Below are 104,728 nucleotides of genomic sequence, written 5' to 3'. Positions count from 1 at the left end.
GGGTAGTGTATCTTTCGCGGTTGAAATTCAGATGCCGGTTGAAGGTTGCCCATCTACGCACCAAATCGCATGTGTATTTTCTCTCAAAATGACACGCGACTTCATTCTGTTGCAGGAACATGAAAACCATTCCACGAATTTCAACCGAAAAGGATACAGTACCAAAAAGTGCAGTTGCGCTCTCCCCGGCGGGCGGTAAAATCGCACCGCAACAGACTGTTGCGGTAGAGGATTTCCTGCCGTCCTTGCATCGCATCGCGCCAGCATCGCAAAAAGGAGAGGGGTTGATGATCCGGTCCCCTGAAGAACTGAAGCCCGTCCTGGAGGCCCTGCGCGCCGATTTGCTGGAGAACGTGGAGAGCCTGAAGGATACCCTGGCTCTGGATGGCACCGGATATACCAACCACCAGGCCGACGACGCCACCCAGGCCTTTGACCAGGCCAAGGACCTGGCCATACGCACCAGCAGCGAGAAGCGCCTGCAACTGGTAGAGGACGCCCTGGCCAAGTTCGAGGCTGGCACCTACGGCCACTGTGACAACTGCGGTCAGGAGATCGACCTGGCTCGTCTGGAAGCGATCCCGTATACACCGCTGTGTATGGCCTGTGCTGAAGCCCGCGACTACCTCCGGCGCTAGCCGCCGTCACGACCAAAGGATGCCGTTATGCGCTGGACCAGATGGCTGTTTCTGATCGGGGTTGCCCTTGCTGTGATCGCCCTTGATCAGATCAGCAAAGCGCTTGTCGCCGCTAACCTCGGCCTGTATGAGCAGTGGGCGCCGGTGGAGGCACTGCGTCCCTATTTTACCTTTACGTATGTGCAGAACACGGGGGCGGCCTTCGGTATCCTGCCTGATGGCGGGCTGTTTTTTGCCCTGGTGGCCTTTGTCGTCGTGGGCATGATTCTGTACTTTTACCGCCAGATGCCCGACCAGGGCTGGCCGATCCGCCTGGCGCTGGGCCTCCAGCTTGGTGGGGCCACTGGCAACCTGATCGACCGTATCCGCCTGGGGTATGTAGTCGATTTCTTTGACTTCAAATTCTGGCCGGTCTTTAACGTGGCGGACGCTTCCATTGTCGTCGGCGTAGGCCTGCTGCTGGGCGTGCTGTGGTGGGTGGAGCGCCGCGCCAACGATCCGCAACCGCCGGTGCCCCCGGTCGAAGACGAACCCTCCCAGATCGCGCCGCACTGACGGCTGCTAACAGCTCCTCCGACCAATCTTCTGTGGACAGGAAAAATCGCCCCAGCGCCTGCAAATCCTGTTGACGAACGCATGTTCTAATGTTATCATGAATCAGAACATGTGTTCAAAAGGAGGACAGGGCTGTGGCGACAACGACCTTCGAACTCAACTTGGCGCTGGTGGAGCGTTTCCGTCACTGGCGGCGGCAGGTCACCGCGCGTGGCCTGTGGCTGGGGTTGATCCTGCTGGCCGCACTGATCGCCTTTGAGGTATTCAACTTTGCCACGACCGAATACGCCCTGGCGTCCCTGCTCGGCGAGCGCGACGCCCTGGGGATCGCCACCTGGGCGCGCATCCTGGCCGTGGCCTTCTGCGCCATCGATTTTGCCGGATTGGCGCGCCTGTTCACGCCGGAGACCGGGCGTAAGGAGCCAAAGGAAGTCTGGCTGTTGACCGGAGCCTGGTTGCTGGGCGCCGGGATGAACGCTGTGATGACCTGGTGGGCGGTCGTCACGGCTTTCTCCGCCAACCCGCGCCTGGGCAATGAGCTGTTCAGCCGCGCCGATATGCTGGTCTATGGCCCGCCGTTCATCGCTGGCCTGACCTGGCTGACCCGTGTTCTGATCATCGGCACCTTTGCCTTTGCCGGGGATCACCTGTTCAGCACGTCTCATCAGGCCGGGCGGCTGGTGGAAAGCGCGGCGCGGCCACTTGGCGGCGGGGGCCGGACGAGCTTCAGCCCGGCGGAACCGCGCGCGGTGCCCGGCGGGACGGCCCGCAGCCTGCCGGAACGGAGCACGGCCCTGGGCGCCTCCGCCTACACCGACTCCGGTTCGCGCCGCCACTATGAGGCCCAGCGTAGCTTCTTTGGCAGCGGTGTGGGGGGTGGCGCATATGGCGGCAACCATGCCACCGCCAGTGCTGGCGGCACGGTCGACCGGCCTGTTGCCAGTGGCTCTCCGGTCGACCGTCCCGCCGGGCCAGTAGCCCGGAACAGCGAACCGCCTTCCATGCCGTCCGTCAGCCCGGCTACGCCGCGCGTGGAAGCCGCCCGACCTGTTCCCACCGAACCGACTTCCAGCAGCGGGCCGCTGGCAGGCAGCGGGTCGCTGGCAGGCAGCGGGTCGCTGGCAAGCAGCGGGCCGCGCTGGACAACCAGCCGATCGGAGAGCGCCGCTTCGCCACGCACCGCCCGCCCGGACGCCTTCAACGGCCCCTCGAGCCGGGCCAGCACGACGCGCACGATTGGCCCGGCCTCAAGCGCGCCCGCCCGGCCCATCGAAAATCGTCCGGAGCCAGCATCAGCGGAGCCGGTCTCGATGGAACTGGAGTATGTCGACCTGGATTGACTGCCTGCCACAGCCTGTCTGTTGCACCTGCGCCGGGTCTCCCCCCCGGCGCATTTGTTTTGTGTGGAAGCAGGAGGTGGGGAATGGGGAGCAGGCAGTGCGTGGAAGGTCTCCTGGCCTCCTGCCTCTTCTTTCCCGGCCTCGTTTCTGGCTACGCCCGTCCGGACGGGCTACAATACGCCTCCGGGTGACCCGCCAGCCTGCGCCCCCGGAGCGCGCTATGACCGACGAATTCGCTACCGTTTTTGACTGGAATGACCCGGCTCTGATGACCGTCTTCGATGAAGCGCCGTTGTGGTCGGCCATCTTTGGGCAGGTGCTGCTGGAGCGCGTCCCGCTGGCCCCTGGCCTGACCGTTCTCGATCTGGCCTGCGGCGCGGGCTTCCCGCTGCTGGACCTGGCCCAGCGCCTGGGGCAGGCTTGCCACGCCTACGGGCTGGACAGCTGGCTGAACGGCCTGCGGCGCTCCCGCTTCAAGCAGGTCGCCCTGGGCCTCAAGCATGTGGCGCTGATCGGCGGAGATGGCGCAGCCATGCCTTTCGCCCCCGCCACATTCGACCTGATCGTTTCCAACTTGGGGATCAATAACTTTGCTGACGTGCGCGGCGTGTTGCGAGAATGCACCCGTGTCCTGCGACCGGGCGGGCGGCTGGCCCTGACCACCAATCTGCGCGGGCACATGAGCGAGTTCTACACGGTGTATGCGGACGTGTTACAGGAAGCCGGACGCGCTGATCTGCTGCCCGCCCTGGAGGCGCACACCGCGGGCCGGACGACGGTCGCTGCTGCCTGCGCCCTGCTGGAAGAAGCGGGACTGGGCGTGACCGATATTTACGAGCAGACGTTCAGCCTGCGTTATGTCAATGGCAGCGCCCTGCTGCGCCACAGTTTCATCCGCATGGCCTTTCTGGAGGGCTGGCGAGAGTTTTTGCCGCCGGAGGAAGCCGTGGCGATCCTGCGGCGGCTGGAAGCGGCGCTCAACCGCCTGGCCGCCCGCGAGGGTGAGTTGCGGCTGACCATCCCGCTGGCCTATCTGGAGAGTGTCAAAAGGTAAATGGGGAGCCGGTTGAGGGGCGCGGAACCACCTGCCTCGATCCGCCAGACCCGTGAAGCTGCAAGGGAGCGTGTATGACGCTAAACGACTTCATCGAAGCCGAAGAGCCGGATTACGAATTCGTGGCGGAAGCCATCGGCGAGCGGCTCGACCGCCTGATCGCCGAGCAAGTGCCCGATCTTTCCCGCACGCGCATCCAGACCCTGATCAAAGAGGGCCGGGTGACGGTCAACAGCGGGCCGAGCAAGCCTGCTTACCGCATCGAGGGTGGCGAGCGAATCGCCATCTTTTTGCCCCCGGCGGTGACCAGCGCTGTGCTGCCGGAGCCGATCCCGCTTGACGTACTCTACGAAGACGCTGACCTGATCGCGATCAACAAGCCAGCCGGTATGGTCGTTCACCCTGCCTACGGCCACGACTCCGGCACGCTGGTCAACGCCGTGCTGTACCGCTGGCCGGAACTGCGCGAGGTCGGCGATGAGTACCGCGCCGGGATTGTCCACCGCCTGGACAAAGACACTTCCGGCGTGATTGTGATCGCCCGCACGCCCCGCGCCCACCGCGCCCTGGCCGAGCAGTTCGCAGCGCGCTCCATCGAGAAGAAATACCTGGCCCTGGTCGAAGGGTTGCCGGATAGCGCCAGCGGGCGGATCGAAGCACCCATCGGACGTGACCCGCAGCAGCGCAAACGGATGGCCGCCGTCCGTGGTGGTCGCGAGGCTGTGACCGAGTTCCGGGTACTGGAATATTACGCTGAGCACGCCTTACTGGAAGTACACATCCACACCGGGCGGACGCACCAGATTCGCGTTCACCTGGCTTTTATTGGCCATCCGGTGGTCGGTGATACCGTCTATGGTTACCGCAAGCAACGGATCAAGCTCCAGCGGCACTTCCTGCACGCGGCGGAGATGACCGTCCGCTCGCCCTCTACCGGCCAGCCGCTAACCTTCCGCGCGCCGCTGCCTGCTGACCTGCAAGACATCCTGGACAACCTTCCACGCTAGGAAACAGCAAAAACAGCGCCCCGCTCAAGATGTTCACCCCTTAGCCAGCGCCGCCCGGCAAAAGGCCGCCGCCTGAGCCAGTACAGCCTCGACGCGGCTCGGATCATCGGCTTCTAGCGTCTTCGGGTTCAGTTCCAGCACGATCTGGCCGTCAAAGCCTGTCTTGGCCAGGTGAGCCAGAAATCCGCCCAGGTCCAGCTCACCCGCCTGCGGCGGCAGGTGCTGCGCGCCAGCACGGTAGTTGCTCAGATGGATGTGGCGGACGCGCCCGTCGGCGGCGCGGTACGCTTCCAGCGGAGCCACACCATGTGTGGCCCAGTGCGTGGTATCCAGCGTCAGGTAGGGATGCACACGCGGCCAGTCTTCCAGCGTGTTCCACCACGTCAGGCGGCGCTGATCAAAGCCGGGCAGCAGGCGCTGCAGGGTGGGGCTTTTGGCTGGCAGATTTTCCACGCAAATGCGGACATCCGTTTCCGCCTGAAAGCAGGCCAGGCCGCCGCTGGCTATCCAGTCCCGGAGCGGTCGGCTGGCCGGGAGCCAGGGCAGCAATGTCCGCCGCCCGCCGCCGATCACCATGATGTAACCCACGCGATCAGGCAGATGGATCACGACATGCGCCGCGCCGATCACCTCCGCCAGGCGCACCGTCTGCCGGATAGACTCAACCGGGTCAGCCGGCCAGCCGGGGAGGACGTGCCCGATGAATGGCGCATGCAGGCTGCGGATAGGCAGACCGTAGGCATCAATCAGCCGCTGCAGATTTTCTGGCTGGCGTGTGTCGTAGCGCTCGTCGATCAGCACTTCAACGCCGTCAAAGCCGTGCACTGCCGCCAGCGCAAAGCAGCGATCCAGGCTGTAGAGATACAGCGAGCCGCTGGAAAAGGTCAGCGCGGGCATGCTCATCGCCAGTGTCCCTAGCTACCAGCGTGGAAGAAGTCCACCGTGCGGGCCAGACCGTCCTGGAAGGACACCTGTGGCGTATAGCCCAGGAGCTGGCGGGCGCGGGAGATATCCGCCCGCGAATGCTTGATGTCGCCGGGGCGCGGGGCAGCGTGGAGCGGGCGGATGTTCGTCCCCAGGATTGCATTGATCGCCTCGACCAGTTCCAGCAGGGAGATGCTTTCCCCGCAGGCCAGGTTGATCACCTGCCCGGCGGCGTCCGGGGCAGTGCAGGCCAGCAGGTTGCCATGCACCACATTGGCCACAAAGGTGAAGTCGCGGCTCTGCAGGCCATCGCCAAAGATCGTCGGCTGGCGGCCCTGCAGCATAGCCGTGATAAACAGCGGGATGACCGCTGCGTACTGGCTGGTGGGGTCCTGGCGCGGGCCAAACACATTGAAGTAGCGCAGGGCAACCGTCTCCAGCCCGTACACGTGGTAGAAGGCCTGGCAGTAGTATTCCCCGGCCAGCTTGGCGGCGGCGTACGGGGAAAGCGGTTGCGGCAGCATATCTTCCCGCTTGTACTCGCCCGCGATCTCGCCGTAGGCGGAAGAAGACGCAGCGTATACCACGCGGCGGACCCCCGCCCGCCGCGCTGCGTCCAGCACGTTGATCGTGCCGGTGACATTGGCGTTGTGGGTGCCCAGCGGGTCGTCGACGCTGCGCGGTACGGACGGGATCGCCGCCTGATGCAGGACATAATCAACCCCGCGAAACGGCTCGTCCAGCGCCGGGCGATCGGTGATGTCGACCTCGTAGAAGGTGATATGCTCCCGGAAGGGGGCCAGATTCTCCGGGCGTCCGGTGGCGAAGTTATCGATCACCCGCACGGTTTGACCGGCGGCAACCAGCGCCTCGACGAGATGCGATCCAATAAACCCTGCCCCGCCTGTCACCAGGTACGTCGCGCTCATAGCTTGCCCGCCCTCCGCTGTCGAATCCGGAACGTTTCCAGCCCGATAAATGCCGCCAACGCCACAACCAGCGTCACGCCAACCAGGATCAGCGCCATCTCTGGCGTCGAACGACTGACGAGGATGGCGTCGATCCCCAGGATCAAACAGACGCCGTACAGGATCAGCACGGCGCGGCGGGTGGTCAGACCCATCTGCACCAGCCGGTGCGAGGTATGATCTTTGCCTGCCTGGGCCGGGGAACGCCCCTCCCGTAGACGGGTGAAGACTACCAGCGTGATATCGAAGATCGGTAGTCCCAGCACCAGCACCGGCACTGACCAGGTGGCGATACTGGGCGGGGTGTTAAAGCGCAGCTTGATCGCCAGGATGGCCAGCACGAATCCCAGCACCTGGCTGCCCATGTCGCCCATGAAGATACTGGCCGGGTTGAAGTTGAAGATCAGGAAACCCAGCGCCGCCCCCGTGATCGCCGCCGCCAGGCTGGAAACCAGTCCCTGCCCTTCGCCTGCCGACAGGATGAAGAAAAAGGCCGCCGCGATGCCGGTCAGGCCGGCGGCCAGGCCATCCATGTTGTCCAGGAAGTTCAGGGCGTTGGTCAGGGCCACAATCCAGATCAGCGTCAGGGCGGAGTCGACGACGGGGATGCGGAACAGAGTGATGCGAATCCCGGCCAGGATCACGACCAGCGCGGCCACCACCTGCGCCAGCAATTTGGCGCGAAAACCCATGCCCTGCCGGTCATCGATCAGACCGATCAGAGCCATCCAGGACGCGCCTGCGCCGATGGCCAGCGTTTCCACCAGGTAGGCGCGTGGACTGAAGAACAACAGCGCCAGGACCATCCCGGCGTAGATCGCCAGCCCGCCCAGCAGCGGCGTGGCGGTAGTATGCACCTTGCGCCCGCTGGGCTGATCAATCACGTTAAAGCGCCAGGCAAGCCGCCGCGCCAGCGGCGTCAGCAGCAGCGCCCCTACAAAACCAGCCACCATAATCGGGACGAATTGCATAAGCTTCGCACCCTTCTCATGCCTGATAGGAAGTTTGCGCCCCGTCCTGCCCCGCGGCGGCCAGTATACCCCGCCGATCAAGAGCGCTTCAACGGCGACGCTACAGTGCTTCCCTGACGACCGCCTGACGGGACTGACGCGGATCCGGCAGGCGCAGGATCAACACGACTGCCAGCACGCCCAGCCCTCCCGCCGTCGCAAAAAGCGCTTCGTATGAAAGTGTCTGGATGATCACACCGCCGATCAGCGGCGCCACCAGGGCTACCATCCCCAGCGTGTTGGCCAGACCGCTGTAGATCGGTCGGTAGCCTTCCGGCGCATACTCCACCACCCAGTTGAGGAAACCCGGCACGAAGGCTGTGTTGATCACCGCAACGGTGATCCAGGCCAGGTGAAGGCCGGTTGGCCCCAGGAACCGGGCGCTGAGCACCAGCAACGGCCCGCTCATGGCGGCGAACCCGGCCAGGATCATCACCCGGCGCGGGCCATAGCGGAAGTTGATCCGGCCCAGCAGAAACGCCGCGGCAATGCTGGTCGTTGTCGTCAGCAGAATCTGATCGCTCAGGGCGATGGCGCTGGCCTGCCCCAGCACCTCAGTAGCGAAGACGATATAGAACGGCAGACCGGCGTTGCCCAGATCGAAGACGAATCGCGTCAGCAGGTAGCGCCGGAAGCCATGATCCTGCTGCAGGCTGCGCCACACAAAAGCGCGATATTGCCGCAGCGACGGCGAATCCGCCGGGGGCGGGGAGTGGCCCTCCCGCACCAGCACATAAGCAGAGATACCCAGCACCAGCAGCACCGACGAGATCGCCAGTAACAGGGCGTAGTTGGCAGGGAAGAGCGGCCCCGCTGGCCCCAGTACATGGCGCACCAGCGGCGTTACCAGCACCGCGACCAGAACGCCACCCAGCGCCTGCGACAGGCTGATCATCCAGCTCCGCTGGGAGACACTCAGGCTGCTGCCGAGCACATCCATCCAGGCTACCGCCGACATGCCATCGCAAAAGCCGAGCATAGCCAGGCCGCTCAGCAGCAACAGAATCAGCACATCAGGATGATCTGGCCCGACGGCCACCATCAACCCGGCGGCTACCAGCAGGTACGTGCGGCCCGGAATGGCTGGCAGGACGATGTAACGCTTCTTGTGCGGGACACGGTTGATCCACGCGGCGAAGAACATCTGCGGTACCAGCCAGAAGGCGCGGAAGATCAGACCGGCTAACCCGGCCAGCACCGGACCGCCGCCAAGCTGGGTGACAAAGTCAGGGGGCAATACGCCGGGGTTGAGAATCGCCAGCGCCATGGCAAACAGCACATAGTCGGCGATGAAGCCGACCATGCTGCGACGCTGCACCGCCAGCGGCAACTCCTCAACCGCTGCCGGCGCCGCCAGAACCTCTGCCTGTGTTCCCACATTTCCCCCCTTGCGCCGCCTCAGCCCGCCCCGCGCCTAGAACAGCCGGAGTTGCACGGGCGGCTGGTCGTTCTCCTCGTTGTCATCGGCGGCTCCGGCGGTATTCATCAGAGCGATCACCCGCTTGATATCCGCTTCCATCTCTGGCTGCATGGCCGGGTTGCGCAGGGCAGCGGCGGGATGGTACATGGGGAAGTACAGGCGGCCATCCTTACGGCGGCCCTGGCCGTGAATCTGGGTGATGCGTGCGCCGGGGAAGTAGCGGGCCATGCTGAAGCGTCCCAGCGTGATGATCACCTCCGGATTGATCACCGCGATCTGGCGGTCCAGATAATCCTGGCAGGCGGCCAGTTCTTCCGGCAGGGGATCGCGGTTTTCTGGTGGGCGGCACTTGACCACATTGGCGATGAAGACGTCTTCGCGGCGCAGCCCGACCGTCGCCAGCAGCTGGTTGAGGTATTGCCCGCTGCGCCCGACAAAGGGCAGACCCTGCTGATCTTCATGGAAGCCCGGTGCTTCCCCGATGAACATGATCTTTGCGTCGGCTGGCCCGGCGCCAGGGACCGTCCGGCTGCGGCTGTGACACAGTGCGCACTTCCGGCACGCCGCGATCTCTCTGGCAATGGCGGCCAGTTGTGCCTGTTTTTCCTGTTTGCTCTGAGCGTCCATATGCACCCCTCAGGAAATCTCCCGGCCTGCCGTCTGAAGGCCTTGGCTGGCATCGATTATGCGCGATTCCGCCTGCTCAGGCGACTGTCCGGCGGCCCGATCTTGCCCGTTGCCCGGTCGCTGGTGAAGGCATCCAGAAAGGCCAGCCGGGCCGCCAGAGCCTCCCAGCGCTCCGCCAGGAAGACCCGGTAGCGGTGATCGATCGGGTCGACCCGCATGTCCAGCGCATCCTCCATGTTGTCGCGGTAGTAGTGTGGCTTGACGCCTACCTGTACGAAGCCGTACTTGCGGTACAGGCTGATGGCTGCCGTGTTGCTAACGCGCACTTCCAGCGAAATCTGCCCTGCATCCAGATTCAGGCTGCGCCGGATCATCCCGGCCAACAGCAATTCGCCCAGCCCCTGGCGGCGGTAGGCGGGATGAGAGGCAATCGTGCTGATGTGCGCTTCCCCCTGATTGAGCCAGAAGCCACCGTAACCCAGCACAATACGGTGAGGGGACTCATGGTCGCGGCCCATCAGCCGGTCCAGCAGGCGGGTCAGGCCGGTCGGCTCGTGGTCGGCCAGCGATGGCTCATAGCGGCAAACCACCACCATCGTGCTGTAGCTATTCTGCCCGATTTCATAGCGGTACACACTGGCCGACCAGGGCATAGGGAAGGATTGGCGGTCAATGACCACCACCTGCGGGATGTCCTCATAGCGCATCTTACGCAGGACATAGCGGGGCGCGTGATTCACGGGTGGGGCACTCCAGGCTGGTGCAGATAGATCGGCACGAGTGTATCGGGGTTGTCGATCTCGTTGCGCCACAGCCGTTGCCAGGCCCGATCGGCCAGGTACGCGGCTCGCCGCAGACGCGCCGCCGCCGGGGCCAGCGTCAGCGCCTGCCCGCCAGCCGCTGCCGCGACGACTTTCTGGACAGCAGCGGCGTTAATCTCGCCACTGAGGAGCGCTGGCGTCTGGCCTAGCTGACCGAGCAGCGCCTCCCAGTCCATAATGGCTGGCTCCTCCAGCGGCTCCCAGGCATTCACTGCCCAGCTAAAGCGTTGCACACAGATGCGCCCCCGCCCGACTTCCAGGACTGCAACCAATTCACCATCAAAGCGGGGCTGGGCGGCGGCCAGAATCTCCAGCGTAGGGACGCCGATCAGCGGGATCTGGCAGGCCGTGGCCAGCCCCTTGGCCAGTCCCAGCCCGATCCGCAGGCCGGTGAACGAGCCGGGGCCGAGCGCCACCGCGACCGCCTTGAGCCGGGCAGGAGTCAGCCCGGCGCGGCCCAGCATCCCCTGCACAGCCGGAGCCAGCTCCACGGTGTGATGGTTGGCGGTCTCCCAGGACGCTTCGGCCAGTACACGGTCGCCGTCATGCAACGCCAGGCTGATCACACGGGTGGCGGTATCAATTGCCAGTAACATCGTACACTATCTCGATTCTCACATACCCCTTACGCGCCAAAGGTGCGACGGCGGAAGATTTCCAGGAGTTCTTCGTAGGACTTGCCCAGCGCCTCAAAAAAGATCTGGCGGCGCTCGGAATCTAGGAAATTGAAGGTGATGTTAAGCCGCTCCGCTGGCAGCAGGTCCGCCACGCGCTCCGGCCATTCGATCAGCACTGGGTGGCGGTCGGCCAGTAGCTCGTCCAGGCCGAACGTCAACGCATCCTCCGGCCCGGCCAGGCGGTAGGCGTCCACATGGATCAGGCGCAGATCGTCGGCCTGGCGGGTATGCTCGTGTACCAGGACAAAGGTTGGGCTGGTCACGCCGGGAATCGCGCCCCAGCCGCGCCCCACCCCGCGGGCGAAGGCGGTCTTGCCTGCACCCAGCGTCCCGTACAGGCAGAGGATATCCCCCGATCGGAGCATTTCCCCCAAGCGCTGGCCCAGACGGATGGTTTGTTCGGCATTATGGCTGATGAATTCGAGCGTTCCAGGCTTCAGAATTGGCACGACAGTGTCGTCCTGCATCAAATCGGAATCAGTCGGCAGCCGGCATCAGGGCAACATTATACCGATTCCTACCCTGCCGGATAGGGTAATTCTCGCCGGGCACTGCCTGCAGCTTCCGCAAAAGCATTTACCCCCGTGGAGAGCATACGGCACTCCTGCGGCATGGTGGCCGGAGCTGCCAACTACAATTACAATGACATTGCTACAAAGAGGGCGCTCGATCTGGCAAAGAGCAGGTGAATTCGCCATCTTGCCGCAAAATGGGGAAAGTTGTCACAGTTCTGAGGCTTTGCCACAGGGCATGTCGTCGTTTACCTTAAGTGAGCGTGTGCCAGCAAAAGGTCAGTCACCATGAAGAGACTAGTCAAGACTTTGATCCCCAGACCTGTACGGCACATGGTGCGCCGTGCAGAGCGGGCCATGCGACATCAATTTTACCGCACAGCATTCCGGGCACTCCGCTTTGCGCCGGGCGGCCACAGCGATGTGATTACCACTTTGCTGGAAGTCCAGCCGCTGACACCGGAACTGGTAATTCAAGGCTATGCCTTAGGATGTTTCCCTTCACCTCTGCATACCGGCCCGATGCGCTGGCACGACCCGGACCCACGAGCTATCCTACCGCTGGAAGCTGTTCATATTCCCAAACGGATGCGCTCCTACCTGAACAACAACCAGTTCAGTATTCGCTTCGATACCGACTTCGATGGCGTTCAGGAAGGCTGTGCAACGCCGGGGCCAGAGCGAGAGACAACGTTCATCACCCCGGAATTGAAGCGCGTTTTTGCCGAGCTGCACCGGCTCGGATTCGCACACAGCGTCGAGGCTTACGAGAATGACCAGCTGGTTGGTGGGCTGTTCGGGGTCTCCCTGGGCGGCTATTTCTCCGTCAGTAGCATGTTTCACACCAGCGACAACGCCAGCAAGATCGCTCTGCTCACCCTGGTCGAAACCCTCCGCCGCGAGAAATTCGAGTTACTGGATGTCTGGTGGATGCAACCCCACTTTGAGCAGTTAGGAGCGAAAGAAATCCCGCGTGACGAGTTCAAATGCCGCCTGGCGCGCGCCCTGATTGCACCAACATACTTCCGGCTTCCGGAGGAGCCAATCAGGGTGGACTACCGCCAGTATCAGTGAACCCTTTGCAACGACTCCAGAAGGATCATGAAAAACTTGGTGGCCCATCCAGAGGGGCGAAGGTTGCTGACGTAACCAGTGCCCTGGCCTGGAGGCGTTTGAATTCGTCGCGGGGAATGTACGCGCCGCCGAACTGCTCAAGATGCCTGGAACCCCACCAAGCATCATGCAGCACAAAGCCGCCCTGCTCAAGGATCATCAGCAAATAGACAAAGGCCACTTTACCTGCGTTGCGCACAACATGAAACTGGCTTTCTCCAGCAAAATAACCGCCCAGAGCCACCCCATAGACGCCGCCGACCAGCTCACCATTCTGATAGGCTTCCACACTGTGGGCGATTCCCATCTCCTGAAGTTGAGCATAGACCTCAATACGTTCTGGGACAATCCAGGAGTCTTCACGGCCCGGCGCCGGGGTGGCGCAACCCATCATCACACCCGGCAGATCGTGATCAACTCTGATCTCAAATCGATTCTGGCGGATGATACGTTGTAGTTCTTTTTCAACATGATAGCCGTGAATGGGCAGGACGCCGCGTGGGTCAGGATCATGCCAGCGTGTCACACCAGAGGTATGGATAGCCGAGGGAAACATACCCTGCATATATCCCCTAATCACCTTGATTGCTAGTTAGCGTTGGTCAAGGCCAAGGCGATGAGCGAGGCCAAGACCTTCAGGGCAACACCAGCATTGGTACGAGCATGAAGGCGTTGCAGACCCATCTTCTCCAACTGGCTATTGACCGTCTCGATCATCGAGCGGTGTTGACGGATCAGGCGGGCATCTTCCTGGCTGTTGCCGCGCATGTTGCGGCGATAGGTGGGGATCAGACGCACACCACCATAGCAGTAGGCGATCAGTTCGTCTTTCTGGCTGACATAGCCTTTGTCGGCGACCACTTGGCTGCCCTCCGGCAAGGCCGCCAACAACTCCTGAATCGGGACCAACTCATCACACGCCGCTGGCAACAGCTCAAAAACGACGGGTACACCCGCAGCATCGCAGACCAAGTGCAATTGCCAACCGAAATAGTGCTCCTGTTTAGCCGCACAGTACCCGGCATACGCCGCCCCCTGCACCTTGCGGCAGCGTTTGGCTCGCACGCGTTTGCAGATGGGGATGGGCAGCGTATCCACGATGAAGACCTTGCCCTTGGCCAACACTTCACCCATGATCCCGGCGACGTGCCACAGCCACTCCCTCAACGCGTGCAGCCGCCGGTTGAAGCGCGACACACTGAACGCACGCAGGTAGCCCAATTGGACCAGCAGATACAACGCACGTTCGTGATGATTTTGAAAGTACTTGGCCGCTACCACTGCCACTGTCAGGATTTCCGCTGCGCTCAGTTCCGCGCGCCCGTCGTCGCTATACCGCAGAGCGCACAACAGATCATCCAGCACGACATATACCGTTACAATGTAGGTGTCGTTCATGCTGCCTCCTCGTCCAGTGGTCGTTTCGCAACTACCATTCTAACGAGTGCAGCATGAACGTCTTCAACTAGCAATCAAGGTATCCCCTAATCACCAATTCTGGCGTGAAAGGCAGAGAATCATAGAGCACACATAGTGTCTCAGCCGGGCCATTGGCCCGCACTATCACCCCGATCAACATCCGGGCCAGCAGCTCTGTCGAGCGATTTTTGCTCCGCCGTAACATTTTCCACAGGCGGCGCGGGATATAACGCTTGATTCTGTCTTTAGCACCGGGGCGCTCCAGCGGAAGATATTCGGTTGTCATCAACCTGACCTCCGCAATCGAGACTCAGATGGCTATGGATACAGCATAGTCCAATCGCCTACCTGGCGAAAGTTCTGTCTGCAGTAAAATCAGAGCGAATAAATCTGATTTGTGGAAAACAGACGTACTGATCAGTAGCCGCGTAGCGTAGCGGTTTCACCGGCGCAACTACTGGAACAGACTTTTGTTTGAAAGGAAGCTCAGAATGTCAAAGCGTATGCGTGTTTTCGTGATGGGCCTGGCTATTGTGGCCCTGATCGCCGCTGTAGGCATAGCGGTTGCGGAAGGCCCGCGCAACTACCGCGCCCATCTCTCCGGCCCGGAGGGGATCGCTACCCTCGGCCAGGGCGAGGCGATCTTCCAGTTCAGCGCAGATGGGCAAACCCTCAGCTATCGCCTGATTGTCGCCAACATCGAAGATGTCACCATGGCCCATATCCATGTGGCGGCGGCGCCCGGTCAGGCTGGCCCGCCTGCTGTCTGGCTGTACCCGCCTCAGCCGCCGGCCCAGCTTATCCCTGGGCGTAGTCAGGGACCGCTGGGGGTGGGCACAGCAACCGCCGCCAACCTGGTCGGCCCGATTATGAGCGGTAAGACGCTGGCCGACCTGCGCCAGGCGATCGAGGAAGGCCGGGCCTACGTCAACGTGCATACCCTGGCTTATCCCGCTGGTGAGATTAACGGCGTCATCCGTTAACCGCCGTTATCCCTCCCCCTCCAACCAGCGAGCCACCCTTCCCCCTGGGTGGCTCGCTCGCACGATCGGGTCAGTGATCAGCAGTTACCCTTCGGGCGTGATCACCTCCTGCCCGCCCAGGTATGGCCGCAGCACTTCTGGAATGACCACCGAGCCGTCGGCCTGTTGGTTGTTCTCCAACAGGGCGATCACGATACGCGGCAGGGCCAGCCCAGAACCGTTGAGGGTGTGCACGAACTGCGGCCTACCGCCACTCGCCGGGCGATACTTGATGTTGGCCCGACGGGCCTGGAACGCCTCCGTGTTGGAGCAACTGGAGACTTCCAGCCATTCCTGGCTGCCCACCGCCCAGACCTCCACATCGTACTTTTTGCTGGCGCTGAAGCCCAGGTCACCGGTGCAAATTTCCAGGCGGCGGTAGGGCAGCCCCAGCAGACCACATAGCTCCTCCGCCGCTCCAACGATTCGCTCCAGTTCAGCGTAGCTCTCTTCCGGCGTGGTGAAGCTGTACTGCTCCACCTTCTCGAACTGGTGGACGCGCTTGATGCCGCGCACGTCGCGCCCGGCGCTCATCTTCTCCTTGCGAAAGCATGGTGTATGGGCGATGAAGCGCAGCGGCAGGGCGGTTTCCTCCAGGATTTCGTCGCGGTACATGTTGGTCACGCTGACTTCGGCAGTGGGCAGCATGTACAGATCGGCCTCTGGATCGTAGTAGACGACATCCCGGAACTTGGGGAATTGCCCCGCCCCGACCATGCATTCTTCTTTGACCATGAAGGGCGTATACAACTCCGTCCGCCCATGGGCGTGGTGATAGTCCAGCATCCAGTTGATCAGGGCGCGGTGGAACCGGGCGCCCATGCCAGCCAGGATGTAGAAGCGCGTCCCGGCCAGCTTCACACCACGCTCAAAGTCGATGATTCTCAGCGCCGGGCCGAGGTCCCAGTGGGCTTTTGGCTCAAAGTCGAACTCCGGGATCGCCCCGTGCAGCGGGTGCGGGACGTTGTCTGCATCGCTCAGGCCGACCGGCACGGACTCATGGGGCAGGTTAGGCAGCCACAGCATCAGGTCATCCAGCTCGGTTTCCACGGCGCGCACCTGTTCATCCAGTTCGGCGGCGCGGTTGCCCAGGCTGCCCAGCGCTTCCTGCAGTTGAGCGAAGGCGCTGTTCAGGTCAGCCGGCACAGGCAGAGCGGTGCTGCTCACCGGAGAGGCGAACAACGCCAGGGCACGGGCCGTATCGCCGCTGGCCAGCGCCGCCGCAATCTCCGCTGCTGTCGTGATCTTGGTCGCCTCATCGATCTGCCTGCTCCCCCGAAAAGGGCCGTAGGCTTTGTTGAGCCGGTTGCGATCGGCCTTGAGCGCCTCCACCTGTCCCAGCAGGGTACGGCGTTGCTGATCAAGACTCAGGACGCGGTCCACGCGGGCCAGGGCTTCGGGGTCGTTGAGCTTTTCGATCTGGGCCTTGACCCACTCCGGACGTTCGCGAATGAGGGTGATGTCTAGCATAGGCAAGCTCTCCAATCAGGATCGGTGTTGATGAAGGAACACAGTTGCCGGGTGTTCTGGCCCCCGACCCCGTTGAAACCGGGCCAGTATACCGTGATCAGGCATTCCAAGTTCATCAGGTCATCCGCTGCGGGTTCCGCTCGCGGGCATCAGTGACGCGGCACAGGCGCGGGGCGGTAGGGTGCCGTTCGGTTTTGACGTCCCCGGCCATACCACCCCATTGCCGTCTTTGCCGCTGACCGTGCTTCCAGCTTATCGCAGGAGTGTGTATTCAACAATGTTGACCGGATGTCAGCAAGACAGAGAGCGGGAAGCCGGGCAGGGATGCAGCATGCTGCGCCCGACCAGAAGGCCGGCTCATTGCCCGCTGCCTGTTCCCTGCTCACCTTTCTCTTTCAGCGGAACGCACCGCACCGCCCTGTGCTAACCCTGGCGGCGGTCCGCGGGTGGTATAATCAGGGCCGGGCGGGTCATCGGTCCCGTACCTGTTACCGGTTCTCCGCGGCGGCGCGATTACAGACGCCGGGCGCAAGGGAATGTTATGGCCACCGAATCTCTTGAGGCACGGCGCGACTCCGTTCGCCGCGCTTATGCCACCGACGAAAAGCTGGAAGTGCGTCGCCGCACGCATGATCAGTATACCGTGCCCCGGATTGACTTCGCGCAGTGGGTGCTGGATTGCACCGCCTGGCGCGGCGACGAGCGCGTGCTCGACCTGGGGGCGGGGACGGGCGGCTATTTCGCCCCTGTTCAGGCACGCATCCCGGCGGGACAGCTGGTCGCAGGGGATCTGTCGCCGGGCATGATCCGCCGCCAGCAGGCCGAAATCGCTTCTCGCGGGGTGCTGCTGGTCAACCTGGATGCGCAGGCGTTGCCTTTTCCAGCGGCGAGCTTTGACGTGGTGCTGGCCAACCACGTGCTCTACCACGTGGCCGACCCCGACGCTGCTTTAAGGGAGATCCGGCGCGTGCTGAAGCCGGAAGGGCAGCTCCTGGCTGCGACCAATAGCACGCACAATATGCCGGAGCTTGACACGCTCTGCCGCCGCGCCCTGCTGCTCCTGACGGACTTCACCAGCGATGCAGGCGTGCTGGCAGGCGCTCCGGACAACTTCTCGCTGGAAAGCGGCCAGCGACTTCTGAGCCGCTATTTCTATGCCGTGGCCCGCTATGACCTGCCTTCGATGCTGGTGTTCCCGGAGCCAGAGCCGGTGCTGGCGTACCTGGAGAGCATGCGCGACCTGCAGGAGCCGTTGTTGCCGGAGGGCATTGCCTGGGACGATTTCATGGGCGTGATGCGCGAGCAGGTTACCCGCCTGATCGCCCATACGGGCAAGATGACTGTTCACAAGCTATCCGGCGCGCTGGTGGCAACGCAGGAAGGCGGCTTCATCAGCGAATATATGCATTTGCTGCGGGCGAGGAATCCGGCATAAGAGGCGGATCTGCCGGGGAACCGCGGACGATCAGGCGATACAGGGAGCGACCATGCGAATAGTGTGGCTGTTGATCAGCGCGGCGCTGGGCTGGTGGGCACTGCGGCCTGCCGCACGCCAGCCCGTCGTGACGTTGCGGGGCCGCACTGTGATCATCAGCGGCGAGGATTCCGCCATCCGGCGGGCCATTGCCGCTGCTTTCGCTGCCAGGGGGGCGCGGGTATTTGTCGCCGAACCGGATGCGCCGCCGGAGCAGGTGGTGCGGGATGCGCTGGCGCGCTTCCGACGGCTGGATGCGCTGGTCAACATCGCCGGGCGCGGCCCCGGCGGGCTGGCGGTTGACGTGGATGCAGCGGCGCTGCGGGCGGCGGCGGAGGTCGGTCTTTTCCGTGCTGCCCGGCTGACGCAGGAAAGCCTGCCCGTTCTGCTCCGCCAGGGGCGCGGGCACATCGTCAACGTGGGCAGCGTGGCAGGCAACTTCCCCACGCCAGCGCTGGCCGTCGCCAGCGGGCTGGGCGCGGGGATGGCCGCTTTTACCGATGCCCTGCGCCGCGAGGTGGATGATCGCGGCGTGCGCGTCTCGCTGGTGCTGGCCGGGGAGGGTGGCGCGCCCGGCGCTCTGGCTGACCCCGCGCCGGAGGCAGCGGCCAGAGCTGCCGTTGACGCGGTGCGCTATGGGCGGCGGACGGTTGTCGCTGGCGGCGGAGCGATGGGGGCACGGGCGGCGGCGGCGCAGTGGCTGGAGCGGCTGGCCCCTGGGCTGGCTGACCTGTACTGGCGCTGGATGCTCACGCCGGAGGTCATCGCCCGGCTGGATGACCGTCTAACCGGCTGATCGGGTGGGCGGCGGTGGTTCGCCCACGATGACGATCCTGAAGCCGCGTGCGGGATTCCACGCATTAGGCGTGTGCCGGGCACGGTAGGTGGCCCGCAGACGATCGGCCGCTTCTCCCCAGGCCCCGCCGCGCAGGACGCGAAGCTGGCCTTCCCCCGGCCCTTTCGGATCAATTTCGCCATCGTCATAGTCCACATAGGATCGGGCGCCAAACCAGTCGCTTGTCCATTCCCAGACATTGCCCCCCATATCCAGCGCGCCAACCCACGAAGCCCCCTCCGGGCGCTGATCGGGACCGACGGCCAAGGTCTGCCCGGCGCAATCGGCGTAATTGACCCGCCTGCAGTCTGGCTCAGCGAAGCCCCAGGGGTAGGGGTAGCCCTGCGGTCCGCGGGCGGCATATTCCCACTGGGCTTCGGTCGGCAGCGTACCGCCGCGCCAGGCCGCGTACGCCGCCGCCTGCTCCCAGGTCACGTTGACTACGGGATGATCGGCCAGGGCGGGATTATCAAACAGGGCCGGGTCGGCGGGCAGGGTGCAGGCTTCAGCCTCCACACAGGCCGCATACTGGGCGTTGGTGACTTCGGTCTGGCCGATCCAGAAGGTGGTCAGGCATACCCGCCGCGCCGGGGATTCTTCAGTGGGGCCGTCATTGCGGCCCATGATAAAACACCCCGCTGGCACCCGGACCATCGGCAGGCCAGCGAAATCGGCATATTGGGGCGTCCAGTCGGCGTTGCGTGTGTCGGCGGCAATGAACGCCGGCGCCTGCTGGCAACCCGCCAGCATGATCAGCAGAAGCAGCCCGGCCCCGCCCAGCACGCCGAGCCGGAGTCTTTGTTCAGCCTGCATCGCGCCTCCCCTCCTGCACATGGTCGACACCCATCCTTTAGCGGGCATTGTAGTGGCGAAACGCTTCCAGCAACAAGTCGCGGCGCGGCGATACAAAGGTTTGCCGCTGGTATCGGAGTCGCGCCGAAACTATCCGGCGGTACAATACGGAGCAAATCATCGGTCCGGCTGATCATCGAGGGAGGACGGGTCATGCTGCAGGTGGCAGGCTACGCCGCGATCATCGTTGTTGTCATCGTTGTCGCCCTGGTTGCGCTGTGGCTGTTCGGGGAGCGTGGCCGCCTGTTGCGCCCCTCTACACGGGCCTACCTGCAGGCCCTCGGCGGCTGGCGGCAGATCTTCAGCAAGCGGTTCTGGGAAGGCTACGCCTATATGCGCTGGTCGGAGCAGTACATCAACTGGTCGCGGCGCTGGCTTTTCCCCCGCGTACGGGATGGTGGGCCGGAAAACCCACTGTGGGCGACAGTCTATCACGGCAAGATCATGCCGGTTGAGGCCGCCAAGGCGTTGATCAGCATCGAGCAACCTGTCCCGTTGCAGCCGCTGGAGCAGATCATCCCCTATACCACGGCACGGGATATCGTCCTCAGCGGCCCGCCGGAGGTTGCCGTCTACGAGTGCCCGTGCCGGGCCGGGGTGGAGAATCCCTGCCAGCCGACGCAGGTGTGTATGGTAGTCGGCCAGCCGTTTGTCGACTTCATCCTAGAGCACAACCCGGCCAGTAGCCGCCGGATCACGACCGCCGAGGCGCTGGCTCTGCTGGATGCCGAGCATGCTCGCGGTCACATCCATGCCGCTTACTTTAAAGATGTCATGCTGGAACGCTTCTATGCCATTTGCAACTGCTGCTCATGCTGCTGTGGCGGCATCCAGGCCATGCGCGAGCGCGGCGTGCCGATGGTCATCCCCTCCGGTTATGTCGCCCGCGTCAACGCTGAAGCCTGCCTGGGCTGCGGCACCTGTGAGGCCAGTTGCCCCTTCAACGCCATCACCGTCAGCGCCCATGCCGAGGTCAACTGGTCAGCGTGCATGGGCTGCGGCGTGTGTGAAGGGCAATGCCCGGAAGGCGCGATCGCGCTTGTCCTGGACGCGGGCAAAGGCCAGCCGCTGGACGTTCACCGCCTGCGCCGGGAGGCCGGGCAGCCCGTCTGAGGCCAGACATCTGTCATCGTCGCTAGCAAAGGAGTAACCACTATGGCCGGCTATGTCTGTATCGGGGTACCGCATTTTATCGGCAGGCTGGTGGCGGGTCGTACGGAAGTCAACCAGATCAAAGCCAGCGGGTTCGCGGCGGAAATCGGCGCGCCCTGGGTGGATGTGACTCCGGACTTTAGCTCCGGCATCGATCCGGTCGCCGCTGTCAACATCGCGCTGGCGGAAGCGGTCAGCGCCCACGCCGGGGACATCCCGCTGATCTTCGCCGCCGATTGCGTCAGCTGCCTGGGGGCGATGAAGGGCCTGGAGCGTCATGCACCGGCGATTGTCTGGTTTGATGCGCACGGTGACTTCAACACGCCGCAGACCACGCCGAGCGGCTTCCTGGGCGGGATGCCGCTGGCGATGCTGGTAGGGCGCGGTGACCTGCGACTGCTGCGGGCGCTCGATTTGCAGCCTGTCGCCGAGCAGGACGTCATCCTGACCGACGCGCGCGATCTCGACCCGCTGGAAAGTATCGCCCTGCGCGGCAGCCAGGTCAGGCATCTGCTGAAGGTCCGGGAACTGCTGACAGCTCCCCTGCCGGATAGACCGTTGTATGTGCATCTGGATACCGATGTGATCGATCCGGCGGAGATGCCCGGCCTGGGTTATCCGGCTCCGGCTGGCCCGTCGGTGGAGATGGTGGAGGCGGCGTTGCGCCGGGTGGTCCGCGAAGGCCAGCCGATCGGTATTCTGTTCAGCCTGTGGAACGCGACACTGACCGACGATCCGCGCGCGCTGGCGACGACCCTGCGCCTGGCGCGGGCCTTTGTGAACGAGGTTAATCACCGGGCGGGGTAGCCGGGGCGTGAGACCCGCTTGGGACACTGCAGGGGGGGGGGGATTGTGTAGGGACGCAATATGGCTGCGCCCCTACGGTCATCTCAGACGGCTGCTAACTGCCCAGCGCGGCGCTGATCTGGGCGCTGAGATCAGCCACCGGTACGTACATCAGGCCGCCGTTTTCTGCTGCACCATAGTCGCGGATCCAGGCGATCTTGCCCGCCGCGTCCACGAGGATGAAGGTATGGCCCGGTTCACCGGTGCGGACGGCCCACTGCAACACATTATAAGCCTCCGACACGCGATGATCGGCGTCTACCAGCAGCGGCACGTCGGTGATGCCCAGTTCCGCTGCGCCGGCGGCCTGCTCTTCCGCGCTGTCAAAGGCGATGCTCAGGACGGCGACCCCCAGCGACTGAAACGCTGCATCGTTTTGCAGGTCCACGACCTGCTGCATGCAGGGCGGTCAGCCGATGGCCATGTGAAAGAACAACAGGACAGGCTGGCCCCGGTAGTCGGCCAGCGCGATCTGTCGCCCATCGGCGGCGGGCAGGGTGAAATCGGGCGCTGCCGCGCCGACAGCGATTCCCTCAGGCGTTGAAGCGCAACCCGCCAGGAGGATGCCCATCAGGATGCTGAGCGCGGCGACCAGCCGCGCCCGGAGAGGGATGCTCAAGGTCGTCTCCTCCACTGCAGAACCGGATAGATAAGGGCGTTTATACCGCAATATCAGCCGCCGACAAAATCAGGGCAAGATCAGCCCGGGTCGGAATAGGCAGTTAGGGAGACGGTCTCCTAGTTTCCCGGCCTTCGGGCTTCTGCCCTGGCCTGTCGCCGGGGAGCGCAGGTTGCGTTTGCCCGTCCCCGATTCTATAATCCGCAGCATACAGGTATCGCCATCCAACAGAAATACCCCCTCGTGTGGAGATGCCGGCGATCCGCAAGAATGCCCAAGATCACCGGCCGGTGGGGTAGAGTCCCGGGCTAAGAGGGTTGAACTATGGTTGAAGTTGTCATTGATAGCATCCGTGTCAGTTTGATGTCCCAGCACCGGGTTGTGGTTCTGAAGGACACCACCGGCGAACGTTACCTGACCATCTTCATCGGCCCGTGCGAGGCAGACGCTATCACCATCCATCTGCAGTCGTTGCAGGGCGGCAGCCGTATCGCCCGCCCGATGACCCATGACCTGCTCAAAACGGTTATGGAAACGCTGGGCGGCCAGCTCAAGCACATCGTCATCAACGACCTGCGTGAAGAGGTGTACTACGCCGAGTTGCACGTGGAGGTCGACGGCACCGAGTTGCGCATTGACAGCCGCCCCAGCGACGCGATCGCCCTGGCCGTCCGGGCGGAGGTGCCGATCTATGTCTCGGAGAGCGTGATGGAGCGCGCCGCCAGCACCCCTGACGAGGAGATTCCGGAAGCGGAAGAAAAGGTTGAACCGCCTCCTCAGGAGGAGCGCGGCGATGATGACCTGGATATCTTCGCCGACTTTGTGGACACGCTCGACCTCGACGATCTGGATGAGGATTGATCTGGCGCCCGGGTGGGCGGCGGCGCGGATGGCCGCGATTTGCCGCCACCGGCCCCGGACCTCGCATTAGCATCTGCACGGGGCATTCGCCGCAGCACCTGCTACAGCATCTGCTACAGGGAGAAGGCCCCGTTTTTGCCCGCTTGCTGGGACCACAGGATTATTTATGACTGACCGGGATGCTGCTTACCCACCTGCTGCAGCCGATTCTTCCGCCGACTCTGCGGCGCTGCGGGCCTTTCGCGACGCCGATACGCTTGACCTGGCCCCTCACAGCGTTGAGGCGGAGGAGGCCGTCCTCGGCTCAATCCTGATGAATCCGGAAGCCCTGCACGAGGTCCGAACCTTCCTCACACCGGAGGATTTTTTCATCCTCCGCCATGGCTGGATCTACGAGGCGATGCTGCGTCTGAGCGACCGCGATGACGCCATCGATGTGCGCACCCTGGCCGAAGAACTGCGCGCCCAGGGCCGTCTGGAAGATATCGGCGGGGAGGCTTACCTGAACTACCTGCCGACGACCATGCCAACCGCCCTGCACGCCGAGGTCTACGGCCACATCGTCGAGCGCGCCGCGATCCGTCGCCGCCTGCTGGGCGCCGCTGGAGAGATCGCTAATCTGGCTCAGGATACTGAGCGCGACATCAACGAGGTCATCGACCAGTCGGAATCGGCGCTCTTCACCGTTACCGAGCGGCGGCTGCACCAGGAACTGGTGCCCATGCAGGTGGCGATCAGCCAGTACTTCGACCGTATCGAGCACCTGCGCGGAAGCGAAACCGAGTCCCTGGGGGTCCCCACCGGTTTCTATGACCTGGATAAGCTGCTGGGTGGGCTGCAGAAAAGCGACCTGATCATTGTGGCGGGGCGGCCCGGCATGGGCAAGACGTCCTTCCTGCTAACACTGGCCCTCAACGCTGCCCGGCAGGGTTCGGCCCGGGTGGCCATCTTCAGCATGGAGATGAGCAACGAGCAGCTCGTCCAGCGCATGATTGCCACGGAAACAGGCATCAGTTCTCAGGACCTGCGCCTGGGCAAGATCGGCGATGCGGAGTGGGCACGTTTCGTGGAAGCGACAGGCAACATGAGCGCCCTGCGCATCTACCTGGACGATTCGCCCGCCCTCAGCGCCATGCAACTGCGCACCAAGTGCCGCCGTCTCTACCGCGAACACGGCCTCGACCTGATCATCGTCGATTACCTGCAACTGATGAACGCCGGGCGCTCCCTGGGCCGCGACACCAACCGCGTGCAGGAGATCACCTACATCAGCCGCGCCCTTAAGGAACTGGCCCGCGAGTTGAACGTCCCGCTGCTGTCAGCGGCGCAGCTCAGTCGCGCTGTGGAACAGCGTCAGGACAAGCGTCCTCAGCTCTCCGACCTGCGTGAATCGGGTTGTTTGAGCGGGGAGACACCCGTGATCCTGGCTGCCAGCGGGGAGACCGTCCCGATCGCGGCGCTGGCGGGGCGCGCCGGGTTTGCCGTGCTGGCCCTCAACGAGGCGACGATGGCCCTGGAGCCGGCGATCGTCAGCCGGGCCTTTTGCACCGGCGTCAAGCCGGTCTACCGGCTGATCACCGGACAGGGGCGTGCCATCCGGGCAACGGCCAACCATCGCTTCCGTACGCCGGGTGGCTGGCAGCGGCTGGACGCGCTGCGCGTGGGGGAACGGCTGGCCGTGCCGGTGATGGAGGCCGTACCTGCGCTGGCAGGCGCGGCGCCGGTCTGTGCTGATGTGGCCTGGGACACGATCAGCGCCATTGAGCCGGATGGCCAGGCCGAGGTCTTTGACCTGACTGTGCCCGGTCACCACAGCTTTGTCGCCGGGGACTTCGTCGTCCACAACTCGATTGAGCAGGACGCCGATATCGTCATGTTCATCTACCGCGATGAGGTTTACCATGAAGATACCGAGCATCCCGGCGAAGCGGATGTGATCGTCGCCAAGCATCGCAACGGCCCAACCGGGACGATCACCCTGTTGTTCCGTAAGGAGCTGACCAAGTTCGTGAATATCCGCAAGCAGAACGTCAACCTGAAGGATATCTGACCCTGGACGGCCCCGAAGACGCCATGACTACCGAGAAGTTCGCCGGCTTCCCACCCGGCAAAACCCGCCTGATCCGGCTCCCGGCGGCTTTCTTCACCGACCTGCTTCCTAAGATCGACACCGCCGCCGAACTGAAGCTGATCCTGTTCTGCTTCTGGGCGCTGGAGCAGCGCGAGGGGCGTTACCGCTATCTGCGCCGCGCCGATTTCGAAGTCCCGGAGGTCCCGGCCCCGCTGGACGACCCGGAGATACTGGCCCTGGCCCTGGCCCGCGCCATCAAGCGCGAGGTGCTGCTGACGGCCATCGTCGAAGGCGCCAGCGGTCCGGAGACGATCTACTTCCTGAATACGGCCAACGGGCGGGCAGCTATGAAGCTGATCGCCGCCGGTCACTGGCGCCCCGGCGACGCCGATCGCCCGGTTGAATTATTGCCGGAGCCGCCCAGCATCTACGCACTGTACGAAGCCAACATCGGTCTGCTGACCCCGCTGATCGCCGATGAACTGCGCGACGCCGAACAGACCTTCCCCGCCGAATGGATCGCCGAGGCGATGCGTATTGCCGTCGCCCGCAACGCCCGCAACTGGCGCTATATCCGCGCGATCCTGGAACGGTGGGAGAAAGAGGGCAAAGATGACGGATCAGGAACGGGGGCCGCGGCCCCTCGCGGAGATTCTGAAGCAAGCCGTAAGCGGTTTGTCTCAGGCAAATACGCCGACATCATCGAAAGCTGACGCCGGCGACCAGCTCCCGCTGGCGCTGGACATCGACGATCCGGCGGCCTGCCCGCTATGCGGCGGCTTTGGCGTGATCAGCTACGATGTCCCGGTGGGCGATCCCCGCTTCGGCAAAGCCTACCCCTGCCCGCGCTGCGGGGAACAGACCCGTCTGGAGCAGCGGCGACATCACCTGCGTCGCCTGAGCAATCTGGACGCTTATACCGACAAGACCTTTGCCAACTTCCAGATCGAGTTACCTAACCTGACACCCGAACAGATGGGCAGCCTGCGCAGCGCCTGGGATCGCTGCCAGCGTTTCGCCGACGATCCACAGGGCTGGCTCCTGTTGCAGGGCGGCTATGGCTGCGGCAAGACCCATCTGGCCGCCGCCGTTGCCAACCACTGCGTCGATGCGGGTGTCGCTACCCTGTTCATGACCACGCCCGACCTGCTCGATCACCTGCGCAGCACCTTCGGGCCATCCAGCGAAATCGAATATGACGAGCTGTTCGCGCGGGTCTGCAACATCCCGCTGCTCGTCCTGGATGACCTGGGCAGCGAAAGCCCCACCCCCTGGGCGCTGGAGAAGCTCTACCAGATCATCAACCATCGCTATAGCTACCGGCTGCCGACCGTCATCACCACCAACATCGACCTGGAACAGATCGAGCCGCGCATCCGCAGCCGCCTGGTAGACCAGGAACTGACCCGCAGCATCAAGATTCAGGCGCCCGATTACCGCCGGGCCGATAAAGCCGAAGCGGAAAGCAGCCTGAGTAACCTGCTGCTGTACAGCGACATGCGCTTTGATACCTGGGACCCACGCCCCGAATTGCCCAAGAAGGATCATGAGAATCTGCGTCGGGCCTTTGAGTGGGCACGCCGCTATGCCGAAAACCCGCAGGGCTGGCTGGTCCTGACCGGCACGTATGGCTGTGGCAAGACGCACCTGGCTGCAGCTATCGCCAACCACCGCCAGTCGAATGGCGAGAGCGTGGTTTTCGTCACCGTGCCGGATCTGCTCGATCATCTGCGGGCGACCTTCAGCCCCAGCAGTACGGTCAGCTATGACCGGCTGTTCCAGGACGTGCGCAATGCTGGCCTGCTTGTCCTGGACGATCTGGGGGTGGAGAACGCCTCCCCCTGGGCGCGGGAGAAGCTCTTCCAGATCATCGATTACCGTTACCGGGCGCGGCTGGCAACCGTGATCACCATGTCCCGCCCGCTGGACGAGATCGACGAACGCCTGGCCAGCCGCATCGGCGATCCCTCGCGTGGGGTAGTCTTCGCCATCACCGCCACCAGCTACCGGGGCCGCAAGCCGTCGAGCAGCGGTCGCAGCGGGCGGGGGCGCGCCAGCGCCGGCTGAGGTGACCATGCTGCTCCTGCGCCGTCACTGGCCGGTTGTGGTGCTGCTGCTGGCCCTGTGGGGGACGCGGATCGCCGCTTTAGATGCGCTGCCCCTGCATAACGACGAGGGCCTGCACCTGACACGGGCCGTCGCCGTGTGGGACGGCCACCCCTTCTGGGATATCTCCGATGGCAAGATCATCAACCACTGGCTGATCGCCCTGTTCTACCCGCAGTATGCGCCGGTTTTTGCTGCGCGGATCGCCACCGTCCTGGTGGCCCTGCCGGGGCTGGCCGCCGCATATGCGCTGGCCTGCCGCCTGACGGGTCGCAGCGGCGGTCTCCTGGCGGGGATCCTGTGGCTGTTGACGCCGTACCTGTTCTTTTACGAAAGGCTGGCGCAGAGTGATGTACAGGCCGGGGCGCTGGCGCTGGTCGCGCTGTGGGGCGCGTACCAGCTGAGCGTGACCGGGCGCCTCCGCGATGCCATCCTGACCGGGCTGGTGCTGGCCGCCGCCGGGCTGTTCAAGATCAGCGCCGCGCCGTTTGCCCTTTCTGTCGCGATCGTCATTCTGCTGGGGGAGCGCCTGCCCCTGCGCCAGCGAATCAGCAGCCTGCTGATCATCGCTGCCATCGGGGCGGCCTGCCTGGCCGTCCCACTGCTGTATCTGGTTTTGCGGCGCGGCGCGGTATTCGGTGTCGCACTGGGCTGGGTAGGCGGGTCCGGCGCGTTTTTCAGCGGCGCAGGCGCGAACCTGGCCGCGCTGACCGCGCTAACCGCCGGGGAGACGGCCGTGATCGCCGGGCCTGTTGTGGCCATTGGCCTGGCTGGATTGCTGACCATCCGGGCGGGGATGCGCCGCCGCGCTGCGTTGTTGCTGGCGGCGGGTCTGTTGCCGCTGGCGGCCATCCTGCTGCTGGCCCGGACGGTAGAAGCGCGTCACTTCGGCGTGGCTGTCCCGGCGGCGCTGGCGCTGGCCGGGGCGGGCTGGGGGGCGCTACTGGGTCGCCTGCCAGCGCGAGTTGCAGCCCTGCGCTGGATGGCAGGCCTGCTGCTGATCGGTCTGCTCGCTGCCGGTTTTGTCCCGTTTGCAGCGATCGCTTACCGCGATCCGGGGAGTCTGCCGCTGCCGTCAGCGGTGGCCCGCCAGTACCTGACCGATCACAGTGCTGGCTTTGGCTTGCGAGAGGCGGTGCAGGCCCTGCCGCAGACAGTCGGCGTGCCAGATGCGCCGATCATCGCCGCCATGTTCGGCGATAGCTGCCGCCGGGCCAACTTCTATGCCGCGTCGGGCTATGCCCTGCAATGCCCGGATTACCCCGGCACAGCGGCGGTACAGGCGGCGCTGGCGGCAGGTGGGCCGGTCTACGTGCTGGAAGATACCCTCCTGCCGGGCTTTAACCCGCTGGAGCTGGGCGGCGGACTGGCGGTCATAGCCCGCTACGCCCGCCCCGGCGAGCCAGCAGATGGCGGCTCGGTTGTGTTGTGGCGGCTGGACAACGAAGTGATTCCCTCACCGGTGTGCCTCCCCTGCGAGATGCCCCGCTGATAGCAGGCCGCTACACGCCCTTGGCCGCCTCAACCAGCGCGACCAGAAGCGCCTCTGCTTCTTCTGCGCTGAGCGATGGCCGCCCCAGCGCCTGATCAAGCGCCGGAATAATCAGGAGCTGGATCAGGGCATCCTCCGTCAGTACCAGGTACTGGGTAGTCATGGTGACCTCGCCGGTAGGTGTGGAGACCTCACCGGCGGCAGGCGTGACGCTCAGGTCGATGACCGGCTCAGCAATAGTAGCGCGGATGGCGCGCCGACCGATCTGCAGTGGCTCGATCGTCACCGTTGCCCGTTCGGAGATATCCCCCTGGCGCAGGTAGGCTTCCTCGGCGATGCACTCGCTGTAATAGTCCAGCAGGTCGCCAACCATGGCCGTGACCAGGATCAACGCCTCAGCATCCCCGCGCTGGTAACGCAGGCTGCCCAGCGGCAAAGCGTCAGCGGAGAATGTCCCAGCCAGCGGGTCAGTCTCATCGACCAGCCTCCAGCCACCGACCTCCCGCGCTGCCGTCCGCAGGCGGGCCAGGTAGACCTCGTGTTCCGCGCTGAGCGCGACCCTGTCCAGCGCGTTCAACCGGGCCTCCAGCGCCGCCGCACTGCAGGGGGCGGGCGTTGCCTTGCCCGCGCTGTCGGCGGGGAGTATATCCGGCGTCGGTGTAGGGGGCAGTGACTCGTCAGACTCTCCGGTTTCCTCAGCCGGGGTCGGGGTGAAGAACTGCTCTGTAATCCGGGCAGCGGGCAACGGTGAGGCGGTTGGCGGCGCTGGCGTCGCCGGGTCCACCGGGAGCGGGGTCACGGTCGGCAGTCGGGCCACCGTTGGGATGACTGGCGGCTGCTGGCCGGCGCATCCGGTCAGCAGCAAACCGCTGATGAGCAGGAGGCGGATCACGCGCCTCATAGAGATTCCCCCCTGGTAAAAGCCGTGCGGCGGGCGTCACCAGCCACGACGGACGGAAAACACCTTCATCGTACCCGCCCTGCCGCACCGCGCAACTTTCCCCGCTGTGCAGCGTAAAACATTCCAGACAGCTGGATACATCCTGACAAGAAAGCAGGTAGCAGAGATATGGAAAACAGGCGACTCACTAAAGAACGCGCCGACCAGATCGCTGGCGGCGTCTTCCTGATCGGCCTCGCCATCCTGTTCACCACCTCCATTGGCTTCTGGCCGGGCATCCTGTTTGTGATCGGGGCCAGCAGCCTGGCGCGGGGGATGGCTGAGGGCCGCGAGTGGTACAGCGTGCAGGGCGCGCTGTGGATGATCGGCCTGGGTCTGTTCTTTGCGGTGGGGTTCAGCCTGCCGTTGCTGTTGATCGTGATCGGCCTGAGTATGTTGTTTGGCTGGCGCTTCCGCCCGCCGTTCATCGAAGGGCATGATGAGGATGAAGCAGCAGCTGATCTGGGGCTAAGCGAGGAAAAGCCCAAGCGCAAGCTCAAGCGCGCCGAGGGGCTGGCTTACTACGAGGAAGGACTGCCTTCCAGCGACGCCGCTGATGAGCGCGAGGAGACGCGCTGAAGCGCCGGTCATCCTTCTGTGGTCTCCTCCAAAGGAACTGTGACCGGGCGCAGGGCTGTTTGCCTCCGCAGGCGGGATGGCGCTGTTGTTGACACGGCCCGCCAAAATGGGTATGCTGCCCGGCGATAAGGTATGTTGGCAGGAGAAGAAGCCATGTCGTTTTTTGGTGGACGCAGGCAACAGGAAGACAGCGAAAGCAAATCCGCGACGCCCAGCAAACCCGCCGCCCCGCCGCCCCGCCAGCCGATCGGCTTCGAAACCGTCCTGGGATCGGGTACCCGGATCAGCGGCGACTTTACCGGCTCTGGCAATGCCCGCTTTGACGGCGTCCTGGAAGGCTCGCTGGAGATCGATGGCAACATCCTGATCGGCGAGACAGCCAAGATCACCGCCGACATTCACGCCCGCAACATCTCTATCGCCGGGGCGGTACGCGGCAACGTGCACGGTAACAAGGTGCAGATTCTGCGTACTGGCCGGGTCTGGGGCGATATCCATGCTACCGCCATCACGACGGAAGAAGGCGCTTTCATCGATGGCAAGATCAGCATGGTCGGCCACGAAGCCACTGTGGAACGCCTGGAAGTATCGGTGACCCCACCCCTGCCGGAGCCAGCCATTACACTGGAGGAGCCGGACTTCATGGCGGCGGTCGACGCTGAGCGCGAACGTGAGGCCGCTGCTACTGGCGCGGCTGAAGAAGAGGAAACGCCCACCCTGATCCTGGGCGAGGCGGAAGCTGAAGCAGTAGAAGAACCGGCTGAAGAGCAAGAAGACCGCCGGGAAGACCTGCCCGTTGACGATGAGGGGGCCGTCGGCTGAGTCTGCTGCCTGTCCCGCGTTATCCCGGCCTCCAGCCGGGGCGGCTGGAGGCTTTTGATTCGCGCCAGGCCGTCGCCAGCCGGGTCAGGGCGTAGCCGCTGAACAGGAAGACTGCCGGGTCCGCGGGCATCCGGTAGCGGGTGGAGGGGTGGAAAATCAGGTAGGCGAGGGTGATCGCCAGCAGCACGGCAACCAGCGGCCCGATCGCTTCTCGTCCCCGCGCCGCCAGCCCCAGTCCGGCGATTCCTAGCAGGAGCAGGGGGGTGTAATAGATGGTATGCACCGTTCGCGCCAGCTGGAAGGCTGGTGTCTCGTACAGGTACACAGCCTCGTCCACAAAGGCGGCCTCGCTGGTGGCCTCCAGCGGCGGGACGCTATACGGCGTGATCTGGGGGTTCCACAATGTCAGCAGCTTCTGGCCGAAGTGTCGCGGCCAGACCGCTGGATTCTCCCGCAACCAGCGCAGGGCCTGGTCGCGGTGCCAGGCCGCCTGTTCCAGTTCATTCAGCCCTTCCGGCATCCCTTCCAGGCCCAACCACTGCACATCCCAGCCCCGGGCCAGATAGTCGGCGGCCAGCGGATTGTTGCCCTGGTGCAGGTTGCTGCCGTCGTTGGTGCTGATCAGCACCAGTTGCCCGTGCAGGCGGGTGTTGCGGATAACCCAGGGCGCGACCACGGCGGCCAGCGTCAGCGCGGCAATGCTGCCGATCAGCAGCGCCCGCCGCAACCCAACCCGCCGCCACCACCATACCCCCAGCAGCGGCAGCATCAGCACAACCAGCGTCTTGGTCAGCGCGGCCAGTCCGTAGGCGATGCCGATCCACAGCGGCCAGCGCAGCTGCGCCCATACTCCCACCGCTGCGGAGTCCTCCGCCGCCCGGTAAGCGCCGTAGACACCCGCCAGCAGTAAGAGGGTGAACAGGGCCGTGTCGTTGGTGCTCAGGTCCTGAAAGAGCATGTACGGGTAGAAGGCGGTGCAGGCCGCCCCCAGCAGCGCAGGGAACACCCCCCGCCGGGGGAAGGCCCGCCGTCCGATGGCGTAAACCAGCGCGATCGTCGCCAGATCGAGCGGAATCTGGGCCAGCGCCACGGCGACCGCGCTGCGGCCCAGCGTGCTGTAGATGGCCACCAGCGTGAACACGTACAGCGGCGGCAGATCGGAATCCGCCGGACGGTCGTCGAAGCGGGTATAGCCGTGCCCGCTGAGGACATTGACGGCGTAGGTATCGTAGCCGCTGGCCTGCAGGGATAACGTATGGCCGAAAAAGGCCACAAAGGCCAGCCGGGCCAGCAGCGCGCCGGCCAGAATGATCACCAGCCAGTGCCGGGCGGACCAACCGCCAGCGCGATCGCGCAACCAGCGGAGGGGGCCAGGGCGGTTCATCGGTCCTGCCTGTCCCCCGGCGGCGGCCCGGTCAGGGCGAAGAGCACCACCCCCAGCGAGGCGATCAGAAAGCCCCCGATCAGGCCCAGCGCCTGCCAGTAGCCCAGGAACGGGCCGTCGGTGATCTGCGGGGGATGCGACCCGAAGCCGAGCAGGTCGCCCAGCGCGGCAATGGCGGAGAACAACAGGCCGGTGGCGCTCAGACGCACCGCGATCTTCTGGGCCAGGTTATGCTTGACGCCGGGGTAAAACGCGCCCTGGACGTACAGCAGTGCGCCGACGATCAGCAGGACAAAGCCGGTCAGGATCGCCACGATCTGCAGCACGCCAATACCGGGTGTGGCGTCCAGCCCGCTCACGCCGGGGAACATGCCCATCAGCGCCAGCACCGCCCCCAGTGTGCTGATTGCGATCCCTACCTGTGCCATGCGCGCTCAGCCTTCAGCGATTCCCGCGCCCCGCGGCTTCCCCCAGCCCTGCTGCATGCTCAGGCGGGTAGCGCCCGCCGCAGCACGCGCAGGAAGTTGCCGCCCATAATCGCTTCCACGTCGGAGGGGTTGAAGCCCCGTGCTTGTAGCGCCTCGCCGATCTGCAGCAGGTCGGTGACAGTGTCGATGCCGTCAGGCATCTCGTCAGCGCCAAAGCCGCCGTCGACGTCCGTGCCGATGCCCACATGCGCTGCGCTGCCGGTCAACTGGCAGACGTAATCGATCACTTCCACCACGCGCTGGAGGGGCGTTGCGGACTTGGGGGCGCCAGGATACCAGGCCGGATTCATAAAGCGGTTGTAGAGCACCACGCCCATCACACCGTCGCGTTCGGCCAGGCGCAGGATGTGATGGTCGGCCAGGTTGCGGTGGTTATCCCAGAAGGTGGCCGGGTTGCTGTGGCTGGCGATGATCGGCCCCGGATAGCGATCGAGCGCCTCCAGCAGGCCTTCTTCGGTCATGTGGCTGATGTCCAGGATCAGGTTGAAGCCGGCCATCGTGTCCAGCAATTCGCGGCCCAGGGGCGTCAACGGGCCGGGGCGACCGGTGCCGCCCGCGTAGCGCGTCTCTGACCAGGCTGGGCCGATGATGCGCACGCCGCGCTCCACCCATTCCTCAACCTGGCGCGGCTCCAGGATCGGGTCGGCTCCTTCCATGAGCAGGGCCAGCCCTACCCTGTGATCGGCCAGCGTTGTCCCCGGCGCCCAGCTTGCCAGCACGGCGTCCAGATCGCCCTGTGTACGGATCAGGGCGATTTGCGGGTGTTCGTCAGCCAGCCGCTGATAGTAGTCCCACTGGCGCAGGGCCTGGCGGTAAGCCTGTTCCGGCGTGCTGTAGCCGAGCTTTTTGTCCGCCGTAAAGGGCGCCCAGTCTGGCTCTGCGAAGAGGGTGGCAAAAATGACTGCCAGACGCCCCAGCAGGGCATCCGGCAGCCCATTGGCCGCCAGGCCGCCGGACAAACGACCGGCGGCGGCTTCCTGTTGACGGGTCGCCCAGGCGCTGCGGGTGTAGTCCCGTCCGTATTGCAGCGCGTTATAGGCGATGTCCTGGTGCGCATCGACGACGATCATGCTGGTTCGTCCCCGGTGGGCCGTTAACCGGCAGCTTCGGCGATCTTCTGACGGATGAAGTCCATGGGCGGCGCGCCCGAACCCCACTCCGGCGGGACGCCGTTGAAGGTCAGGGTTGGCGTGCCGGTCACCTCGGGATACTCCTGGGCCAGCTGGCGGAGCAGGTCGGTGGAAGCCGACATCCAGTTTGACGCTTCGGACGACTCAAGGCAGGTGTCAAAGGCTGCCTGATCCAGGCCCAGGGCGTTAGCCGCAGCATCAAAGCGGCCCCGGGTGTAGCCGTTGATGCTGAACTCGGCGAAGTAGCCGAAGAGGATGTCGTGCATCTCCCAGAACCTGTCCTGCTGGCCCGCGCAGTAGGCGGCTACAGTAGCAGCAGCGGCGTACTGGTCAAAGGCGACCGGGACGTACACGAAGTAGACCGAACCATCTCGAATGTATTCCAGCAGTTGTGGAAACTGGTTGTCATGGAAGCCCAGGCAGTGGCCGCAACTGAACGATGAGTATTCGGCAATGGTAAGCGGGGCATCAGGATTGCCCAGCGCAAACTTGTCATCCTCGGTCACCGAACGCTCGATTCCGGCGTAGGTCTCGCTCTCCGCGATCTGGGCGGCCTGCTGCGCGCTCTGGGTGAGTTGCTGCGTTGTCAGGACGATTACTCCCAGCGCCACAACCGCCACTGCGACGATCGCAATCAGCAGGTAAAGCTGCTGCTTCCGCCGACGTTCCAGGTCGCGGGCTGCTTTGCGCTGCCGTGTCTCAGCCGTCATAATGCTCTCCTCAACAAGCCAACGTGCGACGTAATAGGCGATTCCAGGCGCGCCAGGGGGCGCGTTGCCCCATAATGCTACCCGCTGCTGGCCAAAAGGCAAGCATCCGCGGCCAGAACAGAGGCCGGGAGATCAGGAGGCAGGGCAGAGGCGAGCAAGGAGGCCAGGAGGCCTCCTGCCCACTTCTTACTGCCTGTATTCCCAATCCCCTCCGTTGCGCTCAGGAAATCTGTTCATCATCGTCGCCCGGCGCGGGCAGGCGGGGATCATGGCGCACCAGCGCCAGCTTACTCCCGGCGGAAGCTTCTGCGCTGGCCATAGCGTGCAGGATTTCGTCATGCTCGGCGGTGGAGGAGAGATCGCGGGCGCGGGCCGCCCGGCGGATCTCCTGCTGGATTTCCTCTTCGGTATACTGGCGCAGCAGTTCATTCAGGCTGGCCTGCAGGTGGGCATAATACTGCATATCGCCCAGTGCCTCCCACCACTGGGCGCTGCGTGCGGCAGGTGTCCCGTTCTGGCGGGCGCGGATCCGGTCGTGAGCGCGCATGGCGGCTCCGTAGCGCACCCGCAGGGTCAGTTGCAGGGCAGTCAGGTCGCTCGCCTCTTCGGCCAGGTCCAGCAGCAACTGGCGGCAGCGGTAGGCTGCCTGCAGCATTTGCTGTTGCCCTTCGATCTGGCTGTTCAGTTCTGGCAATTCGCCGTTGACTCCCCGCGATAGCGCCTCGATATTGCGATGCAGGCGGGTGATTTCCCGCATAAAGAACACTTTAATGATGCTCATTGTTCACGCTCCCCGGACACAGTACGAGGCCGGACGGGACAAAGTTGCCACCGACCGGCCCCCCTGGATTCCCGCGGGTCTGTGCCCAGGTTCAAGCGGGAGTCCCCTGCCGGGGACGACCTTGATGATTATGCACCTGTTGTGTGGGATGATCAGTGCCCTCTGTCACTGGGCGGATGGGGATTTTTGTCCTATCTGCGGCGCCGGTGTGGTCAGGGCAGTAAATAGAGGATCTCGTCTTCTGGCGGGATGGGGGTGAGCAGGTAGACATCGACCCAGCTATACCACAGTTCCAGGTCGTTATCACTGTATCCCAGGTCGATACGCCGCCCGTTGACCGCGCCGCCGCTATCCGCTGCCAGCCCGATGCCATAGCCGGGGACGTAGACGCGGGTGAAATAGGGGATAACGGCCGGGTCGACGGCCACGATGCCTTTCTGCACCGGGAGGCCGGTCCCGGCCAGGCCGTAACTGGGTGCATCAGGCGGCTTGCTGGAAGTCGATGGGGCGTAACTGGTAGCCAGCATCCGGATCACCCGCCAGTAGGCCAGGGGACCATCCGGCGTGTCCAGCGTGCGGACGACGATCCGCGTGCCGTAGGCGATGATCGCGTCGGTCGGCGGCAGGACCACGCGCGACGGCTCCGTGATCCGGCTGACTTCCACCCCGTCTTCGTAACGGATGCGTGTGCGGCGTTCAGCGATGCCGGGCACGCCTGCCCGGATCGGGCGGCGGGTGTCCAGTTCCAGGTTGGGATCAGGCTGGTAGATCGTCCGGTAAGGGATGGCTGTGCGCTCCGTGAGGATGTCTTCGCTGACGCGCACGAGGCGGATGTGACCATCAGGGGGCAGCGGCGCTTCCGCTGACGGGATGCTGTAATCCTCACCGATCAGGGCGAAGCCGGCTTCTACCAGCGCCCCGGCAACCGTAGTCGCCCTGGTGCGGGCGGCTACGGTCACTCCATCGACAGTGATGGTCACCGGCGTGGCGCGTTCCACGGTGATGTGCATCCCCTCGGCAGGCGGCTGGTCAATGGCCGGCGTGACAGTATCGGCTGCATACAGGCTGATGCCCATCTCGTGCAATGTCTGGCCGATGGTCGGGGCGGTGGTATAGACGCTATAGGTCTGGCCATCGGCGCTGACTGTCAGCGCAACAGCCCTGACGACCTCCACCATCGCCGGCGGGGCGGGCAGGCTGGCCGCCGGGTCAACAGGCTCGCCGTTGATCAGGATGCGATCATAGCGTCCCAGCGCCACCCCGGCCTCGGCCAGGATGTCCAGCGGTGTGCGGCTGGCGGTCAGAATTTCGATCTCCTGTCCATCAGCCAGGATCAGGGCGGGTCGGGCGCGCCGCACCCGGATAACCGAACCATCCTGCAGAGTCGCGGCAGAGGGAGGGCTGAGACCATCCTGGGCGGTCAGGGACAGCCGCAACTCCTGAAGCAGTTCGCCAACCGTCCGGCGGTGGGTATAGATGACGACCTGGCTGCCGTCGATCTCCAGTGTGACCGTCTTTTGCGTCAGCAGGAAGACACTGAGGGCGATCAGCAACATGCCCAGTACCGCCGCCAGGAGCGCAAGGCCTGCCAATGTCGGGGATACTGCACGTCTGGAAAAAGGATGATCAGAGTGCTTGGGAGGTGACTCCGATGCCACAAAGCTGCCTTTCGCGCCTGCCCTGTTACTGGCGGGCGTCCGGTCGCCGCGGTCGTTCGGATGGAGGTGTTGTGTGCAATAGGCTCAGGCCAGGCAACCCTGCGGCACCCAGGAGGGACTCCTTAGTGCTGCTACCTTCCGGTCCTGACACGGTTCGGAGGTCCTGCCGCGCAGGACCCAGCCCGAGCCTGTTGCACACAACCAGTGGCGCGGGTGTGGCAAGGCAAGAGTTTACCCGCCGCCGGTGCGATTGTCAATCGCCCTGCAATGGGCGCGCCACTGCGGTCTTATGCCGGGTCTACTGGCGCAGCTGGCAGGGTGAAGCTGAAGCGTGCCCCACCGCCCGGCGCTGGTTCCACGCCGACATCCCCGCCCAGACGGGTTACGATCCGCCGCACGATGGACAGCCCCAATCCGTAGCCCTGCGCCCGCACGCCCTGTACCCGCGTAAACGGCTTGAATAGCGCCTCCGCCTGTTCTGCGGGGATGCCCTTGCCGTTGTCTTCCACCCAGAAGCGGATATAACCATCGTGTGGCTCATCGCCGCCAAGCGTCACCACCGGCGGCTCCCCACCATACTTGATGGCATTCGTGATGTAGTTGGCCCATACCTCCTCCACCCAGGGCGCATACCCCAGCGCGACGGGCCAGCTTTCCGGCACAATCAGCCTGGCATCGGTATCGCCGATCAGGTACTGCAACCGATCCTGCACTTCGGCAATAATAGCTGCCATTTGCAGCGGCAGGATGGGCACCTGTTGATCCTGGCGTACCCCGGCCAGCAACAGCAATTCGTCGATGATATTCAGGGCCTTGTGCGTGCTGCGGATGGCTACGCTGGTGATCTGGGTGACCGTGCCGCGTGGGTAACGTAACAGATCGCCCTGCAACATCGACATCGAGTGCAGAATGTTGTTGAGGGGGTTCTGCAGGTCATGGGCGACCGTGTGGGCGAAGTCATCCAGTTCAGCGGTCAGTTGCTCATAGGACTGCAGCGCCTCAATATGGTCGCTGAAATCGCGCAGGATGAGCACCGTCTGACCGTCCAGCGGCGCGCCGAGCGGCGCGCAGGTGATCTCGACCGGGCGGGGATCGCCCGCCGCAGGATTGAGCAGAGCCTGCCAGCGGGTTACGCCGGGCGAGAGAGTCACGCCCAGCCCCGCCAGCGGCAGCCCCGCCAGCACCTCAGGCACATAGCCGCTCAGGGTAGCGGCAGGAGCATTGGCCAGCAGAATGTGCCCTTCGGAATCTACGACCAGGATGGCGTCGGCGGCCCGCTCGAAGATGGCCCGGTACAGATCGGCATTGGCGGCGGGAGGAGGCGATTCGGGCGAGGGGACCGCGCCAGGTTGGGGTTCTTCGGCGCGTTGGGTGGACATCATAGCATCCCGCTCATCAGTCCGGCTTTGGTTAACGTTGCGTATGACTATAGTTGACATCGGGCGATCCAGCAAGTGATCCGCTCAGAAGGTCTGCGAACAAGTTGTCAGTGAGTTTTGGGAGCCGGCAAAAGTGAGTCTCGTTGACTGTCCGGCAGGATAGTAATGACACCAGCATGCCGCAGCCGAATCAACTGAGCGCTGCGCTGGAGCGGTTGACCGGGATGGTGACGGATACGCCGACTGTGTTGCGTCCGTCCCCGAAGACGCCTATAACGGGCGTATGATCGACGCCCTGCCCGCTTCCCTTATCGCTGCCCGGCATCCCCCTGAATATCGCCTGCACAAGTACTGGGCACGCAAGCCGCACAACGTCGCCGCTGCCTTTTTGCGTGCGCTGGTGCCCCCTGGCGGCAGCGTGCTCGATCCGTTTTGCGGCAGCGGGGTGATCCTGGCGGAGGCGCGGGCGCTGGGCCTAGAGGCCACCGGGATTGACCTTAATCCTGTTGCCGCGCTAATCGCTGATGTTACCGCCAATCCGCCTGATCCAACCGCGTTCGGGGTGGCTCTGGAAGCCTTTATGGCCGGGGCGCGGGCGGCGCTGGCCCCGCTGTATCGCCTGCCGGATGGCGCGGAAGTTCGCTACACCGTGCACAGCAGCGTCACGATCTGCCCCGGCTGCGCGGCGTACGTCCGCGCCGGGGAAGCGCAGCGGGCCGGTCGGGGACGGCGCTGCCCGGCCTGTGGTGCGCGGCTGCGTTTTAACCTACATACGCTAAGCGGGACAAAGATCGTGGCTGTCACGCTGATGGATGGCACGCGGCGCTCCGACCCGGCGATCCTGGCCCACCAGCAGGCCGCCGCCGATCGCGAAGGTACGCTGCACTTGACGGGCGGCTTCCCGGCCAACCCGCGCATCCTGGCCTGGGAGAGCATGTCCACCGCCGATCTATTCACGCCGCGCAATGCCGGAGCTGTCGCCGCGCTGCGCGCGTTGATCGCGGCCTGCGCCGCGCCAGGTTCGCCGGAGGGGCGGGCGCTGCTGGCCCTGTTGACAGCGGCGCTGGCCGGGTGTAGCCGCCTGATCGCCTGGCGGGATGGCTTGCGCGGCGGCGGCCCGGCCTGGAGCGTACCCGGCTTCTGGGTGGCGCCGCTGCACGTGGAGCATAATCCGCTGCCACTGCTGGAATCGTGGGTGTGGCGTTACCGGCGCGGCATCGCCCGGCTATGGGAACGCACCCGCGCCGGCCCGCCCGCCGTCGTGTTGCGCGGCGCGGCACAGGATTTGCTGCCTGCGCTGGCTGCACGGGATCGCTGCTTTGACCTGATCTTCTTTGATCCGCCTTACGGCGACTCTGTGCCGTACCTGGAATTCTCCGCGTTATGGAACGCTTTCCTGGGGGAAGCGGTGGACTACGACCGCGAGATCGCCGTCTCCAACCGGGCGACGCCGCCAGCTGGCTGGGACGCCTACGCTGCCGGGCTGCGCGAAGTGGCGGCCCGGAGCGTTGACCTGCTACAGCCGGATGGCGCGATTCTGGTCACGTTCAACAATCTGGATGGGCGGGCCTGGGCGGCGTTGCTGGCGGCGCTGCATGGGGCCGGGCTGCGCTGTGAAGCAGCTCATTACGTCGCTCCGGCGGTGATCAGCGCCAAAGCGCAATTTGCCCCGGATGGCAGTTACCACGGCGACTTCTGGTGTATCTTCCGGCGCGGGCCGCTGCCGGTCGTGCCCGCTGCCCGCTGGCCAAGCCTGATTGCGGCAGCCATCCCGGCGGAGGTTGGCGATCCGCTGCGGCGGCGACGGCTGGCCCTGCGCGCCATCCTGGTGCACAATCTGCCTGCGGAAGCGGTACTGGTCCTGGGACAGGAAATATGAAGATGGGGCGTATGGAAGTGGTCGTCTATCCTGACGCAGAGTCATTCCTGGCGGTGGCCCAGGACTGGCTGGAAGCACACGAGGTCGAACACTGTCTGTTGCTGGGGGTCGCCCGGCGGATGCGCGGTGCGCCGCCGGAGAGCGATCTCCTCTTCGCCACGGTAACGGATGCCGGGCGGCTGGCTGTCGCTGCGGTGATGACGCCACCATACCCGCTACTGCTGGTGGCCACTGATCACGCTGCGCTGCCGCCCCTGGTGGATGGCTTACTGGCCGCCGGCTGGTCCATACCGGGTGTGACCGGGCCGGAAGCGGCCGCCGAAGCGTTCGGTGCTGCCTGGGCGAAGGCCACCGGCCAGACCGCCCGGCTGGTCAGAGATATGCGGCTGTACTGCCTGGAGGACGTGATCCCGCCGCCAGCGCCGCCCGGACGCTTCCGCCAGGCGGTGGAGGCGGATGCGCCGCTGCTGGCCGATTGGATGGCGGCCTTCGAGGCGGAAGCCACCCCTGATAACCCGCCATCAGACACAGCCACACGCATCCGGGTGCGGATTGCCGCCGGCGAATTGTTTGTGTGGGAAGATGGCGGGCAACCGGTGACGTTCGCCGGGACCACCCGCCCACTCCGGACGTGCATCAGCATCGGACCGGTATACACGCCACCGGAGCAGCGGCGCCGGGGTTACGCCACAGCCTGCGTGGCAACGCTCAGCCAGTGGCTGCTGGACCAGGGCTGGCAGCATTGCGCGCTGTTCACCGACCTGGCCAATCCCACCTCTAACAGTATCTACCAGAAGATCGGCTATCACCCGGTCTGTGACTACCGTACCTATCGCTTCAGCTGAGCGGCTAGCCCGCGTAGTTGTCCACGAAGCTGGCTACCGTCTCGAAGACCGTCTCCATCTCTTCGTCCAGGGTGAGCAGGTGATCGCTACGGGTCAGGCGCAGGCGGTGCAGGTGGGTAGGGGGTGTCCCGGCCCGCAGGGCGACCATCTCCAGGTTGCGGATCGGGACGGTGCGGTCTGCCTCTGAGTAGATCAACAGTAGCGGCGCGGTCAGGCGCGGCAGTCGCTCCAGTGTCACCTGGCCCAGGTCATATAGCTCGGCCAGGCTGGCCACCGGAAAATGGCCATAGGCTGCCCGGCCAATGACCGGCTCATCCTGGCGGGCCTGGATCTCCCGCATTCGCTGGTCGATGCGCCGGTGGTTGTCGTCCAGATTGCGACGGGTATAACGCCAAGCGATTTTGAGGTAGCGGGCGTAAGGCAGTAGTGGATTATCCAGCACCAGCGGCCCGGCCAGGTCGACCACGCCATCCGGCGTTTCCCGCGTGCCCAGGTGCAGGCTCAACACACCGCCCAGACTGAGGCCGATCACGAAGACCCGGTCGCACTGCTGGCGCAGCAGATGGTAGCCATCCAGCACGACCCCGTACCAGTCGTGCCAGGTGGTGTGGCGCATGTCCTGGATGGTCGTGCCATGCCCGGTCAGGCGTGGGCCGTAGACGGTGTAGCCTCTGGCCGCCAGAGACTTGCCCAGCCACAACATCTCCTGTGGCGTGGCGTTGAGGCCATGCACGCACAGACAGCCAACCCGGCCGCCCCGGAAGAAGAATGGCTCGCCGCCAGGCATATAGTAGGCTCCGTCACGGTTGCCGAACGCCATGATCTCGCCTTCCTGCGTGTTTGGATGATCTTACAGCCAGGCTCGCCGTTCAACAGCCCGATATCACTGGCTATTGGGCTGCCTGTCATAGTACTACAAGGATGCTGGCACGGAAAATAAAATCATGCTATTCTGCTAGTATCCGCTTTTATCAGCAGGAGAACTTGTCCTATGTCCAGATGGCTACACAATCTTCTCACCAGATTTCGGGAGGAGGGCCAGGGTCTTGTTGAGTACGCGCTGATTCTGGTCCTGGTCGCTATTGTTGTCATCGTCATTCTGGCCCTGCTTGGGCCGGCGATTGGCAACATCTTCAGCAACATCATCGCTGGTATGGGCTATGTCCCACAAACGGGCGGTGCAGGCGGTGGTCTGATTTTGCTCTTCTAGTTGTACGCTGTTTTCCATCCCACTGGCCCTGTTTCCCCTTGGAGCAGGGCCTTTATTTTTTGCCCGCCAGGGAGGGGAATGGGCGTGAATGAATTGGCGACATCTGTTCAGGCAGCGGGCTGAATCTGCGCTATACTGAAGCAAACCGGAATCCTGTCACAGGGCTAAAGAGAGTAGAGTTGTGATGCTGCGTCACGTGAACCGGGGGATTGTGCTGCTGGTAGGGGCGCTGCTGGCGCTCATGCCGGTCCAGCTGGTGGCTGCTCAGGGACCATCCCTGGGCGCCGATCTGTTTGTTCTGCTTGAGGGCGGGCAGGTGATGCGGCTGGAAGCTGGCGCTCGCTTTGCCACTGCCGTCACCTCGCCCGACCAGAAGGTGATCGATTTTGGCGTTGCGCCGGATGGGGCGTGGGTGGCTTACCGCACTGCTGCGCCGGACACGGGGGGGACAGGCCCCTTCCTGGCTATCACCTCTATTGATGGTCTGAGCGGGCAGGTGCTGGAATTTGAGGAGGCCGGACAGCCGCCAATTGTTGGGCGCGGCCAGACCTTGGCCTGGTCGCCTGATGGCACGGCTATCGCCTACACCACCGCCGCCGGATTGCGCGTCTATCTGGCCGGGCTGGGGGAAAACGGCGGGCCGGCCTTTGTCGATCTTTCCGGTGGCCCCTTCTTGAACCTGATCTGGTCGCCGGGCGGCGGTTACCTGGCGGCGGAAGCTGAGGCCGATTCCTGGTGGGTATACCGACGTCAGGTAGATGGCATGGCCTACATCGGGCAAATCCCGGCCTCAGCCGGGCTGGCCTGGGTACGTGAGGGCGTGCTGGCCCTGGCCCCGCCCACCGGTGGCCTGATCACCCTGGACGTGACCAGTGGAGCACAGACCACGCTGGTCGGAGCAGAGACCATTGTCAGTCGTCCGATGGTGGTCGAGGGGGCGCGGCTGGTCTTTCTGGTGCATGAAGCCAGCGGCCAGCGTTTTGCTGCCCGGCGCTTTGGGACGGTCAGCCTGACAGGCGGTGATTTTACGCCGGTGGAAAGCAGCCGCGAACTGACGGCGGCCATGCGCTGGCTGCCCGATGGCACTGCCCTGATCGAGACGGTCGACGGCGCGTTGACGATTGTGGAGCCGCGCACCAACACTCGCCAGCCGATCATGGAGGGCGTCAAAGCCTATGCCTGGGGGCCGCCCGCTCCGGCAGAGGTCGCCGGCCTGACCCTGCCCGCTGACCTCTACTTCCTCAGCCGGGATGAGGCCGGGGTGGCCCAGGTGTGGCGACTGCCGGCGGATGGCAGCCCGGCGATGGCGATCACCGGCGAGCCGCGCAGCGTGATTGACTTCGCCGTCGCGCCAGACGGCAGCCAGATCGCCTACTCCTCTGGCGGACGCCTGCTGGCCGCTGCCGTTGACGGTTCTGCATCCCGCGAACTTTCCCCGATCGGCGAGCGGGTAGGGGCAGGGGGCCAGCCAGCCTGGAGTCCGGATGGCCGCTTGATCGCTTTTGTGCGGGATGGCATCTGGCTGATCCCAGCGACGGGCGGCGCGCGCACCGAACTGATCACCGATGTCTTCTCTGAAGATACACCGCCTCCTGATATTCGTGTCTATATGAACCCGCGCTGGAGTCCAGACGGCACGATGCTGCTGATCGATGTCGGGTACTACGAAGGGCGCAGCCTGGCCCTGCTGCCGATCACCGGCGGCGAGGCGCGCCCGCTGCCGACGGCTGCCGGGCGTGGGGCCTGGTTGCCGGACGGGCGTGTGCTGGCCTGGGACTACGGATACGCCTATACGGAGCCGGGCCTGTATGTGGTCAACCCGGCAGATCTGAGCGCCTATACCACCATTCTAGACAACAGCTGGCACATCTTTGATGCCCGTCCGCTGGCCAGCGCGGCAGCCGTAATCCTGCGTGCTCCCGGCGGGGATATCATGGGGCCGGGCGTGGCCCAACCATTCCTGGTGCCGATTCTGCCTGACGCGCTGCCTATCCCCCAGGGCCAGGGTGGCCTGATCGAAGCACCCCTCCTGGCGCCGGGAGGCAGCTTTGCCGCTGGCCTGCGTAACGCCAGCTACGATGAATTCGGGCTGTCCGGGCGGCTGGTGATCCTCAACCTGGAAACGGGTGAACGAGTCGCCATCAGCACGCCGGGCAACATCTGGAACCTGCAGTGGGGAGGAGTCCGCTAAATGGCCGGAGAACGTATCCTGATTGTGGAAGACGACGAGCAGATCGTTCAGACGGTGCGGCGCGGCCTGATCTACGAGGGCTATACCGTTGACGTGGCGATGGATGGTCCCGGTGGGCTGCAGAAAGCCCGTGATGTCGCGCCGGATCTGGTTATCCTCGACCTGATGCTGCCCGGTCTGGACGGCATCGAGGTTTGCCGTCGCCTGCGCGCCGCCAGCGATGTGCCCGTCCTGATGCTCACCGCCCGCGACGGCGTCTCCGACCGCGTAGCGGGGCTGGACGCCGGGGCGGATGATTACCTGGTCAAACCATTTGCCTTCGACGAGCTACTGGCCCGCATCCGGGCGCTCTTCCGCCGTTCACAGCCCAGCTCAACGCCGGAAGTGTTACGCTTCGCCGATCTGACACTGGATACTGGCACGCGGCGGGCGCAGCGTGGCGAGCGCGTGATCGACCTGACAGCCAAGGAATACGAGTTGCTGGAACTGTTCATGCGTCACCCGCGTCAGGTGCTGACCCGTGATCTGATCTTCGACCGGGTCTGGCGCTACGACTTCGGCGGGGAGAGCAATATCATCGAGGTGTACGTGCGCTATCTGCGGCAGAAGACCGAAGGTCCCGGTGAGCCACGTCTGATTCACACCGTGCGCGGGGTCGGCTACGTACTCCGGGAAGAATAGCCATAATCAGGCAATGGCCGCGACTCGTCTCCGGCCAGAAAGAGGGGGACCATGTCTGATTCGACCGCGCTGGGCGGAGCAGGGACATCCTCGACCGAATACGTCAAGGGCTACGAGACTGCCCTGGCCTATGCCTGGCACCGCTTCAACAGCTACGACCGGCAATCCAGCATGCTCAAGATGCGCTACCAGCGCATCCGCTTCTACATCATTGTCGCCTCTTTGCTGACCACCATTCTGTCGGTGATGAGCGTGGTGGAAGACAGTTCGCGCTACTGGCGGCTGCTCTTTCTGGTGGCCGGTCTGGCACTGTTCATCGTTGGCCTGCGCCTGATCCTGGGGGCGCGCAACATCGAGCCGGTAGCCGATGGAACCCGTCGCCGTTTGGACGATATGATGCGCCTGCTGACCGGCCGCCAGCAGGCAGCATCGCTGGCGCGGAGCCAGACGCCTCCTGGCCAGCGCGCCCGGCGGATCAGGAGCGTCATCGCGGTGATCTTCGGGCTGATACTGTTTGCGGCGGGCGGGTTCTTCTGGATTGTCAGCAATGGATCGGCGGAGATCGCCGCTGTGGTGGGCGGCTGGACAATCCTGCCCTGGATGCGCACGTTGCTGATCATGGTGCTGATCGCCCTGCCGCTGGTCAGCGCCGGCCTGCTGGATTTCGCCTCGCGCTTTGAATCGCGGCGCAACTGGATCGGCTTCCGCCTGGCGGCGGAGCAAATCCGCCGTGCGATCTACACCCTGCGTGTGCGCAACTACTACGAAGACCTGACGACCGCCGACCTGGAAGGGCTTAACGCGGTGGTCAAAAAGGCCCGCGAGACGCTCTCCGAGGTGGGGGTCACCGCCCCGATGCTCAGTGAGGACTTCAACCCGGAGAGCGGGCCGGTCAAGCCTAACCACGTGTACCTGCCCGACCAGGACGATGGTTACGCCCCCCTGGATGTGGAGCAGTACTTCCGTCTGCGGCTGATCCCCCAACTTAACTGGTACCGCGACCGTATCAAGCGCGACTACGGACGTTCGCGTTACTATCGCATATGGATCCTGCTGTTTGGCGGATTGGGCGCGCTGCTAACTGCCTTTAACCTGAGCGAGTTTGCGGCGGTCACTGCCGCCCTGGTGACGGCCATCGTCACCTGGCTGGCCTTGATGGCCCACGAGCAGAACTTCCGGGTTTATGCCGCCACCCTGGCCAAGATCGAGGAACTGGCCGCCGACTACCGGATCAAAGAGAACACCGCTATGCCCGCTGACATCGAGAAGTTTGTGGACGATGTGGAGCAGGTTCTGGCTGACGAGCGCGACAACTGGAGCCAGGGCGTGCTGCAGGCCCAGGATGTGATCGAGGACAACCTGAGCCGGATGGCTCGCGGCGAGACATGGGAAGATCTCTTCAAGCCGGAGACGGCCACGGCCGCCGGCGCGAGGGAAGGCGTGGAGGAAAAGCCGCCCGCGCCGGTCACTACCCGCCGCAGCAGGCAACGCTAAGCCTGGAAACGATCCTCGCCGGGCGTGGGGGAGTTCCCTCGCGCCCGGCGGTCCTTTGTTATCAGGAAGAAGATGAGCAAAGCCACTGCATCCGGCTTGAGCGCCCGTGCCAGCTCCCTGAAATAGCAGGCCGAATCGGGCTGGTTGAGGTGGGTGAAGAGCGAGAAGACCAGCGCCAGATCGATAGACGCGTTTTCCAGTGACAGCTGGTATTCCTGCATCGGGATACCCCAGGGGTGATAGTGCTGGTTGTAGATGTCAGCGTGGATGAACGTGCAGCGGTCGGGGGGATACCGCGGCGGTCAAAGGCGATATCCTGCTCGCGAATACAGAAAGCGAAGCAGTCGCTTGAAGAGGAATTGCATGGGAGTGCCCCTTTAAGATATGCTTTTGAGCGGCGAAGAGCAGCGTATATACCAATGCGTCTCAAACAGGCAACGGCAGGGTCTTCTCCGATGAAATACACCGCGAACTGGAATAAGGCAGATCCCCTGACGTATTTCCAGCGCATCACGCACAGCCGCACTTTGGCCCCAGGAATACTGATCGCATTATCTGTCTATCAGGCGATCATGTACAGCTTTATCCTGCGCATGAAGATGCACATGTCCGTTGTCGCGCTCCCCTGGGTGATGAACCATCCCGCCTACCGGCTATATGACAATATCCGCATCGGGTATACCCCGGGGCACCTCTGGCTTGGAGCATGGCTTACCACTCTGATTCCTGATCCGATCCTGCGCCTGCGATTGAGCATGGCGGTTGTAGTTACGCTCACCCTGCTGGCGCTGGCCTGGCTGGCACGCAAATGGTGGTCTCCGGGCATCGCTGTGGTCACGGCGGCAGCCTATGTGGCCTGGGGCCCCGTTCTGATGGATCACGCACTGTACTTCGAAGTCATGATGGGGTTCTACACGTTGTTGGCGCTGATGTGCTGGCATGAGGTTGAGACGCATAGATGGCGCATCTTCCTGGCTGGCCTGTTGATCGGGCTGGTCCTCATCACCAAGAATCAGGGCGTGCTGGTGCCAGGAGCGTTTATCCTCTGGCGCGTTGCCGCCGCGCCTGCCCGCAACTGGCGTGCGACCGGGCGTGATCTCCTGCTGTTCAGCCTGGGGGTAACCATCCTCCCGGCCACGGCGGCAACAATACTCCTGGCACAGGGGCTTCTGGAGCGCGCCCTGGTGCAATTTGGCGCGACGCTGGATACCTACATCGGGCAATACAGCCGCTGGCCTTCTCTATCGGACGGGCTGCTCCTGGCAGTATGGCTGGCCCTTGTCCCGGTCTACCTGATCGATGCGCTACGCCGCCGAGCCTTCTGGGGGCAACGCGCCATGCTGCTGGCGCTCCTCCTGCTTGTTATGCTGACTCCGGTCTACCCACGTTATGGGCGCTTCCACCTTTCAGGAGCGGTACCATTTGTCGCGCTCATGACTGCGGGCGGGCTTGACACGCTCTGGCAGGGCCGACAGCGGTTTGCGCGTGGCGCCGCTGTTGTTCTGTTGCTGCTGGTGTTCCTGCCAGGTTTCGTTCTGCCCGTGTATTACCGGATCAAGCTAGGGCCGTTGAATGCCGAGCTGGACACACATTACCCGCTTGCCGCCTGGGTCAGGCAGGAAACCGGCGCCCCGCCCGGCACACAGGTCTGGATCCTGCCGGACATCGATCCTACTGACAACTTCTATCCGGTCAGCGGTTATCTTCCCCCCCGTTTCTGGATGCAGGCTTACTTTTTTGAAAGCACTCCCGGCGTCGCAGACGCGCTCCGGGCAGCGCTAGAAGCCGATCCACCGCCCTATGTGCTGGTCATTGAGCGCTGGCGGAATCAGATTCCGGGTATGCAACTCGCCTATCTCAACGAACGATATGTGGTGCTGGACACAGCAGAAATGCCGAACGATCTGGAGTCCGTCACCCTCTATCGCCGCCGCTCCTGAGGCCGATCTACGAGTGCGCCCAGCTCTGGCAACAGCGATCGGACGATACTCGCCGGAGTGAAGGCATCCCCGATGGCCGTTGCGGCCCCCGCGCCCAGCCGCGCGCGCTCGTCCGGTGCTTCTACCAAGGCGCGGATCGCTGCCGCCAGCGCCCTGGCGTCCCCCGGCGGCACCGTCAGCAGGTGCTCGCCCGGCGTGAAGAATTCCCGGACCGCCGCCGACTCCGCCGTGATGACTGGTTTGCCCAGCGCCAGGCACTGGAAAAGCTTGTTGGGCACCACGTAATCAGTTTTGGCGCGCGCGCCGAACACCCCCAGGCAGATATCTGCTGCCGCGACACGGGCCGGCAACTCCGGCGGTGGCACCGGATCGACGAAGGTCACGTTGGCCACCCCCAGCGCTTCCGCCCGGCGGCGCATAGCTGCATAGGTTTGCCCACGTCCAATCAATTCAAAGCGCAGGCGGGGATCATGGCGCAGCAAATGCGCTGCCTCCAGGATTACCTCCACCCCGTGGAAGGGGATATACGTACCGAAGAACTGGATCAGCAGGTCGCGGCGAGCTGGATCAGTATCGGGGACTAGACCGGGATGCCACCATTCGGGATAGACGCCAACCGGGACTACGCCCAGCCGATCGGCTGCCGCCCCGACGATCGTCCTGAATGCCGTTCGGTGAGCGGCTGTGTCTGTGAAGATCAGCGGAGCCAGGGCGCAATTGATGCGATCCACCGTGCGCCAGATCGCTGCCTTGAGCGAGCGCGGGGAGAGGGTTTCGCGATCCTGCACAGCGCTGTCGTACAGGCCGACCAGGTAATCGACCGCCACCGGTCGCCCTAACCAGCGCCCGAACAACAGGGCAAACGGGGCAATAAGCTGGTTAAACGCCGCCAACAGGAACACGTCCGTCGTGGGCGCTTCCTGGTGCATCGTCCGCCATAACAACCCCAGGCGACCAAAGGTGCGCCGATCGCTGGGAATCGGCGCAGCCCGTACCTCCCAGCCACAGGCTTCCAGCCCGGCACGGAGGATCTGGTTGCGCGGGTAATGCGCCTTAAAGGCGCCGATCACACTGATGGTTGGCATCCCAGCTCCCGGCATCCTTCCGCTGCCTACTTCTGCTCCGCCAGCGCCCAGCCCTGCCAGCCACGTGCCTGCCAGGCAGCGTATAACGCGATCGATCCCGCCGTCGCCACGTTCAGGCTTTCCACATGGCCGCGCATGGGCAGCGTGACCAGCAGATCGCAGGTGTCGCGCACAAGCCGGCGCATGCCGTCGCCTTCCCCGCCCAGCACGAAGCACAGGTTGATGTTCAGGTCAACCCGATCCAGGGGCTGGATATTCGGCCCGATATCCAGGCCGACAATCCATACATCATTATCTTTGAGTTCCTTGAGGGCAGAAACCAGATTGCCCACCTGGGCGACCAGCAGATGCTCCACCGCGCCGGAAGAAGCCGAGACCACCGCCTCGGTGACACCGACGCCGCGCCGTTCCTGCAGGATGACGCCGTGCAAACCGACCGCGTCAGCGATACGCAGCAGACTGCCCACATTCTGCGGGTCCTGTAGCAGGTCCAGCGCCAGGAAAAAGTTGCGCTCGTGGCGCAGCACCGAGGTATCCAGCAGGTCGCGCAGCGTGGCATAGGGATACGGGCCGCAGCGCAGCACCACACCCTGATGGTTGGCCCCTTTGGCCAGGTCGTCAATGACACGGCGCGGCACACGGCGGATGCCTACCCCACGCGCCTCCGCCGTGCTGATGATCTCCAGGATCGGCCCCTTTTCCTCCACTGTCTCCAGCAGCAGGAGCTGCTCAAAGTGGCGGCGGTTGGCCCGCAACGATTCCAGCACCGGCCAGCGACCGTACAGAAATTCCGACATACCCGTTTCACCTCCTGCCCTGCAACTGCCATCCCTCAGCAATAACCCCGGCCAGGGGGCGAGGTCACGACCGCGCCAGCGCAGCTAACAGAACAAGCGGCGGAACCCGTCCGCCGCTGTCCCCTGCTCCTGTGTCCGCTCGCCTTTCAGAATACCACCCCCGCTAGCTCACCTTCCACAGTGTACCTTCTGGCCGATCCTCCAGGGTGATTCCCAGCGCGGCCAGCTCGTTACGAATGCGGTCGGAAGTCGCCCAGTCCTTGCGGGCACGGGCCTCTGTACGCAGGGCCACCAGCAGGTTAATCAGCCCGGCTTCGCGCTCAGCGTTGGCGCTGGCCGCATCGCGTTCAGGAATGATGCCCAGGACCTTGCCGCCCAGGTCGCGGTACACCGCGTCGATCTGCTCCAGCACACCCCGCCCGATCGCCGTCCCGCTGTTCAGCAGGGTGTAGACCTCGCGGGTGAAAGTCTGCAGGACACTGAGGGCCAGCGGGGCGTTGAAGTCGTCATCCAGGGCGGCGGCAAAATCGGCCCGCGCCCGCGCTACCTCGGCCAGAATTGCGTTTCCGGCATCGCCTTCCGGCGCGGCGGCCATCATGGCGCGGGTTAGCCGGGCCGCGCCATAGAGCCGTTCCCAGCCCCTGACCGCGCTATCCAGCGCTTCCTCGCTGAAAACGATCGGGTTGGAGTAATGCGAGGTAAACATGAACAGGCGGATCGCTTCGGGCCGCCACTTTTTCAGCGCATCTTTGATCGTGTAGAAGTTGCCCAGGCTCTTGGACATCTTAACCGGGACGCCGTCCTCATCCGGCACCTGCAGGCTGCCGGTCAGCATCCAGTAGCGGGCGAAGGGCGCGTCATGGGCGCATTCGCTCTGGGCGATCTCGCACTCGTTGTGCGGGAAGATGTTATCGACGCCGCCACCGTGAATATCAAAGGTGGTGCCCAGGTACTTGCCTGCCATGGCCGAGCACTCGATATGCCAGCCGGGGAAGCCCACTCCCCACGGGCTATCCCAGCGCAGGATATGCTCTGGTTCAGCCCGCTTCCACAGGGCAAAGTCTTCCGGATGGCGCTTTTCATCGCGCACATCCTCGCGGGCGCCCGCCTCCTGATCTTCCAGGCGGCGGTTGGAGAGCTTGCCGTATTCCGGGTACGAACGCACATCAAAGTAGACATTGCCATCCACGACATAGGCATGGCCTTTGTCGATCAGGCGCTGGATCATGGCGATCTGCTCCGGAATGTGCCCGCTGGCCCGCGGGCTGATGTCCGGGCGCGTGACGCCCAGGGCGTCCATATCGGCGAAGTATTCGCGGGTGTAGTACTCCACGATCTGCATGGGCCGGGCGGCCAGCTGGCGGGCTTTCTTGAGGATGCGGTCCTCGCCGCTATCCAGCAGATGGCCGACATCGGTGATATTCTGCACGTAGAGCACGTCCCAGCCGCTGTAGCGCAGCCAGCGTACCACCATGTCGAAGTTGATGTAAGTCTTGGCGTGGCCCACATGCGCGTAGTCCTGGACGGTTGGACCGCACACGTACATGTTGACTTTGCCCGGCTCCACGGGCACAAATTCCTGTTTTTCCCGGCCAAGCACGTTGAAGATTCGCAGTGTCATAAGTCCCTTCCGTCCTGCGTGGGCAATCCCTGTGCTACAACAATTTTGTCTGCCGGTATTGTACCGCATCCATCAGGCGCTGATAAGCGCGGGCTGCAGGGGAGGCGAAGAGGGGGGAGGCCCGATGCGCAGCCTGGCTTGCATGAGGCTGCCATGCTTCAGCCTTGTGTTTCAGCGCATGGCGGCACAGGCCGCTTCATCCAAACAGTACAGGGTCAGCGTTGGACTGTGCCAGATGCGCATGCTATTCATGAACTGGTCGGAACCCGGCCAGACGGGCCGCTCTACCCGTGCCAACACTGGCAGATTATCCCAGAGTGCCAGATAGTCACGTATGAACTCTTTCTGACTGGGTGTGATCAGCGGATTCAGAAGATCATCGTAAAGCAGCGCATCCGACAATAGCACCAGGTCTACGCCGGAAGCACGGAGTTCCTCCGGCGTAGGGTATGACCCGTAATAGTTCTGCGTTTGCGGGAAGTAGGCCGGGTCCAGCGCAACATTGTATGACCCATTCAGATGAATAGTTGTTCCAGGGGGGACATGTTCTGTGATCCAGGCGGTCATGAGATCGCGGGTATCTGTGTGGAACAACTGAAGAGCAGGCAATGTATAGACCAGCGGCATGGCCACGATAGCTGCTGCGATCAGCCCGCCCCGCACCTGGGCGGGGCCGGGTAACCATGTGCGTAGCTGCACTGCCCCCAACCCACTCAGGGCAGCAAACACCGGGATTATCGGTACCAGCATTTGTTCCGCCATATTGGGGCGAACCGTCCGCAGGACCACATAACTGTAAGGCACAATGAACCCCAGCAACAACAACATGGGTAAAGCCGTGGAGTTTCCCTGCCGGGATACGCGCGGGCGAAAGAATGCTATAGCGACGCCGAGTACACCCAATACGGTCGCCGGAATACCTACGCCAAATACGACCAGATACCGGTATTCATAAAACAGTCCCACCCATTTCGATACTCCCGTAGCGCCATCGGCCACGTACTGATTGCTGATATATTGAAAATCGTGCAAGAACATTGCTGGATCACGCAGCAGGTAAGGGGTGGTCAGCACGAAACTCACCGGGAACAACAACCATCCCAGTAACACTTGACGGAGCATGGCTCTTGATGGGTTACGGTATAGCAACACACACCCCACAAAGAACAACACAAGTGACACCGCCGCCGCATTGTACCGACAGCCTGCTGCCAGCCCGGCCATAATCCCACTGAGTACCAGCAGGCCGCGCTGCCCTTGATTCTCCCGTAGCGTTGCAAGGGCCGCCCATGCACTTACTGCCGCAAATCCTGCGGCCAGACTGCTGGTCGTGGCATAATGCGCATGCTGCACCATCGGCAATGAGACCGCTGTCAATAGCCCGGCTATTGCTCCCCCGAAGGGATGGCCGCTCAGTTGCTTCCCCAGCGCGAATGCACCCGCCACCGCCAGTAACCCGCCCAGCGCTGAGAAATAGCGTGTTTGAACATACAGCCGGAAGGGGGCGTATTCCCGCGCGCCAATGTCCTGATCTGTGCCGTCAATGTTCTCCCGATCGGCAAGCGTAAGCCCATCTTCCGCGTTGGTCAGCCAGTACGTTACGAAGTTGAGATTGATCAGAAAATTGGGATTCTCGAAAAACTGCGGGTGTAGTTGTCGCCGCAGCAACATTTGAAGCGGCTTACTCACCTGATGAAATTCATCTGGATGGAAAGCACTGTTGGGGCTAAGCGTCTGGTTCCTGGCATAGGACGGGAAGTACGCCGGATCCGGTTGCCCGTAGGTGATTCCAGGAATCCGTAGCCCGGCGGCAAAGAGCAGCAGCAGGACCACAAAGGCCAGCTTGGCACCGTATCCGTTTTTCCTCAGCAGGGCCATCTTGCCAGCCTCTATCCGCTTCTCGTCCCCTTCGCAGCTCGGGGGCAATCCAGGCTGCAAAACGCACGCGAATTATAAACGCGGGATCAGCTATAATCCAATCCGATTACCTGCCCTGGTTGGATGGAGCGCCCGTGAGACTCTCGATCGCCATTGTCAGCTACAACACCGCCCCCCTGCTGGTGCGCTGCCTGGAGTCCATTACCCGCTACGCCGCCGACCTGGAGCCTGAGATCATCGTGGTCGATAACGGCAGTATGGATGACTCGGTGGCTCTGGTCCAGGCGCGCTACCCGGCGGCCCGACTGATCCTGCCAGGCCGCAATACCTTTTACAGCGCGGGCAACAACCTGGCCATCCGCGCCGCACAGGGCGATGCGATCCTGGTGTTGAACCCGGATACCGAATTGCATCCCGGCGCGTTGCAGGCGCTGGCGGCCTATCTGGAGGCTAATCCTGCCTGCGGGCTGGCGACGGCTCGTCAGGTCTGGACGGATGGACGGACGACACTGCCGATCTGCTCCCGCTTCAACACCTATGCTGACCTGTGGCTGGGGGCGACCTTCGCGGGGGCGCTGCTGCCCGTCTGGCGGGAAGCGCGGCGTGCCCGGATGTGGTACGCGGACTGGAATCGTCTGAGCGATCGGGAGGTCGACGTAGCCCCCGGTTCATGCATGCTGCTGCGCCGCGCCGCGCTGGAGATGGTTGGCCTTTTCGATGAGGCTATGCCGATGTACTTCAGCGACGATGACCTGTGCTGGCGGCTAAAGGCAAGGGGGTATACGGTGCAGTATCTGGCCGGGGCGGTCATCACCCACGCTGAGCGGGCCACCACCCGCCACATCAGCCGTCGTGCCCGGCAGATGTATTATGCAGACCTGGCCGTCTATGCCCGCAAGCACTTTGGCCGGTTGCGCGCTGCGCCCCTGATCGCCGCTGCCGGGCTAACCCGCCACCTGCTTGACCGCCGGGAGGCTCAGCCGGGGTTGCGGGCGACGTAGATCAGTTCGGTAGCGAGCAGGCCGGGCAGCACTGGCGCGGCTAATGGACGTCCCCGCCGCCGAGCCAGGGCATTGAGCAGAGTCTGCAGACCGCTGCCGGTGATGTACAGCGCCTCCACCGGGTAGCCCTGCTGTTCCAGCAGCGCCCGCCCGGTGCGGACCGTGTACAGGTGGCAGTGGGTGCGATCCAGCACCCCGTAGTCAGTGTAATCGAAGCGGCCCAGCAGCAACAACAGCCGGTAGCGCCAGTGGGCAATGTTGGGAAGCGAGACGATCACGCGCGCGCCTGGCTTCAGCAGCGTCCGCGCCTCCGCCAGCACCCGCTCCGGTTGCCTGAGGTGCTCCAGCACCGCCGCCGCCAGCAGCACGTCATACGGCCCACTGGCCCCGGCCACCGCCAGCGCCCCCGGCACATCCAGATCGACTGTATACACCTCACTGCACCGCCCGGCAGCGATGGCCACCGCTGCCGGATCGATCTCCAGGCCGGTCACACGGCAGCCCAGCGCCGCTTCCATGTATCCAGACAGGTAGCCGGAGGAACAGCCCAGCTCCAGCACGCAGCTCCCACGCGGGATCAGGCGCATCAGGATGCTGTGCGCTTCATCAGGGTGGGCGGTTGCCGGGTCGTAAAGGGCATCCCGGTGATACTTCGGCACGGCGGTCATGGTGCGGGCGGCTCCTGGCGGGCATCTTCCAGCACATAGATCATCGCTTCCCCGAACAGGTTGGGCCACACATCGCGCAGAATGGGCGTGCCCTGGTAGGCGATCTGCTGCGTGATGCGGAAGCCGAGTTGCGCCGCCCACCAGCGGAAGTCCGCCACCGTCCAGAACCGCAGGTGCTCACCGGGTGTCACTACCCATTGCAGTGGAAAGCGGCCCAGCAGCAGACGCAGCCGGTGCTGGTGGTAACCGGTGTTCGGCACGCTAACGATCAACATCCGGGCACGGTGGCGCAGATCGTTCAACAGCGCCTCCGGGTCGGGGATGTGCTCCAGAATTTCGCTCATGAGGATGCAGTCGTAGTCGGTGTCGATAAAAGTGCTGACCGGCTGTTTGATATCTGCCAGCGTCACATCCAGCCCGATCGATCGGCAATACTCGACCGCTTTCGGGGAGATATCTACGCCGTGCGCGTCAATGCCAAGTTGCTCGACCAGATACTTAAGGATCGCGCCGTCGCCCACGCCCAGGTCGAGCACCTTGCTGCCGGGCGGGATGACACGGGCCAGCGCCTCCGCCCGCGCCCGGCGAAAGGGCGAGAGCTTGCCCAGGCCGCTCCCTGCCTTGGCGTCCCAGTAGTCGTCGTAACTGGTCACGCCGACGCGGGCTGTTTCCGGGTAGGCCAGCAGGCGGCGCAGACCCCGGTAGCGGTTGGCCAGCCACAGGTAGGGCGGAAAGCGGCGCAGGATCGGCTTGAGGTGAGTCATGGTGGGGTCACACTCTTGCGTGCACTCAGGGTGGGCGGCGCATTTGCCGGGTATTTTAGGGAGCGTAGGCGGCTTTGTCCAGTCAACGGGAAGGGGCGTACAATGACGACTAGAGGGGAGGGACAGAACCCATGAAAATTCTGATCTACGGGGCCGGGGTGCAGGGCAGTGTGATCGCGGCGCGGCTTTACGCCGCCGGGCATGAGGTGAGCCTGCTGGCGCGCGGCAGGCGGCTGGCCGACCTGCGCGAGCATGGCATTGTCCTGGAGGACGCGCGTACAGGCATCCGCAGCACAACAACGGTGCCGTTGGTGGAAGCGCTGGCGCCCACCGAAGCTTATGATCTGATCGTGGTGTGCATGCGCAAGAACCAGGTGGCCGACGTGCTGCCAGTCTTGGCCGCTAACAAGGCGACTCCGGCGGTGCTGTTCCTGGGCAATAACGCCGCCGGGCCGGACGCTTACGCGGCGGCGCTGGGCCGCGAGCGGGTGCTGTTCGGCTTCACCACGGTGGGCGGCACGCGGGAGGGGCACATCGTGCGCCACACCGGCGGGGCACAACGGATCCGCCTGGTCATCGGGGAGTTGAACGGGCAGGTCACGCCGCGCCTGCGCGAGATCGTTGATGCTTTCGCCGATGGCGGGATTGATGTGGTGATCAGCCCGGCCATCGATGCCTGGCTCAAAGCGCATGCCGCGCTGGTGTTGCCGCTGGCCGGGGCGGTTTACGCCGCTGGCGGGGATATCTACCGCGCTGGACACACCCGCGACGCTATCACGCTGGCGGTGCGGGCCGCTCGTGAGGGCTTTCAGGCGCTGCGGGCGCTCGGTTTTCCACTGGTGCCAGCGGCTATTCAGGTTTACCGCTGGCTGCCGGAGCCGCTGCTGGTGCTGCTGCTCTCCCGGCTGGCCCGTACGGCCATGGCCGAGTTGGCCGTGGCCAGCCATGCCAACGCCGCCCGTGATGAGATGGCTGCGCTGGACGCTGAATGCCGGGTGCTTTTCCGGCGGGCGGGCACGCCAACCCCGGCCTGGGAGCAGATCATGCGCTATGTGGACTCGACGATCCCGATCTTGCCGGAAGGGAGCGCGGCCCTGCCACTGGACTGGCGCGGCGTCTGGTTGCTGGCGGGCGGGCTGCTGGGGATACTGCTCCTGGTGGTGGCGTTGCCGGTTTTGCTCAAGCCCTGGCGTTCTGTTCGTCGATGTAGGTGATGAAGTCTAGCTCGCCCGGCGGGTAGCCCCAGTGCGCCAACAGCATGGCGGCCTCACTGCGGTGATGGGTAGCGTGGTTGACCTGGTGGATCATCATCTGCCACAGCGGGTAGCTGTACGTCCGGCCCCAGCGGGTGGTGTAGGTGATGACCGTGCCCAGCAGGTCGTTGTCCAGCGCCGCGACGAAGGCCTGCGTGTCCGTCTCAACGGCGTCCCAGCATCCCTGCAATGTGGCCAGATCAGAGCACTCCGCAGCGGTCAGGAACTCCGGCGGCTCCCAATGGCGGAAGCGCGCCAGCCAGTGCCGTTGCGCGCCGAGGGTGTGCACCAGCGTATCGCGGACAGAGGAGAAGCTCGCGCCGGGTCCGGGAACCGGGGCGGTGAACTGGTCGCCGGTGAGCTGACTGGCGGCGGCCAGAACGCGGGCGCTAGCCCAGGCGTTATAGGCGTAAAGCGTCCGAATGGCGGTGATGAACATACGGGAGTCCTGTCCTCTTGCATGCCCGGCGGTATCCGGCTGCTGCCGGGCTTTCCCGTGAACATACCCCCTCTTAGTACAGATTCTAGCATATATTGCCTGATCTACGGGCAACTTCTGGCGGCACCTGCCCTGATTTCGGTATAACCGGCGCAGGGAGGTGAAAGACGCGCATGAATCTCGACAGGCGGTTGCTCAGGTTGCTGCGCGGGGAGCGTCCCCGGCTGGCGCTGACGGTTGGCCTCGGTGTGCTGGGTGGGGTGCTGCTGGTGCTGCAGGCTCGCGTACTCAGCCGGGCCATCGCCGGGGTCTTCCTGGGCGGGCAGACGCTGGTCGAGGTGACGCCACTGTTGCTGGCGCTGGCCGGCCTGGCGCTGGCGCGGGCGGGGGTTGCCTGGCTGAGCGTGTCCGCTGCTGATGCGCTGGCCGGGCGGATCAAACAGGCCCTGCGCTCGGCACTGTACAGCCACCTGCTGGCGCTTGGCCCGGCCTATACGGGCGGCGAACGCAGCGGCGAACTGGTTGCCGCCGCCCTGCAGGGCGTGGAGGAACTGGATGCTTATTTCCGCGACTATCTGCCGGCGCTGGTCCTGGCCGCGCTGGTCCCGCTGACCTTCCTCGCTTTTATCCTGCCGCTGGAGCCGCTTTCGGGGCTGGTGTTGCTGCTCACCGCGCCGCTGATCCCGTTCTTTATGGTGCTGATCGGGGCGCTGGCGCGGGGAGTCACCCGCCGCCAGTGGCAGACGCTCAGCCGGATGAGCGCCCACTTCCTGGACGCCCTGCAGGGTCTGACGACGCTCAAGCTGTTCGGGCGCAGCCGCCGCCAGGTTGAGGTCATCGCCAGCATTAGCGATCGCTGGCGGGCGACCACGCTGGGCGTGCTGCGGGTGGCTTTTCTTTCCGCGCTGACTCTGGAGCTAATTGCCACGCTCAGCACGGCAATTGTGGCGGTGGAGATCGGCGTGCGGCTGCTGTACGGCCTGCTCGATTTCGAGGGGGCGCTGTTTGTGCTGGTGCTGGCTCCGGAATACTACCTGCCGCTGCGGACACTGGGCGTGCGCTTCCACGCCGGGATCAGCGGTGTAACGGCAGCGGTGCGCATCTTCGACATCCTGGAAACACCGGCAGTCGCATCGGCCCCCTCCTTGACTGTGCCCTCCCGCTCCGTCCCTCAGCGGATGTGCATCGCCTTCAACGATATCCGCTACGCCTATGATGGCGGGCGGCGCGTCGCCCTGGACGGCGTCACCTTCATGGTGGAGCCGGGCCAGCAGGTGGCGCTGGTCGGGCCGTCTGGCGCGGGCAAGAGCACGATCGCTGCACTGCTGCTGCGCTTCATCGCGCCCGATTCCGGGACAATCACGGTCGATGGCGTCCCGCTGGCGGCCATCGCCGCGGATGTCTGGCGGGCGCGGCTGGCCTGGGTTCCCCAGCAGCCGTACCTGTTCAACACCAGCATTCTGGAGAATATCCGCCTGGGTCGCCCCGGAGCCACGCCGGACGAAGTCATTTTCGCTGCCCGACAGGCTGGCGCCGATGACTTCATCTGCGCCCTGCCGGACGGCTACGCGACCGTGATCGGGGAACGCGGGGCGCGCCTTTCCGGCGGGCAGGCGCAGCGGATCGCCCTGGCCCGCGCCTTCCTGCGCGATGCGCCGCTGCTGATCCTGGATGAGCCAACTGCTCACCTGGACGCTGAGAGCGAGGCGCTGGTGGAGGAGGCGATCGGGCGGCTGCTGCGCGGGCGTACGGCGCTGATCATCGCCCACCGCCTGCACACGGTTGCCCGCGCCGATCGGATCATCGTTCTCGATGAGGGGCGTGTGATCGAGAGCGGCTCTCATGCGGAATTGCGGGCGGCGGGTGGGTTGTACAGCCGGTTGCTGGCGGCCTACGATCCCCAGCTATTGGCTGGCTGATCCAGTCGCGCAGATTGCAATGTGGTGCAACTCACCGGTCTGTACAACGTATGTAATGGTACAGAGGGGGGTACCCTTTCAAATCGATCATCACACAGGAGCATATTGACGAGATGAGCAAGCGAGTCCTGGTCGCCTATGCCAGCAAGACCGGCGCCACGGCTGAGGTGGCCGAATTCATGGGCAAGGTGTTGCGGGAAGCAGGCGCTGAAGTGGACGTAGTGCCGATCAAGAACGTGCGCGACCTGGACGGCTATGATCTGGCCTTTGTCGGTAGCGCCATCCGTGTTGGCCAGTGGCTCAAGGAAGCGGTGTCCTTTGTGGAAGCGCACAAAGACGCGCTGAGCCAGCGCCCAACCGCGTTCTTCACCGTGTGCCTGACCTTACATGAGGACACACCGGAAAACCGCCAGACCGTGCATGCCTATCTCGACCCTGTGCGGGCCATCTTCACCCCGCAGGCGGAAGGATTCTTCGCCGGGAGGATGCTGCCGGCGCGGTTGGGCCTGCTGGAGAAGATGATGATGCGCATGATGAAACCGCCGGAGGGCGACTTCCGCGACTGGGATGCGATCCGGGCCTGGACGGGGGAAACCTATGCGCAGCTGGCCGGGTGAGTTCTTCCTGGTATAGGAAGATAGCCCGGCAGAAGTCGTGGGCGATGGCGTTGCGAATTTTGCAACGTGCCCTGTCGCCCGGCAATAATGCAGTACGGCGGCCCCTGAATGTTCAGGAGCCGCCGTGTGCTTTCCAAAACAGGCTCCAGGAGGGCACAGATGCTGGTATAAGGAGCCTGTCTCAGTTGAGATGGCATCGCCCGGTAGGGATGGGGCAGCAACGATCAACGATGCGGGCGGCGATGAGCAATAATGGAGATTGACGATGGCGATGCCCGGCTAAGTCCGGAGTGTGATAGTGGGCTTCAACGGTGAACTCGCCTGCACAGACGATGCTACAGGGGGGGGATTGAACATTGAGGGTCAATGTCAGTAGCTTCGTCTGTGCAGGCGAGTCCACGGGCAGTGATGGGGTTGGGATGGTGGACTCTGCCGATCAAGCGTTTTCACGCTCAACCATACGTACCATAGCACACATTTGTTGATAAATCCAGTCATTTTTATAAGAATTCGATGAGAAACAGGAACCGGGGTGGCCATCCCTGACCACCCCGGTGAGTACTCCGGATTGCCTCTGGGCCGGGTACAGGCACGCTGCCTAACCTTCGCGCTTGGGCTTTTCCTCTCCGCGCCCGGCCAGGAGCATATAGGCGCCCGCCACGATCATGATCACCGCCACGACAACACTGATGACCGGGCCAACCGTTTCGACCGCACTGAACAGGAACGCCAGCGCCATCAGCACCATGATCCCGCCGGGGATGAGGAGCGGCCACTGGCGGGTGTAGAGATAGGCAACGATGAATGGCAGGCCAATCACGCCCAGGACATAAGCCGGGACAAGCTGGGACTCATTGCCCGCCTCCCCCAGGAACAGCACCGGGATGATCGCTACCAGGACATAGGCCGGGATGGCCAGTCCCCACTGGCGGGTCCGGTAGGCGCTATAGGCAAAGGGCGCGGCGATCAGCAGCAGCACAATCACTGGCACCCAGACGCCGCTCAACTTGAGCACGGCAGCGATGACCACAACGACCAGCACCGCAGCGGAGACATAAGCCACAATGACCTGCCAGACCTGGCGCTCAGCCAGGTATAGCCAGCCGAAGCCGATGGCCGACACAGCCAGCGCCACAACCCACATCCAGACTTCCCACGATGCGTCAACGCTGTTGGTGATGATCTGGGCCAGACCCAGCAGAATCAGCGCAGCCCCGGCGATGATGCGCCCCCGATTCTTTTCTTGAAGCATGTTTTTTTACCCCCCTTGTGTGTGCTAGTGGGCGATGATGCTGTTGATCTATACGCGCCGGGAGCGGGCCGGGTTGCGCGGGGGAGGAGTAGGAATAAAGGTCTGTTGTCAGGCCGCGGGTTGTGCGCTAGGCTGAATCGTGCCTGGTGAAGATGTTCCGGCTTGGCTTCAGCCGCTGTGCAGCGCGTGCCCTTTTACCTGACCCGGACAGGAGACCGCGCGGCTTTACTGTGGAGGAATTTGCATGACTGAGGCCTTTGAACGGCTTAAGGCGCTGCTGGAGCAGCAGGGGGCCTTGCGGGAAGAACAGGTTATCGAGGTCGAGCGTGAGTTAGGCGCCCTGACCGCCGAAGAGCGCCTGTGGCTTTCCATCGAGCAGCACAACCGCCTGCAGCGCGCCGGCCAGACCATCACGGTTGAGCAGTACATCCAGGCGACCGCCATCCTGGAGAAGGCCACCCCCGGCAGCCCTGAATACCAGGAGGCGGAGCGGATCGTCGCCGCCTTTGAAAACGCCGCCTAGCCGGGTAGAATAAGCGCGGCCAGGCGCCAGACCGCCCCTTTCTGGCGGGCCTGAGGGTCTGGGCTGTGTCTTGCTGGCGGCTGCGTTTTGCCCCACCGGCTGTTGACCCCGACGGGTTTGATGACTACCATCTATTTTGTTCGCCATGGCGAGGTGCATAACCCGCAGCACATTCTTTACGGGCGGCTGCCGCGTTACCGGCTGAGCCAGCGGGGTCTTGAGCAGGCCGCCGCCGCCGCGGCGTACCTGCAGGATCGCCCGCTGACTGCTGTGATCAGCAGCCCGCGCCTGCGCGCCCGGCAGACGGCTGCCATCATCGCCCGCCCGCACGGGCTACCGTTGCGCCTTTCCACGCTGGTGGATGAAGTGCGCAGCCCGCATCAGGGTCGCGCCACCGCCGATCTGGAGGCCGAGGGCTGGCGGCTCTACGCCGATCTGCCGCCCGGCTATGAGACGCCGGAGGATGTCCTCAGGCGCGTCCTGCGCCTGATCGGACGGCTGCGGGCGGCTTACCCTGGCCAGGAGGTAGCAGTGGTCACCCACGGCGACATTGTGCTGGCCGTGCAGTTCTGGGTGGCCGGCATCCCCTTCACCGATGACACCAAGAATCGCGCCGCCTATCCCGCCACCGCGTCAATCACCACGCTGGCCTTTGTCGATGGCGCGCGCCTGCCAGCACTGAGCTACCTGCGACCGTATTGACCGCCGTTCTGTGGCGACGCCAGGATGGGCTTATGACCGTCATCCATTTTGTCCGGCATGGTCAGGTACACAACCCGGCGCAGCTGCTTTATGGGCGGCTGCCCCGCTTCCCGCTCAGTGCAACGGGCCGGGTGCAGGCGGAGGCCGCCGCCAGAGTCCTGCAGGCGCGCCCGCTGGCGGCTGTCTTCAGCAGCCCGCGTCTGCGCGCCGTCCAGACAGCCCGGATCATCGCCGGTCAGCATCCCGATTTGCGCGTGCGCATCTCCCGCCTGCTGGATGAGACGCATACCCCCCATGAAGGCCGCCCGCTGGCCGAGCTCGAAGCTAGCGGCTGGGATATGTTCACGGATATCCCGCCCCATTACGAACAGCCGGAAGACATCTTTAACCGGGCGCAGCGCTTCATCCGCCGGGTGCGTCGCCGCTTCCCGCAGGGCGAAGTCGTCGCCGTCACTCATGGGGAGCTGCTGCTGTGGATGCACCTGTGGGTGCGTGGCCTGCCCTTTACGCTGGAAACGCAGTTCCTGATCAACCCCTTCCCGGAAACCGCTTCCATCACTACCCTCACCTTCACCGATGGCGTAGAAGTCCCGACGCTGACCTATTGCCGCCCTTACTGAACAGGGCCTGCCCTCCCCGGAAGCGCCAGAGCGCAACACAAAAAGGGCGGCCCCCGGTTGAGGGCCGCCCCCGGACCTGCAAGCAAGACGCTTTACGGACCGGGCAGGGTGATGATTGGCGGCAGGGTGATAATCGGCGGCAGGGTGATGATGAGAGATAGTTTATTAATGGTCACGTAGCGTTCGGTGACGCTGCCATCCTGCAGGACCACACGCAAGGTGTACGTTGTCGTGGTCGCCGGACATTCCTCACGGGAGCCGATCCCGGAGACGCCAACGCCCTGGTAGTAGACCTCGCGGACGTTCTCCGTGTACCAGGAGACCGTGCCGCACCCGCCGGGGCCAACCGTGATCGCGCCGGTGCCGTTCACCGTGAAGTTGATGATCGCGCCGGGCGGCGGGGTCGGCGTGGCGGTGGCGGGTAGCGGGGTGGGTGTGGGCGGGCTTTCAAAGAAGAGCAGGCTGCTGCATGGCCCTTCCAGCCGGGTGACCGTGCCGGAAATCCAACCGCGTTGCCCGGCGAAGTTGACCACATACCAGCTTCCATCCAGACTCTGGCCGATGACCTCCAGGCTGCTGGCGGGGTTGAGCATCCCGATGACGGGGAAGACGGTCGCCGGGCCGCTGCGGATGTTGACATTGGTGCTGCCCGCCGTGCGTACCAGGCAGACCGATGCCTGCGGCGTTTCCGTAGGTGGTGCAGGGGTGGGGGGCACGCCGACAGGGGCCGCCCCGCCGCCCGGACTCAGCAGCAGCGTCAGCGCACCGGACGCCTCCGGCGCCCAGCCGGAAAGGACGATCTCGTACAGGCCGCTATCCGGACCGATGGTCAGGTCTGTCCCCTGCAAGCCGGGACCACCCAGCAGGCCGATGAGCTGGCCCAGCGGGTTGTAGACCTGGGCGCTGAAGGCAAAACCAGGTGTTGTGCTCAGGATTTGCAGGGTCAGCGGGCCGGTCGGGTCGGCGTCGAAGCTGTACTGGATCGGCGCAGCGCCGGGTGGGATGTTGATCGCCACCGGGACGTTCGGCACCAGGCCCAGGCTGGCTGCCGCCGGGCGCGCCCCCAGATGCAGCAGAAACTCGCCGGGTGTCCCGCCGGTACTGGTGATCATCAGGGTGTACAGGCCGGTGTCTGGCAAACGATAGCTGATCCGCGCTGCGCCGCTGGCCCCCAGCAGCGGATCGCCCTGGCTGACGGCCAGCTGGCGCTGGTTGACGCCCATCAGGCTCAGCGCCGGGACCATGCCTGGTGTAATGCCGATGACGTAAGCGGTCACGTGGTCGCCCACCGTGCCATTAAACATGTAGAAGCCGAGCGGGGCTTCCGCTGTGAGCGTGCCGACGACGGTCGTGCCGTAGGTGAGCAGGTTACCCTGCGCCTGCAGGCTCCCGGCGGTACCCCCCATCACTAGAATGAACAGGATCAATAACCGCAGGCAGGTATGAATCGACGATGATCGTGCAGAAATCCGGACCAACCAGTGCATAGGCCTTCCTCACAAGAAGTTTCTGTCGGCCTGGGCGATAAGTGGCGCAGGGCCGATCGCGGCTGCGCTGCTTTCATCATATGCTTTTTTGCTGCCCGGCAGAAGCACGACTCTTGTACTGGTTGGCGGGACGGTATAATGGGGGCGTTGCCCGGCGGGGTGGCCGGCGGCGTATAGAAGGGAGCGGACGGTGTGGATGAGATACCTCTGGTTGATCTCAAGGCCCAGTATGCCGCGCACCGGCAGGCCATTGACGCGGCCATCGCCCGGGTGCTGGCGCACACCGGCTTTATCGGCGGGCCGGAGGTGCGGGCCTTTGAGGAGGCCTTCGCCGCTTACCAGGGCACCCGCCGCGCGGTAGGCGTCGCCAGTGGCACGGCGGCCATCTTTCTGATCCTTAAGGCGCTGGGGATTGGCCCTGGCGACGAGGTGATCACCACGCCGCACACCTTCATCGCCACCGTTGAACCGCTGATCGCGCTGGGCACCTGGCCGGTCTTTGTTGACATCGACCCGGCGACGTACAACCTGGACCCGGATCAGATCGAGGCGGCGATCACGCCGCGCACCAGGGCCATCATGCCCGTCCACCTCTACGGCCAGCTGGCCCCTATGGATGCGATCCTGGCCGTTGCCCGCCGCCATAACCTGCCCGTGATCGAGGATGCGGCGCAGGCGCATGGAGCAAGCTACCGGGGACGGCGGGCCGGGCAGTGGGGGGTAGCCGCCGCCTTCAGCTTTTACCCCGGCAAGAACCTGGGCGCTTATGGCGACGCTGGCGCTGTGTGCACCGATGATGACGCGCTGGCCGATCAGATCGCCCAGCTGCGCGATCATGGCCGCACCAGCAAGTACGAGCATGCCGTGATCGGCTATGGCGAACGACTGGACGCGCTCCAGGCGGCGATCCTGGGGGCCAAGTTGCCCAACCTCGATGCCTGGAACGCCGCCCGCCGCCGCATTGCCGCCGCTTATACCGCCGCCCTGCGCGACCTGCCGGGGGTGATCCCGCCCGTGACGCTGCCCGGCGCGGAGCACGTCTACCACATCTATTGCATCCGGGTCGAGGCCGCCCGCCGCGACCGTATTCTGGCCGCCCTGCACGAGCGTGGCATTGGCGCGGGCATCCACTACCCGCTGCCACTGCACCTGCAGCCCGCGCTGGAGTTTCTGGGCACACGGCGCGGCGACTTTCCGCATACGGAAGCGGCAGCCCGGACGATCCTCAGCCTGCCAATCTACCCGGAAATGACCGAAGCGCAGATCGAGCGCGTGGTCGCCGCGCTGAGAGAGGCCCTTGCCGCCACGTCAACACCGGCCTAGCTGCCGCGTAACAGGGTTCGCAGGGCGGCCAGGGCGCGGGCGACCTCCCGGCGGAAGGCGGCTTCGTCCAGCGCGGCGAATTCAGCAGCCAGCGCTTCGCTGTCTAGCCGGAATACCGGCCATGTCTCCCGTTCACGGGCGGTCTGCTGGGCGCCGGTCAGGCGAGCGGGGTCGTGATCGCGCACGATGGCCGCGGCCAGCGCGGCCTGTTGCGGCGTGGGCGCTGCAGCCAGGTGCACACGCACCCGGCCCTCGCTGAAGCTCAGCCCCAGGCAGGCTTCCCCCAGTGCCGCCCGCAGTTCGGCATCGAGCCTTTCCGGATTGATGGTCGTTTTCTCGATTGTCATGTCCGGCATTTCGGGCGCTCCTTACAGCTCAATAGCGGCCAGCGCGATCGCGTTGTAAGCCGTGTACGAAACCAGCGATACCGTGCTGCCGCTGGTCACACACCACTGCGGGCGGAAGGTGTGCGTCCCGGCTGCCAGGCCGGTGACCAGCACGGCGAAAGCGACCGGCGTCGCAGCGGTCACATCGTTGCCCAGGTTGGACGCCTGCAGCAGGCCGAGCGGCATTCCGGTGTAGCGCGTCCCATCCACGCTGAGATCAAAGCGGGCGCGGTAGCTGGCGTTACTGGCGTAGGCGTTGGCGGCGAAGGTGACCAGCACCGGCCCGCCGTGCGTCTGTAGCGTGATGCTCAGGTTGGCGCTGTCGATGTCCACAAAGCTGGTGCTGGTTGTGGTGTAGCCGCTGCCGCTGTTGTGGATCAGGCGAACCTTGTTGGGGTCAAGCAGATAGTGCAGATTGCCGCGCAGGGCGGCCATATCCTCTTCGGTGACCAGGTCGCCCGTAACCAAGGTTCTCATCGTCGTCCATTCCGGCATGGGGAGCCTCCTTTCCGGCCAGATGGTGCTCACCCATCAGGGTAGGGCAGGCCGCGGTGGAACGGGGCGACAGGTGTGGCCGCTTTGGGGCCGATCTGTGGCCGGGGGACGAAAAGACGCCGGGCGTTGGGGGTGACTCCCCGGCCCGACGTCTGTATGAGTTCATCTGCGGATGGCGCGACCGGCCTCTACTTGCGGCGGGTGCGTGTCCGCAGGGCAAAGCCGGCCAGGGCGTACATGGCCGTCGCCAGGATCAACGTGGCCGCCACACCCTTCAGCAGTAGCTCGCCATCCCAGCCGGTGAGCAGCAGGCTGCGCATGGCTTCCAGCACGTAGGTGATCGGGTTCAGTTCAGCGGCGGTGCGCAGCCAGCCACTCAACAGGGCCAGCGGGACAAAGCTGGCCGTCAGGAAGGTTAGCGGGAAAAAGATAAAGCCTGCGCCCTGAGTGGCGGCGGCGCTGCCGGAGCCGAGCGCGGCGGAGACGGTGAAGCCAGCGAAGCCCGTCCCCAGCAGCACGGCCAGCCCGATCACCGCCAGCAGGCCCGGCAGGCCGGTCGCCGGCTGGAGGCCCAGCAGCAGGCCGACGGTGATGACGATGCTCGCCTGCAGGCCCAGGATCACCGCCCCGGCCAGGATCGGCCCCAGCACCAGCGCGGCGCGGCTGACCGGCGTCAGCAGCAGCTTGTCAAAGTAGCCGCTGGAAAGATCGCGCACCAGGTTCTGGGCGGCAATGCCCGCCCCGGCCAGCGACGAGCTGATGATCGACAGCGGCAGGATAAAGCCCAGGTAACTCTTGCCTGCCAGGCCTGGTAGAAAACTGGCTGCCCCGCCCAGCGTGGACTGGTAGATCACCAGGAAAAAGACGCTGATCGCTACCGGCGGCAGGATAGCCTCCGGGGTGCGGGAGATGGTTACCAGGTTGCGCCAGGCCAGTAGCGCGATCTGGCGCAGCAGGGGCAGGCGCGGGGTGGTCAGGGGGGCACCCACCTGCGGGCGGGCGCCGGTCATTGTTGTCACAGCCATGGTTCGTTCTCCAGGTATCATTGACATGTGCAGGTTCTGTCGACTGTTCGGCAGAGGGTGCCTCAGGCTGCTTTTTCTTCCGCCTGAAAGCGCTGGCCGGTCACCGCCAGGAAGACATCATCCAGTGTAGGTTGGGTCAACGTCAGCGATTGCGGCTCCAGGCCAGCCTGCTCCAGCCGTCGTACCACTGCCGGAACAGCCTCTGCCGCGCGGTTGAGGTACAGACGCAGCACACGGCGGTCGACCTGAACCTGATCGGCCATGTCAGCCAGGGCGGTGCGGGCCTGCTCAACGGCTGCCTCATCGCCAAAGGTGACGTTGATCGCGTCTGAGCTGAGCCGGGCTTTGAGCTCCGCGGGGGAGCCAGCGGCAGCGATCCGCCCCCGATCGATGATGGCGATCTGGTCGGCCAGTTCGTCCGCTTCTTCCAAATACTGGGTGGTCAGGAAGATGGTCATGCCCAGTTCACGGTTAAGACGACGCACTTCCTCCCATACATCGCGGCGGCTGGCCGGGTCAAGGCCGGTCGTTGGCTCGTCGAGGAAGAGGATCTCCGGTTCGTGGACGAGCGCCAGGGCCAGGTCAAGCCGTCGGCGCATCCCGCCGCTGTACTTGCCAACGCGCTTCTCCACAGCGTCGGTCAGGCGGACGATCTCCAGCAGTTGCCGGGCGCGGGCTGCTGCCTGCTGGCGGCTCATCCCAAAGAGCTGGCCCTGCATGATCAGCAGTTCGGTAGCCTTCATCAGCGGGTCGAGGCCGATTTCCTGCAGGGCGACGCCGGCGATCTGGCGCACCTGGCCGGCCTGGCTGACCACATCGTAGCCGCCGACGCGGACTTCGCCCGCGGATGGCAGGGCCAGGGTAGTCATGATCTTGACGGCGGTGCTTTTGCCGGCGCCGTTCGGCCCCAGGAAACCGAAGATTTGCCCGGCTTCCACGCGGAAGGATACACCGTCGATGGCGGTGAAGTCGCCATAGCGCTTGACCAGGTTAGTGACTTGAATCTCGCGGTTGGACATCAGTTTTCCCCCTGGCGGCGGGCGGGAAATCGCACGCCGCAAAATGACGAGATATGGTAAACAAATTATCAACAAAAACTATACATCCAGCATCTGAGAAAGTCCTGAAGGAAATATGAAAATTAGATGAGAAAAGGCGATGAATCTTGACAGGCTATTCGAACAGGTGTACGCTATAAATGCAGTTTACCCGTTTAAGTGGGTAAAGCAGATTGACCGGAATGTACGCAAGTGAGATCGCGCGGCGGAGCGCGTCGCCATGCCCCAGACCACCGAGTTTCTGCATACTTCTGAAGTCGCCACGCTCAGCGTCAGCCTGGAGCCGGCCTTCAATGCCATCACCAGCCTACGCCTGCTGACCTGGACGTGCTGCGAGCAGATGTCTGAGCAGGACCTGATCGGTCTGGACGGTTGGGTAACTCGCGTGGCCGCCGCTATGACGCCGGAGCAGATCGCCCTGCACCGCCTGGTTTTTATTGGCCTGTACTACATCGTCGATCCCGACCGCAGCTGGCCCAGCTTCCCGGCTTATGTCAACCATCTGGAAAGTCTGCCGGGCGAGGCCCTGCGCGACCAGCTTCTGGACCGGTACTTTACCATCGCCTGCCGCAAGGGCAGCTATACACCGGAAACATTGCCTGACCCGGCTGCGTTGCTGGCTGACCCCGACGCTTACGTAGCCTTTCTGCAGGCGGCCTTCCCTGGCGCGATCGTCGTCCCGGAGCTCGAGTTGCAGGCTCATGCCCTGCTCAACGATCCGCCGCGCCTGCGGAAGACTATTGTCGACTACCTGCGCCAGATGTGGCATGACTACCTGGCCACCGAGTGGACTCGCGTCCGCCCGATGTTGCAGGAGGCAGTGGAAGCCTTCCGTCGCGTCGATCTCAGCGCCATGGACAAGACCGCCGCCGCCGAGTATGTCATTGGTGCACCGCTGGAGGACAAGCTGCGCCGCTACATTGAGGAGCATACCCGCGTTGTCTTCATCCCATCGCCGCACATCGGCCCTCACCAGGGCACTTTCAGCGATGGGACAACGCTCTGGCTGGCTTTTGGCGCTCGCCTGCCCGCCGGGATGCACTCCAGTTCGTCCGCGCTCAGCCGGGCCGAGTTGCTTGTCCGCCTGGGGGCGCTGGCCGATGAAACGCGCCTGCGCATCCTGGGTCTGATCGCTGAGGAAGGCGAACTGTGCGCCCAGGACATCATCACCCGCCTGTCGCTCAGCCAGTCCGCCGCTTCCCGGCACCTGACCCAGCTCAGCGCCAGCGGCTACCTGATCGAGCGGCGGCAGGAGAACGCCAAATGCTACCGGCTCAACCCGGCCCGGATTGACGATACGCTGGCCGCTCTGCGCCAGTTTTTGAAGCTGTAGCACCTTCGCGCCGGTCGGGGTCAAGAGGGGACCCGACCGGGATGTACCGTCCAGGGGCGCAACCCGCCCCGCCGAGCACCACGCACCGTTCGCCGCGGACTGAACTGCAGTCCGTCCATCCTTTACGGTTAGGACAGAATCACAGGTAAAGAGGGGAAACGCTATGATGTTGTTGCCACCGGAAGATCATGCCCGTTTGTATCGTGACCGACTTCTGGAAGAGAAGCTTAAGCACGATCTGCGCCGCCAGGCCGGCGCCCGCCCGTTCTACACGCCACTGCTGGCCCTGCTGGGCCGCGCTCTTACTGATTTCGGCCTGTGGCTTCAGGCACGCAGCACCGAGCGTCACCAGGCAGCGGAGCAGCGCCCGCCCGTCGATACCGCCATGGTAGAGCGGCGCTGGCAGGGCGCCCGCTGAGCGGGGCGCTGATGAGTCGCCCATACGCGCCATATTGCCACTTACTCCGGGTCCTGGCCGGAGCCGGGCACACCCCGGCGTAAGAGGGGACGCCGCCGGTTGGCCCGGCCTGCCGGGACTGCCTTGGGGACGGTTGCTGGTTGTGAGGGGACGCCAGCAGCCGTCCCTGTTTGTTTTCCGGGGGCCACCAGGTCACGGACCCGCGTTAGTTACATTCGTCACACATGCCCCTGCACTCCGACAATGTTGAGCGATTTAGTACGCGATCTAGAATACATAACAGGCTACCATCAATCTGTGAAAGCCGGGGTATTTTGCCGCACGGCGCCACATTCCCCTTTCGTTGCCTCCAGGCGTCCGGGCAGGCCCTTTCTTGTTGTGCGGCAAGCCGGCTGAGGTGTGGTTGTGCGGGAGATATTTGTGGAGGCGACAATATGGATTCTCTCTCACTTGCGCGGCTGCAATTTGCCATCACGACGGTTTACCACTTCTTTTTTGTCCCGTTGACGCTGGGCCTTTCCGTCTTTGTGGCCATCACGCAGACGGTCTACTGGCGCACCGGCAATGAGACCTACTGGAAGATGGCCCGCTTCTGGGGCAAGCTGTTTGCCATCAACTTCGCCATGGGGGTGGTGACAGGCATCGTCCAGGAATTCCAGTTCGGGATGAACTGGTCGGAGTACGCCCGCTTTATGGGCGATATCTTCGGTGCGCCGCTGGCCGTGGAAGCGTTGCTGGCTTTCTTCCTGGAGTCGATCTTCCTTGGCGTGTGGATCTTCGGTGCGGATAAACTGCCGCTGTGGGCGCACACAGCGGCCATCTGGCTGGTGGCGATCGGCTCCAATGTTTCGGCGCTGTGGATTCTGGTCGCTAACTCGTTCATGCAGCAACCAGTTGGCTACGCCATCGAGGGTGGTCGGGCGGTGATGACCGATTTCTTCGCCCTGCTGGCCAATCCCAACGTCTGGGTGCAGTTCCCCCACGTCTTCTCCAGTGGCCTCACTACTGCCGCCTTCTTCGTGCTGGGCATCAGCGCCTGGCATCTGCTGCGTAAGACCGAGAACTACCAGGAGGTCTTCCGGACGTCCTTCCGCTGGGCCACGGTGTACGGCCTGATCGGCGTGATCGCGGTTATCTTTATTGGCCATAGTCAGATGCAGCATATGGTGCGCACCCAGCCGATGAAGGTGGCCGCCGCTGAAGGGTTATTCCAGAGCGAAGACCCGGCGGGCCTGTCGCTTTTCACCATTGGCAGCCTGGATGAACGTGAGGAAATCTTCTCGATCCGCATCCCCTACCTGCTCAGCATCCTCTCCTACAACCGCCTGGATGGGGAGGTGAAGGGCTTTCTGGACCTGCAGCAGGAGTACGAACAGGCCTATGGCGCGGGCGTTAGCTACATTCCCCCCATCGCCATCAACTACTGGAGCTTCCGGGCGATGGTCGGCGCGGGTGTACTGATGCTGCTTGTGGGCCTCTATGCCTTCTACCTGATCCGGGCCGGGAAGCTGGAAGGGGCCGGGCGCTTCCTGCGCTGGGCGCCGCTGGCGATCCTGCTGCCCTATATCGCCAATACCGCCGGCTGGATCCTGACTGAAGTAGGCCGCCAACCGTGGATCGTCTTTGGCCTGCAGCGGGTGGAGGAAGCCGTCTCCCCGAATGTGACAACCGGCATGCTGCTTTTCTCCCTGCTCGCCTTCACCCTGATCTATGGTGCGCTGATGGCGATCGATATCTTCCTGCTGCGTTACTTCGCCATGAAGCCCGATCATGTGTTCTTCAAGGCGGATGAAGCGGATCCGGCTCTGGAAGCCGTGGAGATGACCTTCTAGGAGGGGATGAGATGATCGAGCTGAATGCCCTGTGGTTCCTGTTGATTGCCGTGCTGTTCATCGGCTTCTTCATCCTGGAGGGGTTTGACTACGGCGTGGGGATGCTCCTACCCTTTCTGGGCAAGACCGATCGTGAGCGCCGCCAGATCATCAACACCATCGGGCCGGTGTGGGATGGCAACGAAGTCTGGATGATCACTGCTGGCGGGGCGATGTTCGCCGCCTTCCCGCACTGGTATGCTACGCTCTTCAGCGGGTTTTACCTGGCTCTGGTGCTGATGCTGCTGGCTCTGATCCTGCGCGGCGTGGCCTTTGAGTTCCGCAGCAAACAGCCCGGCAAGCGCTGGCGGCAGTGGTGGGATCGCGCCATCTTCCTTGGCAGCTTCCTGCCGGCATTGCTGTGGGGGGTGGCCCTGGCCAATATCGTACGCGGCGTGCCGATCGACGAGAACATGATCTACACTGGCGATCTGCTGACCCTGCTCAATCCGCTGGGGTTGCTGGCCGGGGCAGTGGCGGTAGCCGCCTTTGTGGTACACGGCGCGATCTTCCTGGCGCTCAAGACGGATGGCGCTGTCCGTGAGCGGGCGGAAGCCATGACCAAGAAAGCCGGCCCTGTCCTGACCGTTCTGGTTGCCCTGCTGGTCGTCCTCGGCTACTTTGAGACGGATGTGCTGACGACGCAGGGCGTGGTGCCGCCTATCACAGCCATCGGTTCCGGCGCGGCGCTGCTGGCAACCGGCTGGCTGGTCAACGATAAACGCTTTGGCTGGGGCTTCTTCACGATGTGCCTGCACATCGCCCTGACGGTCATTACCGTCTTCCGCGGGCTGTTCCCGCGGGTGATGGTCTCCAGCCTCAACCCGGACTGGAGCCTGACGATCTACAACGCTTCCTCCAGCGAATACACGCTGCAGGTGATGACGGTCGTGGCCCTGACCCTGGTACCGATCGTGTTGATCTATCAGGGCTGGACGTACTGGGTTTTCCGCAAGCGCATCAGTACGAAGAGTAAGCTGGAGTATTAGGTCACTGGCGGGGACTGCGAACGGGGCGCAGCGTGGCGGTCGACCGCGCCGCGCCCCGCTGGCTGGTACCCATCAATCGGAGTCGTTCCCTGTTGCAGGGGGAACGCTCATGTCACTGGGCGAAGCTGGCGGGGGAAAAGGCAAGGGGGGCAGGCGTCTCCTGTGGCGGCGGCGCCGCTCATTCAGCACGATGGCCAGGGCTACTGCCGTCGCAATACTCAGGCTGCCGATCAGCCAGGAAGCAGCGGTGACCGTGTGGCTGAAGTCTTTCTGGATAGCTTCAACCTCTTCCGGCAATATCGGCAGTTCTCCCTCCACAACGTCTATTGCTTCCAGGTCCGGGTTGTCGACCTGCTGTTGCAGCAGCTCCAGTTGCCGGTCTACAACGTCCAGTCGCTGTTCAATGGCGCCTAGTTCGCTGGCCATGGCCGGGTCGTCGGTGTTGGCGCGTAGGGCGTCCACTGCCTGTTGAAGCTCGGCTGCTGCCTCCGCCAGTTCTTCAACACCTTCCTGCAGGTCGACCGTCGGGGTCGGACGCCGGGCTACTGAGACGGCCAGCAGGACGACAACTCCCATAATCACGAGACCCAGCACCAGTACCAGCAGGCGGTCAAATATCTCGTAAAGGGTGAATTTACGTCTCATTTGTGGTCTGCCCCATGTTGGTTGTGGCGTTCATCTTAGCCGGGCGTCTGCCATTATAATCCTGCTATGGAGCGTCCGGTGGGGGGTGAAAGAAAGGCCGGATGGATCGCCGGCCTTCCCATGTGTCTGTTTGCGGTTGCGGAGACCGTCAGGCCCTCGTTCAGGTGGACGCCTGTTCCGTGTCGCCAATGGTCTTGACCTGGCCCCGCCGCCGTAGCCAGCCGATCCAACCGTGGTTGAAGGTACGCGAGATATAGAACAGGGCAACCAGGATGACGATGGCAGCCGCGATATAGGTGGTGCGCGTAGCCTCTTCACTCTGTGGGGTGAAGATCACTGTTGCCGCCTTAGCCCCTTCGAGCGTGAGATTCACGTCTGTACCACGTGTCACCCGTACATCCGCGGTTCCCGGAGGCACTTCCAGCTCAACGGTATTGACCGCGCTGGCTCCGGTGCCCTGCCGGGTGGAACTGACGGAGACCTCCAGGGCATTGCTGGCAATGGCAAACGTACCGCGCACGCCAGTGGTGGAGAACCGCGCCAGCGCCGCTTCCTCAGCCGAATGGCTGATAACAACGCTCCCACTGCCCATGTTGAAACTGATCTCGTCCCCGGTATAGGTTCTGCTGCGCGTCGAATCGACCGCCCAGTAGACTACAGCGACGATGACGGCCAGCGCAATTAGCACCCGTAACCCTGTCTTGATATTCATAGCTTCTCCTGTCAGGAACATCACCAGCCTCGTTTTGATACTTGCAGTGTACCAGATGGGTATTCAACGGCTGTGATGTCCGCGTTCGAATCTCGATACATGGCGTATCAGATTCGAAACACCGGCTGCCGGTGACCTAGGCCAGTGGCAGGTAAAGAGTGACGGTTGTCCCCTGGCCGATCTGGCTGTCCAGGCTCACGCTGCCCTGATGCTGTTCGATAATGGTCTTGATCAGCGCCAGCCCAATGCCGTTACCGGGAATATCGTGGGTGTTCCCGCCGCGATACAACTCTTCCCATACCAGCGGCACTTCCGCTTCAGGGATGCCAATCCCGGTATCAGTCATCCGGATGACTAGACTGTCCTCAACCGGGAAGATACGCAACTCAATCCGGTCGCCGGGGACAGTATACTTGCAGGCGTTATCCAGCAGGTTGTGCACCGCCAGAAGCAGCAGATCCGGGTCGCCCACCAGCCGGAGGTTCGCTGCTTCTGGTGCCAGGTAGAGAATGTACTGGCGGTCGCGCAATTCGGGCCGTTCACGACCAAGCTCGCTGATCTCCGCGTAAAAATCCCCTACCGAAAACTCTTGGAACTCCGGGGGCAGCCTTTCCAGTTCGGCCAGTTTGCGCAGATCGGCGACCAGACGGCTCAGTCGTTGTGCTTCCATGTCCAGCGTCCGGACGATCTGCTGCTGGCTTTCGTTGGGAAGCGTCAGGGCCAGGGTGCCCAGGCCCGCTCGCAGCGCAGTTAGCGGATTCTTGAATTCGTGATCCAGCCGCTGAAGGAAGCGCAGATGCTCGGCGAAGGCTTCAGCACGGGCCTGTTCGATGCTCTGCTGACGCAGATGCTCCATTACCTCTTTGACGATCAGGACAACCGCCGCGAAGATGGCCAGACTCAAGCTGAACAGGATCAACAGCAGGTCCAGATCGCGGGAGAGGAACAGCCCTGTGCCCGGCAGTGTCACCCGCGCCAGCAGCATGACTCCGGCCAGGCCCAGGCCCAGCGGGAGCAGTAACCACCATCCTTTTCGACTCATCCTGTTGAGGCTTCCGAGACCTGCCCAACGAACCGGTAGCCCTGGCCGGTAATTGTCTCAACGAAGGTTGGCCTAGCCGGATCGTCGCCCAGGGCTTTGCGCAGTTCGGTGATCCGCGTGTCCACGACGCGCGTCCCAACCACATTATCCCAGCCCCAGATGGTATCCAGCAGGCGTTCGCGGGTAACAATCTCATCCGGGTGCAACATCAAATATTCCAGGACGGAGAATGCCTTCGGGGTGAGCGCGATCTCTCGCCCGCTTAGGTAGGTGCGACGCGCCAGCCGATCCAGACTCAGCGGCCCGCAGACCAGCTGCCGGGCGCTATGGAGCTGCCGGCCAACGTTGACTCGCCGCAGGACGGCCCGGATACGCACAACGAGTTCCTGAGGATCGAAGGGCTTGTTGAGGTAATCATCCGCGCCTTCCTGAAAGGCCATGATCCGTTCAGGTGTCCCCGCGATCTGGGTCAGCAGGATCACGGGCGTCCAGTTGCCGCCCTGCCGCAGGCGGCGCAGGGTTTCCCGGCCATCCAGGCGCGGCATCAGCACATCGAGCACGATCAGCGCAGGGGAAAGATGCTCCAGCATGGCCAGCGCTTCCTCCCCGTTGCGGGCTACCGCGACCTCAAAGCCACTTAATTCCAGAAACGTGGTGAGAGTTGAGGTCACCGACGCCTCATCGTCAACAAGCAGAATTTGCGGGCGACTGTCCATGTCTGCCTTGCAGGATGTTCAACCAGTACAAAGACGACGTAGCCGGGCGGTGATATTCGCCCATAGCGCTTTTCCGCATTGTAGCATATGCAGGTGTACCCCCTGGGCGCGGGATGTGACAATTTTGAAGCGGGGTGTGTCAGTTCTGAAAAATCTGGCAGCGCTTCCTGAAGGCGAATATGAAAACCCCATTAAAAAGGGGTGTGCGGCCCTCCCGGCATAGTATGATAGAGGCAAGGAGGGTAGCGCATGTGCATACGCGTGGAATGGAGTAACGAAGCGCAGACGGCGATCCGCATCGTTTACGAGGAGGGCTGGAACTGGCGCGATCATCACCTGGCGCTGGATGTGGTGAACACCCTGCTGGATACCGTTGCGCACCCGGTTGATTTACTGTTTGAGCTGGAGCACAGTACACCGCAGGCCGAAGGTACGGCCTGGTCCGCCGTCCAGGGCGGGCAATTGCATCCCAACTGGAGCGGGCGTCTGGCCATCATCGCTGCTGACGAAGCAGTGGCTCGCGCTATTCTGGAGGCCACCCCCACCCTGGCCGAGTCCCGGCCCGTGGCTGAGCCGGGCTAACCCACTGTAGCAACCGCTTTTCCCACAACCGGGGCAGCTTGAACGGCTGCCCCGGTCCGTTGATGGGGCGCGGAAATTCTCCGGTTCAGCCGGTCGGGATCAGCGTTTGTAGCCAGCCGCCAGCATCCGACACGCCATCGACCGCCCAGCCGGTGCGCCCATCCAGCGTGCGGATGTACCACCAGGTATAGCCGCTACCGGCAGCCGGGCCGCTCATCAGCGTGACCGGCGTGCCGTTGGGCAGTTCAAACTGCACCGGGAAGTCCGTCCCGGGGCCGCTGCGGACGCGCAGACGATCGCCTTCGGTGGTGTGCACCACTGCCGCCCCGCCAACGGTCAGCGCCGGTAGCGCCGCCGGGATCGGCGTTGCCGACGGTGGCGTCACCAGCAGGCCAGGCGATAGCGGCGGCAACACCGCCGGGAAGGGCGGCAGACCCGGGGCGGCGGCCAGCGGCGTGACCCACAGGAGTTGCCAGAACGACCCGGCCTCCGCCGTCCACAGGTTGTAAGTTCCTGGCGCACTGCCGACCGTGCGCTGCTCGACCAGTAACGGCCCGCCGGTTGGGCCGCCGGTCGGATTCAGGTACACGTAGCCATCGGGCGTCCCCCGTACCGCATAGACCGCTTCCGGGATGCTCAGCAAAACGCTGCCACCGCCGCGATCCAGCGCCCACCAGTGCGACGACCCCGGCGCGGCGGAGGTACGGATGGCAATGCGCCGCCCGCCCTCGATGTACAGCGCCTGCTCCACGATGGCCCCGCTCTGATGGAAGATCGGCTGCCAGGCAGCCCCGGCGCTCCCGGCGAACATCACCACGTTGAACGGATGAGCTGGCGTGTCGCCCGGCGAGGCGACGGGAAAGTCATCGCGCACCTCGATCCAGATCGTCTCCTGGCCGAAGTAGTCCAGGCTGATCTTGCCATACGGCCCATAAAGGCTGACCGCGCCGTTGCCCGGTTGCCAGACCAGGCTGTCGTACTCGGCGAAGCCTTCTGTGCCCCAGGCGATCGGGGCGAAGGCCACCATCCCCGGCGTGAAGGCCATGACGGCAGGGCATGTCCCGGCGTAGTTACGGCCCAGGGCGGCCACCGCCGGCGAAGTGGACGCCAGACGACCCGGCATTGCCCCGGTCGCCGTGTCCATCATGATCACTTCCCAGTCGGGGCGGGGATCGGCGGGATCAGGATAGTGGTACATCAGGCCAAAGGCCAGTTGCTTGCCGTCCGGACTAAAGGATTGGCGGCCCAGCAGGCACCCTTCGATCCGCCCGCCGGGGACCGTATAAGATGCCCGGGGTACGGCAGCCGCCAGGTCAAAGATGTAGACTGTGGTGACCTCCGCCGGGCTGGTTACACAGGCCGCCAACAGCGTCCCATCTGGCGACACGGCCAGCTCGTACGGATATTCCACCACCCCGGGCGGCAGCGGCAGCGTCAGCGACGCGCCCGGCGTGCCATCCGGAAAAAGATGCACCAGACGACCTGTTTCCTGCTGGTAGAGCCAGACCGACCACGAACTGGCCGCCGCGACCTGTTCCCCCTTCAAAGGCGCCAGCAGCGGCCCTGCCGCCAGCATCAGCGCTAACCCCAGCCGCCAGATCCATCCGCCCATAATCGCCCTCCTTACCAGCGGGTATTGCTTCGGCCTGCTGCCCATTATACAGGTAGCTTCGCTCATGAAGAACCGACGCGACGAGCGCGGGATGGGGCCGGGAGTGGCGCTGATCCTGAATATCGCGCCGCACAGCATCGTGCTACGATCAGGGTGATTTGACAGGCCATTGAGCAGTACAGGGAGGTGCTCATGTTCACGCGGATTCCCGGTCTCAAGAGCGCCGGGCGCTGGCTGCTGGCGGCGACGCTGATCCTGGCGGCGACGCTGCCGGGCACCGTCCAGGCTCAGGGATCGATCAGCTATGGCAGCGGGGTGACCGGCAGCCTGACCAGCGCCGCCCCGTTTGCCATCTATCGTTTTAGCGGCAATGCTGGTGACCAGATCACCGCCCAGGTGGTCGGCCTGACCCGTGGCCTGATTCCCAGCCTCAGCCTGCTGGGACCGGATCAGCGTCAGGTGGCCATCAGCGACGATAATCCCTTCAGCCCGGAAGGGGGGAACACCGCCCTGATCACCCACCGGCTGGCAAGGACCGGTGTTTATGCCCTGCTGGTCACCAGTCGGGAGGGGGTGCTGGGCGACTTTGCCCTGGCGCTGGACGGCCAGGCCGCTGGCATGTTGCGGCGGCTGGCAGTGGGCGCTCCGGTGATGCTTGATCTGCCGCCTGGCTCGCCGCCGGTTGACCTGGTCTTTACCGGCAGCCCGAACGCCGCGCTCACGCTCAGCCTGGCGACAAATAGCCCCGGCTTCGCCTTTCTGGCACAGGTTTTCGGGCCGACCGGACGGCTGATCGCCGGCCTGGATGGCGACGCGCTGAGCAGCATCCAGCTGACCCTGCAGCCTACCGGTGGCAACTACAGCGCGATCATCCGCCCGGTGGTGGCGGAGATCGGCGGGACGCTCACGGTGGCGCTGACCGTCGGCGCGACCGGGGCGCTCCTGCCTACGGTAGCGCCATTACCCAGCCCCACGCCGTTCCCCACGCCGACTTCCGTGCTGCCGCCCACGCCATTTGTCTGTCGGGTTACCCCCAGCGCCAGTGTCAACGTCAACGTGCGCACTGGCCCCGGCACGAACTACCCGGCCATCGGATCGCTTTTCGTCGGGAATTACCTGGACGTGATCGGGCGTAACGCGGAAGGCACCTGGTGGGTGGTCAACCTGGGCGGGCGACAAGGCTGGGTTTCGGGCAGTGTGACGCGGACGGAAGGCCCCTGTGGCGGCCTGGCAGTGATCATCCCGCCGCCCAGTCCCACCCCCGCGCCGACTTCTACCGCCGCCGTGCCGCAGATCGCTTTCACGGTCAACGGCGTAACCAGCGTGACCATCGCCCCCGGCCAGTGTGTGACAGTCGCCTGGGACGTGAACAATGTGCAGGCAGTCTATTATGAAGGCCAGGGTGTGGCCGGTCAGGGATCGCGCCAGGAGTGCCCCGCCGCCAGCCGGACGTATACCCTGCGGGTGATCCTGCGCGACAACTCGGAGGTTCTGCGCACGGTCTCGGTCAACGTTGGCGTCGCCGGAACGCTTGATTTCAGCGCGCCGCCTACCTACGGGAGTATCACGCTGAACGGCGGCTTTGTCCCCGATCCGCGTACGGTTGGCATCACCAGCGGCGGGCCGATCAATGTGGGTTACCTGGGCGGGAATTGCCAGGGTTTTGCCCGCTCCAACCCGGATTTCTCCGTGCAATACAACAATCCCGCCGGGTTGCTGCGCTTCTACTTCATCGGCGGCGGCGACACGACACTGGTGATCAACGCGCCTAACGGTGCGTGGTACTGCGACGATGACGGCCTGGGCTACCCCAACCCGCAGATTCTCTTCGGCAGCCCGGCGGCCGGGCGCTATGACATCTGGGTAGCCAGCTGGAGCGCCGATCAGTTCATTGCCGGCACGCTGTACATCAGCGAGATCAGCCCGTAGAGGCCGCCGATCGCGGCGATTCGCCGGGGGCGTTCCAGGCTACTGCCGCGCCCCCCGGCGCATACAACATGCGGGCACGTTGCCTCCTCTGGCGGCAAGGTTTGGTTGAAGTCCTGGAGGAATTTGCGGACAGGCGCTAATGCTGTCGATTGACGCTGCTACCAGGCAGCGTCTGGCTGCGCGTGGAAGGGGAGGCGACAGGCGGCGTGGCTGGCTGGGTGGGGGCGGTATTGCTCTTTTCTGCCTCGTTCGCTTCAGCAGCCAGCACTTCCGGCTCGATCTCCACGATCAGGATGATGCGCGTGCCCTGACCTTCGGCGCTTTCGATACGCAGCGTGCCATCCAGCAATTCGGCCCGTTCGCGCAGACTGAGCATCCCCAGGCTGCCGCGCTGGTCGTAGTTGGCGTCTACCGCGCCGACGTCAAAACCGACACCGTCATCCTGAACCTCCAGGACCAGGTAGCGATCCTGGCGGGCCAGCCGCACCCAGATGTGTTCTGCTTCGGCATGTTTGCGGGCGTTGTTGACCGCTTCCTCCACGATATTGAAGATCACAGTCTGATCGCGGGCGGAAATATAGCGGTCGACGTTCTCCTGAATCTCCAGGATCACGTTCTGGTCGTGTGTCTCCCGCATTTTGGTGGCCAGCTCTTTGAGCGCCGGGAGCAGCCCCTGCGTTTCCAGGATCAGCGGACGCAGGGTGAAGAGCATGTGGCGGAGTTCTTTAGAGGTCTTACGGGCCAGTTCTTCCACCTTCTGCAGTTCCGCCGGGACCTGATCAGGGTCGCGCTCCAGCAGGCGGCGGATGTAGTTGACGCGCATGGCGATGGCGGCGACGGCCTGTGTCGGGCCATCGTGCAGGTCGCGGCTGAGTTGCTTGCGGGCGTCTTCTTCGACCTCGATAATCCGCTCTTTTTCCTCCAGCAGGTTCTGGTATAGCGTGGCGTTCTGCAGGGCAATGGTCGCCTGGCTGGCAATCGCCGAGAGCAGTTCAACATGATCTTCGCTGAAGGCGTTAGGGAGGTTGCAGCCGAAGACCAGCACGCCATAGTTGTCAAAGCCAGCCCGCAATGGCACGCACAGGATGCTCCGCGCATCCTGAAAGGCGACGAAGTAGCGCAGTTCCGGGTCGCGGCGGGCGTCGCTGGTGAAGACCGGCTCCGCCTTTCGGAGGGCCAGACCCAGCGCCCCCTGCCGGCCGGGAACCTGTTTCTTCATATCGGCGTGAGTCAGGCGGCGAGCGTTGGCGACTTTGAGCTGGCCGGTATTTGCGTCATAGAGCAGCACGGCGCTGACCACGCGGGCATTGGAGCCGATCTCGCGCAGGCCGACCACGCCTACATCCAGCGCGGCATCCAGCACGGCCTGGTAATTGAGCGTGGCGCTCAATGTGGAGGCCATCTCGTAGATGGCGCGGACCTGTTCCCGCGCGGCGCGTAACCTGCTGGCCTCTTCCTTTTGCGCCTTGAGGGCGGCCTGATGCCCGATCCAGCCCAGCGAGGCGGTGCTAACCGGCAGGCCGATATACGCCGCGATCAACAGCAAAGCGCCACTGGCCAGCATGACCGGCGTGATCTCGCCGCCGTAGGGGGCGATGGCAAAGCCATACAGCAATGGGGCCGCTACCGCCAGCGTGATAGCGGCAACCGCACTGTGGCGGCTGCCCACGCGCAACGCGCCAACCACGATCGGCAGTGTGCCCGCCCCCAGCAACACTGGCGTCAGACCGTGCGACGCCCAGAACAGCAACAGGGTGTAGGCAGTATCAAGGGCGACGCTGACCGTGCCTGGAATCGGGCTATCCGAGGTCGTCCAGAGCAGCAACCCGGCGTTGGCCAGCGCCAGCAGCGCGCCCAGCACCGCCGCAAAGAGCAACCGCCCGCGCAGCACCTCGCCGTGTTGCGGGTCCAGGGCGGGCATCCCCAGCGCCAGGATGACGACGCCGGCTACCAGCAGCCAGCGCAGAATCGATAGTGAGCGATCCAGGCGGGACAGCGTGTTGCGTGTTATCAAGAGGCGTGTCCCCTCCCACAAACGAAAGCCGCGGGAACGGCGTTCACGCGGCAACACGGGCTTTGTGCTTTTCTGTGGGCGCGAAGGGACTCGAACCCCTGACCTCACGGATGTGAACCGTGCGCTCTAACCGACTGAGCCACGCGCCCGTTGATGCACCGTAGTATAGCACAGCGCCGCCGCATTGACAATGGTCTGGTGCAGGCCGCCGCTGCCCGCACGCCGGTCGGCAAGTCTCCCGACTCCTTCTCAAAACCGCGCCGCACATGCTGACACCCTGTAGTGTAATCGATCTGTGCCGAATTGAAAACCTTTTTGGCGGGGAAAACGCCTGAGGCGTGGCGCGAAGACGCCCGGCACAGTATGCTCAGGCCGCGCGTGGCTGACTGTCCGCTGGAAGAGGTGAAGGGTGAACGACGTTTCTCGCCCGCTGGCTGCTGTTCGCGGGTTTCTGCTGGATATGGATGGCACACTCTACCTGAGCGATCGCCTGCTACCCGGTGCAGCGGACTTCCTGATCTATACCGCGCGGGAAGGGTTGCCTGTCCTGCTGCTGACCAACAACTCATCACGCAATGGCGCCGCGTACGTCCGCAAACTGGCCGGGCTGGGGCTGACCATCCCCCCGGAGCGCATCCTGACTTCCGGCTCCGCCACAGCCCAGTACCTGCGGACGCAGACCCCGTATACCCATCCGGCCATCTTTGGCACGCCCGATCTGGTCGAGGAGTTCCGCGCCTTTGGCTTTGAGTCCGATATGGGTACGCCGGATTGCGTCGTCCTGGGCTTTGATACCACGATCGATTACGCCCGCCTGACTCGCCTGTGCGACCTGGTGCGGGCCGGGCTGCCCTATATCGCCACCCATCCTGACTTCAACTGCCCGGTAGCCGGTGGTGTCATCCCCGATATTGGTGCGATCATCGCCTTTGTGGAAGCATCAACCCGCCGCCGCCCGGAAGTGATCATCGGCAAGCCCAACCGCCATATCCTGGATATGGCCGCAGCGCGGCTGGGACTGCCGCTGGAGGCGCTGTGCATGGTCGGCGATCGGCTGTACACCGACATCGCTATGGGGCAGGCGGCGCCGATCCAGACCGCCCTGGTGCTCAGCGGGGAGACGCAGGCCGCCGATCTGCCGGGCAGCCCCTTCCAGCCGGATCACGTCTTTGAGAATCTGGCTGCGCTGCTGGCGGCTCTGATCGCCCTGCGCGGGGGGTGAATCGGCTCTGGAAACACGCCGGGGATTTGCTATAATCAAAACACACCAAGCCGCCAGCCGGCGTTTTGCCGGCCAGGCAAGCCTATCCGGAGAGGTAGCATAGATGGCCTAATGCGCTCGCCTGGAACGCGAGTAGGGTTAACCCCCTCGCGGGTTCGAATCCCGCCCTCTCCGCCTGAACCAGACCCTCCGCCGCTTGGCGTGCCGGAGGGTTTGTGTTATGCTACCGGGCGCATTGCGGGGGGCACACGTTGGATGGAATGAGGATGTAACGCTAATGAGCTGGTTTACTGCCGATCACGAAGCAACCCCCGATGAACCGGAACGCCCACCGGAGGATTCGCCACAGACACCGCCCCGTGGCCTGCCGCCGGTCCGTCTGGAGGATGAGCCGCCCATCGACCCGCTGGCCGATACCAGCCCGTCGCAGGTGATGCGGCCAGTTGGCAGCGATGAGACGCCGGACGAACTGCCGATGTGGCGGCGCGCGTTGGGGCTGGCGCTGGTCCTGCTGGCCGCCGCGCTGACCATCATCGCCGGTCTGATCGTCGCTCTGCCCCTCCTGCGCGGCACAGCGGCGGGAACACCGCCCGCCTCTGTTCAGGCTGCTACTGCCGCGCCAACAGATACACCGTTGACCGTGCCGGCTCAGGGCGGCCCACTCCCGGCGATTGAGCCGACGCTTGGCCCGGAGCAAATCGCTGTCCTGCTTTCCCGCCCGCCCGCTGATCTTAACGTCGCCTACGAGCCGGTGGAGCGCCGGGATAGCCCCTTCACCATCGTACCGGAGCGCCCGCGCGCCGAGGTCATCACCTACACGATCCAGGAAGGCGATACCATCACCGCCATCGCTGAGCGCTTCGGGCTGGAAAAGGACACCATCGCCTGGTCGAATGATCGCAATGTCGTTTTTGCGCTGCGTCCCGGCAACCAGCTATACATCCTGCCGGTTGATGGCGTCTATCACCGCGCCCTGGTTGACGAGACCATCCAGGCCATCGCCGACAAGTACAATGTTGACCCCTACGACATCATCAATTCGGAGTACAACGACCTGTTCGGGGCCACGCCGGAGACCATCGTCCGCAGCGGGACATACGTGGTCGTCCCCGGCGGAACGAGCACCTACAACGACTGGACGTACAACCCGGTTGTGGAGCGTTCCGGCGGCGGGGGCGGCGGCTCCTCGGAGGCCGGGTATATCTCCTTTGCACCGGGCCAGCCGGGGAGTTGTGGCCGCCAGCCGAATCCGGGCGGCACAGGCTACTTCGCCAGACCGCTATCGTCGTATGCATGGGTGCGCGGCTTCACTGCTTTCCATACCGGCGTCGATCTTTCCGCTTCGCCGGGCACGCCTGTCTACGCCGCATCGCCGGGGCGGGTGATCTATCGTGGCTGGAACGACTGGGGTTATGGCTACCTGGTGGTACTGGCGCACGGCCCGTTCACCACGTTCTACGGCCACCTGAGCCGCATCGACGTCGGCTGCGGGCAGATGGTTCCCGCCGGCGGGGTGATCGGCGGGGTAGGCAGCACCGGCAACTCCAGCGGCCCGCACCTGCACTTTGAAATCCGCTACAACGACATCCCCACCGATCCGCTGCTCTACGTCGGCTTCTGAGCTGGATGTCATCTGAGATGCACAGGCGGCCCTGGATTTACCCGATCCGGGGCCGCCTGCTATCTACTCCAGGGGTTTTCCTGCGCCTTCTCCTGGCAAATCTTGTATACTTTGTATAAGGAAGTGGCTGTTGGCGATTGTCCATAGCAGGTGCAATAGCGATCCATAGCTCACCGGGAACAGGGTGAAAGCTGCTGGTGAAGAGCGCAGCTTTCCGCCAACTGGGGTGTAGCCGGGGAAGATACGATGAAAGAAAAGGAACAGGCCGACAAACTGCAACGCGAGAACAGACGGCGCCAGTGGATCTTCTCACTCATTTATATGGTGGTCTCGATCGGCATCTGGCTTGGCGTGCAATGGCTACTGTTCCCGCCCCTTGAGCCGGAGGTCAGGCTCTATAGCGAATTCCTGGCTGCCCTTGAGAGTGGGCAAGTCAACAGCGTGCTCATCCGCGACAAAGACATCCTGTGGTTCACAACGGTTAACGGCCAGGAACAGGTGTTCACCGTCCAGCGTCTGCCCAATATGGACGATTCGCAGTTGCTGGAGCGGCTGCAGGCTGCCGGTGTCGAATTCGCCGGGCTTCAACCGCAGGAACCCGGCTTCCTGATGACCCTGCTGTCATGGGTTGCGCCGGTGATTGTGCTGGTGCTGGCCTGGCGCTTTCTGATCAACCGCCTGCCAGGACAGCATCAGGCATTGATGTTTGGCAGTAACCGCGCGCGTGTCTGGGATCAGGGGAGTGTGGATGTCACCTTTGATCAGGTCGCGGGCGCGGATGAAGCCGTCGCTGAGTTACGCGAGATTGTAGATTTTCTCAAGTCACCGGAACGTTATCAGCGTCTTGGTGGGCGGGTGCCAAAGGGCGTGCTACTCGTTGGACCGCCGGGCACGGGCAAGACCCTGCTGGCGCGGGCGGTGGCCGGGGAAGCCCGCGTGCCTTTCTTCAGCCTGACCGGTTCCGATTTCATCGAGATTTTCGTCGGGGTGGGCGCGGCCAGGGTGCGCGACCTGTTCAAACAGGCGCGCGAAAAAGCCCCTTGCATCATCTTCATCGACGAGATTGATGCCATCGGGCGCGCACGCGGCGGGCAGCAATCCCCCGTTACGCATGAGGAACGCGAGCAAACCCTGAACCAGCTGCTTTCAGAAATGGACGGCTTTGACAGTCGCTCCGGCGTGATCATCATGGCCGCCACCAACCGGCCGGAAGTCCTTGATCCTGCCCTGCTGCGTCCGGGGCGTTTTGACCGGCAGATTGTGGTGGACAAACCGGATCGCAAGGGCAGACGCGCCATCCTGGAAGTTCATACCCGGAACATTGTCCTGGATGAGCGCGTCGACCTGGACGTGATTGCCGCCCGTACGCCTGGCTTCGCCGGCGCGGAGCTGGAGAACCTGGTCAATGAGGCGGCCCTGCTGGCTGCCCGGCGGGGCGCTAACAAAGTGGAGATGATCGATTTTGAAAACGCCGCCGACCGGGTCATGATGGGCCTGGAGCGTCAGAACCGCGCCCTGAGTGACCGCGAACGCCGCATCGTGGCCTGCCACGAGATGGGGCACGCCCTGGTGGCCAGCCTGCTCCCTAGCGCTGATCCCGTTCACCGCGTGTCAATTGTGCCGCGAGGGGTTGCGGCTCTCGGTGTTACCATGCAACTCCCCGCTGAAGATCGCTACCTGCTCAGCGAGGCTGAGCTGCACGACCGGATCGCAGTTTTGCTTGGCGGTCGGGCGGCAGAGGCGGTCATCTTCGGGCAAGCCTCTACAGGCGCTGCGGATGACCTGCAACGCGTCTCCGATCTGGCCCGGCGGATGGTTTCCGAATTTGGCATGAGCAAGCAGGTCGGCCCGTTTGCTGTTGTCAGGCGGGAAGCAGGGGCGTTCCTGCCCGGCTTTGGCGAGCAGGCCCTGACCGGCCCCGATGTGCAGCGGGTGGTTGACCAGGAAGTTAAGCGCATCGTCGAAGAGAATTACGCCCGTGCCCTCCGGATTCTGGAAACCAATCGCCATGTGCTGGAGACCCTGGCGCAGGAATTGCTGGAAACCGAAGATATGGACGGCGCCTACCTGCAGCAGCGTCTGAAGGAGCTGGGAGCCACCTTGCCGGAGCAAGCGACCGCCTCACAACCTGAAGCCGCCTAGCGTCGGCGTCCGGTTTGTGGCGCTGGAAGGAGGGCACAACAACGCGCTGGGCTGTTCGTCCCGGTTACCACAGGCGTCGGGGACCGGCTCCCGTTGTGGTGAGCCGGTTCACAGACCTTTCATCAGATTTTAGGGCGGTCTTTAACTTGCCTTAATAGGTCGGCATTATAACCATTGCCGATCGGGCGGCAGGCCCGGAGAGTGTCTATGTAGTCCTGGTTTTAGCGTTTTCAAAGGAGTGTTACGATGCAGGTGCGGAATGTGTTGTCGAATTACGAATACACCAGCGCCGATCCCAGCCAGTTCCGCTATTGGTCACCTTCCCAGCGGTACGCCAGCGGCGATCAACTCGCCCGCTGCTTGCAGGAAGGCTGGGGGCTGGGGGAAGAGGTGCTGGTGGAAACACACTGGTTCGGCGAGGCGCGCTTCATCAATATCTACCGGGTCACGCTGATCCGGGGCGACCAGCAGGTGACCATGCGCGTGATGAGCAATCCGTTCGTCCGCCAGTTGCTGCGCGATCCGCGCCTGGGGTTGAAGCTGACGACCGTCCGCCATGCGGACAAGTACACGTTCAAGGTCGTCGACGTCAACTGACGGTTGCTCCGGTAGCCTTTTGCCTATTCGCCAGGGATACTCTCTGCCGCGGTCGGTCTGGCCTGTTGCCGCTGGCCGGGCAGCAAAGGGCGTAGCTGCGCCCGTTCCCCGGCGTCAAACGGCGGCAGCGCGATCAACGTCCCCGCATAGACCCCGACTCCTGCCGCCAGCGCCAATGGACCATTCACGCCCCATAATACCGCCATCACGCTGAACATCAGTGCCGCTGCCAGCGCCGGACGCCCCAGCAGACGGGGCAGCGCCACCGTTCGCGCTGTGGCATCAGCGGGGATGTGCTCCCGCAGCGCCGGGCGCAGCATCCCCAAAAACAGCGCCAGCAGCAATCCCTCGCTGATGATGTGGATCACGGCTGCCGCCCGGTAACTGTAGAGCGGCAGCAGGATCAGGTTGGCGGTGATGTTGACCGCCACCGCCATAATGAAGGCCCGCGTCAGCAGTCGCTGGCGATCAAGCGCAATCAGCACATATTGCGTCACGCTGTTGATCCAACCCAGCGGGATGCTCCACACCATGATCTGCAGCGCCACCGCCCCGTCGGGCAGGTACTCCTCCCCGCCCAGGAACAACACCAGTGCACCCGCCACGAAGGTCGTGGCCACCGCCACCGGCAGGGCGACCAGCACCAGCAGTTTAACCGCCAGCCGGTAGCTGCGCACCAGCGCGGGTGGGTCTTCCTGCGCCTGGCGGCTCATGACCGGCAGCAACGCCGCCGAAAGGAAGGCCGGGATGACCTGCAGGGCGTCCAGCCACTTGTAAGCGGTGCTATACCAGCCGACGACTGTCGCCCCGTTGATCGCCTCCATCAGAATCACGTCGATCTTGTAGAAGATTGTTGCCAGCAGGTGGTTGATCATCAGCGGCCAGGATTCGCCGAGCATATGGCGGATCAGGCTGCGCTCGACCTGCAGACCGGCCATTTCCCGGCGCGGGCCAAGCAATGGCCTGGCCAGCCACAGCATCAGCCCCAGCGTGATCAGGTTGGTGATAATGCTCACCCCGGCCAGACCCACTACGCCCCACCCGGCCACCAGCGCCAGCAGCCCCAGCACGGCCTTGGAGAATGTGCTGACAGTGGCGATGGCCGCCGGGTATTCGGCCTTCTCGAAGGCGTAAAACAACGCGCTCAGGCCGGTGCTCAGGCTGTTAGGCAGCAAGCCGATGTACAGCAGGACAATCGCGCCGATGGCGACCGGCGTCAGCGGCGGCGTGACCGTCGCCTGGCGGGTTGCCAGGAAGCCAATCAGCAGCGGCACGCCCAGCGCGGCCAGCCCGATCCGCAGCAGGCTGGTATTGAGCAGGTAGCGCCCGGCCTGCTCATGGCGGCGGGCAACCTCCCGTGTCAGGTAGGTGTTCAGGCCGAAGTTGGTCAGGATGTCGAACCAGCCGAAGACGACCACGGCGTAGTAGTAGATACCCGCGTTCTCCGGCCCCAGCACGCGAAGCATGATGAAGGCGAAGGCGAAATCGATGCCTTTGTTGAACAAGTTCATCAGGATGGGCACGGCGCTGTTTTTGGCCAGGCGTTGCACCGTGCCAGCCTCCTCATCGCTGCTCCGGTAGAACGTCCGCCACAGCCAGACCCCCGCAGCAAAAGCGATCGCCGCCCCGGTGATGAAGCTGAGAAATGCGCCGATCTGGAACGAAGCCGGGCTGTAGCGGAAGCGCACCGTCCACGTATTGGAGAGCGTCACTGTGCCGGAGGTCGCCGCCTCCGCGTAGTGTTCCGCCAGCGCTGCCGGATCGATCTGCACGGCGCGGAAGTTGCCGTTGACCAGCATCACCGGCAGCTCCTGCTCGTAGTCGTCGTCTGCCCCGGCGGGACGGATGAAGGCCCGCCAGCCCTCGAAGTAGCTGTCAGCCAGCACCAGCCATGACGGCTCGCTGATCGTCGCGTCGATCAGGACAGTCAGTCCCCGGTAGGTGGTGATCACCTGCGGGACGGGATCGGCGTCCAGCAATGCGCCCGCGGCAGAAGTCGGCTGCGCCGGGTCGTAGCGCAGCACGGCACGGTGCAGGTCGATTCCCGGCGTGTTCAGCAACTCCTGAAAGCCCGCCAGGGAGTCATAGGTCAGCGTTGCCCGCACGGGCAGGGTGTAGGCGCGGGGCATGACGTGCGTGTTCTCGTAGATGCGTACCGCTTCGTCTTCATAGACCAGGCGGTAGATCGGATTCTCGATCGTGCTCTCGGTCATGATGTAGCGCACGTTGAGCATATCCAGCAGGGGGGAGTCAAGGGCTGGGAGGTAATCGGTTGTCAGGGGCGCGACGCGGTTGTATTCCAGCTGGAATTGCGGCGAGATCAGGCGCATATAGTCTGTGTACTGGCGGGGGATGATGCTGTCATAGCCGCGCACGTCCTCCAGCCCGAACATCCAGGGGATGTTGGCGTTGGCGGTATTGGCCCCCGGCGCGTCCAGGGTGGTGATCCGGAACGACCCTTCCTCCGCATACTTGCCCCGCAGCCACTGGAAGGCGGGCGGCGTGAAGTCCAGCAGGGCGGGATCCGCCGCCGGGTTGAAGCCCGCCGAGGCGATCAGCAGGTCGAGGGCGACGACAATCACCGCCAGCACCGCCCAGAGCGGCAACCATCCCCGACGCGGCGGCAACGCCCACGCTCGCTGGTTGAGCAGGAACATCCCGCCAGCCAGCAGCAGGAACACACCCAGCAACAGGACGTTAGTGAACTGGTAGCTGTAGAACATCCGCGCGTCAGCGAAGGCGTTTTCCGCCAGGGCCAGCGAGCGCAGCGCCCGGTCGATCAGCGGCTCAAGCTGCGGATAGAAACCATAGCTGCCCGCCAGCCCCAGCAGGGTCAGCCCGCCCGCGCCGGTCAGCCCCCACCCGAACCAGCGCGTCAGGCGGCTATCCACCCGCCGCGCCAGCGCGTCCGCGCCGAACCCGGCCAGTACGGCGACGGCCAGTGTCAGCGGGAACACCCAGCGGAACGGGCTATGCAGCTGGTTAATGCCCGGCAGCAGGTAGTAGAGCACGGCGTAGGTCGGCAGGCCGAAGACAAAGGTCAGGGCGATTGCCCCCAGCGCGGCGAAGATCGCCCGGTAGGGTCGTCCGGCGGGTAGATCACGATCTGCACCGCGCCGCCAGGCGCTCGCCAGCGCATAGGCGGCCAGCGCCAGCGGCAGGATGCCCAGGTACGCTCCGCCCTCGACATAGTTCTTGATCCCCCAGTCAATAACCGTGATCGGCTGGCCCAGGGCGTTGACGCTGACCGGGACCATCTGGCGGCTGAACACATCGAAGTAGGCGTGGTGGGCCGGGTTGCCAAAAAAGTTGGGCATCAGAAAGGCCAGCAGCTGCCGCTTGGGGTAAGCCCAGCCGAGGATTTGCTCCAGCGTGGCCGAGCCTTCCCGGAAGTTTCGGCTGACCAGCTCAATCAGAGGGACGATCTGCGCCGCGCCGAGCAGCAAGCCCGCCCCGACCATGGCCACCAGCCAGGTCCCGCGCCGCAGCAGCCAGCCGGTTGCCCCGCCTTCCCGCCGGGTCGCCCACCATCCGGCCAGCAGCCGCCAGGCCGCGTAAAAGGCCATCACCAGCAGCGTGTAGTACGTGATCTCCACATGTCCGGCGTAGATGACCAGGGCCAGCGTCACGGCTCCGGCGGCTGCCCAGGGCAGCGTGGCCGGGCGGTTGAACAGCGGCTGGCTGCGGACCACGTACTCGATCATCAGAATCAACAGGGGCAGCCAGGCCGCTGCGCTCTGGATCATCGGGAAAACCGTGCTGACTAGGAAAAAGCCGCTGAGCTGCCAGCTCACCGCCGCGACCGTCGCGCCGATCCGCCCCTGGCCCAGCCCACGCGCCAGCGCCAGCATGGTCAGACCGGCGATCCATAGCTGGATCACGGCGTACCAGCCGTACGACGATTCCAGCGGCAGGATGTAATGCAGCAGACTGAGCGGGTAGAGGGCGCTGTGCTGACCCGCTGCCAGGAAGGGCACGCCGGCGAACAGGTGCGGGTTCCACAGCGGCAACTCGCGGTTGGCGATGCTTTCCCGGATGAACTGCTTCCAGACGTAATTCTCCAGGATCAGGTCGGAGAGCAGGGCGTTGTGCGTCACCTCAGGAGCGCGGACGACCTCCCGGTAGGCGCGGAAAGGCTGCCACTGATAGAGGTTGTCGGCGGGCAGCAGGGTGCGGTCGCCCAGCGTAACCGGCGCATAATAGATCAGCGGCAGTAACAGGAGCAACAGGATGATCAGCAGGTCAGGCGCACGGCGGCGCATAAAAACACACCTCATAGGTGGGCGGCAGGTGGCGCAAGCGCCGGGATTATACCCTACCGGCGGCGCCAGCGGGCAGCCCCCGGCGGGCCAAAAAGGAAACAGGAGATCAGAGGCGTGAGTCCGGGCGGCAACTGACTCGCCATGCTACAAAGCAGGAACGAGTTGCATCGCCGTATTGTTTTTGGATTCTTCGTATCGTGTTATCATGGGGGCAGATTGAGCATGGGGCAGGGCGGTGAACAGTTTACGGGTATTCTTGCACCATATCACGATCGTCCTGGCTGTCCTGTTGCTGGCGGCGGTGCCCGCTGCGGCGCAGGGCGGCAACAGCAGCCTGCAGACGCTGCGTACCCTGCAGGAGGTTAGCATCCCCATCAGGGATGCACCTGACCTGGCCGAACGGCTTGGCGGGCTGATCGGCGCTGCGCAGATCTCGATTCCGCCCGCCCCCGCCTATGCCCCCGGCGACCGGGAAACCTTCTTTGTGGGCAACAACGACACGTTCGTCATCACTCCCGTCGAAGCGGAACTGGCCGCTGCTACCCCCGGAGTTTACCTGTGGGTGGAAGTGGGCGTGCCCTATGACGCTGACCTGCTGGCCGAGGTGGCCGCTTTCCTGGACAATCGCCTATTTCCAGCGGTGCGCACCCTCTTTGGCAATGAAGATTCGCCGGGCATCGACGGGGATCCGCACATCTACATCCTGCATGCCACCAACATCGGCGAGACGGTCGGCGGCTATTTCAACGACACCAGCGTCTACCCGCAGCAAATCTTCGCCTCCAGCAACGAGCATGAAATGTTTGTGATTGCTGCGGATAACGTGCCCTTCGACTCGTCGTCTTACCTGTACGTGCTGGCCCACGAATTCGTCCACATGATCCAGAAGAACCGGGACGAAAACGAGCAGACCTGGGTCACCGAGGGAACCGCCGAACTGGGTGCTTTCCTGACGGTTGGGCCACGCACGCAGGCCATCCAGCGCTATCTGGCTGCTCCCGGCGTTCAGTTGAATGCCTGGGATATCGACCAGCCCTCCCCTTACTACGGCGCGGCGGCGCTGTTCTTCGCCTACCTGGAGGAGCGCTTTGGCCCGGACTTTGTGCGCCTGCACGCTGGGGAGCCGGCGGACGGCATCGCCGGGATCGATCGCACCCTGGCAGCGCTGGGTGCGACTGACCCGCAGACGGGCGGGGCGATCACCTTCGCCGATGTCTTCGCCGACTGGCTGGTGGCCAACCTGCTGAACAACCCGACTCTGCTGGATGGGCGCTTTGGTTACCGCCGTATAGACCTGGCCGGAGGCCGCGCTGCGTTGACCGGGCGGGTGAACGTTTATCCGGCCCTCCTGCAGGATCGCCCGGTTAACCAGCATGGGGCGGATTACTTCCTGCTGGAAAGCGCCTCCCCGCAGACGCTGCGCCTGAGCTTCAGCGGCAACCGGACGGTCAGCATCGTCCCGACGACTGCCCACAGCGGCGAGTACATGTACTGGGCCAACCGTTCTGACCAGAGCAACCCGCGCCTGACCCGCGCCTTTGACCTCAGCGGTCTGGACAGGGCCACCCTGACGTACTGGACCTGGTACGAGATGGAGCCGTTCTGGGACTACGGGTATGTCAGCGCCTCAACGGATGGCGGTCGTACCTGGACGCCGTTGACCACTTCTGCCACCACGCGGGAAGACCCCAATCACCGCGCCTTTGCCCCCGGCATCACCGGTTACAGCGCTGGCGGGACGGAAATACGCCCCGCCCCCTTCCTCGGCATCACGCTCGACACTGCCACGGGCCTGGTGACCGGGTTGCTGCCCGGCGGCGGCGCGGCAGCCGCGGGGATGCAGCCCGGCGATCAGCTGCTGGCTATCGGTGGCGACTCTCTCGCCTCCGCCGATCTGGTGACGCTGCTTAACCGCTACCGTCCGGCGGAAACTGTGCCGGTCACTGTCCGGCGCGGCGGCCAGGAGATCGTCCTGCAGGTTACGCTGGGGGAGCACCCGGAACGGCGCATCCGCCCGGAAGCTGCCTGGGTACAGGAGACGATCGACCTGACGCCGTTCACTGGCGGGGAAGTCCTGATCCGCTTCGAGTATGTGACCGATCAGGCTTTCACCCGCAACGGCTGGCTGCTGGACGACATCGCCATCCCGGAACTGGGCTTCTCTGACGATGCAGAGCTGGTTGGGGACTGGCTGGCCGAGGGCTGGTCGCGCATCACCAATGCGTTGCCGCAGGAATTCCTGGTCGAGCTGGTGACCGGTCGCCCGCTGCGCGTGCAGCGCTTGCTGATGCCCGGCGGCGGGCAGGCTGGCGAGTGGACGGTCGAGGTGGCGCCGGATAACCCGGCGGTGATCATCATCAGCGGCATGACCGACTACACGCTCCAGCCAGCGACGTATACCCTGCGCCTGGACGCGCTCAACTGACCCCCGCGCCCGGCCTTTCTCGTTGTCTTTTCGCCGCACGGGCACTACAGTAGGAGTGGCGGGCATGCATCCGCCTGTAACAGCGCATGTGCCGGAGGAGAACGCGATGAACCTGATCACGGTGACCATTGAGAAACCGGAGGAACTGAACTTCATCCTGGGCCAGAGCCATTTCATCAAGACAGTGGAGGACGTGCATGAGGCGCTGGTCAGCAGCGTGCCGGGAATCAAATTTGGCCTCGCCTTTTGCGAAGCATCGGGCGCGTGCTTGGTGCGCTGGACAGGCACGGACGAGGCGCTAATCGACCTGGCGCGGCGTAACGCGCTGGCGCTTTCCGCTGGGCATAGCTTCATCCTGTTCCTGGGGGAGGGTTTCTACCCGATCAACGTGATCCCCGCCCTGAACCGTGTGCCGGAGATCGTCCGTCTGTTCTGCGCTACCGCCAACCCAACGCAGGTCATCCTGGCCGAGACCGAACAGGGCCGCGGTATCCTGGGCGTGATCGATGGCTTCCGCAGCCAGGGCATCGAAGGCGAGGCAGATATTGCCTGGCGCAAGGGTTTCCTGCGCAAGATCGGCTACAAGCTGGACTGAGCCGCCCGCTCAGTCCAGCACTTCGATGTCCGCCACAAGCGGATCGTGATCAGAAAGGAACGGCGGACGCGCCCGCGGACGGGGAATCTGGACTTCCAGCAGGTTAACCCCGCGCAGCAGGATGTAATCCAGCTCGGCGATTCCCTTGCCGGTGAAATCGTGGAAGGTGCGCCGGTCGATCCAGGGCGGCAGGGTATCCGCCGCCGAGCTGTAGCCAGCCTGCCGGAACACCTCAATCGGCGCTGAGTCCGGCGTGCAATTAAGATCGCCCACCACCACCGCCGCGGGCCTGTCCCTGAGCGTTTCCACCAGCAGGCGGGCGCTTTCCAGCCGCGCCCGCTCGCAGTTCCAGGCGTCAAAATGGGCGTTGACCAGCGTCCAGGTCTGGAAGTGGAGCAGGTGGGCCAGGCGCGGCTCGCGGCCATCCCAGCTCACCTGCCCGATCACGCCTGTTTCATTGAGCGCCAGCGCACCCTCCGCGCGGGGCAGGATACACGGCTGGCAAACGAAGAATGGATTGCGCAGCGACCGGCCATCGGCGAGCATGGTATCCGGGCCGGGGTAAGCGAAGTAACCCGCCAGGTCGCCGGTGATGTTCACCAGCTGGTCGGGCATGCACTCCTGCGCGGCAAAGATATCCGGGCGCAGCGTGTTGAGCAGCGCTTTGAGGTATGGCCAGCGCAGCGGCCAGGCGTTCGGCCCATCATCCGCGCTGGAGACGCGCAGGTTGAGTGTCATCAGCCGCAGCACGGCCATCAGCCTCATCCTCCATTGGCCAGGCGGAACAGGAGCAGCGCCATGCTGACCGCCGCGCCCGCCAGCAACCACAGCCCGACCGTGCTCAGGAACCAGTGTAACAGCCGCCCGGCGCGCGCCCGCATGAAGACGAACAGGAAGGCCAGGATCACCCAGCCGCCCAGCCACAGCACCGGCAGTAGCCAGCCTAAAATATCCAGTTGTGCCCCAAGGGTAGACAGGCGGGCGATGATGACATCGCCGGTCTGGGCCGGGTAGCCCAGTGACGCCCATAGGGTATTCAACGCCCCGCCGAAGACCTGGGCGGGATTGGGCAGGTTAGCCGGGTCCAGGCCGGGGACTATAGCGCTGAAATCAATGGGCAACAGGACAGGACCGGTGCGCAGGAAGGCCAGCAACGCCGTTAGCACGACCGCCGGGACCAGATTCAGCGGCAACGACTGTCCGGCAGGCAATGCGCCCACGTTCTGCAGGGCCAGGCTGACCGACTCTCCGATCATCAGCACGGCCAGGACGCTGCCGGCGAGGATGGTCAGCAGCAGCGAAAAGCACCCGCTGACGCACCCGCCATTGACCACCAGAAACGGCTGGATTTGCACCGGCTGGCGGGGCGTTGGGCGATGCTCCGGTTCTGGCTCCATCTCCCAGTCAGATTCAGGGCGGCGGCGGGTGCGGCCCGGCGGCGGGATCGGCTCGCCTGGCTCCAAGGGCGGCACAGGCGCTGGATGGCTCTCCGCCGGGTGGCTGACGTAATCCGGGGCAGGCGGCGGCGCGGAGACCTCATAGGCCGGGGTCCCGCTGTAGGGCGGGTAGGCCTGCTCAGGATACGCCGGAGCCGCGGGTGGTGCGGGCACGTCCCCGGCTGGTGTTACAGGATGGCTGCGGTAATCCGGCGCAGGCGGTGGCGCCGAAGGCGGCGCCGCAGCCTGACCCGCGGATGGCAGCGTGGGCTTGTCCAGGTAACCGTAGCGGGCGGCCAGCTGGCGGGCCGGGGCAAAGGCCGGATCGATCTGCAGCACGCGGCGCAGGGCTTCCACCCGCTGGTGGGTGTGCGGCGTCACCTGCGTGATCAGCCACCAGGCGTCGCGGTGATCGGGCGCGATGGCCACGATGCCGTACAGGATGGCCAGCGCGCCCTCGCGATCGCCATCTCTGGCCAGCCGGTACGCCTGCTGGATATCCGGGCCAAAGGGATCGGGTGCGCTCATGGGTTCCCACTTTTCTCCGGAGATCAACCGTTCTGGCATCCAGTATGGCATGGTCACTGCCTGCGTGGCAAACGGGGCGTGAGTGGTGATGGGGCACGGATACGGCTATGGAAAAACACCAAGGCTAATCCGTGCTCCTGTCCTCATCTCCGGTATACTGGGCAGGCCATACTCGTTGCTGAAGGTTGCACAAGGAGTCTGCCCGATGCACTTCCCGCCCATCCGACCCGATCGCTGTCTGCTGTGGATCACGCTGCGCCAGGACGAAACCGTTCGCGCTCGTTACGCAGCGCTACGTACTGTGCTCCGGGAATGCCGCCTGCACCCGCTGGATACCACCGCCGGGGCGGAACTGGTGATCGTGGAGGAAGCTGCGCTGGAGCCGCGCCTGGGAGCCATCCACGCTGCACTGGGCGCAGGGGATATGATCCACCGCATCGCCTGCCGCGACGGGCGGCTGCTGGTGAGCGTGATCGCCCCGCCGGAGATTGACGCGGATCCGCTCACGGCCCGCCCGCCGGAGCGTCGTCCCCCCTGGTTGCGCTGAACTGGCGTCAGGGCCGCACGAACGGATCGAACAGGCGCTGGTGCTCCTCCAGCGCGTAGCGGTCGGTCATCCCGGCGATGTAGTCGCAGACGGTGCGATGCAGGCTGCGCTCCTCAAGCTGGGCCTGAACGGTATCCGGCAGTTCATCCGGGTGGGAGACGTACTCGTTGAACAGGTCGGTGATAAAGCGTTCCGCCTTGGCCGCCATGCGTTTGACCCGGTAGTGGCTGTAAAGCTTGCTGTAGAGCAAATCCTTCAATTCGCGGTTCATCCGGACGTAATCCGGCGTATGGCCGACGACGTTAAAGGGCAGGTGTTGCAGTTCCTCCAGCGAGCGCGGGTTAGCTTCTTCCAGGCGGGCAGCGGTGTAGGCGATCGCATCGTCGATCTCCAGGCCGATCATCCGCCGGATCAAGCGGTAGCGGATCATGTCGTTGAAATCGCGCCCGTCCCAGCCGATGCTATCACTCAGCATCCGCCACAGTTCCAGATCGCGCACCTGTTCCACGCGCAGCATCCCGGAGCGCAGGCCGTCGTCCAGGTCATGGGCGTTGTAGGCCAGTTCGTCGGCGATGTTGCAGATCTGGGCTTCCAGGCTGCCACGCCGGTCAGGGGCGTAATCGGCGGCGTCAGCGATGTCGTACTCCGACTCGTGCTTGACGATGCCCTCCAGCACCTCAAAAGTCAGGTTGAGGCCGGGCCAGTGCGGATAGCGCCGTTCCAGCTTGGTGACGATGCGCAACGACTGCTTGTTGTGGTCAAAACCGCCATAGTCGGCCATCAACTCGTTGAGCACGCGCTCCCCGGAATGGCCGAAGGGCGAGTGACCGATGTCGTGTACCAGGCAGATCGCCTCGACCAGGTCCTCGTTAGCGCCCAGGGCGCGGGCGATGCTGCGCCCGATCTGGGCGACTTCCAGCGTATGGGTCAGGCGGGTGCGGTAGTAATCGCCCTCGTAGTTGACGAACACCTGGGTCTTGTACTCCAGGCGGCGGAAAGCGGTAGTGTGGATGATGCGGTCGCGGTCGCGCTGGAAGGCAGTGCGGTAGTCCTGCTCCTCCTCCGGATACTGGCGGCCCCGGCTGTCCCGGGCCAGTGTGGCATAAGGGGCCAGCGTCCGGGCTTCGATTTCCTCGTACTGTGTACGCTTGATCTGCATGGCACCTCCTCACGGGGCTGGCGGCGCTTAGCGCCGTACCCCTACTATACAACGGTGTGCCGTCTGGCGGGTATGCTCAGGTCTCAACCGCCCGCCGGGGGAGTTTCAGCCCGTGATGCTGATTTCCAGCCGGTAGCCGATGCCCGTCGCGCCGCCGGCCGCCGCCACCCGTAGCAGGTAATCCTGTGTCAGCGGCAATACACCGCTCCAGGAAGGCTGGTAGCGGGCCAGCGGAGAGCCATCCGCGCCGACCAGGGTGACGTACACGCGGTCGCCGGGCGTCACGCTGTAGGTCAGTGTCTGCCCGGCCCGCGCCTCCAGGACATATTCCACCCCCTCGGGCAGGACGATCGTGCCCTCTAGCACGGTTGACGTGCTGCCCGGTGTGAAGGAGACCCGCCGGGCGATGGAAACCTGCAGCGTGTAGGCCGCCGGGTTGCCATCGCCCTGCACCGTCAGGATGTAGACCTGCGAGGCCGGCAGGCGCCCCATCCAGATCGTTTGCAGCGCCTCCGGGCGCAGCAGGACAGTGCCGTCTGCGCCGCTGATGGTCAGCCAGACGTTGTTGCCGGTGGAGGGCGCCGATACGCTGGCGCTCATGATCTGGCCCGCGCCGGCCTCCAGCGTGTAGAGGTGCGGGTCGCGCCCGGCCAGATTGCCCATGATTGTCGCTGAAGTCGCCCCGGTGGCAAAGACGATACGCTTCGGCAGGGTGATCTGCAGCGTGTATTCGGCTGTTCCCGCCGCCCCGCCAACGCTGATCAGGTAATCCTGGGCAGCGGGGACGGCCCCTGCCCAGTCCATCCGGCCCTGCTCCGGACCGAGCAGCACTGTCCCATCCAGGCCGCGCACTGCCAACCAGATGTTGCCGCCCGGCGTGCTGGCATCGACCATCAGCATCTGCCCGGCAGCGATGCTCAGCAGGTAGGTGTTGGCGCTGGGCGCGGTCACACTGCCGCCCAGGAACACTGTTGTCTCCCCTGCCGGGATCGTCACCCGGCGCGGGATGGTCACCGCCAGGTTGAAGGCGGCCGGTGCACCGATATTGGTCACCTCGATCACGTAGTCGCCGCTGGCGGGTAGCGCCCCCGTCCAGGAAAGCACCCCTGGTGCAGTCCGGCCCAGCAGCGTCCCACTAACCCCATAGACTGTTAGCGACAGGCCGCCGGCAGCCGTCAGCGGGGTGATCTCCGCCAGCAGCGCCTGGCCGCTCATGGCCCCCAGCACATAGCGCAGCACGCCGCCGGCGGCAATCGCCTGGTTGGGCAGCGTGGCGGCGGTCGCGCCGGTGGCGAAGCGGATACGCGCTGGCTCCGGCGTGGGGGTGGCCGGGATAGCCGTCGGGAGTGGCGGGATAGCCGTCGGCAGGATCACCGGCGGCAGCACGACCGGCGTGAACGTGGGCAGGGGGATCGCCGTGGCGGTCGGTAGCGCGGTCGGCGTCAATGTTGGCGTGGGTGGCAGGTTTATCAACGTGGATGTCCCGATCAGGTTGCAGCCCAGTGTTGTGAGGATTGCCATCACTGCGATGAGTATCCGGGCGTGTCTCATCCTCCTGCTCCTTTCGGGCCGGGGTGTGTCCCACTGCCCCGGCCCACCACCGGAATATCCTCCCGATCAACTCCCCCGGCTGCTGTTACACCCCTAGCAACGGCTTCAGGCTGACGGCCCAGGCGTGAATGGCGTCCCAGTCGCGGTGATCGCCCCTGGGGAAGATGCCGATGGTCCCCGCCAGACGCATGAACAGCGTATCGAAAGTGAATGGCACATGGCTGAAGTCCAGTGCCCCGGCAAAGAGACCTTCACTCACCGGCCTGACCAGGGCGCGCACCGGCGCCAGCCACGTGGCCACTCCCTGGTGGTAGCTCTTATTCGGCATGGCCAGGGTGATGCACACCAGAAACGCAGCAAAGGGCTTGCTGGCGAGCGCGGCCTGATGCCTCCGCATAAACTGCATGGCTTCTGGCAGCCACTTCCCGCCCCGGATGGCGCTGCCAGCTACTACCGCCCGGTAGGGCGCAAGATCGGTGACCTCCTGCATCGGGCGTACATCAACTTCTGCTCCGCACTCGACCAGTGCCTGGCCGATGGCTTCAGCTACGCCGGTGGTAGCGCCAGCCCGGCTGGCATAGGTCACCAGAATCTTGGTGGACATTGTCATTTCTCCCCTGCGAATTCGCCCTGCCGGATAGTTGGCGGCCAGCGCGCCGATGCAGCGCAATTTGACCGCGGTTACAGCCGCCGTGCCATGAAATCTGCCAGAAGCGTATAGGCCCGAATCTTCTGGCTGATGTCGGTTGAGCCGTGCCCTTCCTCGCTCAACTCCACATATTCGAAATCTTCGCCCTCTACGCGGCCCAGTTCCAGCAGCCGGTCGCGGAAAGTCGTCGCCTGGTTCAGCGGGCAGCGTGGATCGTTGACGCCGTGCACGATCAACAGTTTGCCGCGCAGCCGGTCGGCGAAATGAATCGCGCTGCGGTCGCGCCACAACTCAGCGTCCGCCACCGGATCACCCATTTGCTGGCGCAGGTAGTACTTGAAGTGCTCCATGCTGTTTTCATAGAGCAGTAGCAGATCGGTGATGCCCACCCAGGCCACGCCCGCCTTCCACAGGTCGGGCTTCTTGGTCATGGCCATGTAGGTCATATAGCCGCCATAGCTGCCGCCAAAGACGCCGATGCGCTCCGGATCGACATCCGGCTGGCTGCGCAGGTAGTGGACCGCCCCCTCAATATCCTCCAGGTCCTTGCCAGCCCAATCCTTGAGGCAGGCGTCGCGGAAATCGACGCCGTAACCGGTGCTGCCACGCGGGTTTGGCTCAATGACCACATAGCCCCGGTCAGCCAGGAACTGAGCAAAGACGTCAAAACCGCGGAAGAACTGCCCGGTTGGGCCACCATGGATGTGAACGATGGCCGGGCTGCGCTCGCCGGGCTGCCGGTCGCGCGGGCGGTAGACAATGGCCGGGATCGGCGTGCCATCGGTGGAGGGATACCAGATGTACTCGTGCCCGACGAACAGCGCCGGGTCGATCGAGCCGTACTGCGCCGGGAGCAGGACGACGCTCTGACCATCACTTAAGCGGTAAGCCCATAGCTCCGGACGGGTGCGATCGGTCTGGATGTTGACCATAAAGCGCTCATCGTCCAGCCAGTCGGCGTCGTAGGCCAGGCCGGGCGGCAAAGTCACCGGGATCGCCTCACCGCTGCGAACGTCATAGACGACCACGTCTACCGCCGAATCGGCATTACGGTAGGCAAGGAGTTTCGAACCATCCGGCGAGAATTTGCCGGGGATGGTGTTCTGGCCATCCAGGCTGAGCCAGCGCAGCGCCCCGGTCGCCAGCTCCAGCACGCCGGTTCGCGTCCAGCCACTGGCATCGGAGCCGACGGCCAGGAAGCGCCCGTCCGTGCTCCAGTCAGCGACATTGTCTTTGGTCCCGATACGGGTGCGCAGGACGCAGCGTGGATCGCTCCCATCGGCGTTCATCACGTAGACATCAGTATTCTGCAGGTCGTCAGTGTCGTTGGCGGTATACGCGATCCGCCGTCCGTCGTCGCTCAGGATCAGATTCCAGACGGGGAAACGGTAAAAGGTCAGGCGGGTATGGACGCGCGTCTCCACATCAAAGGCGTAGATGTTCATCTGGTCATCTTTGTTACTGCGGATGTAGATCGTGCGTCCATCCGGACTGGCGGCTTCCGGATATTCCTGAGCAGCGGGCGTATTGCTGAGTTGCTCGGCGCGGCCAGTGGCCAGGTCAATACGCCACAGGTTATGCTGCTCGTCGCCGTCGTTATCCCTGGCGAAGTAAATCGTGTGGCCATCTCTGGCCCACACATACCCGGCGTGGATCGCCCGCGGCAGCTCGCCGTGACTGACCTGGCGTGGCTCAGCGCCTGCCTGCGGCGCCATGATGTATAGCTCCAGCGTCCCCGATTGATCACTGTAAAACGCGATCTGGCGGCGGTCATGGGCGACTGTCGGCAGGTAAAACGATGGCAGGCTGGCCAGCTCCTCCAGCGGGATGCGGCCAGTGGTGGATCGGGATGGCATTTGAACTTCCCCCTCTGTCGCGGTACGGTTCACTGGCCACTAAGTTAACCACAGATCGGGGTAAACCAAAAGGCGGCAGGCCGCGCGGGAAGGGCAGCGTGTTCAGTGATCGGCCCGTTTCGACCGGGGAAATACCCGGCAGCCTGCCCTGTCAAATCAAAAGATAATGTTACCGAACGGGAATGGTTCGTTCATTTGATAATGTTACCGGGCCGTCCTCTCCTTTCTGGAGGTCTTGAGGAGCGAATAGGGTCAAGTAGACGTTCTGGGTATCGCCGGGAGCGGCGAGCGGCAAGGCAAAAAGCTGGTCGAGCAGGTCATAGATGCGCTGGCGTAAGCGACGGGGATTGGTGGCCTGGCGAAGCG

The 104,728-nt window shown here is 64.1% G+C and carries 97 protein-coding genes, 2 tRNA genes, 1 other RNA gene and 1 pseudogene; 48 read left to right on the top strand and 53 right to left on the bottom strand.

All coding sequences use genetic code 11. The features are described 5' to 3' along the window. Positions 1 to 287: 287 nt before the first annotated feature. The 5 genes from HPY64_09280 (at position 288) to HPY64_09260 (ending at position 4,594) form a co-directional block, all read left to right on the top strand. On the top strand, positions 288 to 638 hold the full coding sequence (locus HPY64_09280) for a hypothetical protein (protein NPV67320.1): 351 nt from the start codon (positions 288 to 290) through the stop codon (positions 636 to 638). Between the two features lie 27 nt (positions 639 to 665). Beyond that, a complete protein-coding gene (lspA, locus tag HPY64_09275) occupies positions 666 to 1,193 on the top strand; it encodes a signal peptidase II (protein NPV67319.1) in 528 nt (175 codons plus the stop codon). Positions 1,194 to 1,327: 134 nt separating this feature from the next. Next, positions 1,328 to 2,533, top strand: coding sequence for a hypothetical protein (locus tag HPY64_09270; GenBank protein NPV67318.1), 1,206 nt, complete (start codon positions 1,328 to 1,330; stop codon positions 2,531 to 2,533). A 220-nt stretch (positions 2,534 to 2,753) separates the two neighbouring features. Further along, a complete protein-coding gene (locus tag HPY64_09265; GenBank protein ID NPV67317.1) occupies positions 2,754 to 3,587 on the top strand; it encodes a methyltransferase domain-containing protein in 834 nt (277 codons plus the stop codon). A gap of 74 nt (positions 3,588 to 3,661) precedes the next feature. Then, on the top strand, positions 3,662 to 4,594 hold the full coding sequence (locus HPY64_09260) for an RluA family pseudouridine synthase (GenBank protein NPV67316.1): 933 nt from the start codon (positions 3,662 to 3,664) through the stop codon (positions 4,592 to 4,594). Between the two features lie 33 nt (positions 4,595 to 4,627). Here the strand turns inward: HPY64_09260 and HPY64_09255 are convergent, their stop codons facing one another. The 8 genes from HPY64_09255 to tsaE all read right to left on the bottom strand — a co-directional run bounded on the left by HPY64_09255 (position 4,628) and on the right by tsaE (position 11,490). Next, a complete protein-coding gene (locus tag HPY64_09255) occupies positions 4,628 to 5,497 on the bottom strand; it encodes a sugar phosphate isomerase/epimerase (protein NPV67315.1) in 870 nt (289 codons plus the stop codon). A gap of 11 nt (positions 5,498 to 5,508) precedes the next feature. After that, entirely contained in the window at positions 5,509 to 6,447 is a 939-nt protein-coding gene (locus HPY64_09250) for an SDR family oxidoreductase (GenBank protein NPV67314.1), read from the bottom strand. Then, on the bottom strand, positions 6,444 to 7,457 hold the full coding sequence (locus tag HPY64_09245) for an undecaprenyl/decaprenyl-phosphate alpha-N-acetylglucosaminyl 1-phosphate transferase (protein ID NPV67313.1): 1,014 nt from the start codon (positions 7,455 to 7,457) through the stop codon (positions 6,444 to 6,446). Before HPY64_09245 ends, HPY64_09250 begins: the two co-directional genes overlap by 4 nt. 100 nt (positions 7,458 to 7,557) lie before the next feature. Continuing rightward, positions 7,558 to 8,874, bottom strand: a complete 1,317-nt coding sequence (locus tag HPY64_09240; protein NPV67312.1) for an MFS transporter — start codon at positions 8,872 to 8,874, stop codon at positions 7,558 to 7,560. Between the two features lie 36 nt (positions 8,875 to 8,910). After that, positions 8,911 to 9,543 carry a uracil-DNA glycosylase gene (locus tag HPY64_09235; protein ID NPV67311.1) on the bottom strand — a complete coding sequence of 211 codons (633 nt, stop codon included), beginning with the start codon at positions 9,541 to 9,543 and terminating at the stop codon, positions 8,911 to 8,913. A gap of 56 nt (positions 9,544 to 9,599) precedes the next feature. Further along, entirely contained in the window at positions 9,600 to 10,283 is a 684-nt protein-coding gene (gene rimI / locus HPY64_09230) for a ribosomal protein S18-alanine N-acetyltransferase (protein ID NPV67310.1), read from the bottom strand. Further along, positions 10,280 to 10,960 carry a tRNA (adenosine(37)-N6)-threonylcarbamoyltransferase complex dimerization subunit type 1 TsaB gene (gene tsaB, locus HPY64_09225; GenBank protein NPV67309.1) on the bottom strand — a complete coding sequence of 227 codons (681 nt, stop codon included), beginning with the start codon at positions 10,958 to 10,960 and terminating at the stop codon, positions 10,280 to 10,282. The genes rimI and tsaB overlap by 4 nt, the downstream gene beginning before the upstream one ends. A 29-nt stretch (positions 10,961 to 10,989) precedes the next feature. Then, positions 10,990 to 11,490 carry a tRNA (adenosine(37)-N6)-threonylcarbamoyltransferase complex ATPase subunit type 1 TsaE gene (gene tsaE, locus HPY64_09220; GenBank protein ID NPV67308.1) on the bottom strand — a complete coding sequence of 167 codons (501 nt, stop codon included), beginning with the start codon at positions 11,488 to 11,490 and terminating at the stop codon, positions 10,990 to 10,992. Positions 11,491 to 11,910: 420 nt separating this feature from the next. Here tsaE and HPY64_09215 point away from each other — a divergent pair, with 420 nt between their 5' ends. Next, positions 11,911 to 12,627 carry a leucyl/phenylalanyl-tRNA--protein transferase gene (locus HPY64_09215; protein ID NPV67307.1) on the top strand — a complete coding sequence of 239 codons (717 nt, stop codon included), beginning with the start codon at positions 11,911 to 11,913 and terminating at the stop codon, positions 12,625 to 12,627. Positions 12,628 to 12,652: 25 nt separating this feature from the next. Here HPY64_09215 and HPY64_09210 read toward each other — a convergent pair whose 3' ends face one another. The 3 genes from HPY64_09210 to HPY64_09200 all read right to left on the bottom strand — a co-directional run bounded on the left by HPY64_09210 (position 12,653) and on the right by HPY64_09200 (position 14,371). Continuing rightward, positions 12,653 to 13,231 carry a leucyl/phenylalanyl-tRNA--protein transferase gene (locus HPY64_09210; protein ID NPV67306.1) on the bottom strand — a complete coding sequence of 193 codons (579 nt, stop codon included), beginning with the start codon at positions 13,229 to 13,231 and terminating at the stop codon, positions 12,653 to 12,655. 23 nt (positions 13,232 to 13,254) lie between these two features. Then, complete coding sequence (locus HPY64_09205; GenBank protein NPV67305.1) at positions 13,255 to 14,064, bottom strand: IS982 family transposase; 810 nt, start codon at positions 14,062 to 14,064, stop codon at positions 13,255 to 13,257. A 67-nt stretch (positions 14,065 to 14,131) separates the two neighbouring features. Then, positions 14,132 to 14,371, bottom strand: a complete 240-nt coding sequence (locus HPY64_09200; GenBank protein NPV67304.1) for a hypothetical protein — start codon at positions 14,369 to 14,371, stop codon at positions 14,132 to 14,134. 217 nt (positions 14,372 to 14,588) lie between these two features. Between HPY64_09200 and HPY64_09195 the strand changes: the two genes are divergently transcribed. Then, positions 14,589 to 15,068, top strand: coding sequence for a CHRD domain-containing protein (locus tag HPY64_09195; protein NPV67303.1), 480 nt, complete (start codon positions 14,589 to 14,591; stop codon positions 15,066 to 15,068). 84 nt (positions 15,069 to 15,152) lie between these two features. Here the strand turns inward: HPY64_09195 and serS are convergent, their stop codons facing one another. Further along, positions 15,153 to 16,577 (bottom strand): serine--tRNA ligase, encoded by a 1,425-nt coding sequence (serS, locus tag HPY64_09190; GenBank protein ID NPV67302.1) that lies wholly within the window; start codon positions 16,575 to 16,577, stop codon positions 15,153 to 15,155. Between the two features lie 541 nt (positions 16,578 to 17,118). Between serS and HPY64_09185 the strand changes: the two genes are divergently transcribed. Together HPY64_09185 and HPY64_09180 are read left to right on the top strand one after the other, a co-directional pair. Beyond that, positions 17,119 to 18,012 carry a class I SAM-dependent methyltransferase gene (locus HPY64_09185; protein ID NPV67301.1) on the top strand — a complete coding sequence of 298 codons (894 nt, stop codon included), beginning with the start codon at positions 17,119 to 17,121 and terminating at the stop codon, positions 18,010 to 18,012. A gap of 52 nt (positions 18,013 to 18,064) precedes the next feature. Continuing rightward, positions 18,065 to 18,847: an SDR family NAD(P)-dependent oxidoreductase gene (locus tag HPY64_09180; protein NPV67300.1), complete on the top strand. Its 783-nt coding sequence runs from the start codon at positions 18,065 to 18,067 to the stop codon at positions 18,845 to 18,847. Here HPY64_09180 and HPY64_09175 read toward each other — a convergent pair. Next, the gene (locus HPY64_09175; GenBank protein NPV67299.1) at positions 18,836 to 19,699 is read right to left on the bottom strand and encodes a formylglycine-generating enzyme family protein; all 864 of its coding nucleotides are present in this window, start codon (positions 19,697 to 19,699) and stop codon (positions 18,836 to 18,838) included. The genes HPY64_09180 and HPY64_09175 overlap by 12 nt on opposite strands. A 192-nt stretch (positions 19,700 to 19,891) precedes the next feature. Here HPY64_09175 and HPY64_09170 point away from each other — a divergent pair, with 192 nt between their 5' ends. Both HPY64_09170 and HPY64_09165 read left to right on the top strand, forming a co-directional pair. Beyond that, positions 19,892 to 20,851 carry a 4Fe-4S binding protein gene (locus HPY64_09170; GenBank protein ID NPV67298.1) on the top strand — a complete coding sequence of 320 codons (960 nt, stop codon included), beginning with the start codon at positions 19,892 to 19,894 and terminating at the stop codon, positions 20,849 to 20,851. 42 nt (positions 20,852 to 20,893) lie between these two features. Continuing rightward, the gene (locus HPY64_09165) at positions 20,894 to 21,697 is read left to right on the top strand and encodes an arginase family protein (GenBank protein NPV67297.1); all 804 of its coding nucleotides are present in this window, start codon (positions 20,894 to 20,896) and stop codon (positions 21,695 to 21,697) included. Between the two features lie 94 nt (positions 21,698 to 21,791). Here the strand turns inward: HPY64_09165 and HPY64_09160 are convergent, their stop codons facing one another. Together HPY64_09160 and HPY64_09155 are read right to left on the bottom strand one after the other, a co-directional pair. Beyond that, positions 21,792 to 22,124, bottom strand: a complete 333-nt coding sequence (locus HPY64_09160; protein NPV67296.1) for a redoxin domain-containing protein — start codon at positions 22,122 to 22,124, stop codon at positions 21,792 to 21,794. A gap of 21 nt (positions 22,125 to 22,145) precedes the next feature. Further along, positions 22,146 to 22,355, bottom strand: coding sequence for a redoxin domain-containing protein (locus tag HPY64_09155; GenBank protein NPV67295.1), 210 nt, complete (start codon positions 22,353 to 22,355; stop codon positions 22,146 to 22,148). A gap of 324 nt (positions 22,356 to 22,679) precedes the next feature. Here HPY64_09155 and HPY64_09150 point away from each other — a divergent pair, with 324 nt between their 5' ends. The 6 genes and pseudogenes from HPY64_09150 to HPY64_09125 all read left to right on the top strand — a co-directional run bounded on the left by HPY64_09150 (position 22,680) and on the right by HPY64_09125 (position 28,885). Continuing rightward, positions 22,680 to 23,216, top strand: a complete 537-nt coding sequence (locus HPY64_09150) for a bifunctional nuclease family protein (protein ID NPV67294.1) — start codon at positions 22,680 to 22,682, stop codon at positions 23,214 to 23,216. Positions 23,217 to 23,382: 166 nt separating this feature from the next. After that, complete coding sequence (gene dnaB / locus HPY64_09145) at positions 23,383 to 25,266, top strand: replicative DNA helicase (GenBank protein NPV67293.1); 1,884 nt, start codon at positions 23,383 to 23,385, stop codon at positions 25,264 to 25,266. A 23-nt stretch (positions 25,267 to 25,289) separates the two neighbouring features. After that, positions 25,290 to 26,000 (top strand): DnaD domain protein, encoded by a 711-nt coding sequence (locus HPY64_09140; protein ID NPV67292.1) that lies wholly within the window; start codon positions 25,290 to 25,292, stop codon positions 25,998 to 26,000. After that, a pseudogene (locus HPY64_09135) lies at positions 25,900 to 26,730 on the top strand (ATP-binding protein). Before HPY64_09140 ends, HPY64_09135 begins: the two are co-directional and overlap by 101 nt. 54 nt (positions 26,731 to 26,784) lie before the next feature. Then, positions 26,785 to 27,354: an ATP-binding protein gene (locus tag HPY64_09130; protein NPV67291.1), complete on the top strand. Its 570-nt coding sequence runs from the start codon at positions 26,785 to 26,787 to the stop codon at positions 27,352 to 27,354. A gap of 7 nt (positions 27,355 to 27,361) precedes the next feature. Beyond that, on the top strand, positions 27,362 to 28,885 hold the full coding sequence (locus tag HPY64_09125) for a hypothetical protein (GenBank protein ID NPV67290.1): 1,524 nt from the start codon (positions 27,362 to 27,364) through the stop codon (positions 28,883 to 28,885). A 10-nt stretch (positions 28,886 to 28,895) separates the two neighbouring features. On the opposite strand, the gene HPY64_09120 is transcribed toward HPY64_09125, so the two are convergent. Further along, positions 28,896 to 29,786 carry a hypothetical protein gene (locus tag HPY64_09120; GenBank protein ID NPV67289.1) on the bottom strand — a complete coding sequence of 297 codons (891 nt, stop codon included), beginning with the start codon at positions 29,784 to 29,786 and terminating at the stop codon, positions 28,896 to 28,898. Between the two features lie 168 nt (positions 29,787 to 29,954). Here HPY64_09120 and HPY64_09115 point away from each other — a divergent pair, with 168 nt between their 5' ends. After that, on the top strand, positions 29,955 to 30,404 hold the full coding sequence (locus HPY64_09115; protein ID NPV67288.1) for a hypothetical protein: 450 nt from the start codon (positions 29,955 to 29,957) through the stop codon (positions 30,402 to 30,404). Positions 30,405 to 30,557: 153 nt separating this feature from the next. After that, positions 30,558 to 31,226 (top strand): polymer-forming cytoskeletal protein, encoded by a 669-nt coding sequence (locus tag HPY64_09110; protein ID NPV67287.1) that lies wholly within the window; start codon positions 30,558 to 30,560, stop codon positions 31,224 to 31,226. Positions 31,227 to 31,245: 19 nt separating this feature from the next. On the opposite strand, the gene HPY64_09105 is transcribed toward HPY64_09110, so the two are convergent. The 8 genes from HPY64_09105 to HPY64_09070 form a co-directional block, all read right to left on the bottom strand. Beyond that, positions 31,246 to 32,610: a hypothetical protein gene (locus HPY64_09105; protein NPV67286.1), complete on the bottom strand. Its 1,365-nt coding sequence runs from the start codon at positions 32,608 to 32,610 to the stop codon at positions 31,246 to 31,248. Further along, positions 32,607 to 33,038 (bottom strand): hypothetical protein, encoded by a 432-nt coding sequence (locus tag HPY64_09100; GenBank protein ID NPV67285.1) that lies wholly within the window; start codon positions 33,036 to 33,038, stop codon positions 32,607 to 32,609. Before HPY64_09100 ends, HPY64_09105 begins: the two co-directional genes overlap by 4 nt. Positions 33,039 to 33,097: 59 nt before the next feature. Next, the gene (locus HPY64_09095) at positions 33,098 to 34,168 is read right to left on the bottom strand and encodes a peptidase M19 (GenBank protein NPV67284.1); all 1,071 of its coding nucleotides are present in this window, start codon (positions 34,166 to 34,168) and stop codon (positions 33,098 to 33,100) included. A 23-nt stretch (positions 34,169 to 34,191) separates the two neighbouring features. Further along, positions 34,192 to 34,938 (bottom strand): thioredoxin domain-containing protein, encoded by a 747-nt coding sequence (locus HPY64_09090; GenBank protein NPV67283.1) that lies wholly within the window; start codon positions 34,936 to 34,938, stop codon positions 34,192 to 34,194. Between the two features lie 220 nt (positions 34,939 to 35,158). Then, a complete protein-coding gene (locus tag HPY64_09085; GenBank protein ID NPV67282.1) occupies positions 35,159 to 35,719 on the bottom strand; it encodes a hypothetical protein in 561 nt (186 codons plus the stop codon). Between the two features lie 212 nt (positions 35,720 to 35,931). Continuing rightward, entirely contained in the window at positions 35,932 to 37,311 is a 1,380-nt protein-coding gene (locus HPY64_09080; protein NPV67281.1) for a DUF348 domain-containing protein, read from the bottom strand. 150 nt (positions 37,312 to 37,461) lie between these two features. After that, positions 37,462 to 37,560, bottom strand: an RNA gene (gene ffs / locus HPY64_09075) — signal recognition particle sRNA small type. Positions 37,561 to 37,664: 104 nt separating this feature from the next. Continuing rightward, positions 37,665 to 38,759 carry a PAS domain S-box protein gene (locus tag HPY64_09070; GenBank protein ID NPV67280.1) on the bottom strand — a complete coding sequence of 365 codons (1,095 nt, stop codon included), beginning with the start codon at positions 38,757 to 38,759 and terminating at the stop codon, positions 37,665 to 37,667. A 280-nt stretch (positions 38,760 to 39,039) separates the two neighbouring features. On the opposite strand from HPY64_09070, the gene HPY64_09065 reads away from it, so the two are divergent. Continuing rightward, the gene (locus tag HPY64_09065) at positions 39,040 to 40,635 is read left to right on the top strand and encodes a hypothetical protein (protein ID NPV67279.1); all 1,596 of its coding nucleotides are present in this window, start codon (positions 39,040 to 39,042) and stop codon (positions 40,633 to 40,635) included. A 2-nt stretch (positions 40,636 to 40,637) separates the two neighbouring features. Continuing rightward, on the top strand, positions 40,638 to 41,480 hold the full coding sequence (locus HPY64_09060; GenBank protein ID NPV67278.1) for a GNAT family N-acetyltransferase: 843 nt from the start codon (positions 40,638 to 40,640) through the stop codon (positions 41,478 to 41,480). A 4-nt stretch (positions 41,481 to 41,484) separates the two neighbouring features. Here the strand turns inward: HPY64_09060 and HPY64_09055 are convergent, their stop codons facing one another. Next, positions 41,485 to 42,300 (bottom strand): alpha/beta fold hydrolase, encoded by an 816-nt coding sequence (locus tag HPY64_09055; GenBank protein NPV67277.1) that lies wholly within the window; start codon positions 42,298 to 42,300, stop codon positions 41,485 to 41,487. Between the two features lie 171 nt (positions 42,301 to 42,471). On the opposite strand from HPY64_09055, the gene HPY64_09050 reads away from it, so the two are divergent. From HPY64_09050 to HPY64_09035, 4 genes are all read left to right on the top strand, one after another. Next, positions 42,472 to 42,690 (top strand): hypothetical protein, encoded by a 219-nt coding sequence (locus HPY64_09050; GenBank protein ID NPV67276.1) that lies wholly within the window; start codon positions 42,472 to 42,474, stop codon positions 42,688 to 42,690. Between the two features lie 184 nt (positions 42,691 to 42,874). Beyond that, complete coding sequence (locus tag HPY64_09045) at positions 42,875 to 44,881, top strand: hypothetical protein (GenBank protein NPV67275.1); 2,007 nt, start codon at positions 42,875 to 42,877, stop codon at positions 44,879 to 44,881. Continuing rightward, complete coding sequence (locus HPY64_09040) at positions 44,882 to 45,562, top strand: response regulator transcription factor (GenBank protein NPV67274.1); 681 nt, start codon at positions 44,882 to 44,884, stop codon at positions 45,560 to 45,562. Between the two features lie 51 nt (positions 45,563 to 45,613). Beyond that, entirely contained in the window at positions 45,614 to 47,056 is a 1,443-nt protein-coding gene (locus tag HPY64_09035) for an SLATT domain-containing protein (protein ID NPV67273.1), read from the top strand. On the opposite strand, the gene HPY64_09030 is transcribed toward HPY64_09035, so the two are convergent. Beyond that, positions 47,053 to 47,277, bottom strand: coding sequence for a class I SAM-dependent methyltransferase (locus tag HPY64_09030; GenBank protein ID NPV67272.1), 225 nt, complete (start codon positions 47,275 to 47,277; stop codon positions 47,053 to 47,055). The genes HPY64_09035 and HPY64_09030 overlap by 4 nt on opposite strands. Positions 47,278 to 47,661: 384 nt before the next feature. Here HPY64_09030 and HPY64_09025 point away from each other — a divergent pair, with 384 nt between their 5' ends. Then, on the top strand, positions 47,662 to 48,996 hold the full coding sequence (locus HPY64_09025) for a hypothetical protein (GenBank protein ID NPV67271.1): 1,335 nt from the start codon (positions 47,662 to 47,664) through the stop codon (positions 48,994 to 48,996). Here HPY64_09025 and HPY64_09020 read toward each other — a convergent pair. From HPY64_09020 to HPY64_09005, 4 genes are all read right to left on the bottom strand, one after another. After that, positions 48,978 to 50,081, bottom strand: coding sequence for a glycosyltransferase (locus HPY64_09020; GenBank protein NPV67270.1), 1,104 nt, complete (start codon positions 50,079 to 50,081; stop codon positions 48,978 to 48,980). The genes HPY64_09025 and HPY64_09020 overlap by 19 nt on opposite strands. A 26-nt stretch (positions 50,082 to 50,107) precedes the next feature. Beyond that, the gene (gene rlmB / locus HPY64_09015; protein ID NPV67269.1) at positions 50,108 to 50,878 is read right to left on the bottom strand and encodes a 23S rRNA (guanosine(2251)-2'-O)-methyltransferase RlmB; all 771 of its coding nucleotides are present in this window, start codon (positions 50,876 to 50,878) and stop codon (positions 50,108 to 50,110) included. Positions 50,879 to 51,041: 163 nt separating this feature from the next. Further along, positions 51,042 to 52,499, bottom strand: a complete 1,458-nt coding sequence (locus HPY64_09010; GenBank protein NPV67268.1) for a cysteine--tRNA ligase — start codon at positions 52,497 to 52,499, stop codon at positions 51,042 to 51,044. A 171-nt stretch (positions 52,500 to 52,670) separates the two neighbouring features. Continuing rightward, positions 52,671 to 54,377, bottom strand: a complete 1,707-nt coding sequence (locus tag HPY64_09005; protein ID NPV67267.1) for a phospholipid carrier-dependent glycosyltransferase — start codon at positions 54,375 to 54,377, stop codon at positions 52,671 to 52,673. Positions 54,378 to 54,511: 134 nt separating this feature from the next. Here HPY64_09005 and HPY64_09000 point away from each other — a divergent pair, with 134 nt between their 5' ends. After that, the gene (locus HPY64_09000) at positions 54,512 to 55,378 is read left to right on the top strand and encodes a glycosyltransferase family 2 protein (protein ID NPV67266.1); all 867 of its coding nucleotides are present in this window, start codon (positions 54,512 to 54,514) and stop codon (positions 55,376 to 55,378) included. On the opposite strand, the gene HPY64_08995 is transcribed toward HPY64_09000, so the two are convergent. After that, positions 55,354 to 56,046 carry a methyltransferase domain-containing protein gene (locus tag HPY64_08995; GenBank protein NPV67265.1) on the bottom strand — a complete coding sequence of 231 codons (693 nt, stop codon included), beginning with the start codon at positions 56,044 to 56,046 and terminating at the stop codon, positions 55,354 to 55,356. The two genes, HPY64_09000 and HPY64_08995, sit on opposite strands and share 25 nt — an antisense overlap. Then, the gene (locus HPY64_08990) at positions 56,043 to 56,810 is read right to left on the bottom strand and encodes a methyltransferase domain-containing protein (GenBank protein NPV67264.1); all 768 of its coding nucleotides are present in this window, start codon (positions 56,808 to 56,810) and stop codon (positions 56,043 to 56,045) included. The genes HPY64_08995 and HPY64_08990 overlap by 4 nt, the downstream gene beginning before the upstream one ends. Positions 56,811 to 56,941: 131 nt before the next feature. Between HPY64_08990 and HPY64_08985 the strand changes: the two genes are divergently transcribed. Further along, positions 56,942 to 58,024 carry a ketopantoate reductase family protein gene (locus HPY64_08985; GenBank protein ID NPV67263.1) on the top strand — a complete coding sequence of 361 codons (1,083 nt, stop codon included), beginning with the start codon at positions 56,942 to 56,944 and terminating at the stop codon, positions 58,022 to 58,024. Here the strand turns inward: HPY64_08985 and HPY64_08980 are convergent. After that, on the bottom strand, positions 57,990 to 58,502 hold the full coding sequence (locus HPY64_08980; protein ID NPV67262.1) for a hypothetical protein: 513 nt from the start codon (positions 58,500 to 58,502) through the stop codon (positions 57,990 to 57,992). The genes HPY64_08985 and HPY64_08980 overlap by 35 nt on opposite strands. A gap of 173 nt (positions 58,503 to 58,675) precedes the next feature. Between HPY64_08980 and cydD the strand changes: the two genes are divergently transcribed. Both cydD and HPY64_08970 read left to right on the top strand, forming a co-directional pair. Next, positions 58,676 to 60,421 carry a thiol reductant ABC exporter subunit CydD gene (gene cydD, locus HPY64_08975; GenBank protein NPV67261.1) on the top strand — a complete coding sequence of 582 codons (1,746 nt, stop codon included), beginning with the start codon at positions 58,676 to 58,678 and terminating at the stop codon, positions 60,419 to 60,421. 113 nt (positions 60,422 to 60,534) lie between these two features. Then, a complete protein-coding gene (locus HPY64_08970; protein NPV67260.1) occupies positions 60,535 to 61,038 on the top strand; it encodes a flavodoxin in 504 nt (167 codons plus the stop codon). 598 nt (positions 61,039 to 61,636) lie between these two features. On the opposite strand, the gene HPY64_08965 is transcribed toward HPY64_08970, so the two are convergent. Further along, entirely contained in the window at positions 61,637 to 62,290 is a 654-nt protein-coding gene (locus HPY64_08965; protein ID NPV67259.1) for a hypothetical protein, read from the bottom strand. Positions 62,291 to 62,534: 244 nt separating this feature from the next. Here HPY64_08965 and HPY64_08960 point away from each other — a divergent pair, with 244 nt between their 5' ends. The 3 genes from HPY64_08960 to HPY64_08950 all read left to right on the top strand — a co-directional run bounded on the left by HPY64_08960 (position 62,535) and on the right by HPY64_08950 (position 64,135). Further along, the gene (locus HPY64_08960) at positions 62,535 to 62,813 is read left to right on the top strand and encodes a hypothetical protein (GenBank protein ID NPV67258.1); all 279 of its coding nucleotides are present in this window, start codon (positions 62,535 to 62,537) and stop codon (positions 62,811 to 62,813) included. A 120-nt stretch (positions 62,814 to 62,933) separates the two neighbouring features. Continuing rightward, positions 62,934 to 63,515 (top strand): histidine phosphatase family protein, encoded by a 582-nt coding sequence (locus HPY64_08955; protein ID NPV67257.1) that lies wholly within the window; start codon positions 62,934 to 62,936, stop codon positions 63,513 to 63,515. A 32-nt stretch (positions 63,516 to 63,547) separates the two neighbouring features. Beyond that, positions 63,548 to 64,135: a histidine phosphatase family protein gene (locus HPY64_08950; protein ID NPV67256.1), complete on the top strand. Its 588-nt coding sequence runs from the start codon at positions 63,548 to 63,550 to the stop codon at positions 64,133 to 64,135. Between the two features lie 92 nt (positions 64,136 to 64,227). On the opposite strand, the gene HPY64_08945 is transcribed toward HPY64_08950, so the two are convergent. After that, entirely contained in the window at positions 64,228 to 65,622 is a 1,395-nt protein-coding gene (locus HPY64_08945) for an SH3 domain-containing protein (GenBank protein NPV67255.1), read from the bottom strand. Between the two features lie 201 nt (positions 65,623 to 65,823). Here HPY64_08945 and HPY64_08940 point away from each other — a divergent pair, with 201 nt between their 5' ends. Further along, a complete protein-coding gene (locus HPY64_08940; GenBank protein NPV67254.1) occupies positions 65,824 to 66,945 on the top strand; it encodes a DegT/DnrJ/EryC1/StrS family aminotransferase in 1,122 nt (373 codons plus the stop codon). Here HPY64_08940 and HPY64_08935 read toward each other — a convergent pair. The 4 genes from HPY64_08935 to HPY64_08920 form a co-directional block, all read right to left on the bottom strand. After that, the gene (locus HPY64_08935; protein NPV67253.1) at positions 66,942 to 67,301 is read right to left on the bottom strand and encodes a hypothetical protein; all 360 of its coding nucleotides are present in this window, start codon (positions 67,299 to 67,301) and stop codon (positions 66,942 to 66,944) included. The two genes, HPY64_08940 and HPY64_08935, sit on opposite strands and share 4 nt — an antisense overlap. 12 nt (positions 67,302 to 67,313) lie before the next feature. Then, a complete protein-coding gene (locus tag HPY64_08930; protein ID NPV67252.1) occupies positions 67,314 to 67,808 on the bottom strand; it encodes a hypothetical protein in 495 nt (164 codons plus the stop codon). A gap of 206 nt (positions 67,809 to 68,014) precedes the next feature. Further along, the gene (locus HPY64_08925; GenBank protein NPV67251.1) at positions 68,015 to 68,851 is read right to left on the bottom strand and encodes an ABC transporter permease; all 837 of its coding nucleotides are present in this window, start codon (positions 68,849 to 68,851) and stop codon (positions 68,015 to 68,017) included. 62 nt (positions 68,852 to 68,913) lie between these two features. Further along, complete coding sequence (locus HPY64_08920; GenBank protein ID NPV67250.1) at positions 68,914 to 69,870, bottom strand: ATP-binding cassette domain-containing protein; 957 nt, start codon at positions 69,868 to 69,870, stop codon at positions 68,914 to 68,916. Between the two features lie 259 nt (positions 69,871 to 70,129). Here HPY64_08920 and HPY64_08915 point away from each other — a divergent pair, with 259 nt between their 5' ends. The 4 genes from HPY64_08915 to cydB all read left to right on the top strand — a co-directional run bounded on the left by HPY64_08915 (position 70,130) and on the right by cydB (position 74,520). Continuing rightward, the gene (locus HPY64_08915) at positions 70,130 to 71,242 is read left to right on the top strand and encodes a metalloregulator ArsR/SmtB family transcription factor (protein ID NPV67249.1); all 1,113 of its coding nucleotides are present in this window, start codon (positions 70,130 to 70,132) and stop codon (positions 71,240 to 71,242) included. Between the two features lie 163 nt (positions 71,243 to 71,405). Continuing rightward, complete coding sequence (locus tag HPY64_08910; GenBank protein NPV67248.1) at positions 71,406 to 71,660, top strand: hypothetical protein; 255 nt, start codon at positions 71,406 to 71,408, stop codon at positions 71,658 to 71,660. A 434-nt stretch (positions 71,661 to 72,094) separates the two neighbouring features. Continuing rightward, complete coding sequence (locus tag HPY64_08905) at positions 72,095 to 73,492, top strand: cytochrome ubiquinol oxidase subunit I (GenBank protein NPV67247.1); 1,398 nt, start codon at positions 72,095 to 72,097, stop codon at positions 73,490 to 73,492. Between the two features lie 11 nt (positions 73,493 to 73,503). Next, positions 73,504 to 74,520 (top strand): cytochrome d ubiquinol oxidase subunit II, encoded by a 1,017-nt coding sequence (gene cydB, locus HPY64_08900; protein ID NPV67246.1) that lies wholly within the window; start codon positions 73,504 to 73,506, stop codon positions 74,518 to 74,520. A gap of 72 nt (positions 74,521 to 74,592) precedes the next feature. Here cydB and HPY64_08895 read toward each other — a convergent pair whose 3' ends face one another. The 4 genes from HPY64_08895 to HPY64_08880 all read right to left on the bottom strand — a co-directional run bounded on the left by HPY64_08895 (position 74,593) and on the right by HPY64_08880 (position 77,635). Beyond that, positions 74,593 to 75,165, bottom strand: a complete 573-nt coding sequence (locus HPY64_08895) for a hypothetical protein (protein NPV67245.1) — start codon at positions 75,163 to 75,165, stop codon at positions 74,593 to 74,595. A gap of 160 nt (positions 75,166 to 75,325) precedes the next feature. Continuing rightward, positions 75,326 to 75,877, bottom strand: coding sequence for a hypothetical protein (locus HPY64_08890; protein ID NPV67244.1), 552 nt, complete (start codon positions 75,875 to 75,877; stop codon positions 75,326 to 75,328). A gap of 136 nt (positions 75,878 to 76,013) precedes the next feature. Then, a complete protein-coding gene (locus tag HPY64_08885) occupies positions 76,014 to 76,919 on the bottom strand; it encodes a HAMP domain-containing histidine kinase (protein ID NPV67243.1) in 906 nt (301 codons plus the stop codon). Then, entirely contained in the window at positions 76,916 to 77,635 is a 720-nt protein-coding gene (locus tag HPY64_08880) for a response regulator transcription factor (protein ID NPV67242.1), read from the bottom strand. Before HPY64_08880 ends, HPY64_08885 begins: the two co-directional genes overlap by 4 nt. Before the next feature lie 249 nt (positions 77,636 to 77,884). Between HPY64_08880 and HPY64_08875 the strand changes: the two genes are divergently transcribed. Continuing rightward, positions 77,885 to 78,217: a hypothetical protein gene (locus tag HPY64_08875; protein NPV67241.1), complete on the top strand. Its 333-nt coding sequence runs from the start codon at positions 77,885 to 77,887 to the stop codon at positions 78,215 to 78,217. A gap of 85 nt (positions 78,218 to 78,302) precedes the next feature. Here HPY64_08875 and HPY64_08870 read toward each other — a convergent pair whose 3' ends face one another. Then, positions 78,303 to 79,829, bottom strand: a complete 1,527-nt coding sequence (locus HPY64_08870; protein ID NPV67240.1) for an SH3 domain-containing protein — start codon at positions 79,827 to 79,829, stop codon at positions 78,303 to 78,305. 192 nt (positions 79,830 to 80,021) lie between these two features. On the opposite strand from HPY64_08870, the gene HPY64_08865 reads away from it, so the two are divergent. Further along, the gene (locus HPY64_08865) at positions 80,022 to 81,758 is read left to right on the top strand and encodes an SH3 domain-containing protein (protein ID NPV67239.1); all 1,737 of its coding nucleotides are present in this window, start codon (positions 80,022 to 80,024) and stop codon (positions 81,756 to 81,758) included. Positions 81,759 to 81,894: 136 nt separating this feature from the next. Here HPY64_08865 and HPY64_08860 read toward each other — a convergent pair whose 3' ends face one another. Continuing rightward, positions 81,895 to 83,772 (bottom strand): GAF domain-containing sensor histidine kinase, encoded by a 1,878-nt coding sequence (locus HPY64_08860; protein ID NPV67238.1) that lies wholly within the window; start codon positions 83,770 to 83,772, stop codon positions 81,895 to 81,897. Positions 83,773 to 83,847: 75 nt separating this feature from the next. Further along, a tRNA-Val gene (locus tag HPY64_08855) sits at positions 83,848 to 83,921 on the bottom strand. A gap of 311 nt (positions 83,922 to 84,232) precedes the next feature. On the opposite strand from HPY64_08855, the gene HPY64_08850 reads away from it, so the two are divergent. The 5 genes from HPY64_08850 to HPY64_08830 all read left to right on the top strand — a co-directional run bounded on the left by HPY64_08850 (position 84,233) and on the right by HPY64_08830 (position 89,354). Next, positions 84,233 to 84,994: an HAD-IIA family hydrolase gene (locus tag HPY64_08850; GenBank protein NPV67237.1), complete on the top strand. Its 762-nt coding sequence runs from the start codon at positions 84,233 to 84,235 to the stop codon at positions 84,992 to 84,994. 88 nt (positions 84,995 to 85,082) lie between these two features. Then, a tRNA-Ser gene (locus HPY64_08845) sits at positions 85,083 to 85,168 on the top strand. Between the two features lie 103 nt (positions 85,169 to 85,271). Further along, the gene (locus HPY64_08840; protein NPV67236.1) at positions 85,272 to 86,615 is read left to right on the top strand and encodes a peptidoglycan DD-metalloendopeptidase family protein; all 1,344 of its coding nucleotides are present in this window, start codon (positions 85,272 to 85,274) and stop codon (positions 86,613 to 86,615) included. A gap of 246 nt (positions 86,616 to 86,861) precedes the next feature. Beyond that, positions 86,862 to 88,757: an ATP-dependent zinc metalloprotease FtsH gene (gene hflB, locus HPY64_08835; protein NPV67235.1), complete on the top strand. Its 1,896-nt coding sequence runs from the start codon at positions 86,862 to 86,864 to the stop codon at positions 88,755 to 88,757. Between the two features lie 246 nt (positions 88,758 to 89,003). Continuing rightward, positions 89,004 to 89,354, top strand: a complete 351-nt coding sequence (locus HPY64_08830) for a hypothetical protein (GenBank protein NPV67234.1) — start codon at positions 89,004 to 89,006, stop codon at positions 89,352 to 89,354. A gap of 23 nt (positions 89,355 to 89,377) precedes the next feature. Here the strand turns inward: HPY64_08830 and HPY64_08825 are convergent, their stop codons facing one another. Continuing rightward, entirely contained in the window at positions 89,378 to 93,616 is a 4,239-nt protein-coding gene (locus tag HPY64_08825) for an oligosaccharide flippase family protein (protein ID NPV67233.1), read from the bottom strand. Between the two features lie 235 nt (positions 93,617 to 93,851). Here HPY64_08825 and HPY64_08820 point away from each other — a divergent pair, with 235 nt between their 5' ends. Together HPY64_08820 and HPY64_08815 are read left to right on the top strand one after the other, a co-directional pair. Further along, the gene (locus tag HPY64_08820) at positions 93,852 to 96,041 is read left to right on the top strand and encodes a PDZ domain-containing protein (protein NPV67232.1); all 2,190 of its coding nucleotides are present in this window, start codon (positions 93,852 to 93,854) and stop codon (positions 96,039 to 96,041) included. 106 nt (positions 96,042 to 96,147) lie between these two features. Beyond that, a complete protein-coding gene (locus HPY64_08815; protein NPV67231.1) occupies positions 96,148 to 96,636 on the top strand; it encodes a hypothetical protein in 489 nt (162 codons plus the stop codon). 9 nt (positions 96,637 to 96,645) lie between these two features. Here the strand turns inward: HPY64_08815 and HPY64_08810 are convergent, their stop codons facing one another. Together HPY64_08810 and HPY64_08805 are read right to left on the bottom strand one after the other, a co-directional pair. Then, entirely contained in the window at positions 96,646 to 97,392 is a 747-nt protein-coding gene (locus HPY64_08810) for a hypothetical protein (GenBank protein NPV67230.1), read from the bottom strand. A gap of 5 nt (positions 97,393 to 97,397) precedes the next feature. Then, entirely contained in the window at positions 97,398 to 98,651 is a 1,254-nt protein-coding gene (locus HPY64_08805; GenBank protein ID NPV67229.1) for a hypothetical protein, read from the bottom strand. Positions 98,652 to 98,805: 154 nt separating this feature from the next. On the opposite strand from HPY64_08805, the gene HPY64_08800 reads away from it, so the two are divergent. After that, positions 98,806 to 99,147 carry a hypothetical protein gene (locus HPY64_08800; protein NPV67228.1) on the top strand — a complete coding sequence of 114 codons (342 nt, stop codon included), beginning with the start codon at positions 98,806 to 98,808 and terminating at the stop codon, positions 99,145 to 99,147. Positions 99,148 to 99,154: 7 nt separating this feature from the next. Here the strand turns inward: HPY64_08800 and HPY64_08795 are convergent, their stop codons facing one another. From HPY64_08795 to HPY64_08780, 4 genes are all read right to left on the bottom strand, one after another. Continuing rightward, complete coding sequence (locus HPY64_08795) at positions 99,155 to 100,306, bottom strand: deoxyguanosinetriphosphate triphosphohydrolase (protein NPV67227.1); 1,152 nt, start codon at positions 100,304 to 100,306, stop codon at positions 99,155 to 99,157. 105 nt (positions 100,307 to 100,411) lie between these two features. Beyond that, entirely contained in the window at positions 100,412 to 101,857 is a 1,446-nt protein-coding gene (locus HPY64_08790) for a hypothetical protein (GenBank protein NPV67226.1), read from the bottom strand. 85 nt (positions 101,858 to 101,942) lie between these two features. Next, entirely contained in the window at positions 101,943 to 102,461 is a 519-nt protein-coding gene (locus HPY64_08785; GenBank protein ID NPV67225.1) for a flavodoxin, read from the bottom strand. Positions 102,462 to 102,538: 77 nt separating this feature from the next. After that, positions 102,539 to 104,362, bottom strand: a complete 1,824-nt coding sequence (locus tag HPY64_08780) for a S9 family peptidase (GenBank protein ID NPV67224.1) — start codon at positions 104,360 to 104,362, stop codon at positions 102,539 to 102,541. Positions 104,363 to 104,728 lie beyond the last annotated feature (366 nt).

It is taken from the genome of Anaerolineae bacterium (assembly GCA_013178165.1).
Lineage (GTDB): Bacteria > Chloroflexota > Anaerolineae > Aggregatilineales > Ch27 > Ch27.
Note: the sequence above shows the minus strand (reverse complement) of the source record. Positions and strands in the feature narration are given on the sequence as shown.

Coding starts and splice junctions, on each gene's coding strand:
- HPY64_09280 (NPV67320.1), top strand. CDS start 288: ATGATCCGGTCCCCTGAAGAACTGAAGCCCGTCCTGGAGGCCCTGCGC.
- lspA (NPV67319.1), top strand. CDS start 666: ATGCGCTGGACCAGATGGCTGTTTCTGATCGGGGTTGCCCTTGCTGTG.
- HPY64_09265 (NPV67317.1), top strand. CDS start 2,754: ATGACCGACGAATTCGCTACCGTTTTTGACTGGAATGACCCGGCTCTG.
- HPY64_09260 (NPV67316.1), top strand. CDS start 3,662: ATGACGCTAAACGACTTCATCGAAGCCGAAGAGCCGGATTACGAATTC.
- HPY64_09255 (NPV67315.1), bottom strand. CDS start 5,497: ATGAGCATGCCCGCGCTGACCTTTTCCAGCGGCTCGCTGTATCTCTAC.
- HPY64_09250 (NPV67314.1), bottom strand. CDS start 6,447: ATGAGCGCGACGTACCTGGTGACAGGCGGGGCAGGGTTTATTGGATCG.
- HPY64_09245 (NPV67313.1), bottom strand. CDS start 7,457: ATGCAATTCGTCCCGATTATGGTGGCTGGTTTTGTAGGGGCGCTGCTG.
- HPY64_09235 (NPV67311.1), bottom strand. CDS start 9,543: ATGGACGCTCAGAGCAAACAGGAAAAACAGGCACAACTGGCCGCCATT.
- tsaB (NPV67309.1), bottom strand. CDS start 10,960: ATGTTACTGGCAATTGATACCGCCACCCGTGTGATCAGCCTGGCGTTG.
- HPY64_09215 (NPV67307.1), top strand. CDS start 11,911: ATGCGACATCAATTTTACCGCACAGCATTCCGGGCACTCCGCTTTGCG.
- HPY64_09210 (NPV67306.1), bottom strand. CDS start 13,231: ATGCAGGGTATGTTTCCCTCGGCTATCCATACCTCTGGTGTGACACGC.
- HPY64_09205 (NPV67305.1), bottom strand. CDS start 14,064: ATGAACGACACCTACATTGTAACGGTATATGTCGTGCTGGATGATCTG.
- HPY64_09200 (NPV67304.1), bottom strand. CDS start 14,371: ATGACAACCGAATATCTTCCGCTGGAGCGCCCCGGTGCTAAAGACAGA.
- HPY64_09195 (NPV67303.1), top strand. CDS start 14,589: ATGCGTGTTTTCGTGATGGGCCTGGCTATTGTGGCCCTGATCGCCGCT.
- serS (NPV67302.1), bottom strand. CDS start 16,577: ATGCTAGACATCACCCTCATTCGCGAACGTCCGGAGTGGGTCAAGGCC.
- HPY64_09185 (NPV67301.1), top strand. CDS start 17,119: ATGGCCACCGAATCTCTTGAGGCACGGCGCGACTCCGTTCGCCGCGCT.
- HPY64_09180 (NPV67300.1), top strand. CDS start 18,065: ATGCGAATAGTGTGGCTGTTGATCAGCGCGGCGCTGGGCTGGTGGGCA.
- HPY64_09175 (NPV67299.1), bottom strand. CDS start 19,699: ATGCAGGCTGAACAAAGACTCCGGCTCGGCGTGCTGGGCGGGGCCGGG.
- HPY64_09170 (NPV67298.1), top strand. CDS start 19,892: ATGCTGCAGGTGGCAGGCTACGCCGCGATCATCGTTGTTGTCATCGTT.
- HPY64_09165 (NPV67297.1), top strand. CDS start 20,894: ATGGCCGGCTATGTCTGTATCGGGGTACCGCATTTTATCGGCAGGCTG.
- HPY64_09150 (NPV67294.1), top strand. CDS start 22,680: ATGGTTGAAGTTGTCATTGATAGCATCCGTGTCAGTTTGATGTCCCAG.
- dnaB (NPV67293.1), top strand. CDS start 23,383: ATGACTGACCGGGATGCTGCTTACCCACCTGCTGCAGCCGATTCTTCC.
- HPY64_09140 (NPV67292.1), top strand. CDS start 25,290: ATGACTACCGAGAAGTTCGCCGGCTTCCCACCCGGCAAAACCCGCCTG.
- HPY64_09130 (NPV67291.1), top strand. CDS start 26,785: ATGCGCTTTGATACCTGGGACCCACGCCCCGAATTGCCCAAGAAGGAT.
- HPY64_09125 (NPV67290.1), top strand. CDS start 27,362: ATGCTGCTCCTGCGCCGTCACTGGCCGGTTGTGGTGCTGCTGCTGGCC.
- HPY64_09120 (NPV67289.1), bottom strand. CDS start 29,786: ATGAGGCGCGTGATCCGCCTCCTGCTCATCAGCGGTTTGCTGCTGACC.
- HPY64_09115 (NPV67288.1), top strand. CDS start 29,955: ATGGAAAACAGGCGACTCACTAAAGAACGCGCCGACCAGATCGCTGGC.
- HPY64_09110 (NPV67287.1), top strand. CDS start 30,558: ATGTCGTTTTTTGGTGGACGCAGGCAACAGGAAGACAGCGAAAGCAAA.
- HPY64_09105 (NPV67286.1), bottom strand. CDS start 32,610: ATGAACCGCCCTGGCCCCCTCCGCTGGTTGCGCGATCGCGCTGGCGGT.
- HPY64_09100 (NPV67285.1), bottom strand. CDS start 33,038: ATGGCACAGGTAGGGATCGCAATCAGCACACTGGGGGCGGTGCTGGCG.
- HPY64_09095 (NPV67284.1), bottom strand. CDS start 34,168: ATGATCGTCGTCGATGCGCACCAGGACATCGCCTATAACGCGCTGCAA.
- HPY64_09090 (NPV67283.1), bottom strand. CDS start 34,938: ATGACGGCTGAGACACGGCAGCGCAAAGCAGCCCGCGACCTGGAACGT.
- HPY64_09085 (NPV67282.1), bottom strand. CDS start 35,719: ATGAGCATCATTAAAGTGTTCTTTATGCGGGAAATCACCCGCCTGCAT.
- HPY64_09070 (NPV67280.1), bottom strand. CDS start 38,759: ATGATGTCCACCCAACGCGCCGAAGAACCCCAACCTGGCGCGGTCCCC.
- HPY64_09065 (NPV67279.1), top strand. CDS start 39,040: ATGATCGACGCCCTGCCCGCTTCCCTTATCGCTGCCCGGCATCCCCCT.
- HPY64_09060 (NPV67278.1), top strand. CDS start 40,638: ATGGGGCGTATGGAAGTGGTCGTCTATCCTGACGCAGAGTCATTCCTG.
- HPY64_09055 (NPV67277.1), bottom strand. CDS start 42,300: ATGGCGTTCGGCAACCGTGACGGAGCCTACTATATGCCTGGCGGCGAG.
- HPY64_09050 (NPV67276.1), top strand. CDS start 42,472: ATGTCCAGATGGCTACACAATCTTCTCACCAGATTTCGGGAGGAGGGC.
- HPY64_09045 (NPV67275.1), top strand. CDS start 42,875: ATGCTGCGTCACGTGAACCGGGGGATTGTGCTGCTGGTAGGGGCGCTG.
- HPY64_09040 (NPV67274.1), top strand. CDS start 44,882: ATGGCCGGAGAACGTATCCTGATTGTGGAAGACGACGAGCAGATCGTT.
- HPY64_09035 (NPV67273.1), top strand. CDS start 45,614: ATGTCTGATTCGACCGCGCTGGGCGGAGCAGGGACATCCTCGACCGAA.
- HPY64_09030 (NPV67272.1), bottom strand. CDS start 47,277: ATGCAGGAATACCAGCTGTCACTGGAAAACGCGTCTATCGATCTGGCG.
- HPY64_09025 (NPV67271.1), top strand. CDS start 47,662: ATGTCCGTTGTCGCGCTCCCCTGGGTGATGAACCATCCCGCCTACCGG.
- HPY64_09020 (NPV67270.1), bottom strand. CDS start 50,081: ATGCCAACCATCAGTGTGATCGGCGCCTTTAAGGCGCATTACCCGCGC.
- rlmB (NPV67269.1), bottom strand. CDS start 50,878: ATGTCGGAATTTCTGTACGGTCGCTGGCCGGTGCTGGAATCGTTGCGG.
- HPY64_09010 (NPV67268.1), bottom strand. CDS start 52,499: ATGACACTGCGAATCTTCAACGTGCTTGGCCGGGAAAAACAGGAATTT.
- HPY64_09005 (NPV67267.1), bottom strand. CDS start 54,377: ATGGCCCTGCTGAGGAAAAACGGATACGGTGCCAAGCTGGCCTTTGTG.
- HPY64_08995 (NPV67265.1), bottom strand. CDS start 56,046: ATGACCGCCGTGCCGAAGTATCACCGGGATGCCCTTTACGACCCGGCA.
- HPY64_08990 (NPV67264.1), bottom strand. CDS start 56,810: ATGACTCACCTCAAGCCGATCCTGCGCCGCTTTCCGCCCTACCTGTGG.
- HPY64_08985 (NPV67263.1), top strand. CDS start 56,942: ATGAAAATTCTGATCTACGGGGCCGGGGTGCAGGGCAGTGTGATCGCG.
- HPY64_08980 (NPV67262.1), bottom strand. CDS start 58,502: ATGTTCATCACCGCCATTCGGACGCTTTACGCCTATAACGCCTGGGCT.
- cydD (NPV67261.1), top strand. CDS start 58,676: ATGAATCTCGACAGGCGGTTGCTCAGGTTGCTGCGCGGGGAGCGTCCC.
- HPY64_08970 (NPV67260.1), top strand. CDS start 60,535: ATGAGCAAGCGAGTCCTGGTCGCCTATGCCAGCAAGACCGGCGCCACG.
- HPY64_08965 (NPV67259.1), bottom strand. CDS start 62,290: ATGCTTCAAGAAAAGAATCGGGGGCGCATCATCGCCGGGGCTGCGCTG.
- HPY64_08960 (NPV67258.1), top strand. CDS start 62,535: ATGACTGAGGCCTTTGAACGGCTTAAGGCGCTGCTGGAGCAGCAGGGG.
- HPY64_08955 (NPV67257.1), top strand. CDS start 62,934: ATGACTACCATCTATTTTGTTCGCCATGGCGAGGTGCATAACCCGCAG.
- HPY64_08950 (NPV67256.1), top strand. CDS start 63,548: ATGACCGTCATCCATTTTGTCCGGCATGGTCAGGTACACAACCCGGCG.
- HPY64_08945 (NPV67255.1), bottom strand. CDS start 65,622: ATGCACTGGTTGGTCCGGATTTCTGCACGATCATCGTCGATTCATACC.
- HPY64_08935 (NPV67253.1), bottom strand. CDS start 67,301: ATGCCGGACATGACAATCGAGAAAACGACCATCAATCCGGAAAGGCTC.
- HPY64_08930 (NPV67252.1), bottom strand. CDS start 67,808: ATGAGAACCTTGGTTACGGGCGACCTGGTCACCGAAGAGGATATGGCC.
- HPY64_08925 (NPV67251.1), bottom strand. CDS start 68,851: ATGGCTGTGACAACAATGACCGGCGCCCGCCCGCAGGTGGGTGCCCCC.
- HPY64_08920 (NPV67250.1), bottom strand. CDS start 69,870: ATGTCCAACCGCGAGATTCAAGTCACTAACCTGGTCAAGCGCTATGGC.
- HPY64_08915 (NPV67249.1), top strand. CDS start 70,130: ATGCCCCAGACCACCGAGTTTCTGCATACTTCTGAAGTCGCCACGCTC.
- HPY64_08910 (NPV67248.1), top strand. CDS start 71,406: ATGATGTTGTTGCCACCGGAAGATCATGCCCGTTTGTATCGTGACCGA.
- HPY64_08905 (NPV67247.1), top strand. CDS start 72,095: ATGGATTCTCTCTCACTTGCGCGGCTGCAATTTGCCATCACGACGGTT.
- cydB (NPV67246.1), top strand. CDS start 73,504: ATGATCGAGCTGAATGCCCTGTGGTTCCTGTTGATTGCCGTGCTGTTC.
- HPY64_08895 (NPV67245.1), bottom strand. CDS start 75,165: ATGAGACGTAAATTCACCCTTTACGAGATATTTGACCGCCTGCTGGTA.
- HPY64_08890 (NPV67244.1), bottom strand. CDS start 75,877: ATGAATATCAAGACAGGGTTACGGGTGCTAATTGCGCTGGCCGTCATC.
- HPY64_08885 (NPV67243.1), bottom strand. CDS start 76,919: ATGAGTCGAAAAGGATGGTGGTTACTGCTCCCGCTGGGCCTGGGCCTG.
- HPY64_08880 (NPV67242.1), bottom strand. CDS start 77,635: ATGGACAGTCGCCCGCAAATTCTGCTTGTTGACGATGAGGCGTCGGTG.
- HPY64_08875 (NPV67241.1), top strand. CDS start 77,885: ATGTGCATACGCGTGGAATGGAGTAACGAAGCGCAGACGGCGATCCGC.
- HPY64_08870 (NPV67240.1), bottom strand. CDS start 79,829: ATGGGCGGATGGATCTGGCGGCTGGGGTTAGCGCTGATGCTGGCGGCA.
- HPY64_08865 (NPV67239.1), top strand. CDS start 80,022: ATGTTCACGCGGATTCCCGGTCTCAAGAGCGCCGGGCGCTGGCTGCTG.
- HPY64_08850 (NPV67237.1), top strand. CDS start 84,233: ATGGATGGCACACTCTACCTGAGCGATCGCCTGCTACCCGGTGCAGCG.
- HPY64_08840 (NPV67236.1), top strand. CDS start 85,272: ATGAGCTGGTTTACTGCCGATCACGAAGCAACCCCCGATGAACCGGAA.
- hflB (NPV67235.1), top strand. CDS start 86,862: ATGAAAGAAAAGGAACAGGCCGACAAACTGCAACGCGAGAACAGACGG.
- HPY64_08830 (NPV67234.1), top strand. CDS start 89,004: ATGCAGGTGCGGAATGTGTTGTCGAATTACGAATACACCAGCGCCGAT.
- HPY64_08825 (NPV67233.1), bottom strand. CDS start 93,616: ATGCGCCGCCGTGCGCCTGACCTGCTGATCATCCTGTTGCTCCTGTTA.
- HPY64_08815 (NPV67231.1), top strand. CDS start 96,148: ATGAACCTGATCACGGTGACCATTGAGAAACCGGAGGAACTGAACTTC.
- HPY64_08810 (NPV67230.1), bottom strand. CDS start 97,392: ATGGCCGTGCTGCGGCTGATGACACTCAACCTGCGCGTCTCCAGCGCG.
- HPY64_08805 (NPV67229.1), bottom strand. CDS start 98,651: ATGCCATACTGGATGCCAGAACGGTTGATCTCCGGAGAAAAGTGGGAA.
- HPY64_08800 (NPV67228.1), top strand. CDS start 98,806: ATGCACTTCCCGCCCATCCGACCCGATCGCTGTCTGCTGTGGATCACG.
- HPY64_08795 (NPV67227.1), bottom strand. CDS start 100,306: ATGCAGATCAAGCGTACACAGTACGAGGAAATCGAAGCCCGGACGCTG.
- HPY64_08790 (NPV67226.1), bottom strand. CDS start 101,857: ATGAGACACGCCCGGATACTCATCGCAGTGATGGCAATCCTCACAACA.
- HPY64_08785 (NPV67225.1), bottom strand. CDS start 102,461: ATGTCCACCAAGATTCTGGTGACCTATGCCAGCCGGGCTGGCGCTACC.
- HPY64_08780 (NPV67224.1), bottom strand. CDS start 104,362: ATGCCATCCCGATCCACCACTGGCCGCATCCCGCTGGAGGAGCTGGCC.